Below are 115,343 nucleotides of genomic sequence, written 5' to 3'. Positions count from 1 at the left end.
AGCGCCCGCTTCGACACCTGGAGGCGCCGGGTCATCGCATCCAGATCCCCCTGGCACTCGTGATGGCAGCGGGTGATCTCCTCGGCGCTCAGGTCCCCGGCGGTCCGCAGGTTCGGGCTCTTGTCGATCAGATCGTAGATGGAGGACCGGTGGATGCGGACCTCAGCGGAGGCACGCGGATGGCGTAGCCAGCCAGCCGATGCAGCAGCGGCGCCTTGAAGCGCCCCTCGTGGATCTGCTGCTCCAGGTGCGCATCCGTCGCGGCGACGAGCCGCACATCGACGGCGACGGGAGAGCGCTCGCCCACGGGGTAGAGCTGCCCTGTCTCCAGCACCCGCAGCAGCATCACCTGCACCTCGGGCGGTGCCTCACCCACCTCATCCAGGAACAGCGTCCCCCCATGGGCGGCCTGGAAGAAGCCCGACTGATCTCTCACCGCGCCGGTGAAGGCCCCCTTGCGCGCGCCGAACAGCTCCGTGGCCGCCAGCTCCCGGGGAATGGCGCCCAGGTTCACGCTGACGAACGGCTTGTCCCCGCGCGTGCTGTGCCGATGGATGGCCTGGGCGATCAGCTCCTTGCCCGAGCCCGTCTCCCCGCGAATGAGCACCGGCACGTCCAGATCCGCCACCTGCGTGACGTGTTGGCGCACGCGCTGGAGCCCCACGCTGATGCCCACCATGCCCAGTGCATCCACGGCCTCCCTGGCCGAGGCATCCGCCAGGTGCAACAACAGCAGCACGCGTCCGGCCAGCTCCAGCGGCACGCCCGCGGCCACCTCCTCGGCCGAGAACACCCACGGCTCGCGCAGCACTTCTCCACCGACAGCCACCCGGCTTCCCTCGCCCGGCTCCAGCCGGATGCGCCCCTCCACGCCCGGCGCGAAGACGAGCGGCTTGCGGCTCAGGAAGGCGTCCGCCAGGTGCATGCCTGGTGAGCTCCCAGGCCGTGTGAAGTCCGGCTCATTGCGGGACAGGAGGACCTGGCGGCCCTCGGCCAGCGCCTCCAGCAGCAGCCGCTCCCCGACGCGATGCGCCTGGGGGTGCGAAGCAATGGTCAGCGCGGGGACGAGGCGGGAGCCCGGCGGAGTGCGATGGTCTCTCGAGACATCGGCCGTGGAGATATCCGCGGCCTCCTGCCTGGACCTGACTTCTCGTGGGTTGCGCGCTGGAGGCTGGGGCACTGAGCTCACGTCCCGGAGCAAAGCAAACTTCCAGAGCGGCACTTCCACGCGTCGAGCCCCCGGGTTCCACGCGTGGAAACGGCCCACCACGCCGCCGTTGCCTCTCGAGAACGAGCCGTGTGGACGACCTCCCTCTCTGAAACCGGGTGCTCCGGTGTGCTGGTACGTCGCTTGCTGAGGCCCGGAACCCGAGACCTTCGAGCGGTCTCGACATGAACTCCAACCGCCTCAACCCCACAGTCATGAACCCATCCTTCGCGATTGCATTCCGCCGCTGGCTGTCTCCCCTCTCCAAGCTGGGGATGCTGACGGCCTTGATGACCACGACGGCCAGCCATGCCACGTCGCCCGTGGTGGACCAGGCGAACGAGCCCTACTCGCTCTACTCCGTCCAGCTCTACACGGGAGCGGTGCCCGGCGGACAGACCTTCACGGTGGGCACCGCCGGGAAGCTCTCGCGGGTCTCGGTGTATGTGCAGAAGCAGTGTCTGCCGGACTGCCCGGACATGCTGGTGCAACTCCGCTCGACCTCGGGCCAGGTGCTCGCCAGCAGCACGGTGAGCCATACCTTGATTCCTACCGGCAGCTACAACTGGATCGACGCCGGGTTCTCGCAGTCGCTCGGCGTCTTTCCGGGCGAGCAGTACGCCATCGTGATCCAGAACGCCCAGCCGTACGTCTCGGGGGGTTATGACTGGAGGTACGAGGCCAACTCCTCCGTCGACTCCTATCCTGGCGGGATGCTGTTCCAGGTCGGGTACAACTCCCACCCCGCGTATGATCTGTACTTCCGGACCTACGTGACCCCCAACGAGGTGCACGACTGCGCCGAGGTTCGCGCGCAGAACCCCGCGGCCCCGGACGGCACCTACCCGCTCACGCTCGGTGGCAAGCAGGTGGATGTATACTGTCACGACATGGCCGGCACGCCCCGTGAGTACCTCACGGTGAAGACGGCGGCCACCACCAATTACTCGTACTACGGCCAGGGGCAGAACACGTCCGCCGGCGGGCAGGCGACGTGGTACTTCAAGGTGCGCCTCGACCCTGTGGCGCTCACGCTCGCGCTCGACGACACCACCTTCTCCTGGAGCCAGGGCTGGATGCGCTTCGGCAGCACCTTCCTCTACACCAACCCGCTGGGAAGCGCGGGCGACTGCGTGGCCGACCGTTCCCAGACGGGCCGGAGCAACATCGATCTGACGGGCACGCCCTTCGGCATCGTGCCCGGCCAGTTCCTGGTCAGTGGGTATCACCCGGCGGGCTCGATCACCTACAGTGGCAGCCAGATCGTCAACCTCACGGGAGGTGGATACTGCGGCTTCACCTCCGACCCCGACAACCGCCTGCAACTCACCTTGCAGTAGCCGGGTCGAGAAGGCGACCAGCCCCAATTTGAAGCCCACGCAGAGCTGCCGCTGGATGCGGCCAGCATCGCGGAGGCGGCGAATGTGCTGGAAGGAGTGGCGGAGGGCGCACGCTCTTTCTGGGGGCATGCGACGCCGCACAGCGTGGCAGTAGAGATCGCGGGGCAGACGAGAGCTCCGGCGCGTAAGCCGGGGATTCCCCCACGGGGGCTACCAGCGCTCAAGTTCCCAGACAAGCTCCGCTCGCCTGCGATTCCGCATCGCCTGGGATGGCTGAACGACTGGTCAGCAGCCGCCGCAGAAGCCATCGGGTTCCCGGACCCTGCTCGAGATGCAGACTTGCTCTCTCGAGCGCGGCGCACTGCGATGGGCGGGTGGGTCGTTCGGCTCACAGAGACGCCGCTCGATCTCGACATCCCCGCGCACCTTGAGGCGCTCGAACGCGCGTACGAGCGCTTCTCGGAGATTGGCGGGCGCGTGACTCCGGGCGGCCGAGCAGTACGAGGTGTTTGACACCTTCTCGGGCGCAGCCACCTGGATCCCCACTTCCTCTTCAACACCCTCAACGCCATCGCCGAGTGGTGCCGGACGGATGGCGCCGTGGCCGAGGCCGCCGTGCTGCGGCTGTCCGCCATGCTGCGCAGCGTGCTCGCCGGGGTGCGCGCCGCCACCTGGCCCCTGGCGCAGGAGCTGGAGCTGGTGCGCACGCTCTTCGAGCTGCACCTGTTGCGCGACCCGGACCTCTTCCAGCTCACCCAGGAGGTGGAGCCCGGCCTGGAGTCCTTTCCCGTGCCGCCGCTCGTCCTGCTGCCGCTCGCGGAGAACGCGGTGAAGCACGGGCCCGCCGCCGGACACCGCGGCCCCATCCACCTCACCGTGCGCGCACACGGGGACACGCTCGTCTTCACCCTGGAGAACCCCGGCGCCTCGCGTGGCCCCCGCGAGGGCAGCAGTGGCCTGCCCACGGTGGAGCGCCGGCTCGCCCTGGCCTACGCGGGCGGCGCCCACCTCACCCTGAGCAGCGAGAACGCACGCACCCGCGTCACCGTCACCCTGCCCCGCGCGAGTCCCCCCACGGGGCTCACGACCTGAGATTTTGCTCGGATTTGACAGAGCTTTCTTCCCCGCCACGCACAATCTGGCCACCGTCCTTCGCAGCCTGCTTTCCGGGCATGCCCTTCCAGAGACGGTAGGGAGGCCGTTTGAAATCGTACCTCTGTGTATCGGTGCTGGGCTCAGCCGTTGTCCTGGGATGTGGGGCACAGTTCGCGGAGCCAGAGGCGGCCCCGGTTTCCGAGCAAACGCTCAGCCAGGACGAGCAGCAAATCATCAATGGCAACGAGTCCTTCGTGAACGACGTGCCCTTCCAGGCACGCATCACGGTCAATGGCAGCCATCAATGCGGTGGTTCCCTCATCCACCGCCAATGGGTGCTCACCGCGGCGCACTGCGTGGATGGGGTTTCCGTATCGGCCCTTCGCGTCATCACGGGAGACCACCGGATCTCCGTGACGGATTCCACCGAGCAGGTCCGGACCGTTACCCGCTACATCAAGCATCCCAGCTTCCGCTATGTGAGCAACGCCCCCGTGGATGACGTGGCGCTCATCGAGCTGTCGTCGCCCGTGAGCATCAACCGGGGCACGCAGATCATCTATTTGAATGACGGTAATCCAGACTACGCGGACTACTCCTACTACCCGCAGCCCATCGTCTCTGGCTGGGGCTGGACGTCCGCATACGGGAGCCAGTCCGACGTGCTCCGTCAGGCCAACATCCCCGTACAGCCCAACGCCACCTGCAACGCGGCCCCCCTGGCTCGCGATCTCTATTCGACGGAGCTGTGCGCGGGCTCCTACACCGGGGCATGCCATGGTGATAGCGGCGGCCCGCTTTACCGGGAGAACCCCGAACTGAGACTGCTTGGCATCGTGAGCTGGGGCCGGGGCGGGACGTGCGATTCGTACAGCGTCTTCACCCGCGTGTCCTCCTACGTGGGCTGGATCACCAGCTACACCGGCTCCCTGGCGCCCCGCCTGGTGAGCATGAACTGGACGGGGGCGGGCGCGGACGGAACCATCCAACTCGTGTGCAACAGCACGGGCGAAGTGGTCAGCGGGTTGACGACGTCCAATGGCATCATCATCTCCCTGGATTGTCCCAACAGCATGGTCACGGCCACATGCAACATCACGCCGTCCATCTACCGCGTCATTGACGGCTTTGATCGTACCGTCAACGGGAACACCCAGTACCTGCCCTACACCTCAACCACTGCCACGGACTCGGTGTTCGTCAACGCGGGGGACACCGTTCGCTACCACTGCGTGGCGTCGGACTGAGCCTCGCGAGGGTCGCGAAGTCGTTCCGGGCCGGAGGCGCCACGCTCACGGTGCTTCCCGCCGACCCAGGCCCCTGAACGCCGAGGAGAGAGGGAAGGACAGGCCCGCATCGGCAGCTCGGCGGCGCGTCGTAGCTCCTCGCGCGTCGCCCCGCCGCTGGCATGCACGGTCATCCCGTGGGAGATCGCCATGACGCTGAGATCGACATTTGGAAGTACGATCGGCGCTCCGAGGAGCGTTTCCCCCCATGCATCCGGATTTCGAGGTCGAGCTGCGGGTAGCCCTGGCCGAGGGCCTTGTCTCCGAGCAGGAAGCGGACAGTCTGCGCGAGGAGGCTCGGCGCCTGGAGCGCAGTCCCCTGGCGCTGCTCCGTGAGCGAGGCCGTTTGTCCGAGGGGACGCTCCTCTCGATGATGGCCCAGGTCCGGGGTGCCACGCCCCGGGTGGCCGACGCTCGAGACGAGAAGGCTCCCGAGACCCCGGCCTTCCCCGTCAGCGGTTGGGAGCGCTACCAGTGCATGCGCTTCCTCGGCGAGGGGGGAATGGGGCGGGTCTTCCTCGCGCATGATCCACGGCTGAACCGGAACGTGGCCTTGAAGTTCGTCCGGGGTGACGATCCCGAGCTCACCCGGCGCTTCCTCTCCGAAGCCAAGGCCCAGGCACGGGTGAACCACGAGCGGGTGTGCAAGGTCTACGAGGTGGGCGAGGTTCAAGGGCGCGTCTACATCGCGATGCAGTTCATCGAGGGGCGGACGCTGAGCGCGCTCGCCCGCGAGCTCTCCGTCGAACAGAAGGCGCTGGTGCTCCGAGAGGCCGCCGAGGGCGTGCACGAGGCGCACCGCGTGGGTCTCATCCACCGGGATCTCAAGCCCTCCAACATCATGGTGGAGCGCGCGGAGGATGGGACGCTGCGCCCCTACGTGATGGACTTCGGGCTGGCGCGAGACTGGAACGATGGGGCCACCGTCACCGGCGCGGTCATGGGCACGCCCCAATACATGTCGCCCGAGCAGGCTCGCGGCGAGGTCTCCCACCTGGATCGCCGCTCGGACGTCTACAGTCTGGGCGCCACCCTCTACAGTGTGTTGACGGGCCAGCCGCCCATTCCCGGCGGCAACGGCCTGGAGGTGCTCAACAACATCTTCAAGGTGGAGCCACGCCCACCGCGCGCGGTGGATCCGAACATCCCCGCGGACCTCGAGGCCATCGCGCTCAAGTGCCTCGAGAAGGAGCGCTCGGCCCGGTATGACTCCGCGCGCGCCCTGGCCGAGGAACTCGGCCACTTCCTGTCGGGCGAGCCGGTACGGGCCCGCTCCAACGGAGTCTGGTACCGCCTGCGCAAGAAGCTCCGCAAGCACCGGCTCGTGGCATCCGTGGCCTCGGTGGCGGCAGTGCTCGTGCTCCTGGCGCTGGGCCAGACGGTGCTGGCCCGCCGCGAAACCGCCGTGCGCGAGCGCCTGGCCCGGCGCTTCGCCGAGTCCGTGGAACGCATCGAAGCACTGGCGCGCTACTCGGACCTCTCCCACCTGCACGACACGCGCGCGGATCAGCGCGCCATCCGCGCGAGGATGGCGGCGCTCGAGGCGGAGATCCAGGCCGCGGGCGAGCAGGCCGTGGGGCCCGGTCACTACGCGCTGGGGCGCGGCTACCTCGCACTCGGAGACGAGGTCAGGGCTCGCGAGTCCCTCGAGTCCGCCTGGAAGCACGGCTTCCGCGAGCCCCGGGTGGCTTACGCACTGGCCCTGGTGACGGGGCACCAATACCAGGAGCAGTTGCTGGAAGCCGAGCGCCTCCGCGACGCCGAGCGGCGAGAGGCTCGCAAGCGCGAGGTCGAGCGTCGCTACCGGGAGCCGGCGCTGGCCTGGCTCCGTCAGAGTGAAGGTGCCGAGGTTCCCTCCACCGCGTACGTGGCGGCGCTGCTCGCCTTCTACGAGAACCGGTGGGACGAAGCCCTCTCCCTGTTGGACACGCTCGGCACCGAGCTGTCCTGGTTCCATGAGGCTCCCACGCTGCGCGGAGACATCCTCCAGGCCCGCGCCATGCGGAACTGGAACCTGGGCGAGCACGAGCGCGCGCTGGCGGATTTCGAGGCGGGCCGGAAGGCCTATGCCCAGGCGGCGGCGAGCGGCGAGAGCGTGGCCTCGATCTACACGGCCCAGGGAGGGCTGGAGTACGGCGCGCTGATCCTGGAGCTCTACGGGAAGGGCGATGTCGCTCCCCACTACACCCGGGCCCTCGAGGCCGTCTCCCGCGCGCTCGTGGCCATGCCGGAGCATTACGACGCCCGGGTGCTGGAGTCCCGCCTCTACCGGCGGCTCGCCGAGCATCGACGCAATCTGGGCGATTATTCGGAGACCTTGCCGGAGAAGGCGGTGAGCGCCGCGCGGAGCGCGCTGGAGCTCGAGCCCTCGCGTTCGAAGGCCCGGCTGGAGTTGGGGCAGGGTTATTGGATCTGGGGCTATACCCGCCAGAGCCACTCCCTGGATCCGCGCGAGCAACTGCGCAAGGCGGTCGAGAGCTTCGAGAGCATCGCCCCGGAGGAAAGGGATTACGACTTCCACCTCAACCTGGGCATGGTCCACAAGACGTGGGCCGACTACGACGAGCAGGTGGGCGCGGATCCGCTGCCCGGTTACGGCAAGTCGATCGAGTCCTATCTCTCCGCCCTCCAACTGGACGGCCAGGTGCCGGAGGGATGGATCAACCTGGGCATCGCGTACTACACCCGGGCCACCCACCCGCGGGCCCCGGCTCCGGACGGAGATCTCACCCAGGCACTGGCGGCGCTGGACAAGGCCCGGGCCCTCAACCCCGGGCACGTGGTGCCCTACTTCTACGCGGGACTGGCGCATGCGCTCGTGGCCCAGCGGCTGCGCGTGTCGGGAGGTGAGCCCGGTCCCTCGCTGGAGCGCTCCGCGGAGATGTACCGGAAGGGGCTCGAGCTCAGCCCCGGCATTCCCCAGCTCCACAATGGCTTGTGTCTGACACGGGTCCAGCAGGCCCAGGCGGCCTGGGACCGCGGCGGGGATCCATTCCCCGCGCTGGAGCAGGCCCGGACGGCCTGCGAGCAGTCCGTGACCCTCGCACCCGAAAGCGGCTACGGGCACATCAACCTCAGTGAGGTGCTCGCCCATCGAGCCCTGTACCTGCGTGCCCGGGGAGAGGATCCCGGCCCGAGCGTGCGCGCGGCCGACGAGGCCCTGCGGCTGGCACTCCAGTGGCTTCCGGAGAACGCGGGAGCCCTGGCCAACCGCGGCATGGTCCATGCCATCCTGGCCACTTTCGAGCTGGAGCACGGGCGCGATCCCCGCCCCAGCAGCACGCGGGCCGAGGCGGCGTTGCGGCGGGCCCTCGCTCACAATCCGACCCACGCCGAGGCCTGGTACTCCCTGGGTGAGGCGTTGGGGGCCAAGGCGCTCTCTCCAGGAGGACGCCCCCAGGACTCCGAGGAGGCGCTCCAGGCCTTCCAGAAGGGTCTCGAGCTGGCTCCGGAGCGGCAGGAGTTCCGCATCGGCTTCGGGCATTTCCTCCGTCGCTGGTCCACCCGACTGATGCAGGGCAAGCAGGACCCGGGCCCCTCGCTTCAACGAGGGCTGGAGCTGGCCCAGCAGCTCCTCGCGGTTCGTCCCGGATGGCCAGACGCCCGGCTCTTGCGAGGCAGTCTTCTCGCGATCCAGGCGTCGCTCCCCTCCGCTCCCCCCGGACAGAAGCAGGAGTGGCGAAGACAGGCCCGGGAGGATCTCTCCAGCGCGCTCTCCGCCAACCCGGGCTTCCAGCGGGAGTGGGGCGACACCCTCCAGCGCCTCCAGTCCAGCGGGCCCTGAGCCCCTGGGGCCGCGACGTTTCGCGATTGTCGGCGACATGTCGCCGACAGCCGCGCCCCTCCTCCCAGACCCTTCCCCGCGAGGGTTCTCCTCTGAAGAGCCCCCAGAAGAGTTCCAGGGAAATGCTGGCACGCGGCGTGCTCAAGGACACCCCGAGTTCATTCAAGACTCACTGAACCCGGAGTTCCCGCCATGATGTACGCCCCCCGTTGGAAGAAGCTGATGTTCGCCGCCAGCCTCGCCGTCCTCCCCGCCTGCGGGATGGAGGAGCCAAACAGCCCCGAGGCCCAGCCACAGGCCCCCACGGAGCCAGGCCAGACGCGGGCCGCGCTCACGACCGGCCCGGCGAGCTGCCAGGACATCAAGAACGCCAACCCCTCCGCGGCGGATGGCCCCTACGTGCTGTTCCTCGGCGGCGACAGGGCCAGGCCCTGGACGGCCTGGTGCCGCGACATGGCGGGCACTCCCGCCGAGTACCTGTCGCTGCCGTCGACGGGCCCCTCGCTCAACTTCTCCCAGTACACCGCGGGCTACAACAACGGCTGGGGGGCCACCAACGTGCGGACCCTCTTCTCCAAGGTTCGCATCGACCCCGCCACCCTGCGCGTGAGCACCGGTGACCAGACCTTCTCCACCTCCTCCGGGCTGCTGTGGCACGGGGATGCCGTCACCTCCATGGCCTATGCCGCGGCGATGAACTGTGACTTCGGCAACCCCGGCCTGGGCAACGTCGACCTGCGCGGCACGCCCTTCGCGGCGACACCCGGCGAGTTCGTGGCGGTCGGCTACTACGGCTCCGGTGGGGCCACCTACAGCTCGGACAACCAGGTGGTGGACCTGTGGAACCGGGGGGAGTGCGGCTGGATGTCGGTGCAGGGTGCCGACCATCCCTTCAACGGCCGCGGCGCTCAGTTGCAACTCCAGTACAGGCGGAGCACGCCGGCGAGCTGCCAGGACATCAAGACCGCCCATCCCTCCGCGGCGGATGGTGAGTACGTGCTGTACGTCAACGGTGATGCCTCCAAGCCCTGGACGGCCTGGTGCCGCGACATGGCGGGCACTCCCGCCGAGTACCTGTCGCTGCCGTCGACGGGCCCCTCACTCAACTTCTCCCAGTACACCGCGGGCTACAACAACGGCTGGGGGGCCACCAACGTGCGGACCCTCTTCTCCAAGGTTCGCATCGACCCCACCACCCTGCGCGTGAGCACCGGTGACCAGACCTTCTCCACCTCCTCCGGGCTGCTGTGGCACGGGGATGCCGTCACCTCCATGGCCTATGCCGCGGCGATGAACTGCGACTTCGGCAACCCCGGCCTGGGCAACGTCGACCTGCGCGGCACGCCCTTCGCGGCGGCGCCCGGCGAGTTCGTGGCGGTCGGCTACTACGGCTCCGGTGGGGCCACCTACAGCTCGGACAACCAGGTGGTGGACCTGTGGAACCGGGGGGAGTGCGGCTGGATGTCGGTGCAGGGTGCCGACCATCCCTTCAACGGTCGCGGCGCTCAGTTGCAGCTCCAGTACGCGCCGCCTCCCGCGTAGCCCACCACCGGCTCCCAACAGGGGAAAATCTTCGACGGCCAGGTTGCCCTGAACCGCCCTCAGGGCTTGGAAGCCGTCAGGGTGCCGGGCTGTCCCTGCCCGACGATGGGCTCTGGATACTGTCTCAGCTCACTGACGCGCAGGTCATAGCGCGACTCTCCCGAGTCACGGGAGAGCGCGTGGTTCACCTGGAAGACCCTGCTCCCGCGCTCGAGGTCCACGCGTGCCCAGGTGCGATCACTCAGGACTGCATTCTCAGGCAGGAGCAAGGGGAGCTCCCGCTTGAAGAGCCACAAGCTGCCCCCCTGGTGCCGCTCGGCAGAGAGCACGATCTCGAGCTCATCCCCTGGAGCCACCACCAGATACTGTTCGGGCTGATCGCCTGGCTCCCAGGTTCCCTTCCAGTTGATCACCAGCGTGAGGAGTTCCTCGAGCCGCCCTGCTTCGGAACGAACCGGGAAGGACGCGTAGATGTTCTCGGGGATGATCAGTTGATGCTTCGCCACGGTGCTATTCCTTTCGAACCTGCGCCAACGCTTCGCCGCCGACCTACCGCGATTCAGGAGTTCCTGGCGCTCAGGCCAGTCCCAGTTCCTTGAGGCGCCGGTTGAGCGCCTTCTTGGACACCTCCAGGCGCTGGACCATGGCGTCCAGGTCGCCTCCGCACTCCTGATGGCAGGCGGAGATCTCCTCCGCGCTCAGGGTTCCCGCCCTGCGGATGTTCGGGTGCTTGTCGATGAGATCGTAGATGGAGGAGCGCGGAATTCCGAGCGCATCCGCCGCCGACTTGAGATCCCAGGCGTGCCGCCGGAGCGCCGAGAGGAGTTCGTCTCCGGTGACCTCGGTGGACTTGCGGCGAGCCACCGCCGAGGGAGGAGCGGCGGGTGCCGCTGGCTTCGGGATGGGCCCCGCGGCGGCGTCCAGCTCTCCGGCGAGCCGCGAGTCCAGTTGCAGCACGGGCTGCCCCCGGCTGCCAATCACCAACTGCCGGGTGAGGTTGCGCAACTGCCGGATGTTGCCGGGCCACGAGTAGCGCAGCAGGCGCACCGCGAGCGACGCCGGCAACCATGGCTCGGCATAGGGATCCCGGGGCGTCAGGCGGTGGGCCTCGCCAATGGCCTGCAACTCCTCCCGGGCGAAGTGCAGGAACAGCATCCCGATGTCCTCGCGGCGCTCGCGAAGGGGTGGCAGCCGGATCTCATAACCGGCCAGACGATGCAGCAACGGCGCCTTGAAGCGCCCCTCCCGGATGTGCTCCTCCAGGTTGGCATCGGTCGCGGAGATCAGCCGGACATCCGTCTTGATGGGCGTATGCCCACCCACCGGGTACAGCTCGCCGGTCTCCAGCACCCGGAGCAGCATCACCTGCACCTCCGGAGGCGCCTCGCCCACCTCGTCGAGGAACAGGGTGCCCCCCTGGGCCGCCCGGAAGAAGCCCTCGCGCTCCCGGGTCGCTCCGGTGAAGGCACCCCGGTGCGCGCCGAACAGCTCGGCGGCCGCCAGCTCCTTGGGGATGGCGCCCAGGTTCACGCTGAGGAAGGGGTGCCCCTTGCGCGGGCCGTGCTGGTGGATGGCCTGGGCCACCAGTTCCTTGCCCGTCCCGGTCTCCCCCCGGATCAACACCGGGACATGGAGGTCGGCGATGCGCTGGACGTGCTCGCGTACGCGCCGGATGCCAGGGCTCTCGCCCACCATGCCCAGCGTGTCACCGGGTGCTCGCGCCCTGCCCGAGTCCTGGTGCAGCAACAACACCACCCGGCCCGAGAGCTCCAACAGCACGCCCGCCGCCAGCTCCTCCGGCGTGAATTCACGGCTCGTCACGAGCTGCTCGTCCACCACCACCCGGGTTCCGCCCTCGCCCACGCGCAGCCGGAGCCGCCCCCCTTCACCCGGTGAGAACACGAGGGGGTTGCGGCTCACGAAAGGGTCGGACAGGGGCTGCCCGAAGGTCTCTCCAGGCCGGGTGAAGTTCGGGCCGTTGCGGGACAGAGCCACCTCCCGGCCGGAGGCGATCCCCTCCAGCAGGAGCCGCTCTCCAGCCCGAGTGGCCGTGGGATGGGAGAAGAGGGTCAGCACCGGCACCACCTGGTCGGCGGATGCCGCGGCGCGCCGCTCGTGGCCAATGGCCGTGGAGACCTCGGCGACCAGCGGGGGGGACTGGGAATCGCGGGGCTCGGAGCGGGACATCGCCCACGACTGTAGCACTTCCTTCCCGCGGCCCGTTCCACGGATCGCCGGACGTGCCCTCAAGGGGCATGCTGGCACGACGCGTGCTCGAGGGCACCCGAACCCCGAGTCTCTTCCCAACCGCAGAAGGACCCACCATGAAGAACAGCCGTCTCCGAGGACCCGCCACTTCCGTTCCCCTGAACTCGAGCAGCCGTCACTGGCGCGCATTCCTCATGAGCGCCGCGCTCACCACGAGCGTGGGATGCGGCATGGAGGCGCCATTCGCCCTCGACGATGTGGCCTCGAGCATGGTGGTGGAGTCTCCCTCCACGCAGCAGGGCAACGTCCTGTATGGCTATTGGAACGGCTCGGGCGGGATGAACCCTTCCAGCCCGGCCAACCGGCAGTTCATCGTGGACTACACCGGACCCGCCAGCACGGTGACGTTCCATCTCACCGCGTCACTCGACACCTACCTCTATCTGCTGGATGCGAATGGCAACGTCCTCGCCCAGGACAATGACAGCGGGGGAAGCCTCACCTCGCGCTTGTCCTATTCCCTGTCACCGGGCACCTACAAGCTCGTCGCGGCGACCGCTTCCGGTGGGCAGAGCGGGGAGTTCACGCTGCGCTCGGACAAGGTGGTCATGCGCTACCCCCAGCGGCTCTACGTCCAGGGAGCGACCGCGTTCAACTGGGTCTACGACGACCACGGGACGGGGGCCGACAACGACGTGGCCATCTGGCGCGCCAACCTCGGCCAGACCCCCGGTTACTACTCGCTGGGCGACGTGGCCCAGCCCTTCCATGGCTCGGCGCCCCGGACGAGCTTCGTGGCCTACGGCGAGGGGGATGTGCTGGCGCGGCCCGTCGACTACGCCTGGGTGTGGAGCGACTGGGGCTCGGGCGGCACCCATGACGTCTCCATCTGGGAGCCGCTGCCCGCCGCGGGCTACACCTGCCTGGGCACCGTCACGGTACTCGGTTACGACAAGCCCTCGACCGATCTCATCCGCTGCGTACGCGGCGAGTACGTGCTCCCGGCGAACCCCTCCTGGCTCTGGAATGACGAGGGTTCGGGCGCGGACCACGACGTGGGTATCTGGCAGGTGCAGCCCCGGGACCATCGAGGCCTGGCGCTCTCCACCTTCATCGCCCGGCCCAGCCACTCGGACACCGGCGGCAACCGCTACTGGGTCCTCAACAAGAGCGCCCTCGCCAACCCGGAGATGAAGGGCGTGCCCGTGGATGCCGTGACGGCCTCCCAGTACGCGCCGCTCGTGTGGCTGCATCCGGAGGAGCACTACTTCCCGTCCTCGGTCGAGTTCTTCCTCCCCAACGTGCACGAGTCCGGTGGGCACATGGTCACCAACCAGTCGCTGGGGTGTGACTCCTGCACGGATCCCCAGTTCCTCGATGGTCAGCGGCCGGGCCAGGTGCCCATCTACGCGGAGATCATCAACCGCACCCAGAACGGCCAGCCGACCAACACCACGGACATCGTCTACTGGACCTTCTACCCGTACAACAACGGCAAGCGCGTGTGCATCGGCTTGTACGATTCGCGCCTTGGCTGTCTGGGCGGCTACTCCACGTTCGGCAACCACGTGGGGGATTGGGAGCACTTCACGGTGCGCTTCGTGGATGGCCGGCCGTCGCGGATGTTCCTGAGCCAGCACGCGGGAGGGCAGACGTTCGACTTCGGGGACAAGAACGTGGCCGTGGCGGGCTTCCACCCGGAGGTGTACGCGGCCCTGGGCTCGCACGGCATCTACCCGGACGCCGCCCGGCACATCTACAAGAACCTCCCCAACGGGGACTTCCTCGCCGATGACACGGGCCGTGGCATCCCCTGGTACACCTGGAACAGCACCGTGCCCTTCTCCTGGCGGTCACCGGGCACGTATGACGGGAGCCTGTCGTGGCTCAACCTCACCAGCCGTTGGGGCAATCCGAAGTCGGGCTGCGGTATCGTCGAGCAGGTGAGTGGTGAATGCGTGCTCAACGACGGACCCACCGGCATCATGGACAAGTCCGCCTCCAATCCCGCGAACCCGGGGCTGGACTGAGATGAAGGCACGGCAAAACGCCATGAGCTGCCCTGGGAGTATCTCTCGGGGCAGTTCCAGTGGCCTACCCTCCACTCGCATGGAATGCTTCGAGGATTTGTGCTGCGGACATCGTCGGAGTCACCTTCACCTCGCCATTCATGCTCTCGTCGCAGAAGAGGAGGGACACATGAGAAGGCACGAGGGAGCGACACCACCGGACGAACTCTGAAATCTCCCGAAGAGAGACACCTTCGAATGTCATGGAGCTCCTCGTCTTGTGAAGCAAACCCTCCAGTCGCGAATCAGCCATGGGGACATGGAACTCCAAGGTATAGCTTCTCTCGGGATTGGAGATTGGCATCACCGTGGCGCCGGGCCAGCTCGCGCACACATGGAACGCCAGGTCAGATGCGGATGGCAGGCCGCCGTCTTCCGCGATGATGAAGAACTTCATTTGATTCTCCTGTCTCAGGGACGGACAACAACCCCACCTGGAATGCCAAATTTCTTCAGGAGTGCCTCGAAAAGGAATGAGCATGTCCAGAACCATGGCTCAGGCAGTCTCGCCACAGCTCGAGCCAGAAATGAACGGACTTCTCTCAGCGTTACCCACGTGATTGACCTCAAGCAGCCTCGCCTTTCCATGCGGGCACCGTCCACCCAGACTTCCTCTCCACCTCTGGAAACCTGAACTTCCTCCGGCCCCTCCTCGTTGCGCTGATACTTGTAGGCACCTGTGGGTCATCTCGGACGGACCACCTGCTCGGCGCCATCGCCACCGCGCGGCCCCGTTGGCTCTGCAGCGCATCCACGGTACGGGGAGGCCATCCTCTCCCTCGTCGGCCGCATGTCCTCCTGAAGCGCCCTCCGCCAGGGGGATTGGGTTTTCCGCTGACGAAGCAATTTTCCAGACGGGAGCGCCTCCACCTGGCCTGGTGGGCTTCGCGCTGACGTGTGCGCGGGCTCCCCCCTTGCATCCAGGCTGGACGTATTTCCGCTCCTCTGCTCGTGCAGGCAACGGTTCGTTTGCCCGAACGGGTTGCCAATTGCCAATAATGAGCGCCTCGGGAATCCAGTCGGGCCGATGATGGCGGGCCAGTGGGAACGGAAAGAGGCCACATGAAGAACGCGGTGGAAAAGCGGCTGGGATGGCTGCACAACCAGTGGGTGGAGTTCGCTCAGGCGCCTGATGCGCGGCTGCTGCGCTGGTTGGTGGAGCCGAGCGAGGCACGCATGGTGGAGGCCTGGCTGAAGAAGGAGGGCGATGAGCGCACCGGGGAATGTCCGGACCTCTTCCTGCGCCTCGACACCCCATTCTTGCAGCCGGAGACGTATGGGCTCGAATTGCGCGCGGCCCTGGTGGCGATGGTGGAAGAGAGCCAGGAGGGGGTAAGCCTCGGGCGGATGACTCCCGGACAGTCAGGGGTGGAGGCATTCTTCGGTGCCTGCGAGGCGCTGCACCGCCATTACGAGTCCGTGTGCGAGGTGCTAGAACACCGACCGATTTAAAAACCACATCATCCCACCTGCTGCTGGGACAACTCTAGATGGCGTTGCCATGTCTCCAAATTCTGGATGCTGGCCGCACGTCGTAGATCAAAGACGTTCTTACGCACGCCCCGATAGCGCGCACGACGCCCCTGTCGTCGCGCTATATGGGCTTGTCGATGTTCCACCCCTACTCGCTTCCTGAGTCGCTCTCGCCCAGCAGGTGTCTTCATTAATTTGCGCAACTTGTGCTGGAGCGCTTCATCTTCACTGATTGCCACAGTCCGTCCTTGTCCTATCTGGGCTTGTGTACATTTCTCGCGCAATGGACAAGTCTCACAGTCCTTTGTCGCGAATTCGACTGTCTTTCCCAGTTCGAAGCGCATTGTCTTCCCCTCCGGACACGTGATGGTCCGGCTTCGCATATCTATTTTGAAGTCTGACTTCGCGAACAACTCCCCATTGCGTGCCTTCCACGGCTTGCTCAGCACTTCCCCTCCCTCCTCGAGCACGCTGTCCACGATACTGCTGTTGATATACCCCCGGTCTATGTGTAACTCGTCAATCTTCACTCCTTGCTTCTCCATGTCCTTCTCAAGCGCCGGTGTTGCCTCCGCTTCAGGTCGGTTGGCGGGCGTCACAGCACATGCCAGGATGAGTTCTTCGTCCAGCGCCGTGGCCACATGCTGCTTGAATCCGTTGAAGCGCTTGCTTTTGCTCTTGCGTCCATGACGCATCTCCCCATCTTCTACCGACACTCGTCTCTCTTCCGCCACTTGCTGGCGAACGCGGACACCTCCTCCTTCTGGGTCCGGCTCCAGGTCCTGCTTGCGAATCTGCTCGAGAGTCTGAACGTGTTCCCTCAAAGGCTCCTCTTCCATCTCCTCTGCCAGATTCTTTCTTAGCCAGGACATCATGCTTTCCACTTGCTCGAGCAGGGCTTGCAGCGCTTTCTTTTTCTGCCCCGCTTCGCTCCAGTCCACATCCAATCCCTTCTTGATACTTTTTTCCAACAACAAGGGAATACCCGCCTCTCGGCAGGCCTGCTGCTTGGAACATCCCAGCAGCTTCGCCACGCACATCATCACCTTGCGCGCTGCGTGTCCTACCAGGTTGATGGTGTCCTCTACCCGGCCAGCTCCCTCCAGTGGCTTTGAGTCAATCGCCACTCGCAACAGCGTCTTGAGCTTTCGCTCACCGAACTCTTTCTGTTCCCGCGCCACCTCGACTGTCTTCTCCAGGAGGCGCCGGTCCATTTGGTTTCTCATCAGCCGCTGACGAAACTCATACAACGACCCCTGGGAGAACGCCGGCTCGCTGTGACCCAACCAGCCCAACACCATCTGCACTCTCAAGTCGAAGACCGTCAGTTCCACCAGGGTGGCATCCGACACTCCCATGTATCCCTGTAAGAGTATTGCCATTGCCATCAGCCCGGGTGCTATAGCCACTTTCCCTGCTCCTGTCTGGCGGTACATGGAGGCCAGTTCCGCCTGAAAAGCCTCATCCATCAGCTTGTGCCGATTCAGACGCAGAAAAGCGAACAGCTTGCCGTTACGGCTCATCCGTTCGACAATCTGTTGCTCTTGCTCGTTCAACTCCCGCGGAGGAGTCCATCGAGCTATCTCTCCGGTCACCTTCGGCGGACTGACGGCTAAGGTCATGTGCCGACCTGATCAAATTCAGCCACTGTTGTCCACCCCCTCACGTAAATCCCTGATTTTACTAAAAAATCAAATCGGTCGGTGTTCTAGCGGTGGTGCTGGTGCCGGGCGAGGTGGCGGATGCGAAAGCGTGGTGGCAGTGGCTGCACGAGGCATTGGCGTACCTGCGCTCGCCGAATGTGCGGGTGGTGGTGCTGGATGATGTGCGGGTGAGGGTGTTGGAGCCGCTGGCGCGGGCGGAGCCGAAGCGGGTCAGGACGAGCGTGGCGGACCTGGACATGCCAGGGGCGATGGAGGAGGTGGCTCGTGGGGCAGCGGGCCTGGATCCGGCGGGAGGGCGCTACCGGGAGTTGCTGGTGCGATTGGGCAATGCGGCGGGCCGCGGCGAACTCAATCTGGTGACGCGGCTGGGGGAGGAAGCGGCGTCATTGGCGGCCGGAGAGGGCTGGCCGGCGCTGGTGGTGGCGGCGCGCTGGGCCATGGGTGCGGCGCTCCTGGTGGCCAGCAAGCCCACGGAGGCGCTGGAGCACTACCGCAAGGCGGAGGGGGCCGCGGTGGATGCCGAGGCCAGGGGCGAGGTCCAGGGGGCCGAGTTGAGGCTGAAGTCTCGCATGGCGATGGGGGCGGTGCTGGTGACGATGCAGGAGTGGGCACAGGCAGCCGTGCTCTACGAGGAGACGGCGCCCATGGCGCGAAAATTGGTGGATGCGCGCCTGGAGCTGGAGTGCTGGCGCATGGCGAGTTTCTGCCGGGAGTCCGTCCATGAACTGGACAAGGCCTGGGAAGCCACTGAGCAGGCCTGGAGCGTAGGGCTGGCGCTCGAGCCAGAGGCACGCTCCACCTCGACACTGCCCTATGTGGCGGAGGCCCGGGTGCGGCTGGGCCAAGCTCGCCAGGGGGAGGCCGCCGCGCGGCGTCTGGAAGTCGAGGCCGAGTCGCTCCTGGGTAACGATTGGCGGCCCGATACCCAGGCCGCGGGAGGTCAAGCGGCATGATGCCTGCGGTCAAGCACCTGGACCCGGTGTTGGGAATCGACATCCATTTCATCATTACCCCTCCCGGGGCGGTGGTGCCCATTCCCCACCCGCATATCGGCATTGTCTTCGACCCGTTCGACTACATCCCCATCATCGGTTCCACGGTGTTGGTCAACGGCTTGCCGCGAGCGCAAGCGGGTACGGGCGGAGTGACACTGCCTCCCCACTTCCCCATTGGAGGCGTCTTCGCCAAGCCGCCTGGCAACGAGAACGAGACCTTCATGGGCAGTTCCACCGTCATGGTGGACGACGAGCCCTTCACCTACATGACGCTGCCGGTGCTGAGTTGCCAGGACATCGGCATGCCCTCGCCGCCGCGCAAGAAGGGGCCGGGCGCCAAGACGCTGCTGCTTCCCACCTCGATTGCCCTGTCCATTCCGGCGGGTCCCCCGGTGATAGTGGGCGGGCCTCCGACGATTTCCCTGTCAGGGCTGATGATGAAGCTGGCCCTGGGCGCACTGCTCAAGGGATTGAAGAAGCTGCGCAATCTGCAGAAGGCCAGCCGGAAGATGAGTGACGTGTCCGACCGCATCCACAAGGCGGCGAACAAGGTCATGGACAAGGTGGGACTGGGCGAGCGGGCGCGCGATCGGATTCACAAGGCCATCTGCACGCTGACGGGACACCCCGTGGACGTGGTGACGGGGCGGGCGGTGACCAAAGCGGTGGATTGGGAATTGCCGGGCCCCATTCCGCTCAAGTTCGAGCGCAACTACTCCTCGAGCCTCTGCGAGCGCGATTCGGCGGTGGGCCACGGCTGGAGCCACTCGCTGGACCTGGCGGTGTGGGAGGAACAGGGGAAGGTGGTGTACCGAGCGGAGGATGGGAGGGAGATCGCGTTCGATATGAGCCAGTTCCCCAGGCAACGGGCGCCCTTGGGCCAGGCGGTGTACGAGCCGATGGACCGGCTGACCCTGCGGCGCATGGGGGAACTGCAGTGGAGCGTGGAACTGGCGAATGGGCTGGTGCACGAGCTGCGCTTTGTCGGGGGCGAGGACCCTGGACTGTGCCGGGTGACTCGCACGCGCAACCGGGCCGGGCATGCCATTCATTACGAGTATGACAGCCGTGGGCGGCTGGAGTGGGTGGTGGACAGCGCCAGGAGGCGGCTACGGTTCGAACACGACGCCAAGGGGCGGCTGGTGAGGACATGGCTGCCTCACCCCACGCAGCCGGGCCTCGTGCCCTACAACCGCTATGTGTACTCGGAGGCAGGAGATCTGGTGGAGGCACATGACGCGCTCGCGCATGCGGCCCGCTACCAATATAGCGGCCACCTGCTGGTGCGCGAGACCGACCGCACGGGCCTGAGCTTCCACTTCGAGTACGACGGCCAGGGAGCCGAGGCCTGGTGCGTACACACCTGGGGCGACGGCGGCATCCATGATCACCGGCTCTTCTATGACAAGGAGAGGGGCGTCACCGAGGTCACCAACTCCCTGGGCCACACCACCACCTACTACTCCGATGGGCGCGGCGTGGTGGTGAAGGAGGTGGACCCGCTGAGCAATGTCTGGCAACGCGAATATGATGACGCCCTGCGCCTGGTAAAGGAAGTGGACCCGCTTGGGCGCGTCCAACGCTATACGTATGATGCTCGGGGTAACTGCGTTGGCTTCGAGGGCGCTGATGGCGCCAAGGTATCCATCCAGTATGATGAGCAAGGGAATCCCAGTGTGATTGTGGATCCCCGCGGCAATACCTGGCGTTGGAATCATGACTCCTATGGCCAGATGCTGTGGTCCGAAGATCCACTGGGGGAGCGGACGCGCTTTGTCTACGAAAGGGGTCTGCTCCGGCAGATTGTCTACCCAAATAGTGCCCGACTGGCGTTGGACTACGACAATTCCTACAGTATCTCGCGTCTTCAACTCGCTAATGGCGCCGAGGCACACTACACCCATGATCGATTGGGGAGAGTCATCAAGGTCGCGGAGCCAGAAGGTGGTGCCCATCACCTGCGCTACGACGCAGAGGGTCGAGTGGTCGAGTCAAGAGAACCAGACGGTAACGTGAGTCGGTTCCAGTACGATGCCGAGGGGAACCTGGTTGCGCTACAAGATAATGACTCGGAGGCTCGCTTTGGCTATCAGGGCTTCCATCGGCTGGCATGGCGGCAGGATGCCGGGAGCACGATACGCCTGAAATATGATACCGAGGGTCACCTGCTCGAGGTAAGGGATCAGGCCGGTCATGCGACCCGCTTCGTACTCGATCCTCGAGGGTTTCCTGTAGAAGAGTATGTCGCCAATGAGCACCCATTCTGCTATGGGTACGATGGCGCAGGCCAGTTGGTTCGCATCCAACGGCCCAGCGGTTCCACCACGGAGTGCACTTATGATGAGGCGGGCCGCCTTGTCCACAGACTCTATTCGGGTGGTGGAGAGGAGCGTCTGGCCTACCAACTGGATGGCTCACTCGTAGAGGCAGTGGGCGAGGGAGGGACTGTCCGGTTCGAGTATGATGCTGCTGGCCGGCTCCTGCGCGAGAGTCAGGGCGACCACTGGGTAGCCGTGCAATACGACGCATCGGGCGAGCGGAGCCGGCTGGCATCCTCCTTGGGGCTGCAGGCTACGTTTGTCAGAGATGCCATGGGTGATCTCCGTTCGTTGGGCGTCGAGGCGGAGGCCAACACGAGCAGGCTCGACTTCTTGCGCAATCCCTTGGGGCGTGAACTGGAGCGCCGTCTGCCTGGAGGTGTGGCCATCTCCTGGCGTTATGATTCTGCTGGCCGCCCCGAGATGCGCCAGGTGCACAATGGACCGGGACGAATTCATGCAACACTTTTCCATTGGCGGAGCAGGGATCGCCTACTGTCCTTGACGGACGATTTGCGTGGCACGACCCGCTTTCAGCATGACCCTCTCGGTCAACTGACCGCAGCGCACCTGCCTGACGGTACGTGGCAGTTCAGACATGTGGACGTCAGTGGCAATCTGTTCCGCCAAATGGACCGCTCGGACCGGCGCTACGGCCCGGGCAACATCCTCGAGGAGGCGGATGGCACCCGTTATCTTCATGACGTGGATGGCAACCTGGTGGCCAAGGTGCGTCCTGATGGCTCACGCTGGAGCTACCGGTACAATGGCTCGGGTCTGCTCAAAGAGGTGGTGACTCCCACAGGTGAACTCGTCTCGTTCACATACGATGCTCTGGGGCGCCGTGTCCGCAAGCGTGTCGGAGCCAGGGAAACTCGATGGTTGTGGGATGGCCAGGTCGTGCTTCACGAACTGGAAGACGAGCAAGAGCCAGTGACATGGGTGTTTGACACGGAGAGCTTTGCTCCGCTTGTCAAGGTACAAGGCGGGCAACATTATTGCGTGAGCTCTGATCACCTCGGTACACCCATCGGACTCTATGATGTCGCAGGCCAACTCGCTTGGTCCATGCAACTCGATGTTTTTGGAGTGGGTATGCCCGATACCTCACGGACGGACTGTCCATGGAGGTGGCCTGGGCAATACGCCGATTCGGAGACGGGGCTTTATTACAATCGCTTCCGCTACTATGACCCCGAACTGGGCCGCTACACGACTCCGGATCCTCTGGGACTGGTTGGAGGGTTGAACGCCTACGCTTATACAATCGATCCGCTCGCTTTCCTGGACCCCCTGGGCGAGATGCCATGGAGTTGGAATCCCAATGGCATGGGTCACCACCTCGTTCCTCGTGGCAAGGCCAACAGCCTGGGCCTCCAGCATCTAGGTACCAAGTTCAACACCCCAACATTCTTCCCAACGCCTTATCATTCTGGTATGCACGAGGAACTTCACCGCGCAGTGAAGCCCCAGTTGGGCAAGATCCAGGGACCCTGGAAGGGCACTGACAAGCAACTTTTTTCCGCGCTCCGTAAGGGGCTCAAGGGGATGACCATGCGCGGTGATCTGCGCATCCCTGCCACGGGGGAGGTTCTCGCCCGCAACGTAACACCTTTGCAGGCGTTCAACCGACTCATGAAGTGGAATCGTGAGCAGGTGGGGAAGAAGGCTCCAAAATGCACCTAGGAAGAGTCGACACCGATTTCAACGGGCTCGTGTTGTTCGATCCCTCCGCGCTGCGCCAGCACTATGGGGGCAGGATTCGCGAGGGGACGGACCTCTTCACACGCTATGTATCCACTGAGGAGGGGGATGAGGTGCTCTCCAAGGGTCTCATCGTCCCTGTGTTGGCGATCGACGACGCCGGCTACGACGTCGCTGTCCATCTGTCTTCGGAGCCCTATGCACCGCCGGGAGAGGTGCTGGTGGAGAATGGCAAGTACGCCCTCCGAGTGGTGGAGCAGTTGGTCGTCGCGGACTTGCTCGTGCTTAAGGAGTGGAGCAATAAGTTTGAATCCTGGAAGGATACGGGAATACACCCTGGCATCTACGCCGTGACGGTGCGCGGTTTCAGGGTCATGGCAACGAAAGGGCGCAAGAGACAGATCGTCCACGCTGGTTATGAATTCGTGCTGGAGCCCAAGCGGAAGCTTCCGAAGGTCTCCGCCGATACCGGCAAGGACATGAAGGTGCTTAGGCTCGACTGATCATGGCGAATGAGATGCCTTGGAAGCGGGTGGTCAGCGAGTGGAGTCCCCTGGAGCAGCGCGGGGACGTGAGAGCGGAGGACTGGGTGCGGCTGGTTCCGGTGGTGGGACCGGAACTGGCCGAACTCGGGCCCGCACAACCCGTCCCCCTGGACACGGATGGAATCCCCCTGCGCCCACGCGAGCGCCTCATCGATCGCAAGTTGGCGCCATTGCATGACCTGATGGAGCCCGGCGGTGGTCCGGACCTGGTGTGCTCGGAGCGGTTCGTGCGGGCGTTGGAGGCCGCGGGAGCCACGGGGTGGACGGCCACGCTCGTGCCTCACGTGACCCCCCACCGTGTGGCGGGCCACCGACTCTACCGGCTGGACACCGAGGGCCATACGGGGCCTCTGCTGGACACACAACTCCGCCTCAATCGGCTCAACCCGCAGACCTTCCACCCCCAGGGCACGGACGAGCGGCTCAATGGTGTTCCCCTTACCCCCGTTCGCTTCGATGCACGAGGGTGGTCCGGGCATTCCGTTTGCTGGTCTCCATGGTTCAATGGACCGCGTAGCTGGTGGCGGGCCCTCCTCATCCGGGGAGATGTCTTCCTGGCCCTCCAGCAGCATCTCGAAGCTCCGGTTCTGCGCATCGACCGGGTGACCTGGGAGGGGGAATCGCACGCCCGACCAGTGCAGCCCGGCCACCGGCTGGGGCCGCAAGAGCCACCGCCTGAGGCGCCCGGCCTGGATGAGGTGCTCGCGCGAGTGGAAGGCGAGGCGGAGCGTTACCAGCACACGCTCTCCGCTGAAGCCAGCGATGCGGAACTCGCACACGCCTTCAACCGGTTGGGGTTGACTCCCCCTGAGCCCTTGCGCCGATTGCTCGCCCGCCATAACGGGGCCCGGCTCTTCCAGGGCGCGCTCGTGCTTCATGGTGTGGGCGCACAGGGCTCCCTGGTGAGCCGCAATGAGGAATTGGTGCAATTTCCCTGGTATCGCCGTGAGCTGGGTTGGGTGGTGTTCGGCGAGGCGGCTGGAGGGCAGGTTCTCTGGGCCGTGGATGCCCAGGGCCGTGTGCGTGGCCTGGGGCGTGATGAGATTGTCTATGGCCCAGATGAGCCCTTGCACCAATGGTTCTCGGACCAAGTAGCGGACCTGCGCTACGCCTGGGACCACGACGGGCAGCTGCCCTGGACCGAGCGTGTCATGCGCGGTTGATGCCTCGCACGCGCTGGCCGCCTGTCGTCCCGAGTGGGATTGATCCGGTTACGTGGCTCTCCCGCACATCATGTGGTTCAGCATGGGGTTGACGCACCGAAACAGTGGCGGGCTGCGGAGGAAATCCCCATCTTCGGGTCCCCTCATTCCATGGAGACCCCATGCGTTCGTTCCTCCTGGCCATCACCGCGCTCGCGATGGCTTCCTGCGCCCACCAGGCCCCTGGCTCCTCCCAGGGATCCACGTCCTCCCCCGCCCTGGAGCTGGTGGCCAGCTCGCCCCGTCAGTGGACGGGGATCGCCGTGTCCAAGAAGGGTCGCATCTTCGTCAACTTCCCCCGCTGGTCCGAGGACGTCCCCGTCTCCGTCGGCGAGCTGAAGAACGGCGAGATCGTCCCCTATCCCAACGCCACCTGGAACACCTGGACGCCCGAGACGCAGGATCCCCAGCGCTTCACTGCGGTGCAGAGCGTGGTCATCGACGACCAGGATCGGCTCTGGGTGCTCGACACCGGCAACCCCCAGTTCAAGGGCGTCATCACCCCGCCCCGGCTCCACCAGTTCGACCTCACCCGCGACGAGCTGGTGCGCAGCTACACCTTCGCGCCCGAGGTCTCCTCCGGCGACAGCTATCTCAATGACGTGACCTTCGACACGAAGCGCAACGTCGCCTACCTCACCGACTCGGCGGCCGGAGGCCTCGTGGTGCTCAACCTCGAGAGCGGCAACGCCCGCCGGGTGCTCGCGAAGCACCCCTCCACCCATGCCGAGGACAAGCCCCTCACGGTGATGGGCCGGACGATGAAGAAGCTCATCCAGTCCGACGGCATCGCGCTCTCCCCGGACCGCGAGACGCTCTACTGGGCGGCGCTCACCGGCCACGTGCTGTGGCGCATCCCCACCGCGGCCCTGCTCGACGCCCAGCAGAACGACGAGGCGCTCGCCCAGCGCATCGAGCGCGTGCACACCATCGTCGCCCCGGACGGCATCATGTTTGACCGCAACGGGACACTCTGGCTCGGCGGCCTGGAGGACAGCTCCATCCGTCGCTACGTTCCCGGCGGTGCCTACACGCAGTTCATCCAGGACAACCGCCTGCGCTGGCCCGACAGCTTCGCCCAGGGCCCCGATGGGAAGATCTACGTCACCACCTCGCAGATCCACCTGCCCCCCGCGGAGCGCGGCCCGTACGAGATCTACCGCTTCACGCCCTGAGCCTTCCGCGCACCGCCCGGAGGAGTCCCCGTGCCCGACCAGCGCTCCGACACCGCGTTGTTGATCATCGATGTCATCAACGATCTGGAATTCCCGGGCGGGGAGCGGGTGCTCCCCTGGGCGGAGCGGATGGTCGAGCGGCTCGCCCCCTTCGCGCAGCGCATGCGCGAGGAGGGCGTGCCCGTCATCTACGTCAATGACAACTTCGACCACTGGCGCAGCAGCTTCAGCGATGTCTACAAGTACTGCACGCGCCCGGGCGCTCGCGGCCGCAAGGTGGCGCGGGCCCTCAAGCCGGACCCGGACGACTACTTCATCCTCAAACCCAAACACTCGGCCTTCTTCGCCACGTCGCTCGTGCCGCTCCTGCAGCACCTGGGCACCAAGAAGCTCATCCTCTCGGGCATCGCCACCAATCTGTGCGTCTTCTTCAGCGCCCACGACGCGCACATGTATGAGTACAAGCTCACCGTGCTCAGCGACTGCTGCTGCGCCGAGAGCGACACCGACCATGACCTGGCGCTGCGGCAGCTCCAGCAGTTCCTGCGCGTGCGCGTCTGCCGCGGTGATGAAGTCAAACAGGTGAAGACCGGGAACCGGCGACCGGCGAAGAAGAGCCCTCCGTCGAGCAAGTGATCACTTCGCCCCGGGCTCCACGGGCTCGCAGCGCACGGACACCTCGAGCTTCTCGCCGCCTCCGCCCAGGAAGATGGTGCCCGCGGTGGGCGTGCAGTCCGAGTACTGCCGGCCCACCGCGACGCGCACGTGGTCCGTCTGGGTGAGGATGCCGTTGGTGGGATCGAAGCCCTTCCAGCCCACCTCGGGCAGATACACCTGCACCCAGGCGTGCGTGGCCTCGGACTGGGCGTGGTTGGCGTGCTTGGGCCCGGTGTAGATGTAGCCGCACGTGTAGCGCGCGGGTACGCCGAGCAACCGCGCCAGGCAGATGAAGACGTTGGCGAAGTCCTGACACACGCCCTGGCGCGCCGAGTACACGTCAAAGGGCGTGGTGCTCAGCGTGGTGGAGCCCTGGACGTAGCGGTACTCCTTGAAGATGCTGAAGTTGATGTCCAGCAGCGTGTCCAGCAGATCGAAGTCGTTGCGGCGCGCGAAGCTCATCGCGTACTCGACGAGCTCCTCCAACTGCGTCTCCGGCAGCTCCGGCGGCAGCAGGTAGGGTTGGAGCATGTTGCGCTGCCAGGGCATCCACACGAGCGGCAGCGTCGAGCGCTCGCGCAGCGGGCGGTAGCCCAGCGGATCCGTGTCGCGCAGCTCCACGCGCGAGCGCCCCTCGATGACGAGCTCCGTGTAGGGCGTCTCCACGAGCACCTTGCGCACCCGGTTGCCGAAGACGTCCTCGTACTCGGAGCGCGTCACCCCCGAGGAGAGCGTCACCTCGTGCGAGAGCAGGGACTGGAGCCGGTCATGGTAGGGGGTGAGCCGCAGCTTGTGCGCGCTGCGCTCCACGGGCTGCGCGTAGCGGTAGACGGTGCGGTGGTGCACGTCCATCACCCGCACCGAGGCCTCGGGCGGGCGGCGCAGACGGCGGCGGGCCTCGAACTCGGCGGCGGCGGCGGAGGGGACTGCGCCCGCCTCCTGCGCCCAGGGCGGCAGCACCTCGGCGCGCACGGCGCCCTGGCGGAACACCATCAACGCGCCCGGGGGCAGTTGCGTCCAGTTCGCGGGCGTGTCGGTGCGCGAGTCCAGGGGATCCGTGCTGACGATGAAGCCCTTGCGGCTCTTGGCCCCGCGCCGCGTGAGATCCAACTCCAGCTCCTCGTCGCCCAGGATGAGCCGCTCGTAGGGCGGAGACACCTGCCACACCCAACACCGGGTGGCCGAGGTGCGGTCCGCGTAGACACACAGGTCCAGCCCATCCGAGAGCACCAGCGTCAGGGGACCCAGGCCATTCATCTCCTCCAACCAGCCGCGAAGCTGGGCCGCGTCCACCTCACCCAGCGAGCGCCAGCCCCGCTCCTGCATCCACTCCAGCAGGCGGCAGAAGAGCGCCTCCGAGTCCGTGGAGCCCACCGGCTGGAAGCGCGCCTCCGGGGGAATGGGCAGCCGCTGCTCGAGGCTGCCGCTGTGAGCCAGGATCCAATCGCGGCCCCAGGCACTGCGGCAGAAGGGCTGGGTGTTGGCCTCGGTGATGGGCCCCCACGTCGCCGTGCGCAGGTGCAGCAGGAAGATGGAGGACTCCAGCGGATCCCACGTCCGCACCATCTCACTGCGGATGCTGCCCGCGTGCGGAGCGGCCTCCTTCAGGAGGGTGGCCGCGAGCTCGCCCCCCGGGTAGTAACCCACGCCCCAGCCATCCGGCGGCTTGCGGCCTGGAGCCAGGCAGCGCAGGTCGAGGCTGGGGGCGAGCTCTCCTTCGAAGGACAGCGCGAGCAGGTTGAGCATGGCGCGCGAATCTAACCAGTCATCACCTGCGCGCCCAGCGTTTGGTCGGGGATGACCGGCTTGCGGCCGAAGTACTCCTGGGAGATGAGCGAGCAGAGCTCCGCCGTCCCCTCCACCATGCGGGTGAGCAGCGCGTGCACGGTGGCGTCGGGCCGGGCCAGGGCCTGGGGCCGCAGCTCGGCGAGCAGGGGGAGCATGAAGGCGAGCGATTCCCTGCCGGGCTGTCCCTCGACGTCGGGGGGACACAGGCGCACGAGGTAGCGGTACGCGGAGTCCAGGCAGTAGTGGACCGAGCGTGGAAAGCGCGAGTCGAACAGGAGGAAGGCCGCCACGGCGTCCCCCGTCACCCGGCCGGAGTGCGTCTTCATGAAGGGCTCGAAGCCGGAGGAGGCCCGGAGCAGGGACAGCCACAGCGCCGTCTCCACCACGAGGTGGCTGGGCTTCATCCCCGAGAAGACGTGATGGTGCACGTCCAGCAGCCGCGCCGTCTGCCCCACGCGCTCGAGCATCACCCCCAGCCAGATGAAGTCCAGGGGGGTGTCGTGCAGCATGGTGCTGCGAAACAGCCCCAGGCACAGCTGCACCATGCGGCGGATGTGCTGGTAGAAGCCGAAGCGCGACACGGCGTACTCCTCCTGTCCCGCCCCGCCCACCAGCCACAGGTACAGCTCGTTCGTCACCTCCCAGCACTCGCGGCTCACCACCTCGCGGATGGTGCGCGCGCCCTCGCGCGCCTGGGACAGGATGCTCACGAGGCTCGAGAGGTTGCTCTCCTCCCAGGTCATGAAGCCCTGCACGGCCTCGCCATCCGCCTCCGCCTCGACGCCATGGCGGGCGGCGAAGGCCTGGCGCTCGCCGAAGACGGCCAGCACCGGCGTCCAGCAGTGCTCCGAGGCCAGCTCCGCGTCCAGCGAGAGCTGCTCGGTCATCTGCAACACCCGGGCGGTGCTCTCCGCGCGCTCCAGGTAGCGGCCCAACCAGAAACAGTGCTCGGCGATGCGGGCGATCATACGGCCTCCTTCTGCACCCAGGTGTCCTTGGAACCACCCCCCTGACTGGAGTTGACGACGTAGGAGCCGGCACGCAGGGCCACGCGGCTCAAGCCTCCCGGCAGCACCCACGGCCCCTGGGGACCGGTGAGGATGTAGGGCCGCAAGTCCACCCGGCGCGGCACCACCTGGCGCGAGGCCGTGTCCCAGGTGGGGCACGTGGACAGCTCCACCCGGGGTTGGGCGATGTAGCGCCGGGGCTGGGCGAGGATGCGCTGGCGGAACTCGTCGCGCTCGGCCTGGGTCGACTGCGGCCCCATCAACATGCCGTAGCCACCCGCCTCGTCCACCGTCTTCACCACCAGCTCGCCCAGGTGCTCGAGCACGTACTGGCAATCCTTCTCGCGGGCGCACACGTAGGTGGGCACCTGCTCGAGGATGGGCTCCTCGCCCAGGTAGTAGCGGATGAAGTCCGGCACGAAGGCATACGTCGCCTTGTCGTCCGCCACGCCGTTGCCCGGCGCGTTGGCCAGGGTGACGTTGCCCGCGGCCCAGGCGCGCAGGAGCCCTCGCACCCCCAGCATGCTGTCCGGCCGGAACGCCTCCGGATCCAGGAAGGCATCGTCGATGCGCCGGTAGATGACGTGCACCCGGCGCGGGCCCCGCGTGGTACGCAGGAAGACCCGGTCATCCTCCACGAACAGGTCCTCACCGTGCACCAGCGGCACGCCCATGGTGCGCGCGAGGAAGCTGTGCTCGAAGTAGGCGGAGTTGTAGGGACCGGGGGTGAGCACCACGACGGTGGAGCTGTCGGGGGACTCGGGAGAGACGGCGCGCAGCGTCTCCGCCAGCCGGGCCGGGTAGTGGTCCACGCGGCGCGCCCGCGCCAGCTCCAGCACCTCGGGCACCACGCGCTTGGAGAGGATGCGGTTCTCCATGACGTAGGACACGCCCGAGGGCGTGCGCAGGTTGTCCTCCAGCACCCGGAACGTGCCCTGGCCGTCGCGAATCAGATCGATTCCCGCGATGTGGATGCGCACGCCCCCCGCGGGCCGCACGCCCCGGAGCCTGGGCAGGTAGAGGGGGGTGTTGAGGATGATGTCCCGCAGCTCGGGCCGCTCGGAGAACAGGCGCTGCCCGTCATAGACATCGTCGAGGAACAGGCCCAGCGCGCGGATGCGCTGCTCCAGCCCGCGCTCCAGGTGCGTCCAATCCGGCGCCGAGATGATCCGGGGAATGAGACAGAAGGGGAAGATGCGCTCGGTGCCGCGCCGGTCCGAGTACACCGAGAACGTCACTCCCTGGTTGAGCAGGGCCCGCTCGGCCAGCGTCTGCATGTGGGAGAAGTCCTCGGGTGAGCGAGCTCCCAACACATTCAGCAGCTTCTGGAAGTCCGGGCGGGCGATTCCATCGGCGCCCATCAGTTCATCGATACTTCCCGGAGTGGGGGTGTAGCCGGCGAAGAGTCCCGGTTCGGGCGGTGGTTGTCTCATCGAGAGGGGGGCTCCGCTGCCCGGACGACAGCGCCCGGGAACGCACGACGCCGTGCGTCAACCCGAGTGTACAGACCTCCCCCGCGGGCGTACAGGGAGGGGCCCCCCCGCTTCCGTGAATGTCGACGGGCGCGCACCGCCCCGGGTGGCCAGAGCCCCTTCCCGACGGCTGCAACCCGGGCGAGCCGGGCTGGAGCCGAGGGGGAACGCTTGCTCGACGCATGCGACGGAATGAGGGTACAAGGCCGCCCGAATATGGAGTCCGCGACCTTGAGCAAGCCCCCCCTCATCACGGAAATCTCGAAGGAGTTCACCTTCGAGGCCGCGCACCGCCTCCCCCACGTCCCCCCCGGCCACAAGTGCGCGCGGGTGCATGGCCACAGCTACCGCATCGAGATCACCCTGCGCGGTCCCGTGCACCCCACGTACGGCTGGGTGGTGGACTTCGCCGAGCTGACCGCGGCCTGGCAGCCTTTGCAAGCCCAGCTCGACCACCGCCTGCTCAACGAGGTGCCCGGGCTGGAGAACCCCACGAGCGAGCTGCTCGCGGCCTGGGTCTTCGAGCGCATGAACATCCCCGGCACGCGCGTGACGAAGGTGCGCGTCGCCGAGACCTGCACGTCCTCGTGCACCGTGTTCGCCGCCGAGGGCTGACGTCCCTCAGGTCTCGATCTGCCCGAGGTTGGCGTGGAGCACCGCGCCGTTGAAGACGGGCATCTCGGCGCACCGCAGGAGCACGTCGGCGATCTCCTCCGGAGCAATGAGCCGGCCGTAGGTCATCCTCGCCGCCGTGTTGGCGCGGGCCGCCTCGCTGTCGCCCACGTTCTCGCGCATCATCTCGGTGTCCGTGAAACCCGGGCAGACGCAGACGGTGTGCACGCGGGTGCCCACGAGATCCTGGCAGGTGGAGCGCATGAGGCCCGCGAGCGCGTGCTTGGACGTCACATACGAGGCCGCGCCTCGCACCGCCTTCTCCGACAGCGTGGACCCCACATAGAGGATGGAAGAGCCGTCGGTGAGGTAACCGCGCACGAGGCGGTTGAGCGTCGCGGGAGCGACGACGTTGACCTCCAGCACCCGCCGCAGGTGCTCCGCGTCGAGCGACAGGGCATCGTCATGGCCATAGAGGGCCGCGTTGTGCACCAGGCAGACCCGGCCCGGGGAGGAGCCCAGTGCCGTGGACAGGGCCGGGGTAAAGGTGGCCTCCCACCCCGGCGTGGAGAGATCCGCGAGCACGTTCACCACGCCCGGCTCCGGACAGGGTCGGCGCGAGACATTCATCACCCGCCAGCCCGCCTGGAGGAAGCGCACGGCGGCCGCGCGGCCAATGCCCCGGCTGGCGCCGGTGATGATCGCCCAATCAGCCATGGCTGTTCCACTCCCAGGAGCAGTTCTGGCCGGGCTCGGAGGAGCACTTCACCACCACGCGCGAGATGCGGCTGGTCCGCATCAGCTCGCCATCGCCCACCAGCTTCTCGCCGAAGAGACGCGACAGCTCCTCGAGCGACACGTTCTCCACGGGCAGGATCGTCACGTCCCGCGAGAGGAAGCGCAGCTCCTCGCCATTGAAGCGCGCGATCACGTCTCCGCGCGCATCCCGCTCCACCTGGAGGTGGCGCGAGTGGGCCGGCAGCATGAAGGTCTCGTTCCAGGCGCGGCACTGCTCGAGCGCCATCCGCTTGAAGATGTCGTAGTCGGCGAGCATCCCATTGTCGAGCACCTCGCCCGTCAGCGAGACGAAGACGGCGAAGTTGTGGCCGTGCATGTTCTCGCGGTGCGTCGCGGAGAAGATGGTGAAGTGCCCCGCGGCGAACTTCATGTCTTCTTTGTGCAGCTCAATCGTCGTCGTGCGTGCCATGGCGCAAACCGTTGGCCTTACCATGAAGATCCCACCATCTCAACGCACCGGGCGTGACCGGCCGCGATGGTAGGTTGCGTGCCATGGCGGTCACGGTCATGGCGGGGGTTGGAGGACCTCGACAAGGGCCGCTCCCCTCGGGCACCCCGCCGTGACACGGCCCAGCACGAAGCCCACGACCAGCATCACCGGAATCCACGCGGCACCGGCATCCGCTTGTACACTGACGCTCCACCCTCCGGAGGATGGATGTCCCAGAAAGCTCCCCAGCCCAGCCCGCGCAAGAAGACCGTCCGTGAGACCCATGCCACCGGGCCGCGCACCCTGGCCATCGACATTGGCGGCTCGGGACTCAAGGCGCTCGTCCTCGGACCCGAGGGAACGGCGCTCGACGAGCGGCGGCGGGTCAAGACGCCCAAGCCCGCCACCCCCAAGGCGGTGCTGCGCGCGCTCGAGAAGCTCATCAAACCCCTGGGAGCCTTCGAGCGCGTGTCCGTGGGCTTTCCGGGCGTGGTGGAGGAAGGCGTGACGAAGAGCGCGCACAACCTCCATCCCGATTGGACGGGCTTCAACCTCGCCGAGGCCCTGCACCAACTCACGAAGCGCCCCGTGCGCGTGCTCAACGACGCCGGGGTGCAAGGCTTCGGGGTCATCGAGGGCAAGGGCCTGGAGATGGTCCTCACCCTGGGCACGGGCATGGGCTGTGCCCTGTACATCGACGGCAAGTACGTGCCCAACCTGGAGCTGGCCCACCACCCCTTCCACGGAGGCAAGACGTACGAGGACTACGTGGGCCAGGCCGCGCTGGAGCGCGTGGGCAAGAAGAAGTGGAACAAGCACGTGGAGCGGGTGCTCCAGCAGATCCAACCCATCTGGAACCCACGGCAGATCTACGTCGGCGGAGGCAATGCGCGCCTGCTCGACATCAAGCTGCCCCCCAACGTGAAGATCACCGAGAACATCGCCGGACTGCTGGGGGGCTTCGCGCTCTGGAAGGACGAGCCCCGGCAGCGCTGAGCATCCGCTCGGCACCTCGCCCGCCCTCCCAGCGGCCCATGCGGGAAGGCGCGGTGCGGCACCCTCTCCATCCGATGCACACCTTGGGAGAACACGCGCCTCCCCTCCCGGGAGCGCGAGCGGGTTCTCACCAAGGGAGCGACGTCATGGACGAGAAGGAATACCTCAACCGCAGGATGGGCATCCCCTTGGACCCGGCCAAACAGAAGGATCCCGAGGAGCACGGCGACCGTGTTCCCGCCGAGGGCCGGGCCGAGCATCTCAACGACATCACGGAACAGAATGGCGGCCAGCGTTCCGAGGTGGGCCCGCCGTGGCACGACACCAGTCTGGAGCGCGGCTTGTCGGATGAGTTCGACAAGCACGGCGGACGCGGCAAGCCGAAGAAGAAGAGGTAACGGGAGCCCTCCAGGCAGGCGGGGGGCAAGGCCATCGCGAAGACGTCCCTTCCAACGCCGCGTCCGTGCGCGGCCGTTATCTCCAGGAGCTGGATGCTCATGGCCCGTTCCGCGACCCGACAGCCGCTCGTCACGGTGACCCCCGAGGGGCTCTACTGCCCCCAGGGGGATTTCCATATCGATGCCTGGCGGCCCGTGAGCCGCACCCTCATCACCCACGCGCACGGCGACCACGCCCGCTGGGGCAGTCAGCAGTACCTGGGCACCCGCCCCTCGCGGGGCCTGCTCCGCAAGCGCCTGGGCGCGGACGCGGACATCACCACGCTCGACTACGGGGAGTGCCTCACCCTCGGCGGCGTGACGGTGAGCTTCCACCCGGCGGGACACGTGCTGGGCAGCGCGCAGATCCGTCTGGAATACAAGGACGAGGTCTGGGTCGTCTCCGGCGACTACAAGCGCGACGCGGACCCCACGTGCCAGCCCTTCGAGGTGGTGCCCTGCGACACCTTCATCACCGAGGCCACCTTCGGGCTGCCCATCTACCGCTGGGACGACACGCGGCGCGTGGCCGAGGAGGTGCTGCACTGGTGGGACGCCAACCGCGAGGCGGGCCGGGCCTCGGTCCTCTTCTGCTACGCGCTGGGCAAGGCGCAGCGGCTGCTCGCGGAGCTGGCCCGCGTCACGGATCGCGAGGTGTTCGTGCACGGGGCCACGCACGCGCTCGTGGAACTCTACCGCGAGGCCAGTGTCCCCATGCTGCCCACGCGCCCCGTGTCCGAGGCGGAGAAGGGCACGTCCTACGCGGGAGCGCTCGTGCTGGCACCGCCCAGCTCCGCGGGCTCCACGTGGATGCGCCGCTTCGGCGAGCACGAGACGGGCTTCGCCTCGGGGTGGATGCGGGTGCGCGGCAACCGGCGCCGCCGCGGCTATGACCGGGGCTTCGTCCTCTCCGACCACGCGGACTGGCCGGGGCTGCTGCGCACGGCGAAGGAGACGGGCGCCTCGCGCGTGCTCGCCACCCACGGCTCCAGCGACACCCTCTCGCGCTACCTGCGCGAGAACCTCGGCATCGACGCCGCCCCCCTGGCCACGCCCTTCGAGGGCGAAGCGGAGGATTGAATCCCATGCGCCGGCTCGTGGATCTCTACGAGGCACTCGACTCCACCACCTCCACCAACGCCAAGGTCGACGCGCTCGTGGACTACTTCCGGCGGACGCCCCCCGAGGACGCCGCCTGGGGGCTGTTCTTCCTCACCGGCCGCCGCATCAAGCGGCTCGTGCCCTCCAAGGCCCTCAAGCAGTGGGCACGCGAGCTGAGCGACACCCCCGAGTGGCTCTTCGACGAGGCCTACGCCTCGGTGGGAGATCTCGCGGAGATCATCGCGCTCCTGCTCGACTCGGCCGAACAGCCCCAGGTGACCGAGGAGCTGCCCCTGTCGCGCTGGATGGAGGAGCGCATCCTGCCACTCGGCGGACTGGCCCTGCCGGAGCAGCGCGAGCGCATCACCGGCTGGTGGCACACGCTGCCGCGCCGCGAGCTGTTCGTCTTCAACAAGATGCTCACCGGCGAGCTGCGCGTGGGTGTCTCGGACACGCTCGTGGTGCGCGCGCTGGCGCAGTACGCCGGGCTGCCCCCGGCCGCCGTGTCCCACCGGCTCATGGGCACCTGGGCCCCGAGCCGCGCCTTCTTCGAGCAGCTCATCGCCCCGGACGTGTCCGACGGGGACCGCTCGCGCCCCTACCCCTTCTATCTGGCCAGCCCCCTGGAGCAGCCGGTGGAGGGCCTCGGAGACCGCTCGGAGTGGATGGTCGAGTGGAAGTGGGATGGCATCCGGGGCCAGCTCATCCACCGCCAGGGCGGCATCTACCTGTGGAGCCGCGGCGAGGAGCTGGTCACCGAGCGCTATCCGGAGATCGCCAAGGCGGCGGCGAGCCTGCCTCCGGGCACGGTGCTCGACGGGGAGATCCTCGCCTACGAGGATGGCAAACCCCTGCCCTTCGCCCGCCTGCAGCGGCGCATCGGCCGGCAGAAGCTCACCGCCAAGGTGCTCGCCGAGGCACCCGCGGTCTTCATGGCGTACGACCTGCTCGAGGAGAAGGGAGAGGACCTGCGCCCGCTGCCCCTGCGCGAGCGCCGGGCACGGCTCGAGGCGCTGCTGCGCGACAAGCCCCGGTTCCCCATCTCCCCACGCGTCCCCGCGGACACGTGGGAGGAGTTGGCCCAGGCCCGCCGCGAGTCGCGCGAGCGCAACGTGGAGGGCTTCATGATCAAGCGGCTGGAGTCTCCCTACCAGCATGGGCGCAAGCGCGGAGACTGGTGGAAGTGGAAGATCGATCCGTTCACCGTGGACGCGGTGCTGCTCTACGCGCACCCCGGCCATGGCAAGCGCGCCGCCCTGTACACCGACTACACGTTCGCGGTGTGGAAGGGCGAGGAGCTGCTGCCCGTGGCCAAGGCGTACTCGGGCCTGACGGACGAGGAGATCTCCCGGCTCGACCGGTGGATCCGCGCCCATACGAAGGAGAAGTTCGGCCCGGTGCGCTCGGTGGAACCCGCCCAGGTGTTCGAGCTGCACTTCGAGGGCATCGCCGCCTCGCCCCGGCACAAGTCCGGCGTGGCCCTGCGCTTTCCACGCATCGCCCGGTGGCGCTCGGACAAGGCCCCCAAGGACGCGGACTCGCTCGACCAGCTCAAGGAGCTGATCCATGCCCCCACCTAGGCGCGCGCGCACCAGCTCTCCGCGCACGGCCACGCCCCGGAAGCGCGCGGTGCGCAAGGTTGCGCCACCTCCCTCTCCCGAGGCGCACGCGCTGGGAGTGGACGCCTGGTTCGAGTCGCGCGGGTGGACGCCCTTCCCCTTCCAGCGCGAGGCCTGGGCGGCGTATGCGCGAGGAGAGAGCGGCCTCATCCACGTGCCCACGGGCGCGGGGAAGACCTATGCCGCCTATATCGGCCCGCTCACCGAGGTGGCCGAACGCCGTGAGAAGGGCTTGCAGATCCTCTACATCACGCCACTGCGCGCGGTGTCGCGGGACATCGAGCTCGCGCTCCTGGCGCCCCTGTCCGCCTTCGACGCCGACATCACGGTGGAGAGCCGTACGGGAGATACCTCCAGCGGCATCCGTCGCAAGCAGAAGGACCGGCTGCCCGAGGTGCTCATCACCACGCCCGAGTCCCTCTCGCTCCTGCTGTGCCACGAGCGCGCGCACGAACTCTTCGCGCCCCTGCGCTGCGTCATCGTGGACGAGTGGCACGAGTTGCTGGGCACCAAGCGGGGCACGCAGGTGGAGCTCGCGCTCGCGCGACTGCGCCGCTTCGCGCCGGGGATGCGTACCTGGGCGCTGTCGGCCACGCTGGCCAACCTCGACGAGGCCGCGCGCGCCGCCGTAGGCCCGAACGCCACGCCGAGCTTCGTGAGCGCGGGGCTCGAGCGGCCCGTGCACATGGAGACGCTCCTGCCGGACAGCGTGGATGCCTTTCCGTGGGCGGGCCACCTCGGCATGACCATGCTGCGCAAGGTGTCGGACTGGCTGGACCCGGCACACCCCACGCTGCTCTTCACCAACACGCGCTCCCAGGCGGAGCGCTGGTACGAGGGGCTGCGCTTCCTCCGCCCCGAGTGGGAGGGAGTGCTCGCCCTGCACCACGGCTCCATCGACCGGGACTCGCGCGAGGCCGTGGAGCGGGGGCTCAAGGACGGGAGCGTACGGCTCGTGGTCTGCACGTCGTCGCTCGACCTGGGGGTGGACTTCGGCCCGGTGGAGCGCGTGGTGCAGATTGGCAGCCCCAAGGGCATCTCCCGCACGCTCCAACGCGCGGGCCGCAGCGCCCACCGCCCTGGAGCCACCGCGCACCTGCTCTTCATCCCCACGCACGCGCTGGAGTTGGTGGAGATGGCGGCCGCCCGCGACGCGCTGGCGCACCGGGAGGTGGAACCCCGCGCGCCCCTGCGCCAGCCGCTCGACGTGCTCGCCCAGCACCTCGTCACCTGCGCGCTCGGCGGTGGCTTCGTCCGCGAGGCCCTGCTCTCCGAGGTGCGCGACACGCTCGCCTACTGCGATTTGAGCGAGGAGGACTTCGACCGCGCCCTGCTGCTCGTGACGGAGGGAGGCCCCACGCTTCGCGCCTATCCGCAGTTCCACCGGGTGCGGCGCGTGGAGGATCGCTACGTGGTGGCGGACGCGCGCGTGGCGAGGCTGCACCGGCTCAACGTGGGCACCATCGCCTCGGACGCCACGGTGGAGCTGCGCTACTGGACGGGCGGGCGGATCGGCACGGTGGAGGAGTCCTTCGTGAGCCGGCTGCGACCGGGAGACACCTTCCTCTTCGCGGGCAAGCGGCTGGAGTTCAGCCGGATGAAGGATCTCACCGCCTACGTGAAGGCCGCGAAGCAGCGCGCCTCGGCCACGCCCCGATGGAGCGGGGGCCGCCTGCCCTTGTCGGGCTCGCTCGCCGCCGCCGTGCGCCGCACCTTCCACGCCGTGCGCGAGGGCCACCTGGACGCCGCGGAGCTGCGAGCGGCTCGGCCCGTGTTGGACGCCCAGGCCCGGCTGTCTCGGGTGCCCGCGCAGGACGCCTGCCTCGTGGAGCTGTGCCGCACGCGCGAGGGCCACCACCTGTTCCTCTATCCCTTCGAGGGGCGGCTGGTGCACGAGGGGCTCGCGGCGCTGCTCGCCCTGCGCCTCACGCGGCTCCAGAAGGCCACCTTCAGCCTCGCGGTGAATGACTATGGATTGGAGCTGCTGAGCCCCTCGCCCTTTCCCTTCGAGGAGGCGCTGCGTCCCGCGCTCTTCACGCGCGAGCGGCTGGTGGAGGACATCCTGGAGAGCGTCAACCTGGGCGAGCTGGCACGGCGGCAGTTCCGCGACGTGGCGCGGGTGGCGGGGCTGGTGATGCCGGGCCTGCCCGGGGCGCGCAAGTCCACCCGGCAGATACAGGCGAGCACGGGCCTGCTCTATGACGTCTTCGCGCGCTACGAGCCGGACCACATGCTGCTCGCCCAGGCGAGGCGGGAGGTGTTGGAGCAGCACTTCGAGCAGGTGCGGCTGGTGAGCACCCTGGAGCGGCTGGAGCGCACGCCGCTGGAATGTGTCCACGTGCCACGGCCCACGCCGTTGGCCTTTCCGCTCGTCGTCGAGCGCATGGGCGCCACGCTGTCCAACGAGACGCTGTTGGACCGGGTACAGCGCATGAAGGAAAAATGGCTGCGAGAGGACTCCCTGTCCGCCTAGGCGGCACCGAGGTGGAGCTGCGCCCCGAGCGCGCCCTGTACTGGCCCGAGGCGGGCGTGCTCGCGGTGGCGGATCTGCACTGGGGCAAGCCGGAGAGCTTCCACCAGCACGGCATTCCCCTGCCCACGGGAGTGCTGGAGGACGACCTGGCGAGGCTGTCCGCCGCGCTGCATACCACGGGGGCGCGGCGGGTGCTGCTCGTGGGGGATCTCATCCACTCGCGCCGGGGACTCACGGCGGACGTGGTGGAGCGCGTGGCGGCCTGGCGCGAGGGCCACGACGTGGAGTTGGTGTTGGTACGCGGCAACCATGACCGGCACCTGGAGGCGCTGCCACCCTCGTGGCGCATGCGGCTGGTGGAGTCGCACCTGGACGAGGGGCCCTTCCGCTTCGCCCACCATCCAGAGCCCGTGCCGGGGCGCTATGTCTGCGCGGGCCACCTGCACCCCACGGTGCGGCTGAGCACGGGGGCGGACCGGCTGCGCCTGCCGTGCTTCCACCTGGGTCCCCAGGTCGGGGTGCTGCCCGCCTTCAGCGCCTTCACGGGTGGCCTGGACATGCGAGCCGGGGCGGGAGAGCGGCTCTTCGTCATCGCGGAGGACGCCGTGGTGGAGTTACCTCCCGCACACTCCGCGCGCCGGTCGTGGAGCTGACCCGCTCTCGCGGCCCGTCAGCGCTTGCCCTTCAGCATGCCGCCTTGCAGAGTGGCGGGGCAGGTCGTTGCGCCCAGGTATGCACACGAGGGGGGTTCATCCATGGTCGCGGATCCACGAAAGCATTCCGCGATGTACGGAACTCCCGCGGTGCCGGACGAGTTTCCGCGCGGCGTGTCCAATCGCCCACCGTCACCGGGGCTGACGCCTCGGACACACCGGGTCCGCGCGGGGGATACTCTTTCCAGGCTGGCACTCGACTACCACACCACGGTGGAGTCGCTCGTCGCCGCCAACCGCATCCAAGACGCCCGTCTGCTATGGATTGGACAGGTGTTGGCCATTCCGCAGGAGGCTCCTCCCACCCGCCCCCAAACCGCGCTCCCGTCATATCCGGCGATCTCTCCCCCTCCACGCGATCCCTCGGCACCGAACTCCATCCCGCTCTTCAGGCGAAATCAGGAGAGGCCTCGTCCCCGAGCGAAGCCCTCACGAGTCTCCTCCCTCGTATCGACCTGGGTCGCGGTGAAAGGGGAAACACTCCAGAGCACCATCGCTCTGGAGGAAATGCACTCGCTGATCACATCCACGACATCGGACGAGTTGCTGTCATGGTTGCGGTTGATCTTCGGCGAGGACATTCCTCGGACCGCCATCCAGCGATTGCGCGCCGCCGTGCTCGACGGATCCCTGCCCCAGCCGCAGCTCATCATCGTTCGCGACGAACTCGACGGACACCCGGCCGCCTACCATGGCCAAAGCCGATCCATTCTCGTCTCGCGTGAATTGGTGCTCCGAGCACGGAGCGACAACAACGAGGCCTGGAAGCTGCTCGTGTGTCTCATCGAGGAATTCGGCCACCACCTGGATCAATTGCTGCGCACGCACTACTCCTCCGTTGGAGGGGATGCGCTCCTGGACGAAGGAGCCCGGATGGCCTATGCCCTCATCGACTTCGGCTACAACCGGGGACAGCGGCGCCGCGAATTCGCCCAATACACCATGGCCGAGGGAACGGCGAACCTGGGCGTGGAGTTCGCGGAGATGACGGAGGCAGTCCAGCGCTTCGTGAGTGCTCCGGAGCAGTGGGAGGACTCCCGCTCGGACAACCTGGAGTACTTCGGCGCGGGACGCGGTTCCGGACGTGCAGGCTCCTACGGACACGAGTCCATCGAGGATGCGTTGGAAGACGCGGGGTTCCGCCTCAAGGAGCGCAGGGCCGTCTACTTTGGCAACTGGCTGCGCGATCACTCGCAGCTCGTCGATCCCAAGTTGGTCCGCAAAAAAGGAGCCCCGGTCACCACGGGACTCTCCCGAGAAACCATCACGCGCATCGTGGACGTCATTGCTCGAGAGAAGTTCGGCAACGAGAAGTACTTGAATGAGCCCGTGTTCCGGGTGGACACCCAACGGCTGGGCGTCTACCGCAATGAGGAGCACATCGACAATCCGAATGGCATCACGGACGCCCGCGCCATTGATCCCGCCTTCCGTGGCGCATGCCGCGCCGAGGAACTGGCCATCAACTCCCTACGGATGAAGAACTTCATCCGCACCGGGAGCATCTCCGGAGGCCGAGCGTCGCGCACCCACCGCGTGAAGGACGGGGATACGCTGGACAGCATCGCCCGCTCCCATGGACTCACGTGGCAGGAACTGGCGCGCTTCAACTTCGGCACCGACGTCAAGGACGAGGTATCCCGGCAGCTGTACACGAAGGTGGGCTGCCGGAAGAAGACCCACGATGGCCGCAGCTACATCTTCACCAGTCAAGACTCGCCCGGCCTCATCCAGATTCCCGGCGTCAAGGCAGGCCAAGTTCAGGAAGCGCCCTATAGCGCCTTCCACTACATGAGCACCCAGCTGCGCACGGCCGTGAAGCTGGGCCGATCGAACGCGGGCTACCGGCACTTCGGCCACGCGTTACACACCCTGGAAGACTTCTTCAGCCACACGAACTTCGTGGAGCTGATGCTCATCCATCTCGGAGCGTGGGTGGAACCCTGGGTGCCCGCTCAGGGCGCCAAGGCGGGTGATGCCTCCTCCCTTCCCCTGACCAGCGGACAATTCGGCGGACTGGACACCCTGGCGAGCCTCACCCTGGGCATCGCCGAGTCGATGCAGAAGGTGAGCGAGTGCATCGCGGGCGAGATGACCTCGGGAACGAAGATCGCCCTGATCCTCCTGGAGGATCAGGGCTATACTGAGGTCCGAGACATGATGGGCGGCCTGCTGGAGCGACTACACAAGCTGGAAAAGGCCCACCCCACCATCGCTACCCTGAGTTGCGAGACGATAGGCATGGTGCTGCGCTCCGCCAAGGCCACCATGGGAGGCAGCATCCACTTCGTGGCCAGCCTCATCGACGATGCGCAAACGGCCTTCCTGAGCGATCCATCGAGCACCAACCCGACGCACACGCAACTGGCCAAGGACCATGATGACCATCCGCTGCACGCCCTCGCGGCCAACCTGGCGGCGGGAGCCGTGCTGGACGTGGGTAAGGTCATCCAGAAGGCTTGGAACGGTGAGGCCACCGCGGACGACGTGGTCCTCACCGCCTCCCGCTATTTCCTGCACCCCGCCCTCATCGATCCCCATGGCAACGCCGGATGGATGCGCGGCCACGTGCAGGTATGGATTCCCGGCCATCGGGCAGCCATCGCGAGCATGGGCTCGAAAAGCTGGGCGGCGGAGTGGACGAAGGAGTCCTCCCAGCACCTGCGGACGATGATGGATCGGGCCCGAATCCTCATGGGAAGGGGTCGCCCATGAGAACCTTCTCGTGGACCCGAGCGGGCGTCCTGTTCCTGCTGCTGGGAGGTTGTCGAGAGCCCGCATCTGCCCCTTCCCCCCCGCCTGGAACCTCCACACAACCGCTCCTCACGGTGGAGGGAAGCACCGTGCGCTACAACGGCCAGATCCTCTCTTGGGAGCAAACCCAACACTGGAGGCAGGTGCTCGGTCCACCCAGCCGGGAACAGCAAGGCATCCTCACCTGGGACGAACTGGGAGTCTTCCTCTACGACCAGGATGCCCAGATTCCCGGGCCCGAGTCATTCATGGTCCTGCTGGGCCGCGCGCGGCACTCCACCCTCACCCAGGGAGAGCCCGAATTCTGGCCACGCAAGACCTTCTCGGGCCGACTCCTCGTGGATGGTGCCGCCATCACCACTAGGTCCACGCTCAATGAGATCAACCGGGACAAGAAGGGAGTCTCCTTCGACCGCGACTACATGAGCGGGGTGTACAGCTACCACGTAGGAGACTTCTACGTGCGGCTCGACTACGGCCACGACCACTCGCTCACGTCCTTCGGCCTGGACAAATAAACCTGTCCCGCTCCAAGGCGCGAGTGCCGCCAGTCCCCCAACCAACATCCACGCTCCCCGTCTCCTGACCGCGCTTATCGGGCAGGCGGCCCGTCAGTCCATGCCTGGAGCCGTGGCACGGGTCTCGTGGTCCTACGAGGGAGCAAGTCCGCGAATTCCATGGACGGAAGCGCCCATGGACTCCCAGTGAGACCGTGGGTTGTTGTGTCGGCCAATGAGACCCTCCACCTTCGACATCTCCCGGCCAGACCTCGAGAACGGTCTGGCGATTGTCATTGGCATCAATACCTACACTCACGGCGTCCCACCCCTCTCCAATGCCGTCCGAGACGCCAGCTCCGTCGCGGACACGCTGGAGCGCCAGGGCTTCGAGGTCGTCCGCCTCCTCGACGACCAAGCGTCCCTCTCTGCCCTCACCACCCTCCTTACCCAGCATCTCTCCTCCCTCCAACCGCCCCCGGACAGGCTCCTGATCTACTTCGCCGGACATGGGCTGGCGCACACCGACGAGCACCACCGCCTCTCGGGTTTCCTGCTGCCGGCCGATGCCCGCCGGGACGACCCCTCTTCCTACTGGCCCATGGACGCGCTCCGCGAGGCACTGCGCGACCTGCCCTGCCGCCATCTGCTGCTCATCCTCGACTGCTGCTTCGCCGGGGCCTTCCCCCACTCCTCCTCGCGAGACCTTCGCGCGCCCTCCTTGCCCGCGCCCCTCTTCCTCGAGCGCTTCCGGCACTTCTCTTCCCGCCGCTCCTTCCAGCTCCTCGCCTCCACTGCCCACGACGAACTCGCATCCGACAGGCTCCTGGCCAAACCCTCCCAGGAATCGCTCGGAGATGGGCACCACTCACCCTTCGCCCTGGCACTGCTCCAGGCCCTCCAGTACCCCTCCCCCGCGGACGCCAACCAGGACGGTCTGATCACCGCCTCCGAGCTCTACACCTTCCTGCGTGACAGGCTGATCGACCTGCTGCCCGCCCACTACCAACAGACCCCCGCCCTCTGGCCCCTGGATTGGCATGACAGTGGCGAGTTCCTCTTCCTCCTCTCGGACACCTTCCCCACGCTGCCCCTGGCGGCACCACTCTCCCGGCACTCCAATCCCTACCTGGGATTGAGACCCTTCGCCTCGGCCCACCGCCACCTGTTCTTCGGCCGCGAGCGCCTCGTGGATTCACTGCTCGGGCACCTGCGCGTCCAACCCCTGTTGCTGCTGTGCGGCCCTTCCGGCGTGGGCAAGTCCAGCGCCGTCCACGCGGGTCTCCTGCCCCGGCTGTGCGACGACCCCACCTGGCGTGTTCCCCGCTCCCTGCGACCTTCCGCCCAGCCGCTCCACGCGTTGTCCACCTGGCTCACATCGCTGGAGCCCGGCCCCTCCGTGCCCTCGGCCACGCGCCTCGCCGCCAATCCCCACGCCGCCGCCGCGTGCGTCCTCTCCTTTCTCAACCGCCATGAGGATCTGTCGATCCTGCTCGTCGTCGATCCCCTCGAGGAGCTCGTCACCACCTGCCCCGACGACGCCACGCGCCGGGCCTTCCTCCAGGCACTGGGTGCGCTGCTCCAGCTCTCCCACCCTCGGCTGCGGATGTTGTGGTTGCTGCGCTCGGACTTCGAGCCCCACTTTCACTCCCTGCTCTCGCCCTCTGGAGTGACTTCCGCGCGCTGGCACGAAGGCCGCATTCCACTGCCCCCCATGAACCGGGACGAGCTGCGGCAGTGCATCGAGAAGCCCGCGGAGAGCTGTGTCCTCTTCTTCGAGCCGGGGCTCGTCGAGCGCCTGCTGGATGACGTCGATCAAATGCCCGGGGCCCTGCCCCTGCTCTCGGTGGCCCTCAGCGAGTTGTTCGACGCCTGCCTCGCCAGTGGCCGGGAGGATCGCACGCTCTCCTTCGAGGACTACCGGAGCATTGGCGGTGGCATCGCGGGCGCGCTCCAGCGCCGGGCCGAACTCGTCTTCGCCGGCACGCCGCCACCCGCGTCCGATGGACAAACCCTCCCACCACTCCCACGCCCGGGGGAACTGCCCGCCTTCCAGCACACGCTGCGCAACGTGCTGCTGCGCATGGTGTCTCCCGAGGAAGGGGGATTGGCGCGCCGCAGGGTGCCCCGCGCCGAGCTGGAATACACCCACCCGGAGGAGAATGCCCGCGTCCAGCGGGCCCTGCGCACGCTAGAGGCTTGCCGCCTCGTGGTGGCCAGTGATGACGGCGGCCCCTGCGTCGAGCCCGCGCACGATGCGCTGCTCACCGCCTGGCCCCGGCTCCATGACTGGGCGCTCCAGGCGAGGCGCGAGTTGTTGTCGCTGCGTCGCGTCTCCCATGCCGCGTCCGAGTGGCACCGGCACGGACAGGACAGCGACTTCCTCTGGGCGGATGGACGGCTGGAGCAACTGGGCCTCGCGCCCATGGCCCTGCGCCGCGCGGCCCTGCCGCTGGCCCTGGGCAACGTGTCACCCGGGAGCCAGCCCACCGAGCCGCTGGTCTTCAACGCCACCGAGAGTGGCTTCCTCCGGGCCAGCGCGGCGCGCCGACGCGTTCTGCGCGCCCGCCGCTCTTCGGTCGCGCTCACGGTGAGCATCGCCCTCGTGCTGCTCACCGTGGTGGCGCTCATCCAGGCCAACAGGGCCCAGCTCAAGGCCGAAGAAGCCGAGGCCAGTGCCCGGGAGGCCCAGCGACGCAAGGAAGACGCCGAGTCCAGCGCGAGGGAGGCGCACGAGCAGAAGGAGAACGCCGAGCGCCTCGCCGAGGAGGCGCGGCGGCAGGAGGCCGCCGCCGTGAGCAACTTCGCGGAGGCGCAACGACAACGGGAGTCCTCCGAGCGCCATGCCCGCGAGGCACTCGAGCAGCAATACCGCGCCGAGGCCAATGCCCGCGAGGCCCTGACCCAGAAGCGCCTCGCCGAAGCCAATGCCCACGAGGCCCTGGCCCAGAAGCGCCTCGCCGAAGCCAATGCCCGCGAGGCCCAGCGGCAGCGGGAACTCGCCGAGGAAAATGCACAGAGAGCGCGCGAGCAGCAGTACCTCGCCGAACTCAACGCCCGGGAAGCCCTCTCCCAGAGGAACTCCTCCGAGTCCAATGCCCGGGAAGCGCGCAGACAACAGGAGGCGGCCGAGGCCAATGCGCGGGAGGCTCAGCGGCAGCAGGAGAACGCCGAAGCGAATGCGCGAGAGGCCCAGCGGCAGCAGCGGACCGCCGAAGTCAATGCCCAGAAAGCACTCGAACAGCAGCAACTCGCTGAGACCAATGCCCAGAAAGCACTCGAACAGCAGCGGACCGCCGAGGCCAATGCCCGTGAGGTCCTGATCCAGAAGGATCTCTCCGAGGCCAATGCCTTGAGAGCACGCGCTCAGCAGGAAATCGCCGAGAAGAATGCCCTTGAAGCACGCAAGCAGCAGGAGTTGGTACAGGTCAACGCCCGGCTGTCACGTGTAAGGGCCCTCATCGACAAGAACCCGACCCAGGCGCTGTTGGTTCTGCGCGAGGTGTATAGCCAGGACGAGGCGTCGAACAACGAATGGTTGCAATCCGCCTTGCAGGTCAGCCACCACATCATCAGTCAGTCCGTATTCATCGGACACACGGACGATGTCGGAACGGCCCAGCTCAGTCCCGATGGCTCTCACGTCATCACTGCCTCGTCGGATGGCACGGCTCGTCTCTGGCGTACCGACGGAACAGGTGAGCCACGCATCCTCAAAGGACATCGTGAATCGGTGAACTCCGCCGTCTTCAGCCCCGACGGCTCCCTCGTCCTCACTGTCTCGGACGATAAGACCGCTCGCCTCTGGAGCGTCACGGACACAACCCAGAGCATCCACACCTTCAAGGGTCATGGGAAGTCGTCAATGTATTCCGCCATCTTCAGCCCCGACGGAAACCGCATCCTCACCACTTCAGATGACGGAACCGCTCACCTCTGGGATGTGAAAGGAAATGAGCTCGCCAAGCTCAAGGGCCATGAGGACGCTGTGACCTCCGCCAGTTTCAGTCCCGACGGGAACCGCATCCTCACCATCTCGAATGACAAAACCGCTCGCCTCTGGAACATGAAAGGAAAGGAGCTCGTCAAGTTCGAGGGCCATGAGAACGAGGTGACCTCCGCCAGTTTCAGTCCCGACGGTGCCTACATTCTCACGTCTTCAGCCGACCACACCGCCCGGCTCTGGCGCATTGACGGGACGATGGCGCGCGTCTTCAGTGGCCATTCAGCATATGTAAATACGGCCACGTTCAGCCCCGATGGCGCTCTCATCCTCACCGCCTCCGCGGACGGCACCGCTCGCCTCTGGGATGTCAACGGTCAGCAAGAGCCACGCATCCTCTCGGGCCATGCGGATTGGGTGAGTTCGGCCACGTTCAGCCCCGATGGCGCTCTCATCCTCACCGCCTCCGCGGACGGCACCGCCCGCCTATGGCGCACCGATGGCATGGAAAAACCCATCACACTCTCGGGCCACACGGAGTGGGTGAACTCGGCCACGTTCAGCCCCGATGGCTCCCTCATCCTCACCAACTCGGAGGACAGAACCGCTCGCCTCTGGCGCATCCAGGGCCAAGGCACACCGTTCTTCTTCACCCAGACGGACTCGAACATGCCCGCGGCCCTCAGCCCCGACGGAAACCGCATCCTCACCTCCGCCTTGGATGGCACCGTTCACCTCTTCAGCACCGACGGCACGGGTCAGCGGCTGGGTATCCTCCAAGGTCACAAGGACACCGTGAATTCGGCCACGTTCAGCCCCAACGGCTCCCTCATCCTCACCGCATCGGACGACGGCTTCATACGCCTGTGGAACGCGCGGGAAATGTGGCAGCCATCTCGCGTCATCCAGGTCAACAAGAATAATGAGGTGACCTCCGCCATCTTCAGTCCCGACGGCTCTCGCATCCTCACCACATCAGACGGCCCAGTCGTTCGCCTCTGGCACACCTACAGCGCGAAGGATGATCCCTTCCCTCTCAAGGGCCACAAGGGCGTGGTGACAGCCGCCACCTTCAACCCCAACGGTACCCTCATCGTCACCGGTGCGAACGATCACACGGTGCGCATCTGGCGCGTCAACGGGGAAGAGCCACCTCAACTCCTCAATGGGCATGAGGGGACCGCGACTTCCGCCACCTTCAGCCCCGATGGGGCCTACATCCTCGTTGCCTCCACCGATGGAAAGGCCCGCCTCTGGCTCACCAACGACACGACAAAACAACCGCGCGACTTCAGTGGATCCACCAGTGGATTGGCCTCCGCCACCTTCAGCCCGGATGGATCCCTCATCCTCACCGCCTCCACCGATGGAAGGGCCCGGCTATGGAAGACGGACGGCACCGGCGAGCCAATCATCCTCGAAGGACACACGGGCCCATTGATCTCCGCAGACTTCACTCCCGATGGCACGCATGTCCTCACCGTCTCCGACGATGCCACTGCCCGCCTCTGGCCTCTGAATGGACAGAGAGCGCCCCTCGTCCTGCGGCATGAAGAGCGTCTGGATATATCCACCAGCCTCCACGCACTGACCACACAGGATGGGACGCGTGTCATCACGGCGTGCGGAGATGGACTGGTTCGCATCTGGCCCCTGCGGCCCGAGCCCCTGCGCGAGTACTTCAAGACGGCCACCACGGCCTGCCTCACCGCCCTGGAGCGGGAGGAATACCTGCTCGAGGATGCCACCACGGCACGCGCCGCTTATGAGCGCTGCGAGCGGGAGCACGGCCGAGCGCCCTGAGTCCCGTCCTCACGAATCTCCAGGCGTCCCGTCCCTTCCCGGGAGGCGCCGTGCCCGGTACCACGGCGAGCATGCACCCGGGAAGCACCCACGAGTGAGAGCACTTCCACTCGCCGAGCCCATCCTGGAGCGGCATACGCTCAGGAGTGCTGGTGCCATCCTCCCCCGAGGAGCGGAGCTGGCCCACGAGGACACTTCTCCATGTTGGACATCCCGGGTTACAGAGTCCTTGGCACCCTCCGGGCCACGGGCTCGAACGTGCTGTTCCACGCGGTGCGCGAGGCCGATGGAGTCCGCGTCATCCTCAAGACGCCGATGGCCCCCTCCCCCGGCGCCAGCGAGAACGAGCGCTACCGGCGGGAGTTCGCCATCCTGCAGCGACTGCGGGACGTGCGCGGGGTGCCCAGGCCCTACGCCCATGAGCGCATCCACGAGCGGCCCGTCCTGCTCCTGGAGCGAGTACAGGGCGAGACCCTGTCCGAGACCACGGGTCAGCCGATGGAGGTCTCCCGGTTCTTGAGTCTGGCCCTCTCGCTGGTCTCCACCCTGGCCGAGGTCCATGGCCACGACATCATCCACAAGGACATCAAGCCCTCCAACATCCTCCTGGAGCCGTCCGGAGAAGCTCGGCTCCTCGACTTCGGCCTGGCGACGCTCCAACGGGTGGAGCACCTGGACGCGGCGCCGGCGCATCTCATCGAGGGCACGCTGGCCTACATGTCCCCCGAGCAGACCGGGCGAATGAACCGCGCGGTGGACCACCGCACGGACTTCTACTCGCTGGGCGTCACCTTCTACGAGTTGCTCACGGGGCGCAGGCCCTTCCAGGCCCGGGACGCGCTCGAATGGTTTCACGCCCACCTGGCCCAGAAACCCAAGCCACCCCACGAGCTGAATCCCCAGGTGCCGCCGCCCCTGTCCGCGCTCGTCATGAAGCTGCTGGCCAAGGTGGCCGAGGAGCGCTACCAGAGCGCCGAGGGCTTGAATGTCGACCTGGAGCGCTGCCGCGAGGCACTCGGCCAGGGCGAGCACGAGGTGTTCCCGCTGGGAACCCAGGACACGCCCCAGCGCTTCCAACTGCCGCAACGGCTCTATGGGCGAGAGGAGCAGGTGGCCTCCCTGCTCGAGGGCTTCGAGCGCGTGACGCGCACGGGCCGGCCGGAGTTGCTGCTGCTCCGTGGCTACTCGGGCATCGGCAAGTCCTCGCTGGTGCACGAGTTGTACAAACCGGTGGTGCGGCGGCGCGCGTTGTTCCTGCACGGCAAGTTCGACCAATTCCAGCGCGATATTCCCTACGTCACCCTGGCCCAGACCCTGCGCGAGTTGCTGCGGCAACTGCTCGCCGGGAGCGAGGAGGAACTCGCCCGGTGGCGCGAGCAGGTGAATCGAGCCTGGGACGGCCAGGGCCAGGTGCTCGTGGACCTGGTGCCCCAGTTGGAAGTGCTCGTGGGCCGGCAACCCGCGCTCCAGGAGTTGTCCTCCAGCGAAGCGCAGCAGCGCTTCTTCCGGGTGGTCCGCCAGTTCGTGTCGGTGTTCTCCACGAAGGAGCACCCGTCGGTGGTGTTCCTGGATGACCTGCAGTGGGCGGACCCCGCCAGTCTGCGGCTGCTCGAGCAGATGTTGTCCCATCCGGAGGGTCCCCCGGTGTTGTGGCTCGGCGCCTACCGGGACAACGAGGTGAGCCCCACGCACCCGCTGATGGCGGTAGTGGAGAAGGTGCGCGAGGCGGGGGCGCGCCTCACGGACATCCGGCTGGAGCCGCTGCACGTGGAGCACGTGGAGCAGTTGGTGGACGAGACGCTGCCGGGAGCGCGCCAGGAGGTGATCGCCCCCCTGGCGGGGCTGGTGCACGAGAAGACGGGAGGCAACCCCTTCTTCCTGCGGCAACTGCTGGTGACACTCCATCAGGAGGGTCTGCTCGTGCGTCTGCCGAAAGAAGGCTGGCGGTGGGATGCCCAAGGGGTGCGCGCTCGGGGCTACTCGGACAATGTCGTCGACTTCATGGTGGGCAAGCTGCGCCAGCTCCCCCCAGGCACCCAGCACCTGCTGCGGCTGGCGGCGTGCTCGGGCACCGTCTTCTCGCTCCAGCTGCTGGGCACCCTCTCGGGGCTGTCCGCGGTGGAGGTGGTGGAGCAGGGCCTCGAGCCCGCGCTGCGCGAAGGTCTGTTGGGGCGCGTCGGTACAGAGACGTACCGCTTCCTGCACGACCGCATCCAGCAGGCGGCCCATTCGCTCAGCTCCGAGGCGGAGCGCCAGGAGACGCACCTGCGCATCGGCCGGTTGATGCTCCAGAACCTGTCCCCGGAACAGGTGCGCGAGTCACTCTTCGAGGTGGTGAGCCAGCTCAACGCCGGGATGGCGCTCATGGAGGACCCCACCGAGCGCCACCAGCTCGCGCGCCTCAACGCCGAGGCGGGCGGGAAGGCCCAGGCCGCGCTCGCGCTGCGCCCCGCCCTCACCTGCTTCTCGACGGCCTTCGCGCTCATTCCCGGAGACCCCTGGGAGACGGACCACGCCCTGGCCTTCCAGGTGCGGCTGGCCCAGGCACGCACGGAGCTCATGAGCGGCTCCCCCTCCGGAGCCCAGCGCCAACTCGAGGAGCTGCGCCCCCGGACACGCACCCGCGCGGACACCGTGGCCCTCTACCTGCTGACCCAGGACATCCACTTCGCCACGGGTGCGTTCCTGGAGGGCATGAGCTGCCTCCGGGAGTGCCTGGAGCTGCTGGGCATGCCCGTCCCGCGGCACCCCACCTGGGAGGAAGCGGTGGCCGCCCATGAGGAGGCGTGGGCCCTGTTGGGGCAGCGGCCCATCGACAGCCTCCTCGAGTTGCCCCTCATGACCGACCCGGACATGAAGATGGCCGTCGTCTCCCTCTTCAAGCTCTTCCCCGGCGCCTACTCCTCCGACCCCCACCTGCTCATCATCATCCTGAGCCGGATTGTCTCCCTCACCCTGCGCCACGGCGTCGTGGACGCCGCCGTGCCCGGGTACACCTGGTTCGGCGTCATCACCGGCTCGTTCTTCAAGCGCTACCGGGAAGGCTTTGCCTTCGCACGGCTCGCCCTCGGCTTCGTCGAGCGCTACCACCTGTCCGCCCGCCGGGGAGATGTGCTGCTCGGCATGCAGTTCAGCAGCTACTGGGTCCAGCCCCTCGCCCGAGCGCAGGAACTGCTCCTCAACAGCCTGCGGCATGCGCTTCAAGTGGGCGACATCGCGCCCGCCACCTATTGCAGCGTCTATCTCGTCAACAACCGCCTGGCCATGGGGCACTCCCTGGACGAGGTCCACCAGGAGTCGCTCGTGCGCGACGAGTTCCTGCGCCAGACGGGCTTCGTGGATCCCCAGGAGGCGCTCCTCGTGAGTCAGCGCTACGTGCAACAGCTGCGTGGCCACTCCCTGTCGTTCTCCACCCTGAGCGGGGAGGGCTTCGACGAACGGGCCTACGAGGCGCGGATGACGCCCGAGCGACTCGGCGGCACGCGCTGCCATTACTGGCTCCACAAGATGCAGTCGCGCTTCATGTGCGGCGCCTATGAGGAAGCCCGAGAAGCGGCGGACAAGACGGCCGGGTTGTTGTGGTCCTGCTTCGGCACCCTCAATGCCCGCGAAGGCCACTTCTACCGCGCCCTGACCCTCGCCGCGTGCTTCGAGGGCGCCACGCCCGAGCGGCAGCGGGAGTGGCTCGAGGCCATCGGTCAGCACCACCAGCAGCTCGCCGAATGGGCGGAGAATTGCCCCGAGAACTTCCGCGCGCTCGAGCGGCTCGTCTTCGCCGAGCGGGCCCGCCTCCTGGGGCGCTCGGAGGACGCGACACGGGCCTACGAGCAGGCCATCCGCTCGGCCCGGGAGAACGGCGCCATCCAGTACGTGGGGCTGGCCAGTGAGCTCGCGGCGAAGTTCTGGCGCACGCGCGAGGCGCCCATCGTCGCCCACGCCTTCGCGCGCGAGGCCCGGGCGGCCTACCAGCGGTGGGGAGCCCGGGCCAAGGTCCACCACCTGGAGTCCCAGTGGCCGGAGCTCACGTCCACCCCGTCCCCCCAGGACTCGCTGAGCACCAGCAGCACGGACTCCACCCACATCGACGCGCTCACGGTGGTCAAGGCGCAGCAGGCCATCTCCGGTGAGATGGAGCAGGAGCGCCTGGTGACGGCACTGATGCGGGCGGCGATGGAGAACGCGGGCGCGCAGCGAGGCGCCCTGCTGCTGCCCGACGGGGACGCGCTCTCGGTGGCGGCCCTCTTCCAGCTCTCACCGGAGGGCACCCTGGTGGCCTCGGACGAGGCAGGCCACCACGAGCTGCCGTGGACACTCCTCGCCTATGTCCGGCGCACGAGCGAACACGTGCTCATCGCGGATGCCGCCCAGCCCCATGCGTTCTCCTCCGATGCGTACCTGGCGCGCGGCGAGGCGCGCTCGGTGTTGTGCCTGCCCCTGATGAGGCGGGAGCAATTCTCCGGAGCCCTGTACCTGGAGAACGACCTGGCCACCAACGCCTTCAGCCCGGCACGCCTGGCGCTGCTGGGACACCTCGCCTCGCAGGCGGCCATCTCCATCGAGAACGCGCGCCTGTACGCGGACGTGCAGCGCGCCCGGACGGAGCTGCGCCAGGCCAATGACGAGCTGGAGCGGCGGGTGGAGGAGCGCACGCGCGAGCTCAAGCAGACCCAGGCGCGCCTGGTGGACACCGCGCGCGAGGTGGGCATGGCGGAGGTGGCCTCCAACGTGCTGCACAACGTGGGCAACGTGCTCACCAGTGCCGTCGTCAACCTGGAGATGATGAGCAGGACCGCGGGCGCCCTGCGCGTGGGCCGGGTGAGGCAGACCGGAACCCTCCTGCTGGAGCACCGGGAGGCATTGGCCGACTTCCTGACGAAGGATCCGCGGGGCGGCCAGTTGCCGGACTACCTGGTGGCGCTCGGCGACGAGATGATGCGCGAGCAGACGCGCCTGATGGAGGACATGGCGACGATGAACCGGCACGTCGAGCACATCCGCGCCATCGTCCAGGTGCAGCAGACGTATGCGCGCCACTCGCTGATGACGGAGGAGTGCGAGCTGTCCCAGCTCGTCGACGACGCGCTGCGCATCCAGCTGGAGTCCCTGCGGCGTCACGGCGTCACCGTCCATCGGGAGCTGTCGCGGGTGCCCCGGGTGAAGGTGGACAAGCACAAGGTGCTGCAAATCCTCATCAACCTGCTGAGCAACGCGAAACACGCGCTGGACGGAGTGCCCGAGGGCCAGCGCAACCTCTGGGTGAGGTTGGCGGCCGAGGGCAACGTGGCGCGCATCCAGGTGGCGGATGATGGGGTGGGCATCGCGCCGGAGCTGATGGACAGCCTGTTCGCCCACGGCTTCACCACGCGCAAGGACGGCCATGGCTTCGGGCTGCACTCGAGCGCCCTGGCGGCACAGCTGCTCAAGGGCCGCCTCACCCTGGAGAGCGCGGGCCTCGGCCAGGGCGCCGTGGCCACGCTGGAGCTTCCGCTCACCTCCGAAGGGAGTCCCCGCGCGTCGTCGTGAGCAGCGTGGCCTTCCAATCCAAGGGCCCGCCCAGCAGTCCCGCCAGTCCACCCGCGCGGCATACGCGCATGCGGTCCCGTCATTCCAAGCCGTGCCCGGTACCACGACGGGCATGCACCCGGGAAGCACCGACGGTGGGAGCACTTCTCCTCGCCGCGTCCCGCGGGGAACGGCATACGCTCAGGAGTGCTGGCCCACGAGGACACTTCTTCATGTTGGACATCCCGGGTTACAGAGTCCTTGGCACCCTCCGGGCCACGGGCTCGAACGTGCTGTTCCACGCGGTGCGCGAGGCCGATGGCGTCTCCGTCATCCTCAAGACGCCGATGTCCCCCTCGCCCGGCGCCAGCGAGAACGAGCGCTACCGACGGGAGTTCGCCATCCTGCGGCGACTCCAGGACGTGCGCGGAGTGGCCAGTGCCTATTCCTGTGAGCGCATCCACGAGCGGCCCGTCCTGCTCCTGGAGCGGGGGCGGGGCGAGCCCCTGTCCGAGTCCTCGGGCCAGCCCATGGAGGTCTCCCGGTTCTTGAGCCTGGCCCTCTCGCTGGTCTCCACCCTCGCCGAGGTCCACCGCCGCGACATCATCCACAAGGACATCAAGCCCTCCAACATCCTCCTGGAGCCGTCCGGAGAAGCTCGGCTCCTCGACTTCGGCCTGGCGACGCTCCAACGGGTGGAGCACCTGGACGCGGCGCCGGCGCATCTCATCGAGGGCACGCTGGCGTACATGTCTCCCGAGCAGACCGGGCGGATGAACCGCGCGCTGGACTACCGCACGGACTTCTACTCGCTGGGCGTCACCTTCTACGAGCTGCTCACGGGGCGCAGGCCCTTCCAGGCCCGGGACGCGCTCGAATGGTTTCACGCCCACCTGGCACAGAAACCCAAGCCGCCCCACGAGCTGAATCCCCAGATACCGCCCGCCTTGTCCGCGCTCGTGCTGAAGCTGCTGGCCAAGGTGGCCGAGGAGCGCTACCAGAGCGCCGAGGGCTTGAATGTCGACCTGGAGCGCTGCCGCGAGGCACTCGGCCAGGGCGAGCACGAGGTGTTCCCGCTGGGAACCCAGGACACGCCCCAGCGCTTCCAACTGCCGCAACGGCTCTATGGGCGAGAGGAGCAGGTGGCCTCCCTGCTCGAGGGCTTCGAGCGCGTGACGCGCACGGGCCAGCCGGAGTTGCTGCTGCTCAGTGGCTACTCGGGCATCGGCAAGTCCTCGCTGGTGCACGAGTTGTACAAGCCGGTGGTGCGGCGGCGCGGGTTGTTCCTGAGCGGCAAGTTCGACCAGTTCCAGCGGGACATTCCCCACATCACCCTGGCCCAGACCCTGCGCGAGCTGGTGCAACAACTGCTTGCCGGGAGCGAGGAGGAACTCGCCCGGTGGCGCGAGCAGGTGAATCGAGCCTGGGACGGCCAGGGCCAGGTACTCGTGGACCTGGTGCCCCAACTGGAAGTCCTCGTGGGCCGGCAACCCGCGCTCCAGGAGTTGTCCTCCAGCGAGGCGCAGCAGCGCTTCTTCCGGGTGGTCCGCCAGTTCGTGTCGGTGTTCTCCACGAAGGAGCACCCGGCGGTGGTGTTCCTGGATGACCTGCAGTGGGCGGATCCCTCCAGTCTGCAGCTACTCGAGCAGATGCAGACCCATCCGGAGAGACCCCCGGTGTTGTGGCTCGGCGCCTATCGGGACAACGAGGTGAGCCCCACCCACCCACTGATGACGATGCTGGAGAAGGCGCGCGAGGCGGGCACGCGCGTCACGAACATCCGGCTGGAGCCGCTGAGCGTGGAGCAGGTGAAGGAGTTGGTGGGCGACACGCTGCCGGGAGCGCGCCAGGAGGTGATCGCCCCCCTGGCGGGGCTGGTGCACGAGAAGACGGGAGGCAATCCCTTCTTCCTGCTGCGATTGCTGGTGACGCTCCATCAAGAGGGCCTGCTCGTGCGCCTGCCCGAGGGCGGCTGGCAGTGGGATGCCGAGGGCGTCCGCGCCCGGGACTACTCGGACAATGTCGTCGACTTCATGGTGGGCAAGCTGCGCCAGTTCCCTCCGGACACCCAGCACCTGCTGCGGCTGGCCGCGTGCGCGGGCACCGTCTTCTCGCTCCAGCTGCTGGGCACCCTCTCGGGGCTGTCCTCGGTGGAGGAGGTGGAGCAGGGCCTCGAGCCCGCGCTGCGCGAAGGTCTGTTGGGGCGCGTCGGTACGGAGACGTACCGCTTCCTGCACGACCGCATCCAGCAGGCGGCCCATTCGCTCAGCTCCGAGGCGGAGCTCCAGGAGACGCACCTGCGCATCGGCCGGTTGATGCTCCAGAACCTGTCCCCGGAACAGGTGCGCGAGTCACTCTTCGAGGTGGTGAGCCAGCTCAACGCCGGGATGGCGCTCATGGAGGACCCCACCGAGCGCCACCAGCTCGCGCGCCTCAACGCCGAGGCGGGCGGGAAGGCCCAGGCCGCGCTCGCGCTGCGCCCCGCCCTCACCTGCTTCTCGACGGCCTTCGCGCTCATTCCCGGGGACCCCTGGGAGACGGACCACGCCCTCACCTTCCAGGTGAGACTGTCCCAGGCGCGCACGGAGCTCATGACCGGCTCCCCCTCCGCGGCACAACATCTCGCCGAGCAACTCCGCCCCCAGGCACGCACCCGCGCGGCCACCGTGGCCGTCTACGTCCTGAAACAGGACATCCACTTCGCCACGGGTCGTTTCCTGGAGGGAATGAATTGCATGCTGGAGTGCCTGGGGCTGCTGGGCATGCCGGTGTCGCCGCACCCCACCCGGGAAGAGGCGGTGGCCGCCCATGCGGAGGTGTGGACCCTGTTGGGGCAGCGTCCCATCGACAGCCTCTCCGAGCTGCCCCTCATGACCGACCCGGACATGAAGATGGCCGTCACCGCCCTCTTCAAGCTCTTCCCCGGCGCCTACTCCACCGACCCCCACCTGCTCATCATCATCCTGAGCCGGATTGTCTCCCTCACCCTGCGCCACGGCTTCGTGGACAACGCCGTGTCCGGGTATGCCTGGTTTGGCGTCATCACCGGCTCGTTCTTCAAGCGCTACCGGGAAGGCTTTGCCTTCGCACGGCTCGCCCTCGGCTTCGTCGAGCGGTACAACCTGTCCACCTACCGGGGTGACGTGCTGCTCAGCATGCAGTTCAGCAGCTGCTGGGTCCAACCCCTCCCCCGAGCGCAGGAAATCCTCCTCAACGGCCTGCGGCATGCGCTCCAAGTGGGAGGCATCGCGCCCGCCTGCTATTGCAGCCTCTATCTCGTCGCCAACCGCCTGGCCATGGGGCACTCCCTGGACGAGGTCTACCAGGAGTCGCTCGTGCGCGGCGAGTACCTGCGCCAGACGGGCTTCGTGGATCCCCAGGAGTTGCTCCTCGTGACGCAGCGGTACGTGCAGCAACTGCGCGGCCACTCCCTGTCGTTCTGCACGATGAGCGGAGAGGGCTTCGATGAACGGGCCCACGAAGCGCGGCTCCTCAAGCCCTCGCGAACGGGCACGCAGTACAACTACTGGGTCCTCAAGATGCAGTCGCGCTTCATGTGCGGCGCCTACGAGGAGGCCCGTGATGCGGCGGACAAGGTGGCCGGGTTGTTGTGGGCCACCCCTGGCAACCTCAATGCCCGCGAGGGCCACTTCTACCGCGCCCTGACCCTCGCCGCGTGCTTCGAGCAGGCCTCGCCCGAGCAGCGGCGGGAGTGGCTCGAGGCCATCGAGCAGCACCACCAGCAGCTCGCGGAATGGGCGGAGAATTGCCCCGAGAACTTCCGCGCGCTCGAGCAACTCGTCTTCGCGGAGCGGGCCCGGCTCCTGGGACGCACGGAGGAGGCGACGCGGGCCTACGAGCAGGCCATCCGCGTGGCGCGGGAGAACGGGGCCACCCAGTACGTGGGGCAGGCCAGTGAGCTCGCGGCGAAGTTCTGGCGCACGCGCGAGGCGCCCATCGTCGCCCTGGCCTTCGCGCGAGAAGCCCGGGCGGCCTACCAGCGGTGGGGAGCGGAGGCGAAGGTCCAGCACCTGGAGTCCCAATGGCCAGACCTCGCGTCCACCCCATCCTCCCAGGACACGTCCACCACCAGCAGCACGGACTCCACCCGCATCGACGCGCTCACGGTGGTCAAGGCGCAGCAGGCCATCTCCGGTGAGATCGAGCAGGAGCGCCTGGTGACGGCGCTGATGCGGGCGGCGATGGAGAACGCCGGCGCCCAGAAGGGAGCCCTGCTGCTGCCTGGGGAGAACACGCTCGCGGTGGCGGCCCTCTTCCAGACCGCGCCGGAGGGCGCCCTGGTGGCCCTGGGCGAGGGACAGCACCACGAGCTGCCGTGGACGCTCCTGAACTATGTCCAGCGCACGCGTGAACACGTACTCATCGCGGATGCCGCCCAGCCCCATGCGTTCTCCGCCGATGCGTACCTGGCGCGCGGCGGAGCCCGCTCGGTGTTGTGCCTGCCCCTGATGAGGCAGGAGCGCTTCTCCGGAGCCCTGTACCTGGAGAACGATCTGGCCACCAACGCCTTCAGCCCGGCACGCCTGGCGCTGCTGGGACACCTCGCCTCGCAGGCGGCCATCTCCATCGAGAACGCGCGCCTGTACGCGGACGTGCAGCGCGCCCGGACGGAGCTGCGCCAGGCCAACGACGAGCTGGAACGGCGGGTGGAGGAGCGCACCCACGAACTCACGCGAGCCCAGGCGCGTCTGGTGGACACCGCGCGCGAGGTGGGCATGGCGGAGGTGGCCGCCAACGTGCTGCACAACGTGGGCAACGTGCTCACCAGTGCCGTCGTCAACCTGGAGATGATGAGCAAGACCGCGGGCACCCTGCGCGTGAGCCGGGTGAAGCAGACCGGAGCCCTGCTGCTGGAGCACCGGGAGGCCCTGGCGGACTTCCTGACGAAGGATCCACGGGGCGGCCAGTTGCCGGACTACCTGGTGGCGCTCGGCGACGAGATGATGCGCGAGCAGACGCGCCTGATGGAGGACATGGCGACGATGAACCGGCACATCGAGCACATCCGCGCCATCGTCCAGGTGCAGCAGGCGTATGCGCGCCACTCGCTGATGACGGAGGAGTGCGAGCTGTCCCAGCTCATCGACGACGCGCTGCGCATCCAGCTGGAGTCCCTGCGGCGTCACGGCGTCACCGTCCATCGGGAGCTGTCGCGGGTGCCCCCGGTGAACGTGGACAAGCACAAGGTGCTGCAGATCCTCATCAACCTGCTGAGCAACGCGAAGCAGGCGCTGGACGGAGTGCCCGAGGGCCGGCGCAACCTCTGGGTGAAGCTGAAGACGCGGGAGAACGTGGCGCTCATCCAGGTGGCGGATGATGGGGTGGGCATCGCGCCGGAGCTGACGGGCAGCCTGTTCACCCACGGCTTCACCACGCGCAAGGACGGCCATGGCTTCGGGTTGCACTCGAGCGCCCTGGCGGCGCAGCTGCTCAAGGGCCGCCTCACCCTGGAGAGCGCGGGCCTCGGCCGGGGCGCCGTGGCCACGCTGGAGCTTCCGCTCACCCCCGAAGCGAGTCTCCGCGCGTCGTCGTGAGCAGCGCGGCCTTCCAATAGGCGCCTCCCGCCCGGCGCTGCTCCCAGAGCCGCTCGAACTCCGCCCGGGTGATTTCCACGGGCGCCGACTCCGTCTCGGCGGCGATCTCCTCCAGGCCCGGCATCGGCACCAGGGCCAGCTCCGCGTCCCGCTCCTCGTGCGCGTCCGCGAAGCCCACCCGGCCATCCCGGTAGACATCGATCTTCCGCTGCTCCCACCCCCCACCGTCGTACTCGCCAAGACGCAGGACCGGATACTCCGGATCCGAATGAACCCACCGCACCGCGAGGTACTTCATCGGGGCCTCCCTGGTTGGAGAATGTCCGTGCACCTAGCAAAACACGAATTTCCGTGGAGGCAAGCCCGATAACGACGTGAAGCGTCCCCCGCCCGACGGGAGCACACTCCACCCCTCCCGGCGGGGCATGGCAGTCTCGCGCCCACTCATGCGTCTCCTCCGACTCCCGCTGTTCCTCGTCGCCCTGCTCGCCACCGCTTGCGCCACCCCCTCCGCGCAAGCCCCCGCCACCGCCGCCGTGGCCCAGCCCCCCGCCTTCCTCTGGGAGGTGACGCGGCCGGGCGCTCCGGACAAACCCCTCTACCTCACCGGCTCCATCCACCTGGGCCTTCCGGGCCAGTTCACCTTCCCGCCCTCCCTGGAGGCCGCGCTCGCGCGCTCCCAGGCGCTGGTGGTGGAGTTGGACCCCGACAAGGCCGCCGCCAACGCGCAGGAGACCCAGAAGCTGGTGCTGCGCCTGGGCCTCTATGCCCCTCCGGATGGACTCGATGCGCACCTGAGCGAGGAGACCCGCAAGCGCCTGCCCGAGCGCCTCGAGCAGGTGGGGCTCCCTCCCGCGGCCGTCCAGCGCATGCGGCCCTGGTTGCTCTACCTCACCCTCTCCGTGCTGGAGCTGCAACGGGCGGGCTACTCGGAAGCGGGGGGAATCGATCGGCTGCTGCTGACCAAGGCCCGTGACACCAAGCGCATCGTGGAGCTGGAGACGATGGAAGGGCAGATGAGCACGCTCGCGAGCCTCCCGGACCCGGTGCAGGAACTCATGCTGCGCGAGCTGCTCGAGCAGTCGCCCCTGACGTCGGTCAACATGGCGCGGATGACCACCGCCTGGCAGGGGGGCAATCCCGACGCCCTCGCGGACCTGCTCTTCACGCAGGCGAAGGATCCCGCCTACCAGCCCTTCTACGAGGCCCTCTTCTACGTCCGCAACCGGAGGATGGCCGACAAGCTGGCCGGGATGCTCGACGCGCCGGAGACGCACTTCGTGGTGGTGGGCGCCGGGCACCTGGTGGGGCCGGAGGGGCTGCTCGCCCTGCTCGAGCGCGCGGGCTTCCAGGTACGCCAGCTTCCCCGCGAGCCCTGAGCGTGGCCTACACTGCGCGTCCGTGAGCCCTCCCCTGCGTATCCTCATCGCGGATGACGAGCTGGTCGCGCGCAAGCGCCTCGCGCGCCTGCTGGCGGCCCTGCCCGGCACCACCGTGTGCGGCGAGGTCTCCGACGCGCAGGCCGTGCTCGACACGGTGCGCGCCGGGGGCGTGGACGTGGTGCTGCTCGACATCCACATGCCCGGACTCAGTGGCCTGGACGCGCTCGCCCTGCTTCCCGAGGGCGGCCCCCAGGTCATCCTCATCACCGCCCACCCCGACCACGCCGTGGAGGCCTTCGAGCACGGCGCCGTGGACTACGTGCTCAAGCCCGTGGAGGCCTCGCGGCTGCAGAAGGCCCTGGACCGGGCGCGCGCCCGCTTCTCACCGCCCCCCCAGGAGCCCGTCCGTCTGGACCGGCTGCCCATCCCCACCCGCCAGGGCATCGTCCTGGTGGCGCCGGAGACCATCTCCCACGCCACGCTCGAGGACGAGCTCGTCACCGTCTTCACCGCCCAGGGCGAATACCTCACCGACTTCAGCCTGCAGGAGCTGGTGGACCGGCTGCCCACCGAGGGCTTCTACCGGGTGCACCGCCGCGCCCTGCTCAACCTCGCCCAGGTCACGCGCCTGGAGCCCCTGGAGACGGGGGGCTACCTGGCGCGCACGGCCCGCGGTCATACGGTGGAGGTGAGCCGCCAGTCCGCCCGCGAGCTGCGCCGGCGGCTCGGCTTGCGGCGCGGCGGCGAGGAGGAGCCCGGGGCGTGAGCCCTTGAGTGGAGGACCGCCGCGCTGCGAACATGATGGGGCCCATGTCCGAGCCCGAGATCTCCGCACCCCAACGCTCCGGCGCCTTCTGTGCCCAACATGCCGATCAGCGCGCCGCCACCTTGTGCAACCGGTGCGGCAACTACGCCTGTGAGCAGTGCTTCCGGGTCGCGTATGACCGACAGGACTACTGCACGGAGTGCCTGCCGCGCATCCAGCCTCCCCTCGCCGGACGCCGTGCCCGCTTCGCCGCGGTCGTCGTGGACCAGATTGCCCTGATCGCGCCGATCTTCGTGTGCATGCTCCTCGGCATCCTGCTGTCGAACGGCTCCGGCACCGGCATGATCTCGCTCGGGTTGGGCGCGCTGGGCTCCCTGGGCGTCGTGGGCTACCAGTTCTATCTGCTCGCCAGCGTGGGACAGAGCCTGGGCAAGCGCACGATGGGCATCAAGGTGGTGCGCACCGACGGCACCCCCGTGGACCTCGCCCGGCTCATCTTCCTGCGCAACGTGGTGCCAGTGATCATCGGCATGTTCACCTGGAACCTCTTCAACCTCATCGACACGCTCTGCATCTTCACCGAGCAGCGCCGCTGCCTTCACGACCACATCGCGGACACCCAGGTCATCGTCGTGAACAACACCGACGCCTGAGCGGAGCCGACCGGGCCCGCCCTCCCCGGGCGACCACCGCGCTCCCCCCGGCCGTGTCGACGACCGGGCGGAGCGGCCCTCAGCCCTGGTTGGCGATGACCACCCGGTTGGGGCCCACCAGCTTGGAGGCGCGCAGGGCCTTCTCCGCGAAGGAGATGAGATCCTGCTCGGAGCGGGCCGGATCCGGGAAGACGGAGATGGCGGCACTCACCGTCACCTCGCCCTGCCCGCTCCCCGTGCCCTCCGGGAAGTCGAACTCCTCCACCGCCTTGCGCAGCTTCTCCGCATAGGTGCGTGCCCGCTCCACGTCCGCGTTGCACAGCACCACGCCGAACACGTCCCAGTCGTAGCGGGCGGCGATCTCCGAGGAGTTGTCGCTGCGCGCGTGGGTGACGGGATCCTCCATCAGCTCCGTCACCAACTGGGCCACGCGGCGCAGCAGCTTGTCGCCCTCGGCGTAGCCGCGCGAGAGGTTGAAGCGCCGGAAGCCGTCGATGTCGACGAGCACCAGCATCAACTTCTGCTCGCGGCGCCGCGCGCTCAACAGGCCCGCGCTCAGCGCCTCCTGGAAGTAGCGGTGGTTGTAGAGCCCCGTGAGGCCATCGCGGAAGGCGAGCCGCTCGCTCTCCGGGATGAGCGGCTGGTTGCCGCCGCCCTTGGCATCCGGCGCGCGCGGCTCCACCGTCTTGATGCGGGTGCTCGAGGGGGGCGAACGCCCCGCCGCCGGCTTGGCCGGACGCAGCCCGAGCTGCTCCTTGAGCTCCTGCACCATCTTGTCGCGGATGGCCACCAGCGCGGCGTTGTGCACCGCCTGGCCCACGGTGTTCTTCAGTTCCTGCTCGGTGAAGGGCTTGGTGAGGAAGTGATTCACCCGCGCTTCGTTGATGGCCTTCTGGGCGTCCTCCAGCTTCTGGGATGCCGTCACCAGGATGCGCGCGGCATGGGGTTGGAGCTCGGAGACCCGCTTGAGGAGATCCACTCCCATCAAGCCGTCCCCAAGGTTTTGATCCGATACGACCGCGTGCAGTTGCTCCCGCTGAAGCACTTCGAGTGCTTCTTCAGCGGACCTGGCGAGGAAGACCGTGAAGTCCTTGCTCAGGTAGTACTGCATCAGGGCCAGCATGGTTCGATTGTCCTCGACGACGAGGACCTTCGCGGCAACAGGCTCACTCACCAGGGCAGACCAACGAAACGAGGGGCATGCAAGAGGGTTGGAGCGTCGCAAAGGTCAGGCCCTCGTCGCAAGCGCGGAAGCGCCTCCCCCCGCTTTTCACGCTCCCGGCCACTCGTGGACCGGCCTGCCGGACGCCGCGTGGGTCAAATAACGCTCCAACAGGGCCCCCAAGGCGTCGGGTCGGGGCATGTGTGCTTCCAGGCAGGCCAACATCTTCCGTTGCCAACGTGCGCCCGTACACCCGGCGCTCACCCGGGCCTGGATGATGCCCAGGAGGGCGTCCACCTCGTCGGGGTCCACGCCCGCGCCCACCAGTCCCTCGCGCGCCACGGGCAGCAGCCGTCGCACCAGCTCCGGTGCGGGATGGGCCCGGGGGGCGCGGCCGGGACGCTCGGGCCACAGGAGCACCGCGTCCAGGCCGTGGCGCGCGGCGCGCAGGAAGTTGTCCTGGGCGTAGGCGAAGGGCATGGAGGGCAGGAGCCGCTCCACCTCGCCGCCCAGCCCCAGCGTGAGGCCCAGCAGCAGCGCCCCGTTGGCCAGCATGTCCTCCACCGTGGGGCCCGCGGGCAGCGCGCGCATCTCGATGCGCAGGTGGCCCCCGTCGGCGGGATCGTAGATGGCGCGGTTCCAGTTCCACACCGTGCCCTGGTGCAGGCGCAACTCCTCGAGCCGAGGCAGGCCATCCCCGGTCAGGTGCTCCCGGGGAGACGCTGGCGCCAACACCGGGAGCAGCGGCGGATGCAGCGCCACCGACTCGGCGAACAGCTCCCACGCGCCCTCGCGCACCCAGCCGTGGCCGAAGCTGACGCGCCCGGGCCGGGGGGCCTCCTCGTGAGCGCCCTCGCCCCGGTCATCCACCGCCTGGCGGAAGAGCGCCACGCGCGTCTCGTCCCACAGCCGCCGGCCCAGGAGGAAGGGCGAGTTGCCGCTCACCGCCAGCACCGGCGCCGTGGCGAGCTGGCACGCGTTGTACAGGCGAGCGAAGTCCGCCGGGAGCACCCTCAAGTGGTACTGCAACGAGGTGTTGGCCCCCTCGAGCGTCACGTCGTCCCACTCCAGGGAGAGCGGATCCTCCCCCTGGATGACCACGCGGAAGGGCGCCTCGCCCCGGCTGCGGCGGATGGAGCTGGACATGGCGCGGTAGCGCGGCATCGCCGTGAGCGAGCCCGGCCGCAGGTCCGCCTCGCGCAGCGTGGGGAGGATGCCCATCACCGCCACGCGCGCGCCCTGCGTGGCCGCCGCGCGCGCCACCTCCGCCAGCGCGCTCTCGAACTCCGCGCGCATCGCCGAGAAGGGACGTCCCGCCAGGGGCCCCGGCCGCAGGTTGCACTCGATGTTGAAGCGGTTGAGCTCCACCGTCACCCGTGGGTCCGCCGTCTGGCCCAGCACCTGCCGGTTCACCGGAAGCGGCCGGCCGTGGACGTCCACGAGGAACATCTCCAGCTCGGCGCCGAGCGACGGCGGGCCCTCGCCGAAGCCGGGCCGTGCCAGCAGGGCGCGCAGCACCTCGAGGCTCTCGGTGAGCCGCTCGCCAAAGGACTCGTATTCCTGGGTCTCGAACTTCTCGCAGTCGATTTGCAGGCCCATGGGGAAGAAGCGGTCTCCTCACGACAAGGGATGGACATCACGGGAAGCGAACGCATCCGGGCGCGCGGCGAGCTCGCGCCACAGCCGCCGGGCCAGCGCGGCGGCCTGGTCGCGAATCTCCGGCACCGCCATGCTCTCCCACAGCTCGCCCCGGCGCAGGGGCCCGAGGGTGAAGAGCAGCGCGGAGGCCCGGCCCTGGCCGTCGAGCAGCGCGCCCCCCTCGTCCGTGGAGAGCCCGAGCCCCAGGGCATCGCGCCGGGCGAGTCCGGACTCCAGCAGCGAGCGCAGCAGGGGCTGGCCCCGGAAGGAGCAGTCGGGGCCGGTGCAGTTGATGACGTGCTGGACGCGGAAGGTGGCCTCGAACACCACCCCGCGAGGCCGCGCGCGGGCCTCCACCCAGCCCCCGTCCAACATCTGGAAGCCGCGCAAGCGCCCCGCGTGGACGTGCAGCACGCCGGCGCGCCGCAGTTGCGCGAGGGTGTCCGCCACCGAGGAGGCCATGCGGTGACGGTGCACGTCCCACAGGGTCCTCAGGTGACGCAGGAAGCGGCGCTGGGCCGGCACGGGCAGGCCTCGCCAGAGCGAGGACGTCACCGGCCGCAGCCCATCCACCACGCACCGCCAGTCGCTCCCCTCGGGCAGACCCTCGATTTCGCGGCGCAGGGCGTGGAAGAGCGCGCGCACGCTGCGCGGCTCGGAGAAGCGCGGCGGCGGGCGCGGCTGGACATTGGGACGGTGGACCTGGGGCAGCAGGCCATGCCGGGACAGGGCGTGGATGCGGCCCTCGTGGTTGCGCTCGGCCAGCGAGAGCACCGTGTCCACCATCGTCAGGCCCGTGCCCACGAGCAACACCGAATGGTGGGGCTCGATGTGCTCCAGGGCCCTCGGGGCCCAGGGCGAGCGCACGTAGTGGGCGCTCTCGAAGAGGCCGCCCCCGTCCACGGGCAGGTCGGCGGGCGGGGCATTGCCCAGGGCCAGTACCACCGCGCGCGCCTCGAGCGACGGGCCCTGGGCGAGCGCCACCCGGACGACGCCATCCTCCTCGGAGAGCGCCGAGACCTCGCCCCGGATCAGCTCCAGCACGACACCCGGCGCCGCGGCGCGCCGGCTCTCCCGGAGGAGGGCCTCGAGGTATTGGCCATAGCGCTGGCGGGCAACGAAGTCGCCCGGGGCCGTGCCGGGTTCGACCCGGCGCATCCAGCGCAGGAAGTGCTCGGGGTCATCCGGAAAGGCGCTCATCCGCCCCACCGGGACATTGAGCAGATGACTCGAATGAGGGGTGGAATAGGCCAGCCCCGGTCCCGTCCGGGCCTCCCGTTCCACCAGCGCCACCCTCAACGGGCCGGGTGCGTTTCGTAGGAGCTGGGTCACCAGCAACGTCCCACTCGCACCGCCCCCCACCACCAGGACGTCCCACCGCCGCTCGATTATCACCGTGGAAATTTAAGTCCCCACGGCAGGTCCCACATCCCCCCGGGGCATCCGCGCCAGGGCAGGCTTCCGCTCCCCAACAAAAGGCGCTCCGGTGCCCGGTTCCATCCCCGGCGGACACAGGGCCCGGACCGAAGGAACGGCGCCCGCTCGCTCGTCTGTTTCCGCACCCCCTTCGTCCGGGGCCGGGGTGTGTTATCCGTCCGACGATGGATGCCTCCCCCGCCGCCCTCCCCCTGGTCAATCTGTACGACCTGCCCCGCGCCGCCCTGGGCGAGCTGCTGGGCCACTGGGGCTACAGCGCCCACTACCGGGACCTGCTCTGGACGGCGCTCTACCGGCAACAGGTGGAGTCCTTCGACGCCCTCACCGGGCTGAAGCCGGAGCTGGTGGCGACGCTGCGCGAGCGCACGCTCCTGGAGCGGCCCACCACCCACCACGAGGTGTTCAGCTCGGACGGCTACACCCGGAAGCTGCTCCTGCGGCTGCGCGATGGGCAGACGGTGGAGACGGTGCTCATGCGCTTCAAGGGCCGGGCCACGGTGTGCCTGAGTACGCAGGCGGGCTGCGCCATGGGGTGCGTGTTCTGCGCCACCGGGCAGATGGGCTTCGTGCGCCACCTGTCGCCCGGGGAGATCATCGGCCAGGTGCTGCACGTCACGCGGCTGCTGCGCGAGACGAACGAGACCCTGCGCAACGTGGTGCTCATGGGCATGGGCGAGCCCCTGCACAACTACGAGGGCACTCTCGCCGCGGTGGACATCCTGGTGGACGCGCTGGGGCTGGCGCTCGGACCGCGCTTCATCACCCTGAGCACCGTGGGCGTGGTGCCCGGCATCCGCCGGCTCGCGGACGAGGACCGGCCGGTGCAGCTCGCCGTGAGCCTGCATGGCGCCACGGACGCGGAGCGGGGCGCGCTGGTGCCCGCGGCGCGCAAGTGGTCGCTCGCCGAGCTGATGGACGCCTGCCGCTACTACACGCACAAGCGCAAGCGCCGCATCTTCTATGAGTGGGCCCTCATCTCCGGGCGCAACGACACGCCCGAGCAGGCCCATGCGCTGGGCACGCTGCTCGAGGGCATGGACGCGCACGTCAACCTCATCCCCCTCAACCCCACGGTGGGCTACGCCGAGCAGCCCAGCGGTCCGGACTCCGTGCGCGCCTTCCAGGACATCCTCGCGGGCTACGGCCTGCCGAGCACCGTGCGCCAGCGCCGCGGCATCGACATCGACGCGGGCTGTGGCCAGCTCAAGGCCGCCGTGGAGCGCCCACGCCCCGCGCGCCAGCCCCACGCCTCATGAGACGGGCCCCACGCGAGGGCCGGGAGTGCCTCGGGATGCCCGGATCACCCCGGATGGCTACATCACGGACAGCGGCGACCTGAAGGGCCTTCGCGATGGTCGAACGTCGGGGTGTCATCCTAGCGTTCCCCCAGGGAAGGTGAGTGATGAACCACCATGACGGGTAGGTGTCTGATCGCCGACGCGGACCTGGAACTCCGCTCGACCCTCCGCCGGTTCATCGAGCCGCGGGGGTGGGAGGCACTGGAGGCGCGCAACGCCCACGAGGCACGTGAGCTGCTGCGCCGCGCCCGGCCGGACGTGGTGTTGCTCGAGGAGCACCTGCCGGGGGGGCACCTGTCCGAGTTGCTCCCCGAGTGGCGCGCCAGCCATCCCTCCGTCCCCCTGCTGGTGCTCGCCACCACCCCTTCCATCGACGGCGCCGTCCAGGCCATCAAGCTCGGGGCGGAGCAGTTCGTGCCCAAGCCGGTGGAACCGCCCGCCCTGCTGCGCCTGTTGGAGCACGCGCTGGAGGCGCAACGCACCCGTGCCCCTCTTCTCCCGGACACGGCCGACGGGCCGGATCCATTCCTGGGCGTCAGCCCACTCATCCGCCAGTTGGAAGCCACCGTCCGCCGGGTGCTCGACAGCGACCGCGCCCTGCTGCTGCTGGGAGAAACCGGGACGGGCAAGGGCATGCTCGCCTCGTGGATCCACCTGCACGGGCCCCGGGCCAGCGCGCCCCTGGTGCAGCTCAACTGCGCGGGCCTGGCGCCGCAGCTCCTGGAGACGGAGCTCTTCGGCCACGAGCGCGGCGCCTTCACCAGCGCCATCCAGCGCAAGCTGGGCCTGCTCGAGGTCGCCCACAAGGGCTCCCTGTTCCTCGACGAGGTGGGCGACATGGATCCGCTCGTCCAACCCAAGCTGCTCAAGGTGCTCGAGGAGCGGCGCTTCCGGCGCCTGGGCGAGGTGGAGGAGCGCACGGTGGACATCCGGCTCATCGCCGCCACCCACCAGAACCTCGTCGAGCGCGTGCGGGCCGGGCGCTTCCGGGGCGATCTCTACTTCCGCATCAGCACCCTGCCCCTGCGCCTTCCCGCGCTGCGCGAGCGCCCCGAGGACATCCCCATCATCGCCCGGGACATGCTCGAGCGGCTCTCGCTGGAATTGGGGCGTCCCGGGCTCGGGCTGACGGGTGAGGCCGAGGCCTCCCTGCGCGGCTACACCTGGCCCGGCAACCTGCGCGAGCTGCGCAACGTGCTCGAGCGCGCCGCCCTCCTCGCTCCCCACTCCATGCTGCGAACGGAGGACATGGACTTCAACACCGCCCTCGCGGCGATGCTCCCCGGCGCGCCCACCACGCCCGTGCCCGAGTCGGAACTCTCGCTCACCCTGCGGGAAGTCGAGCGCCGCCACATCTCCCGGGTCCTCGCCGCCGAGGGAGGCCATGTCGGCCGCGCCGCCCAGCGGCTCGGCATCCCCCGTAGCTCCCTGTATCAGAAGCTCAAGAGCCTGGGCCTCTCGGCCAGAGTCTAGAATCCAGACTCAAAATCTTGGAAGTCGAGCCTGGGTCCGCCACCGGGAACGAGTAAATTCGAACGATTGTGAACAGAGTCATCCTGGCGCGCGGATTGCTGTTGCCTTTGGCCTCCATGACTCCCGAGCTGGAGAAGATCCACGCCCTCTTCCTCGCCGAGGCCGAAGAGCAACTCGCCACGCTGGAACAGGGCCTGTTAGCGCTCGAACGCACGTCCGGCCCCCAACCGCTCGCCTCCCTGCTGTGCACGCTGCACACCTTCAAGGGCGGAGCGGGCTCGGTGGGCCTCACCGCGGCGGTGGAGCTGGCCCACCTGCTGGAGGATCTGCTCACGCTGTTGGAGGCCCGGGCCGTCGTCCTGCACGCCGGGCTGGGCTCGCTGATGTTGCAGGCCGTGGACGTGCTGCGCGAACAGGTGGGCCTCGAGCCCGCGAGCGAGTCCGCCCAGCGGCTGCCGGCCCAGGAGGTGCGGCGGCTCTTGGAGAGCACGCTCAAGGCCTCCCAGCCCGCCCAGACGCGCGCGGCGGCACCAGAGCGGCCCGCGTCTCCGGCCGAGCCCTCCGCGCACCGGGAGCACACCCTGCGCGTGGGGCTGGGACGACTGGACCGGATGTTGGATCTCACCGGGGAGATCGCCATCGCGCGCGGGCGGCTCGCGGAGATGCTCGGGCAGGCACACCGCTACACGCCCCAACAACTGCTGGAGGCCCACCGCGACGGGGACCGGCTCTACCTGGACCTGCAGGAGCTGGTGATGAAGGTGCGGATGGTGCCCATCGGGCGCACCTTCCAGCCCTTCGTCCGCACGGTGCGTGACCTGGGCCTCGCCATGGGCAAGCAGGTGCGCTGCGAGCTGAGCGGCGAGGACGTGGAGGTGGACACGACGATCGCCGAGCTCATCCGGGATCCGCTCACCCACCTGGTGCGCAACGCCATGGACCACGGGATGGAGACCCCCGAGGTGCGCCAGGCGCGCGGCAAGGAGCCCACCGGCACCCTGAGCCTGAGGGCCGTCCACGACGCGGGCACGCTCCTCATCCAGGTGGTGGACGACGGCGCGGGCCTGGACCGCGAGCGCATCGCCGCGCGTGCCCGGGCCCTGGGCATGCTGGGGGCGGAGGAAACGCCGGACGACGGCGCGCTGCTGCGGCTCATCCTCGCCCCCGGCTTCTCCACCGCCGAGCGCATCACCGAGCTGTCCGGCCGCGGCGTGGGCATGGACGTGGTGAAGCGCAACGTGGAGGCCCTCCGGGGCACCGTGTCCGTGGACAGCACCCCGGGCCAGGGCACCACCTTCAGCCTCCGCCTGCCGCTCACCCTCTCCATCATCGAGGGCTTCAACGTCGCGGTGGGGGCCGAGACGTACGTCATTCCCCTGCAGAACGTGCTGGAGTGCGTGGAGTTGCCCTCCGCGGAGAGCCGCCCGGGCCGCACCGGCGTCTTCAGCCTGCGCGGCTCGGCGCTGCCCTACCTGCGCCTGCGCGAGCACTTCGGCCTGGGAGGCAGCACGCCCGCCCGGGAGAACCTCGTCGTCATCGGCCACGAGCGCGGCCTCGCGGGCCTCGCCGTGGACACCCTGCTCGGCCAGGGCCAGACGGTCATCAAACCCCTGGGCAGGTTCTGCCAGGGACTGCCCGGACTCTCGGGCTCCACCCTGCTCGGGGACGGCAGGGTCGCCCTCATCCTCGACGTCCCCGCCCTCCTTCACCAGGTGCTCCAGGCGGCTCCTCCCGCCGCCGTCGCCTGAGTCTTCACTACCCGAAGCACCCTCCCCCCATGACCTGGTTCTACAACCTGAAGATCTCCACCAAGCTGCTCCTTTCCTTCCTCGGCCTGAGCGCGCTCAACGTCGTGCTGGGTGTCTTCGCCATCCACCAGTTGGGCAAGATGAATGACGCGACGGACCTGGTGACCGACGTCTGGATGCCCAGCCTCAACTTCGTATCGGCCGTGAACACCGACACCTCGGACTTCGTCATCCTCGAGATGAAGCACGTGCTGACGATCGATGCCGCGAAGAAGGCCGAACACGAGCGGGGCATGCAGCGCGAGCTGGAGTCCATCGAGAACAACCTCAAGGGCTACGAGGCGCTCATCTCCACCGAGGACGAGCGGCGCATGTACCAGGAGTTCACCCGGCTCTGGGCGAACTTCCTCGAGGAACACGAGCGCGTCATCGCACAGTCTCGCACCAGCCCGACCCTGGAGCAGCTCCAGGGCATCGAACAGAGCCGCGCGCAACAGCTCTACGAGGACGCCAACGACAAGCTGGGGGAGCTGGTGACGGCCATCCAGAAGTCCTCGCGCAAGGCTTCGGATGACTCGGACGTCATCTACGCCGTCGCCCGGTGGTGGGTCCTCTGCGTCGTGGGGTTCAGCCTGCTCGTCGGCGTACTGCTCAGCATCCTCATCGCGCGGATCATCGCCCAACCGCTCACCGAGGCCCTGCGGGTGGCGGATCGCATCGCCGATGGCGACCTGGGCGTGCGGGTCACCGCGGAGACCCAGGACGAGACGGGCCGGCTGCTCGCGGCCATGCAGCGCATGGTGCTCAAGCTCTCCCAGGTCATCAGCGAGGTGCGCGAGGGCGCCAGCACGCTCGCCTCCGCGTCGGCCCAGGTGTCCTCCTCCTCGCAGAGCCTGTCGCATGGCACCAACGAGCAGGCCACCAGCGTGGAGGAGACGACCGCGAGCCTGGAGCAGATGACGTCCACCATCACCCAGAACCGGGACCACAGCCGGCAGATGGAGCAGATGGCCCTCCAGGGCGCCCGGGACGCGGAGGAGAGCGGCAAGGCGGTGAAGGAGACCGTGGAGGCGATGGGCTCCATCGCGGAGAAGATCACCATCATCGAGGAGATCGCCTACCAGACCAACCTGCTGGCGCTCAACGCGGCCATCGAGGCGGCGCGCGCGGGAGCCCACGGCAAGGGCTTCGCGGTGGTGGCCACCGAGGTGCGCAAGCTGGCCGAGCGCAGCCAGACGGCGGCACGGGAGATCGGCGGGCTCGCATCCAGCAGCGTGAAGGTGGCGTCGCGCTCGGGGCAGTTGCTCTCGGAGCTGGTGCCCTCCATCCGCAAGACGTCGGACCTGGTGCAGGAGGTGGTGGCCGCCTCGGCCGAACAGGCCACCGGTGTCACCCAGATGAACAAGGCCATGCTGCACGTGGACCAGGTGACGCAGCGCAACGCCTCGGCCTCCGAGGAGCTCGCCTCCACCGCCGAGGAGCTGTCCGCCCAGGCGGAGGCGCTGCAACAGCTCGTGTCCTTCTTCCACCTCGCCGAGGGCTCCGAGCGCGGCACGCGTCCCCCGGCCGCCCTCCGCCCGCAGGTGCACTCTCCCTCCGCCGGGTTGAAGGCCGCCTCGAGCGGGCTCGGCGCCGGAGCGTCCAAGCCAGCCCCCCGAGCCCCCGCCCATGCTTCCCATCCCGACGAGGATCGGGACTTCAAGCGCTTCCAGGTGTGATGATGAGTGACATGAGCGAGGAGACTTCCGCCGCCACGCAGTACCTCAGCTTCATCCTCGCCGGAGAGGAGTACGCGCTCGGCATCCTGCGGGTGAAGGAGATCATCGAGTACGACACCGTCACCCGCGTCCCGGGAGCGCCGGTGTGGGTGCGCGGCGTGTTCAACCTGCGCGGCAGCGTGGTGCCGGTGGTGGACCTGACGGTGAAGCTGGGCCTGCCGTCCATCCAGCTCACGCGCCGCAGTTGCATCGTGGTGGTGGAGGTGCGGCAGGGCAACGAGGACATCGTCCTGGGCCTGCTCGCCGACGCCATCGGCCAGGTCATCGAGCTGGGGCCCGAGGACGTGGCGCCCCCGCCCGCCTTCGGCACGCCGGTGCACGTGGACTACCTGCTGGGCATGGGCCGCGTCGGCACGGCGCGCAAGTTCATCCTGCTGTTGGACATCGACAAGGTGCTCAGCGGCCAGGAAGTGCTGTCGGCCACGGCGCTGCGGGCCCCGCCCGGGGAGGACACCGAGCGCACCACCGGGAAGGTCGCATGAGACCGATGCTCGGGGTGGAGTCCGGGGCGGGAGTGGCCCCCGAGCCCCCGCCGCTGTCCGAGCGGGAGTTCACCGGCATCCAGCAGTTCATCTACCGCGAGGCGGGCATCTGGCTGTCGCCCGCGAAGAAGGCGCTGGTGGTGGGGCGGCTGTCGCGCCGGTTGCGCGAGCTGGGCAACCCCTCCTTCGCGACCTACCTGCGGCGGGCGGAGGAGGACAGCGCCGAGCGCGTGCGGCTGTTGGACGCGCTGTGCACGCACGAGACCCACTTCTTCCGCGAGCCCCGGCACTTCGACTTCCTGGCGCGCGACGTGCTGCCGCGCTGGCGCGCTCAGGGGGACACCGGCAGCGGCGAGGGGCGGCGGGTGCGGGTGTGGAGCGCGGGATGCTCGACGGGCGAGGAGCCCTTCTCCCTCGCCATGGTGCTGCGCCACCACCTGCCGGCCGAGGAGGGCTGGGAGATCGACATCCTCGCCACGGATCTCTCCACGCGCATCCTCGAGCAGGCCCGGCAGGCGCGCTGGCCGGTGGAGAAGGCGGTGCAGATTCCCAAGCCCTACCTGCGCGCCTACATGCTGCGCGGCGTGGGCAGCCAGGAGGCGTGGATGAAGGCGGACGCCAACCTGCGCGCGCTGGTGCGCTTCCAGCGGGTGAACCTGAATGACGACAACGCGGTGGTGGGGCGCTTCGACCTGCTCTTCTGCCGCAACGTCCTCATCTACTTCGACCCGACCTCGAGGGCCCGGGCCGTGGAGCGGCTGCTCAACCATCTGTACCCCCAGGGGATGCTCTTCCTCGGCCACTCCGAGAGCCTGCTGGGCCTGGGCACGCGCGTACGCGCGGTGATGCCCACCGTCTACGCGCCGCGCGCCTCCCCGGCCGCAGTGTCCGCCGCGCGAGGGTGAGACGGGATCCGTCCCTCGCGAACGGAGCCGGCGTAGTAGTAAGAGGGCGCGCCATGCCCCGCCGTACCTCCGCCCCCCATGTCGTCATCGTCGGAGCAGGACCCGCGGGCTCATCGGCCGCCACCTTCCTCGCGCAGCAGGGCGCCCGGGTGACGCTGTTGGAGCGCGGCCATTTTCCCCGCGACAAGACGTGTGGGGATGGCTGCACGCCGCGGACGCTGTGGATGCTGGAGCGCCTGGGGCTCGGCGCGCTGGCGAGCACCGACGGGACGCCCGTGGACTCGGTGCACGCCGTGTCCCCGGGCGGCGTGGTGTGGGACGCCGCCATTCCGGCCCACCTCTTCGGCGGCAAGGCCAGCATCATCCCCCGGGAGGTGCTCGATGAGCGGCTCGCGCACAGGGCCGTCCAGGCCGGCGCCACCCTGCGCGAGGGCGTGCGCGTGGTGGGTCTGGAGCGCGAGGGCGACGTGCTGCGGCTGCGCAGCCTCGAGGGCGAATCGCTGCTCGCCGACGTGGTGCTCGGGTGTGACGGCTCGCCCTCGGTGATCCGCGGCGCGCTCGGGGCCCCGGACTTCCCCGCGCACGAGTGCGCCTTCGCCATCCGCGCCTATTACGAGAACGTGCGCCTGTCACACCCCCGGGGCCTGGGCTTCTTCTGGGACGAGGCGCTGCTGCCCGCCTATGGGTGGATCTTCCCGCTGTCCGGAGGCCGGGCCAACGTGGGCCTGGGCATGCGCGCGGACCATCTCGCCGCGTCCGGCGCGCGGCTGCCCGAGCTGCTCGAGCGCTTCTGCGCGAGCCCTCGCGTGGCGGCGGAGCTCGCCGGGGGCCGGCGCCTGGGGCGGCCGAAGGGACACCACCTGCCCTTCGGCTCCTCGGCCCGGCACACCACCTTCGATCAGGCGCTGCTGCTGGGGGACGCGGCCGGCTTCGTCAACCCGCTCACCGGCGAGGGCATCGAGTTCGCCCTGGAGTCCGGCGCCTTCGCCGCCGAGGCGGTGGCCGAGGCCGTGAACGCGGGAGACCTGTCGGCCCGGGGGCTCGGCGGCTACGCGCGGCGCTGGCGCACGCGCTTCCGCACCGCGTTCCGGCTCAACCGCCGGCTCATGTGGGCCTTCGAGCGGCCACGGCTGTTGGATCGCGTCTTCCGCACGGCGTGCCGCGACGAGCGCACCCGCGACGAGCTCATCGACGTGATCAGCGGCGAGGCCACCCGGCTCTCGTGGCGCTTCCTCGCGTCGGTGGCGCTCGGACGTTGAGGGACAGAACACACTGTGAGTCATTCCCCCGAGCGCCGCCACACCGCGCACCGCGTTACTGACGAGTGGTTGACGTGTGGAGGACGCACGGGAGAACTCGCCGCCAGAAGCGCTCCCCGCCCCCTTGCACCCCCTGGGAGCTGGGCACATCCTCGATCGCGAACGGCCACGACAGGAGGTGGGGGAATGCTTTCCATCCATGAGCATGCGAGTCTGGAAGAGGCGAGCGTCGAGCTGTTGGAGTTCGCCCTGGATCCATCCAACTGGACGGCGGCCCTGACGAATGGAGTGACGGTGGTGCCCGCGCAGGACGTGCACAACCAACGGCGCGTCGGGCCGCTGCGCATCTACGCCGTCGTCGAGGTGACACCCTCGCTGGAGGTCTTCCTGCGCATCGCCTTCCGCGCGCCGGGCCTCACGCCGGTGAAGGCCGCGGACCACCTGGAGTCCTTCCTCGAGCAGCGCCTGCCGCTCACGCCCAACACCGAGTGGCAGGTGGAGGTGGATGAGCGCCGGTGGATCCACTTCGTGCGGCGCTACGCCTCACCTCGTCTTCAGGCATGAGCCTCGGCGGCGGCGGGCGTGTGCGGCCCTCCGGGGACGTGCTGGTGCCCGCCCACCACCTGGCCTTCGTTCACCTCGATGATCCAGTAGCCCTCGCGTCCGGCCTGGGTGGACGAGCCCGCGCAGAAGACATGTGGCCGCTCGGCCGTGGCCGGCAGGTGGTAGCGGTGATGGATGTGGCCGTGCAGCACCGCGAAGCGTGGGCCCCGTAACAGACGGATGAGCGCCTTCGCGTCCCGCAGCCGATGCAGGGGACGATCCGCGCCGCCCCTGGGCGTGAAGGGGGCGTGGTGCACCACCACCAACAGCGCCCGGCCCTCCAGCCGCGGATCCGCCACCACCGCCGCGAGCCCCTCCAACTGCTGCGCGCCGATGAGACCGGAGGCGACCCCGGGGACCACCGGAACCCGCGCGGACAAGAGCCCCACCACCGCGGCGTCCCGGCCCACCAGCCGCACGAAGGGGAAGGCCCCCTCGCGTTGGTGCTCGGGCAGATCGCTGTGCAGGAGCTGGCCGAAGTGCCGCGCGAAGCGGCCCGAGCGGAGGCTGCCCGGCGTGAAGACATCATGGTTGCCGGGGACGATGGTGCACCGGCCCGGGTCCTCGGCCAGCTCGCCCAGGGCCTGGCGCGCGAGCACGAACTCGGGCTCCAGCGCGTACTGGGTGACGTCACCGGAGAGGATGAAGTGATCCACGCCCCAGCGCCGCGCGTCGTCCGCGATGGTGGCGAGCGTCCCGGGCGCCCGCGCGTAGGCCTTGCGGCGCCCGCCCAGGGTCTGCTCGAACATGGCGAGCCACCTCCTCCAGCCCAGGGGGCGCATGGGCAGCGACGGGTAGTCGGCCGTCATGTGGACATCGGAGCAGTGAAGAAAGCGCATCGGGTTCCATCCAGGGCACACCGGGTGGCACGGGCACGCATGCTCGCCCGCCGAGAAGACGCATGCTCCCCCATCCGAGGGGCACGGCGGGTGAAAACTGCGCACGCCTCCCGGGGAGGCCAAGCTAGTCTGGCCGCCACGTCATGAGCCTTCGCGGACGCTTCGCGCCCAGCCCCACCGGGCGCATCCACCTTGGCAATGCCCGCAGCGCGCTGCTCGGCTGGCTCCAGGCCCGCGCGGCGGGAGGCCGCTTCCTCTTGCGCATCGAGGACCTGGACCGGGCGCGCTGCCGGCCCGCATTCCTGGACGACCTGTATCGAGACCTCACGTGGCTAGGCCTGGACTGGGACGAGCCGCCCCTGGTGCAGAGCGAGCGCGGGGAGGTGTACCAGGCGGCCCTGGAGACGCTGGAGCGGGCGGGCCGGGTCTACCCGTGCTTCTGCACGCGCGCGGAGATCGCCCGTGCGGCGAGCGCCCCCCATGGCCTGGGAGAGGAGGGCCCCCGCTACCCGGGCACGTGCGCGACCCTGACACCCGAGGCCCGCGCGGCCCGGGCCGCCACGCGCCCTCCGGCCTGGCGCTTCCAGGCCATTCCCGAGGAGTGGTGCTTCGAGGACGGGCTGCACGGCCGCTACTGCCAGGACGTGGCCGCGGCGGTGGGGGACTTCGTGGTGCGCCGCAATGATGGCGTGGCGAGCTACCAGCTCGCCGTGGTGGTGGACGACGCGGCGAGCGGCATCACCGACGTGCTGCGCGGCGATGATCTGCTGTCCTCCACGCCCCGGCAGCTCCAGCTCTACGAGGCCCTGGGCGTGACACCTCCCCGCTTCTGGCACGTGCCCCTGGTGCTGGGCGAGGACGGCAAACGACTGGCCAAGCGCGAGGGCGCCTTCGCGGTGGCCGAGCTGCGCGAGCGCGGCATCGCCGTCGAGCGGGTGCTGGGGCTGCTCGCGGCCTGGAGCGGGCTGGGAGATGGCTCGCCCATGACGCGCGAGGAGCTCATCCACCGCTTCCGCCCCGAGTTGCTGCCCCGGACTCCGGTGGTGGCGCACGAAACGCTCTTGAAGGAGGCCCTGGGGTTGGGCTGAAAATTTCCACCTGCTACACTCCGCGCGGGATCCCGTGAAGCGGGATGCTCTTGAAAACCCTGGCGGGGCGGTATGGTGTACTTCCTCGCACGCCACATGTCCGTGACCGTTCAACAGCTAGCTGCCCGGGACGCCGAAGCGCTGCGGGCGCTGCTCGCCCGGGATCCGGCCCACAACCTCTACCTGCTGGGGCTGCTGGAGGAGTTCGGCCTCACCTCGGCCGAGGGCCAGGGCGGCTTCTCCTATTGGGGGCGCTTCGATGGGCAGACGCTCACCGCGGCCGTGTTCGTGGGTGGCGCGGGAGGGCTGCTGGTGCCCTCGGCGAGCGACGGCACGGCCACGGGGATGATCGCGGACGCGCTGGCGGATCGCGTGCGGCTCCGGGGCGCGGTGGGAGAGAAGCCCGCGGTGGACGCGCTGGTGCGCAGCCTGTGCGTGGGCCGGCCGAAGCTGTCACGCACATACCGGCTCTTCTCCGTCTCGGCGGATGACCTGGGCCCCTTCACCAACCCGCTGCTGCGGCTGGCGCGCGAGGAGGATCTGCCGCGCCTGTTGCCGCTGGCGGCGGGGGCCATCCAGGAGCTGCACGATCGGGACGCGCTCGCGGAGGATCCCCACTTCGAGGCGCGGGTGGCGCAGCGCGTGCGGGCGCGGCGCACCTACGTGCTGGAGGAGAACGGCGAGCTGGTGTTCAAGGTGGACATCGGCAGCCGCTCGCAATACGGCGCGGAGCTGGAGAACCTCTACACGCTGCCGTCGCAGCGCAAGAAGGGCCACGCCACGCTGTGCCTGGGGCAGATCTCACGCTTCCTCCTCTCGTCGCTGCCGCGCTTGACCTTGCGCGTGGAGGAGAAGGACGAGTCCCTGGCACGCATCGCCCGCCGGGTGGGCTACCTCGCCGGCCGCACCCAGCGCGTGGTGCTGGTGGATTAGCGCGGGGCGGCTGGAAGGTCCACGTCCCCTAAAGGCAGGCAGTGGGACTTGCCTTCCAGTGGAATGACGCACATGGCCCGGTATTTCGAACTGATGGACGACAGGCGCTCCGAAGCACGGTGGCATCTGGGAAGCCCCGTGGATGAGCAAGGGCAGGAAATAGACCCCTGGCAATTCAAGGAGGGGAAGGCGCTCGAGCTGGGCTGCGTTCCCCGGTTTCCACTCGATGTTCCCGGACACGCTCTGGACTATTGCTGGGCCGCGTTTTCCATTCCCGTCGTCCATGCACGTGTCGTCCAGCTCTTCGAGCGGTTGAATGTCCAAGAGGTGCAGTTCCTTCCCGTGCGCGTCGAGGGCCATGCTGAGCCCTACTTCATCCTCAATGCGCTTCGCCTCATCCGGTGTATCGACGATGCCCGGTGCAGACGGGTGGCGTACTGGACGCCCGAGGACGAACAGCCAGGAAAGGTGGGCGAGTACCGGGTTGTTTCGGGCCTGCGCATCGACCCCGGAAAAGCAGGAGGGGCCCACATCTTCCGGCCCTGGGGCTGGCCGGTCGCCCTCATCGTCTCCGAGGTCCTCAAACAGGCCATGGAGGCGGAGGGCATCACCGGCACACGGTTCGTCGAGGTGTGACGCCTGTCCGCCTCGGGCGCACACCAGGGCGAACAGGGCTCATCCACCTGCTCGCCCCACCTCAACAGAACGCGGGGAGATGACCCAGAGCGCGCCTGGAGGTCGGCCCGCACAGGAACCAGGGTGCGCATCCCGTCGCGCCGCCCCCGCTGTACTCCAGACCGACGCATGGTCAAGGTCGATGGGGAGAACCCTTTCAACCTGTGAGGGAGGCGCATATGGCGGACGTCAATCAGAACGGGATGGACAGCAACCCAGAGTCGCAGCGCACGGAGGAGTCAGATGCCACGCGACGCGCCTCGGGGGTCGACCTACAAGCCCGGCGCGAGCAGCGCCGGGAAACCAGGCGCAACCAGAGCTACAAGGCCTTCCTGCGCAACCTCATGGCCATCGGCTCGATGAACGAGGAAGACGCGGAGCGTGCCGCGATCTCGGTGCTCTGCGTCCTGGAACAGCGGCTCTTCGGCGGGGAGCCGGCCCACCTGGAAGCCCAGCTCCCCGGCAAGCTTCAGGATCTGCTGGTCCGCTGCGAGCGGCACGCGGGCAAGCCCGCCAGCAAGTTCGGCAGGGACGGCTTCATCCAGATGGTGTCGCAGGACCTGGAGGTGGAGCCCCTCGTGGCGGAGCGGAGGATCCGCGCCGTCTTCACCGCCTTGAGGGATCAGGTCTCCGAGGGGGAGATCGACGACGTCATCGGCCAGCTCCCCTCCGATCTGCGCGAGCTGTGGCACCTCACCATCTGAGGTGCGTCGAGCACGCGGTCAATCATGCCCTCCCGAGGCGCGACCTCGTGGGGGAGCATCGGGCCGGAAGAGGGAGCGGCCCGGGGTCGCCATCCACGCCAGCGAGAAGTGCTTGCCCTGGGGGTGGAGCGCCAGCACGGCCCCCTTGCGCAGCTTGCCGGGCAGCTCCTCCTGCTCCAGGGCGCGCGCACCCGCGACGGCGAGCGAGGGATTGTGCCCCACGAGCATCCAGCCCGGGCCCAGCTCGCGTGCCATGTGGAGGATGCGCTTGGGCGCCTGGGGACGGGGCCGCAGCTCGGGGAGGACCTCCACGTGCGCGAGCCCGAAGGCCTCGGCGAGGATCTCCGCGGTCTGGATGGCGCGCACCAGGGGGCTCGTGGCGATGCCCACCATGGGCGTGAGGCGTGCGAGCTTGCGCGCGTGCGCACGGAAGGTGGCCCTGCCCTCGAGCGTCAGGGGACGGCTCTCGTCACCCAGGCGGTGGTCACCCTCGGCCTCGGCGTGGCGGACGAACATCAGGGGCATCTGGTGGGAAGACATGGCGGGAGTGTCCCTAAAGCCCCGGAGGCCAGGGGACAAGCAACGTTCCCGCGTCAGGACTCCCAGCGGCGCGACACGATCGTGACGGTGGAACCCCGCCTCCGGCGAACGGTAGAGTCCGCGCCCATGTCCCGTCCCACGCCTGACCGTCGTCCCCTCTCGGGTGAGGGCCCCGTCATCCTCCGGGCGCCCAGTGATCCGCGCTGGCTGCCTCTCGCGCTCGAGCGCTTCGACGAGGTGCTGGTGGACCATGCCCACTGCGAGAAGAAGGCCGCGGCCAACGCGCTCTCGATGATCCAGGTGTACCCGGATCTGCCGGGCCTGCCCGCGCAGATGGCGCGGCTGGCGCGCGAGGAGAGCGCGCACCTGGCCCGGGTGCTGGAGCTGATGGCCGCTCGCGGCCTGACCTTGAACCGGGACGCGGGAGACCCCTACGCCCAGGGCCTGCAGAAGGCCGTGCGCACCTCGCACGAGGGCCGCAAGGTGGACCGGCTGCTCGTGGCCGCCGTCATCGAGGCCCGCTCCTGCGAGCGCCTGTCGCTGCTCGCCGAGGGACTCGAGGAGGAGTCGCTGCGCCGCTTCTACGCGGAGCTCGCCCAGTCCGAGGATGGCCACCAGTCGCTCTTCTACCGCCTGGCCGTCACGGCGGCGGGTGGTGACGAGGCGCCGGTGCGCGCCCGCCTGGAGGAGCTGCTCGTCCTCGAGGCCGAAGTGCTCCAGCGCATCGGGGTGCGCGCCGCCATCCACTGAGCGGACAAACACCCCTCCGGGGTGAGCCCGCCCCTCCTCGCGGGGCGAGATCAATGCCTTGCATCCACCAGGGCGGGCGCGGTCCGCTCAATCCCAGGCATCCCAGCCTCCCCTCGCGACGAGATGAGTTTCCGGGTCCGTGGAGTTCCGTTCGGATCCAGGTTGCTGTGCAATCCGCGCGTGTTCAGGTTCGCCCCCGCAGTCAGGCGCAGGGGTGGGTCCGCGAGCGGCGGGGAGGGGCGAACGCATGCAAGGGCGTCGGCAACGCAACGGGACCGGAGCGGGAAGGGCGAGGGGAAGTGGAAGCATCTGGCTCGTGGGCCTGCTCGTCGGAATGGCCTCGTCGGCGCTGGCCCAGAATCCAGCCACGACGGTGGACATCGACGTGAGCGCCGGGCGGCATCCCATCAACCCCTTCATCTATGGCGTCGCCTATGCCTCCCGGGCGCAGTTGGATGATCTCAACGCCCCCCTCAACCGCTGGGGAGGCAACGCCACCAGCCGTTACAACTGGCGATTGAACGCCGCCAACCGCGCCAACGACTACTTCTTCGAGAGCCTGCCCTATCCGAGCGAGCAACCGGGTGGCCAGGTGGATGCCTTCATCCAGAACACCCGGGAGGCGGACGCCGAGCCCCTCGTCACCATTCCCATCCTCGGCTGGGTGGCGAACCTGGGACCGGATCGCTCCAGGACGTGCAGCTATTCCATCGCCAGGTATGGCGCGCAGCAGGACAGGGATCCGTACTACCCGGACGCCGGCGATGGGGTGCACGTCTCGGGGAAGGACGTGGCCAACGATCCCCGGGACGCCAACGTGCCGGTGGACGCGCGCTTCCAGAAGGGCTGGGTGGAGCACCTGCGCCGGACCTGGGGCACGGCCGCGCGCGGGGGCGTGCGCCACTACATCATGGATAACGAGCCGAGCCTCTGGCACCAGACGCACCGGGACGTGCGGCCCACGGGTGCCACCATGCGGGAGCTGCGCGACAAGTTCCTCGCGCACGCCGCCGCGGTGAAGGACGCGGAGCCGGACGCGCTCATCCTCGGCCCCGAGGAGTGGGGCTGGAGCGGCTACTTCTACAGCGGCTATGACCATCAATACGCGCCCCAGACGGACTACACCCGCTACCCGGACCGGGAGGCCAACGGAGGCTGGGACTACCTGCCCTGGCTGCTCAACCAGCTACGCACCCACGAGCGCACCACGGGCCGGCGGCTGCTGGACGTCTTCACCGTCCACTACTACCCCCAGGGCGGTGAGTTCAGCGGCAACACCTCCCAGGCGATGCAGCTGCGGCGCAACCGCTCCACGCGCTCGTTGTGGGATCCGGACTACGTCGACGAGACGTGGATCAACGACACGGTCATGCTGGTGCCCCGCCTGAAGGACTGGGTGCGCACCTGGTACCCGGGCACCCAGGTGGGCCTCACCGAGTACAACTGGGGCGCGGAGGCGCACATCAATGGCGCCACCACCCAGGCAGACATCCTCGGCATCTTCGGCCGCGAGGGGCTGGACTACGCCACCCGCTGGGAGACGCCGGCCGCGACCACGCCCACCTACAAGGCGATGAAGCTCTACCGCAACTACGACGGGCGCAAGTCCACCTTCGGGGACGTGAGCGTGGCCAGCTCCGTGCCCGAGCCGGACCACCTGTCCGCGTTCGCCGCCCAGCGCACGAGCGATGGCGCCCTCACCGTCATGGTCGTCAACAAGGTGTTGACGGGCTCCACCCCCCTCACCTTGAACGTGTCCGGCTTCCGCCCGGGAAGGATGGCGCAGGTCTGGCAACTCACGGCCGCCAATACCATCACCCGCCTGGGGGATGTGTCCGTGGAGGCGGGCGCCGTGCACACCCGCGTTCCCAGCCAGAGCGTCACCCTGTTCGTCATCCCCTGGGGCTCACGCCCCAGCAACCAGCCTCCGGTGGCGAAACTCACGGCGACGCCCACCTCGGGCAACCCACCCCTCACGATGGTCTTCAGCGCCATGGGTTCCACGGACTCCGATGGCACCCTCGTCACGTATGCCTGGGACTTCGGGGACGGACAGCATGCCACCGGCATCACGGTGAGTCATACCTATACGCAACGGGGCACCTACACCGCCACGCTCACCGTGAAGGACAACAACGGCGCCACCGCCACCGCCTCCCTGCCCATCCAGGTGACCGCCACCGCCCTGGAGGCTCCGACCAACTGCTACACCCAACGCGCGGGCTCGGACGTGACGGTGCGCTGGACGGACAACTCCCGGACGGAGGAGGGCTTCATCGTCGAGCGCGGCCTCCAGACCTCGCCCATCACCTTCCAGCAGATCGCCCGGGTGGGCGCCAACACCAGGACGTTCGTGGACTCGCGGGTGGCCCCGGGCAAGTACTACTACCGGGTCACCGCCTTCGCTGGCGCGCTCCGGTCCGCTCCGTCGAACATCGATGGTGAGAGGATTCCCTGACCCGACGCGACGCCAGAGTGTCACCCTGTTCATCATTATTCCCCCGGGTCCCGCGCCCCACCGGTGAACGGGTCTGGGACGGCGATTCCAGGGCGCGTATACATCGCGCCGCCCATGAGTGCCCCGACCACGTCCTATCCGCCCGCTCCTCCCCGCCCGCTCCTCCTCGCGCTCGCGTACCTGGCCTTCGTGAGCCTCGGGCTGCCCGACGCCGTGCTCGGCGTCTCCTGGCCCTCCATCCGCCACACCTTCGAGCTGCCCCAGGCGGGCATGGGCATCATCCTCGCCACGGGGGCGGCCTCCTACTTCGTCTCGGGCCTGCTCGTGGGCCGGCTCATGCGCGCGCTCGGGGTCGGCCTGCTGCTGGTGGCCAGCACCGTGCTCGTCACGCTCGGCATCACCGGCTACGCCACCCTTCCCTACTTCCCCCTGTTCCTGATGGCCTCTGGTGTCATCGGCTTCGGCTCGGGCGCCATCGACGCCGGGCTCAACACCTACGCCGCCCAGCACTTCGGCGCGCGCCACATGAACTGGCTGCACGCGGCCTACAGCACCGGCGCGGCCCTGGGTCCCGTGCTCACCACGGCGCTGCTCGCGCGCGACGCGGGGTGGCGCGCGGGCTATGCCGTCATCGCCGCGCTGCTGGGCACCCTCGCGCTGTCCTTCGTGCTGATGCGCCGGCAATGGGACGGAGCCCCCGGGGGCTCCGCCTCCACCTCCAACGAGTCGGGCGGGGCGGGTGACGTGACGCCCACGGTGGGAGCCCTCGAGGCCCTGCGCCGCCCCGCGGTGTGGTTGCAAATCCTCATCTTCTTCGTCTACACGGGCATCGAGGTCAGCGCGGGCCAGTGGAGCTACACGATCCTCACCGAGGAGCGCGGCCTGGGCACGGCGGAGGCGGGCACCTGGGTCAGCATCTTCTGGGGATGCCTGCTCGCCGGACGCATCTCGCTCGGCTTCGTCATCGAGCGCATCGGCCCCGTGCGGCTGCTGCGGCTGAGCACCGCGCTGGCCGTCGTGGGCGCGCTCCTCTTCGCCCTTCCCTCACTGCCTCCCGCGCTCGGGTTGGGCCTGCTGGGATTCTCGATCTCCTCCATTTTTCCAGCCCTCATGTCCGAGACCCCCCGAAGGGTGGGCCAGGACGCGGCTGCTCACGCGGTGGGCTTCCAGGTAAGCGCCGCGACGCTGGGGATCGCCGTCCTGCCGAGTCTCGCGGGCCTGCTCGGGGCGCGCTTCGGCCTCTGGGTCATCGGGTGGCAGATCCTCGGATGCGTGGTGCTGCTGACGGTGCTCCACGAGATCCTTTCCGGCTTGACGGACCGCGCATCCACGGCCACTTCACGCCATGTCATGACGCGCTCCGCGGTCCAAGAGAAGTAGGGGCGCGCGCGCGTTCTTCGCGTTAGCGTGCGGGCCGTTGTCTTCCGAAATGGAGCAGCAATGACGGACCCGAAGAACACCTCTCCGGACGCTTCCACACGTCCGGAGACCCCCACCTCCGAGAGCACGGAGGGCGCCACCCGCCGGGAGTTCATCGCCACCGCTACCGTGACCGTCGGCGGAGCCCTGTTGTTGGACGGTTGCAGCCATACCCCGTCCACCCCCGACACCCCCACCCCTCCCGGTACTCCTTCCTCGCCCCCGGCCACCGGTGACGTGGACGTGTCGTTCACCCTCAACGGCCAGCCCCGGACGGTGAAGGTGGACACGCGCACCAGCCTGCTGGACGCGCTGCGTGAGCGCCTGGACATGACCGGCACCAAGAAGGGCTGTGACCACGGCCAGTGCGGCGCGTGCACGGTGCTGGTGAACGGCCGGCGCGAGCTGAGCTGTCTGTCGCTCGCCGTCATGAACCAGGGCGCCGAGGTGCGCACCGTGGAGGGCCTGGCCGAGGGCGACAAGCTGCACCCGATGCAGGAGGCCTTCCTCACCTGTGACGCGCTGCAGTGCGGCTACTGCACGCCGGGACAGATCATGAGCGCCGTGGGCCTCATGTCCGAGCCCTGCGGGCCCGCGGACGACGACGTGCGCGAGGCGATGAGCGGAAACATCTGCCGGTGCAGCGCCTACCCCAACATCATCGCCGCCATCCAGCAGGTGCGGCAGAACGCCAAACAGTAGCCTCCAGGTCTCGCGCATGAATCCCTTTCAATATGAGCAGGCGCAGGAGCTGAGCTCCGGCGCGGAGCGGGTGCGTCGCACCCCCGAGGCCACCTTCCTCGCGGGCGGAACGACCCTGCTGGACTTGATGAAGTTGGGCGTGGAGAAGCCCGCCGTCCTCGTGGACGTGCGCAAGCTGCCGCTCGCCCAGGTGGAGGAGCTGCCCGATGGAGGCCTGCGGCTGGGCGCGCTCGCGCGCAACAGCGACGTGGCCTTCCATCCGCTCGTCAAGGAGCGCTACCCGCTGCTGTCCCAGGCCCTGCTCGCGGGCGCCTCGGCGCAGTTGCGCAACATGGCCACGGTGGGCGGCAACGTCATGCAGCGCACCCGCTGTTCGTACTTCCGCGACACCTCCACCCGCTGCAACAAGCGCGAGCCCGGCACGGGCTGCTCGGCGCTCGAGGGCATCAACCGCGGCCATGCGGTGCTGGGTGTCAGCGAGGCGTGCATCGCCACCCACCCCTCGGACATGGCCGTGGCGCTCGCGGCCCTGGGCGCCACCGTGCGCGTGAAGGGCGACAAGGGCGAGCGCTCCATCCCCTTCACCGACTTCCACCTCCTGCCCGGCACCACGCCCCAGCGCGAGACGGTGCTCGAGCACGGGGAGCTGATTCTCTCGGTGGACGTGCCCGCGCTGCCCGCCGCGAAGCAGTCGCTCTACATCAAGGTGCGTGACCGCGCTTCGTACGCCTTCGCCCTGGCCTCGGTGGCCGCGGCGCTGGAGGTGAAGAACGGCCGCATCGAGCAGGCCCGGCTCGCGCTCGGAGGCGTGGGCACCAAGCCCTGGCGCGTGCCCGCCGCCGAGGCGAAGCTCGTCGGTCAGGCCCCCTCGCCCGAGGTGTTCCAGGCGGCGGCCGCGGCGGCGCTCGAGGGCGCCCAGCCGCGCGAGCACAACGGTTTCAAGGTCGAACTGGCGCGGCGGCTCGTCGTGCGTGCCCTGACAGTGTTGGGAGGTCGCTCATGAACGGCAAGCTGATTGGCAACCCCGTGGACCGGGTGGACGGCAGGCTCAAGGTCACCGGCAAGGCCACCTACGCCGCAGAGAACCACCCGGAAGGCATGGTCTACGCCGCCATCGTGCAGAGCACGGTGCCGCGCGGCAGCGTGCTGCGCATGCAGACGGCCGAGGCGGAGAAGGCCCCGGGCGTGCTCAAGGTGCTCACCCCCCGCAACATGCCCAAGCCCGGGGGGCTGGCGCAGTACAGCGCCATCCCCATGCTGCCCAAGCTCGCCGTCATGCAGGACAGCGAGGTGCTCTACAACGGCCAGCCCATCGCGCTGGTCGTGGCCGACACGTTCGAGCGCGCCACGTACGCCGCCTCGCTCGTGCAGACCACCTACGTGGAGAAGCCCGCCATCCTCGACCTGGAGAAGGCGCGGGCCAACGCGCAGCCCGCCCCGGGCATCTTCGGCGGCCCCCCGCCCGGGCACACGCGCGGCGACGTGGAGGCCGGGCTCAAGGCCGGCCCGGTGCACGTGGAAGCCACCTACGTCACCCCCGCCGAGACGCACCACCCGATGGAGCCCCACGCCACCGTCGCGGTGTGGGACGACGCCCAGCACCTCACCCTGTACGACGCCAACCAGGGCGTGCACTTCATGCGGCAGTTCCTCTCCATGCTGCTGGCCATGCCGCAGGAGAACATCCGCGTGCGCTCGCCCTTCGTGGGCGGAGGCTTCGGGTGCAAGGCACTGCCCTGGTCCCACGTCGTGCTGAGCATCCTCGCGGCGAAGGAAGTGGGCCGTCCGGTGAAGGTCGTGCTCACGCGTCAGCAGGTGGGCTCCCTGGTGGGCTACCGGCCCACGACGGTGCAGAAGGTGGAGCTGGCGGCCAGCCCCAAGGGCCAGCTCACCGCCCTGCGGCACACGGGCTTCTCGGAGCTGTCCGAGCAGGACTCCTTCGCCGAGACGTTCACCGCCGTGAGCGGCATGCTCTACGCGTGCCCCAACGTGACCACCTCCCAGCAGGTGGTGCGGCTGAGCACGTCCACACCCACCTTCATGCGCGCCCCGGGCGAGGCCCCCGGTACCTTCGCGCTGGAGAGCGCCCTGGACGAGTTGGCGCACCAGCTCAAGATGGATCCGCTGGAGCTGCGCCGCATCAACCACGCGGACAAGGACCCGGAGCACGGCCGCCCCTGGTCCAGCAAGTCCCTGCTGGAGTGCTACCGCGTGGGTGCCGAGCGCTTCGGCTGGAAGAAGCGGCCGCTCGCGCCGCGCTCCCTGCGCGAGGGCGACAAGCTCATCGGCTGGGGCATGGCCACCGCCACCTTCCCCGCCATGCGCGGCCAGGCCGCCGCCCTGGCGCGCGTGCTCCCGGACGGCACCGCGGTGGTGCAGTGCGGCGGCTCGGACCTGGGCACCGGCGCCTACACCGTGCTCACCCAGGTGGCCGCCGACGCGCTCGGCATGTCCCACCAGAAGGTCCGCATGGAGATGGGCGACAGCATCCTGCCGCTCGGCCCCCTCGCGGGCGGCTCCATGAGCACCGCCACCGCCTCGCCCGCCGTCCAGGGCGCGGCCGCCTCGGTGCGTGAGCAGCTGGTGAAGCTCGCCGTGGCGGACAAGGCCTCGCCCCTGCACGGCCTGGCGGAGAAGGACGTCCTCACCGAGGACGGTCGGCTCTTCTCGCGCAAGGACAAGTCCAAGGGCGAGACGTACGCGCAGCTCCTCACGCGCCAGCAGTTGCCCCACGTGGAGGGCAAGGGCGAGGCGGCTCCCAAGGAGGAGGAGAAGAAGTACAGCAGCCACGCCTTCGGTGCCCACTTCATCGAGGTGCGCGTGGACGAGGCGCTGGGCACCGCCCGCGTCAGCCGCATCGTCTCCACCATGGCCGCCGGCCGCATCCTCAACGCCAAGACGGCGCGCAGCCAGATCAGCGGCGGCGTCATCTTCGGCCTGGGCATGGCGCTCACCGAGGAGACCCTGCGCGACCCCCGCAACGGGCGGGTGATGACGGCGGACCTGGCCGACTACCACGTCCCCGTGCACGCCGACGTGCCCAACATCGACGTGCAGTTCATCGAGGAGGAGGACAAGTTCGTCAATCCCCTGGGCATCAAGGGCATTGGTGAGATCGCCACCACGGGCGTCGCCGCCGCCGTGGCCAACGCCGTCTTCCACGCCACCGGCAAGCGCATCCGCGAGCTGCCCATCACCCTGGACAAGCTGCTCTAAGGAGGTCGGGCGGAACGCCTCCCGCGTTCCGCCCCCCTCCCCCAGCCTTCCAGTACTGGCGGAAATAACCGCCCTTCCTTGATTTGCTGAAAAAAAGGGCATGAGATGCGGCTCTCCCATCGAGATTGGAGAAGCCCATCATGTCCAGACACCCGCTGACCCTGTTGTCGTCACTGCTGTTATTGCAGGCCTGCAACCCGGTGATGGAATCACCGGAAGAGGCGTCCGAGCCCGTGGCCGCCCCGGCCCAGCAGCCCCTGGCGGCGCCCGGCTTCGCCGAGCTGCACCACCACATGTTCGCCGAGGAGGCCTTCGGCGGCGGCTGGTTCCACGGCAGCTACACCGGCACGCTCACGAGCTGTGATGGCGGAGCGCCCGAGAGCGACCATGCCCGGGTGCGCATGGATTTGAGCAACATGCTCAACCTGTGCCCCAACTCGGGCAGCGTGGACCTGAGCGGCGTGCCCCTCTTGTCGTCGCTGTTCGGCGTGGGCGGAGCGGCGGCGTCCGAGTTCATCGGGAAGATCGAGGGCACGGAAGGGGACACCGGCCTGCACCTCGGGCGCAAGAACGTGAACACGCAGTGGCCGCGCTGGGACACCATCGCCCACCAGCAGGCGTGGGAAGGATGGCTGAAGCAGGCGCACACGGGCGGCCTGTCGCTGGTGACGGTGTCGCTGGTGAGCAATGGCTTCCTGTGCAGCGCCCTGCCCTACGCCAACCTCAACCGCCCCTGCGACGAGATGGCGGACGTCGAGGTGCAGATTCAAATGGCCAAGGACTTCGACGCGCGCACGGACTGGGCGGAGATCGCCCTGTCGCCCGCGCACGCCCGGCAGATCATCGCCTCGGGCAAGCTGGCCCTGGTGCTCTCCATCGAGGTGAGCAAGCTGTTCGGCGACAAGGACTGGCGCTCGGAGCTCAACCGCTTCTACGGCCTGGGCGTGCGCTCGCTGCAGCCCGTGCACCAACTGGACAACCGCTTTGGCGGCCCGGCGCTGCACAACGCCATCTTCCAGGTGGCGCAGTTCCTGGAGAACTGCCACATCGACACCGACTGTGGTGCCACCGCCAACGGCTTCACGCTGGGCTTCGACGTGGATGCCAACTGCCGCAACACCAAGGGCCTGACGGAGGACGGCAAGGCGCTGGTGCGCGAGATGATGGCCAAGGGGATGCTCATCGACATCGCCCACATGTCCGAGCGCAGCGTGCAGGACACGCTCGCCCTCACCCAGGCCAACACGTACTACCCCATCTACGTCTCCCACGGGCACTTCCGCGAGGTGATGAACCCGGAGCTGGCCGCCACGGAGAAGACGACGCCCGCCAACATCGTGCGCGCCCTGCGCCAGAGCGGCGGCATGTTCGGCCTGCGCACCGCGCATGACGAGACGCGCACGTACACGCGCACCTCCATCGCCAACAACTGCCAGGGCTCCAGCCGCTCCTTCGCCCAGGCATACGAGTTCGGCCGGCAGGGGCTGAAGGTGCCCATGGCGTTCGGCGCGGACTTCAACGGCTTCATCCAGCAGACCCGGCCGCGCTTCGGCTCCTATGGCGCGTGCTCGGCCGGCTTCAAGGCCGAGGCGGATGCGCAGGCCGCCCAGCAGCGCCTGTCCGGGCCCGCGCGCCTGGGCACCGACTTCGACCAGTACGGCCTGGCCCACGTGGGCCTCTTGCCGGACCTGCTGCGCGACCTCAAGCAACTGGGCGCCAACACCACGGGCCTCGAGGGCTCCACGGAGAGCTTCCTGCGCATGTGGGAGCGCGCCCAGTCCACCCGCGCGGGCATGGCGGACGCCGCGGCGGACATCGACACCAGCGGCGTGGCGCCCTACGTGGACAAGGCCACCCGCGAGGCGCAGTACCCCCAGGTGTGCGGCAAGGCCTACTCGCCCGCCTCCAAGGTGCTCGGCGAGACGTGCCGCTTCAACGAGGAGTGCGTGAGCGCCAAGTGCACCTCCATGGAGTGCGGCGCCATCACCGGCACCTGCATCTGCGACGGCGACAACGACTGCGGCGCGCAGCAGTACTGCGGCTGGGGCCTCAACACCGGCGTGTGCCAGAACAAGAAGGCCAAGGGCGCCCTGTGCGCGGAAGGCCGGGAGTGCCTGTCGGGCACCTGCCGCTGGCTCACCTGCGGTTGAGCCCGGGACTCCCCTCCGCGGGGGCGGCTCCCGGCGCCTCGGGCTCCACCCCGCGTGGGCCCGTCGCGCGCACGGCGGCCGCCGGGGTGCCCTTGCCCTGGAAGGGCCAGCGCATGGGCACCAGCACCACGAGCAGGGCGAGCAGCACGGCCGTCAGCGGCGTGCCGAGCCGGAAGAAGTCCGTGAAGCGGTAGTGGCCGGGGCCGTACACGAGCACGCAGCTCGGCTCGAGCGGGGTGATGAAGGAGCAGCTCGCCGCGAGCGTCACCCCCATGGCGAAGGGCCGGGGATCCACCCCCAGCTTCGCCGCGGCGCTCACGGCCACCGGCAGCACCACCAGGGCCGCGGCCTGGTTGCTCATGGGGGCCGACAGCACGATGGTGAGCACCATCATCACGAGCATCACCAGGCGCGGGCCCCCATAGGCCCCGAGCCGCGCCGCGTGCTCGCCGAGGAAGCGCCCCGCCCCGCTCGTCTCCATGGCCACGCCCAGCGCCATCATGCAGCCGATGAGCAGCACCACCCGCCAGTCCACCCGGAAGGCCCGGCCCGCGTCCACGCACCCGGTGGCGATCATCGCCAACATCCCGGCGAGGCCCGCCACCGCCAGCGGCACCACCTCGAGCGAGCCCAGCACCAGCGCCCCGAGGAACAGCGACACGGCCAGGAGGGCCTTGGCATGGCGGGGCGGCTGGTACTCCACGTCCCCCAGCACGAGCAGCTGGGCGCCGTCCGTCAGCTCCTTCACCCGCTCGCGCGCCCCCCACAGCATCAGCACGTCCCCCGCCGACAGCTCCAGGGTGGACAACGAGTGCCCGCCCACGCGCCGGCCCAGCAACTGCAACTTGGTGAGCCGCTGGATGACGGGCCGGCGGTGCAGCGCCAGCGCCACCAGGCCATAGCGCTCGAGGAAGTGCGTCTCCTTGAGGCTGTGGCCCACGAGCGGGCTGTCCGGGGACACCGTCGCCTCCACCAGGATGCTGTCCTGGGGGCGCAGCTCCGTGTCCGACAGCCTCACGTCCGGCCGCAGCTCGATGCCCTTCAGGTCCTTCACCCGGAGGATGTCCTCGCGCTTGCCCTCGATGATGAGCCGCTCGTCGCCCACGAGCTGGTAGGCCGGGAGCGCCGGCAGCGACTGTCCCGCGCGGCTGAGCCCGATGACGCGCAGCCCGAGCCCCGTGGTGATGTCCGCCAGGCTCTGGCCCAGGTAGGGGGAGTCCGAGGGCAGCATCGCCTCGGTGAGGTAGTCGCGCAGGTTCCAGTCCGCCGAGGAGCCCTCGCCCTCGCGCGCCGGCAGGAGCAGCGGCCCCAGCAGCACCACGAGCAGGATGCCGACCACCGCCAGCGGCAGGCCCACGGGCGCCAGCTCCGTCACCCCGAGCGGCGCGAGCCCCAGGCGGGGCAGGGCCGCGGAGACCACCAGGTTGGTGGAGGTGCCGTAGAGCAACACCATGCCCCCCAGCATGGAGGCATAGGCCATGGGCAGCAGCACCTTGCTCTTGGGCACCCTGGCGCGATGCGCCGCCCCGATGGCCACCGGCAGGAAGGCCGCCGTCGTCACCGTGTTGGACACGAAGGAGGAGAACACCGCCACCGCCCCCATCATCGCCAGCACGAACGTCTGGTGGCCAAAGCGCGCGAAGAAGGACAGCCGCTGCCCCACCAGCAGCACCACCCCCGTGCTCGCCAGCCCCTGCGTCATCGCCAGCAGGGTGAAGATGAAGACCACGGTGTCGTTGCTGAAGCCCGCGAAGGCCTGCTCGGGCGTCAGGACTCCCGTGAGCGCCAGCAGACACACGATGGACAGCGACGTCACCTCGATGGGAATCGCCTCCAGGGAGAACAACACGAGGGCCACCAGCACGGCACCCAGGACGATGGCGATGGTCATGAGAGGGCGTGCAGCCTGGAGTCCACCGGGCGCTGAAGGAAATCTTCCGGTACTGAACGTCGTCTTCTGAATAGACACGATTCAATTAGTAAAATTGAATGAAGTAGCCAGTCTCCGAGGGAGAAGAGGAAGCGGGCGTCATTGCTTTTACAAACGGGAGCCAGAAATGTAGCCGGACCTTTTACAAGGAGATGTCCACATGGCCTCGCTCCAAACCCCAGGGATCCAGGGCAGTGCTCCCACGAAGAACCCGGAGCTCCTGGCCTGGGTGGCGAAGATGGCGCAGATGACCCAGCCGGATCAGATCGTCTGGTGTGATGGGTCGGAGGAAGAGAAGAAGCAGCTGACGGACCTGGCGGTGAAGCAGGGCATCCTCATCCCGCTCAATCCGCAGAAGCGCCCCGGGTGCTACCTGCACCGCTCCAACCCCAACGACGTGGCGCGCGTGGAGCACCTCACCTTCATCTGCACCACGAACAAGGAAGACGCCGGGCCCACCAACAACTGGATGGAGCCCGAGTCGGCGTACACCAAGCTGTCCCACCTGTTCACCGGGAGCATGAAGGGCCGCACGATGTACGTGGTGCCCTACGTGATGGGCCCGCTGGGCAGCCCCTTCGCCAAGGTGGGCGTGGAGCTGACCGACAGCGTCTACGTGGCGCTCAACATGCGCATCATGACGCGCATGGGTCGCCCGGCGCTGGAGACGCTGGGCGACTCGGGCGAGTTCAACCGCGGCCTGCACAGCACCGGGGACCTGAACCCGGATCGCCGCTACATCTGCCACTTCCCCCAGGACAACACCATCTGGAGCTTTGGCAGCGGCTATGGCGGCAACGCGCTCTTGGGCAAGAAGTGCATGGCGCTGCGCATCGGCAGCTACCTGGGCCAGCACGAGGGCTGGCTCGCCGAGCACATGCTCATCCTCGGCGTCACCAGCCCCCAGGGAGAGACGACGTACGTGGCGGCCGCCTTCCCGTCCGCGTGCGGCAAGACGAACTTCGCCATGATGATTCCGCCCAAGGAGTACGCGGGCTGGAAGATCGAGACCGTGGGCGACGACATCGCGTGGATGCGCGTGGGACCGGATGGGCGCCTGTGGGCCATCAACCCCGAGGCCGGCTACTTCGGCGTGGCCCCTGGCACCAACACGAAGAGCAACCCCAACGCCATGGCCAGCGTGGCGCGCGACACCCTCTTCACCAACGTGGCCCTGACGGCCGATGGGGACGTGTGGTGGGAGGGCATGGACGGCGAGGTGCCCGAGGAGCTCACCGACTGGCAGGGCCGGCCCTGGAAGAAGGGCAGCACGGAGAAGGCGGCGCACCCCAACAGCCGCTTCACCGCGCCCATGACGAACAACCCCGTGCTCAGCCCCAAGGCGAACGACCCCATGGGCGTGCCCATCTCCGCCATCATCTTCGGCGGCCGCCGCTCCAACACCGTCCCGCTCGTGCTCCAGGCCTTCAACTGGACCCATGGCGTCTTCCTGGGCGCCACCATGGGCAGCGAGACCACCGCCGCCGCCACCGGCAAGGTGGGCGTGGTGCGCCGCGACCCCATGGCCATGCTGCCCTTCTGCGGCTACCACATGGGCGACTACCTCCAGCACTGGCTCAACATGCAGAAGGCCATCGCCCACCCGCCGAAGATCTTCCAGGTCAACTGGTTCCGCCAGGACAAGAACGGCAAGTTCATCTGGCCGGGCTTCGGCGAGAACATGCGCGTGCTCGAGTGGATCGTGAACCGCGTCCACGGCCGCGTGCCCACCGAGGAGACCCTGCTCGGCTGGGTGCCGCGCTCCGATCAGGGCCTCAACACCCGGGGATTGGATCTGCCCAGGGAGTCCCTCGCCGAGGTCACCTCCATCAAGCCGGACGAGTGGAAGGCGGAGCTCAAGAACCAGGAGTCCTTCTTCGAGTCCCTGGGACTCAAGGCCCCCGAGGCGTTGACGCTTCAGCGCAAGCTGCTCATCTCTCGTCTCGAGAGTTGACAGACCTGGCACATGGCCGGTGAGCCCCGCTCGGCGGGGCGTGGGGCCGCCCTTCCGCATCCAGGAGGGAGCGGCCCGGATGTTTTGGAGTAGACTCGGCCGCCATGAGATTGGTCCTGCTTCTGTGGGCGGCCCTGCTGCTCACCCCCTTCGCGGCACACGCCAAGGCCCCCTCCGCCAAGGAGCTCGTGAAACAGGCGGAGCGGCTGTATGACCAGAAGAAGTACGTGGAGGCCGCCGAGGCGCTCGAGAAGGCCAACGAGCAGGCCCCGGACTCGCGGCTCGTCTACAACATCGCCCGCGCGTATGACCAGGCGGGCCGGGCACGCGAGGCCATCAGCTACTACGAGCAGTACATGACGGACGGCGAGGACGCGCAGCTGCGCAAGCGCGCGCGCTCGGCGGTGGATCGCTTGCGGCTGCAGCAGCAGAAGGAGGAGGAGGCCGCGGCGGCGGCGGAAGCCGAGCGCAAGCGCCTGCAGGAGGAGGCCGAGGCGGCCCAGCGGCGCGTGGAGGCGGAGCGCGAGGCGGCCCGACAGGCGGAAGCGACCAACCAACTGCGGCTCGAGGAGGCGCACCAGGACGCGCTCGCGGCGCGCAAGCGCACGCAGATCACCTCCTTCGCCCTGGGAGGACTGGCGGTGGCGGGTGTCGGCGTGGGCATCGCCTTCGGAGTGCAGGCGGCGAACGCCCGCGCGGACTTCAACAATGCCCAGGACCTGGACACCAAGCTCGCCGCGCGCACGGCCACCCGGAGCAACGCGCTGCTGGCGGACATCGGCTATGGGGTGGGCATCGTCAGCGCCGTGGCGGCCGTGCTGCTCTATCCCCGGCAGCCCGTGCCCGTGGCGGGGCAGGCCCGGTTGATCTCCGCGCCCCGGGGCTCGGGCGCGGGTGTGGAGGTGAGCTTCTGATGCGCGCACTATGGATGACGGGAGTGTTGTCGGTGCTGGCCAGCGGGTGCAGCTTCATCTCGGCGGCGGGGCTCGACGAGTGCGAGACGAGCGCGGACTGTGGCAGCGACCGGGTCTGCACCCCCGAGAAGCTGTGCCTGCCGCTGCCCCTGGGCTGCGGCACCGTGTATGGCTCCCAGAGCCCGGACGCCATCCCCATCGGGGGCCTGTTCCCCGTGCATTCCGGCACGGGCGTGGGCGCGCCCATCGACGAGTCGGATGAGCAGGCGCTCAACGCCGCGGTGCTGGCGGTGGAGCAGATCAACCAGCGAAGCTCTGGCGGCAAGCAGTTCGCCCTGTACTACTGCGACACGGGCAACGACGTGGCGCGTGCCCAGCGGCAGGCCGAGTGGCTGGTGAAGGAGAAGAAGGTGCCGGCGATGATCACCGCGGGCAGCAGCCAGACGCTCCAGGTGGCCCAGGCGGTGAGCATCGCCGCGAACGTGGTCACCATGAGCTACAGCGCCACCTCGCCCGAGGTGACCGACCTGCCGGACAAGAACGGCGGGCCGGTGGGGTTCGTGTGGCGCACCTCGTCCTCGGACGCCATCCAGGGCAGCGTCATCGCGAACCTGGTGCGCAACGACGCCCGCTTCGGCGCCCCCAAGAAGGTGGGCATCCTCTACGTGAACGATCCCTATGGGCAGGGGCTCTTCAACATCGTCTCCGAGCGCCTCGACGTGGCCCCGAAGGTGGAAAACGAAGGGGACTCGTATACGCGCCAGGGAGACGTCAAGGCCGCGCTGGACACGCTCAACCAGTTCGATCCGGATCTCACCGTGCTGGTGGGTTTCGCCAGCGACGTCACCAACATCCTCACCGAGGCCGCCACCCGGCCCAACCTCCAGCGCAGCGTGCACAAGTGGCTGTTCTCCGACAGCGTGAAGGACGTGGCCGTGCTGGCCAATGGCACGGCGTCCGCCCAGGCGCAGGGCTTCTATGGCACGGCGCCCGCCCAGGGCACGGGGCAGGCCTTCCGCGCCTTCCAGAGCAGCTTCAAGGACCGCTTCAACAAGGACCCGAGCGCCTACGCCTATACCTCCAATGCGTATGACGCCATGTACCTGCTGGCCCTGGGCGCCGCCTACTCCCAGGGCACCAGCGGCGCCGTGACGGGCCCGAAGCTGGCCGAGGGCCTGACGAAGGTCTCGTCCGCGACGAACAACCCCGTCCAGCTCACCAGCAGCAGCTTCACGAGTCTCGCCGCGGAGCTCGCCGCGGGCCGGAGCGTCAACGTGGATGGAGCCAGCGGCGCCCTGGACTTCAACAACGACACGGGCGAGGCCCCCTCCCCCGTGGAGCTGTGGCAGGTGAGCGGCAACAACTTCCTGACCATCGAGACCATCCCGGCGCCCAAGACCACGCCGTGACGCTCCCTCCCCCGCGCGAGCGCCTCCCCAAGGGGCGCGGCGCGGGGGAGCGGCACGCTACGCCCAGGACGCCGCCTCGTCCGCGCCCGCGTGGAACCAGGCCGGCACCGGTTCCTCGCCCTCGAAGTAGAGCAGGCTCCGGACCCCGTCCCGGTCCTCGATGCGGATGCACTGGAGGTTGCCCTCGTCGTCCATGAGCAGGTGCACGTGCTCCGGGTCACTGACGTGGTGGGTGAACTCCCGCCGCAACGTGCCCACCGTCACCTCCAGGGTCCCCTGCTCCCGCGACTCCACGTCGATGCCCACCAGCGGCAGCGCCTGCTCCATCCGCCACGACGCCCCCTGCCTGTCCTCCACCTCCAGCCGGAGGGGATGGCTCGATGCCCGCTCGCTCAACAGCTCGAAGTAGGCGAACCAGCTCCGCCTGGGAATCTCCGCCGTATAGCCCATGGCCTGCCTCCTCCCCGGAAGGTAGGTCCGCACGCGCCCCGGCCATCCACCCCTTCATGAATGGAGATTCCCGACGACTCTCCAGGCCGGAGGGCGAGCAGGCGGACATCCACCTCGTGGCTCGTCAGGAGCCCGTCCCCGCTTCCGGGTCCGGGTCACACGAACACAGGTCCGCGTCCTTGTCCTCTCCGCCCGCCACCCCATCTCCTCCATAAGAGGTGATGCGCGGCTTGCCCCCTTCATTCACATAGACGTACTCGTTGCCCCAGGGATCCTTGGGCAGCGCTTCCAGGATGTGGTGGTCCACGAGTCCGCGCAGGCCCATGGCCGTGTCTGGGAAACGGCCTTTCTTGGCGTAGTACACCTTGAGAGCGTCGCGCAGGGCGTGGAAGTCCATCCGCGCCCGGCGCTGCCTGGCCTGGTCCAGCTGAGAAAGCACGGACACCCCCACCGCGGCCATGATGAGCCCCAGGATGGTGATGACCACCATGATCTCGATGAGCGTCATGCCGCGTGCCTGGTGACGCCGCGATCCCTTCTTCATCTGTTGCACCTTGTAGCTCCTCGTCTGGCTCCCCGAGGAGCCAGACATCCACCTGTGCAACCCGCACGCCGGGCGCGCCGGCGCTCGTGGCATCGAGGAGCACGCAGCGGACGCGAGGTGGCTGGAGCCAGCGAGCACGTCACGCTGTCCCGGGCAATGGCCCGTTCATGGGACAGCGTGTCGAGACAAGATGGCGGGACACTTCGTCATGCCGAGCGCCACGTCTTCTGGCTGCTCCTCGAGCGGCCATCCGTCATACCCGCGCGCACGCGAGTGGAAGCGGCCCACACCCTCAGCACTCCGCATGGGCTCCCATGGCCGTGGTACAATTCAATCCCCGTTGAAGTTCTCGCCTGAAGCCCCCCTGGGTTCGACCCGGTCTAAAGAAAGAGCCTGAATGGATGCCATCGCCGTGGTGGGATTGGGTTGCGTCCTGCCGAACGCGCACCGCGTTTCCGATTTCTGGACCAGCATCTCCACCGGAAGGATTTCACTCGCGAAGGTGCCCGCCCGCGCGTGGGATCACTCTCTCTACTTCAGCCCGGATCGCACGATGCCGGACCGGGCCCACGCGGACGTGGGCGGCTTCATCAACGACTTCGTCTTCGATTGGCGCAAGTACAAGGTGCCGCCGGCGGACGCCCAGAACGTCCACCCCATGCAGTGGATGGTGCTCGAGGCCGGCACCCAGGCCCTCTCCGAGGTGCGGGTGCTGCCCCGGGAGACCACCGGCATCCTGCTCGGGGCCACCAGCCTGGGATGGCAGCGCGACAGCGGCATGCACATCCGGCTCGAGGACATGCTCGACGCAGTGCGCACCACGGACGAGTTCCGCGCGCTGCCCCTCACCCGGCAGCAGGAGGTGCTGGAGATCACCGCCCAGCGCCTGCGCGGTCGCCTCAAGGAGTGCAGCGACGACAACGTGGTGGGCTCCTCGGCGAGCGTGGCCGTGGGGCGCATCAACATGCAGTTCGACCTCAAGGGGCTGCACTACTCGGTGGACGCGGGCTACTCCTCGGCGCTCGCGGCGCTGGACCTGGCGGTGCGCGGGTTGCGCGACGGCGAGTTCGATCTCGCGGTGGCCGGCGGCGTCAGCGAGCTGCTCACGCCGCTGGAGTTCATCGCCTTCTCCAAGCTGGGAGGGCTGTCCTACAAGGGCCACGTCCGGCCCTTCTCGGATGACTCGGACGGCACGCTCCTGGGCGAGGGCGTGTCGCTCTTCGCCCTCAAGCGGCTGGAGGACGCGGAGCGGGATGGGGAGACCATCTACGCGGTGCTGCGGGGAATCGGCGGCTCCTCGGACGGGCGGGGCAAGTCGCTGGTGGCGCCCCGGCGCGAGGGTCAGGCACTCGCCATGCGCCGCGCGATCGAGGACTCGGGGGTGGACCCCACGAGCGTGCAGTACGTGGAGTGCCACGCCACGGGCACCCAGGTGGGGGATGCCAGCGAGGTCCAGGCGCTCGCGAGCATCTACAGCGGCGCCCCGGGCTCCATCGCGCTCGGCTCGGTGAAGGCCAACATCGGCCACCTGCGCGCGGGCGCGGGCGCCGCCGGTCTGCTCAAGGCGGTGCTGTCGCTGCACCACGGCCAGATTCCGCCGCAGCCGGGCGTGGAGCGCGTCAACCCGAAGCTGGAGCTGGAGCGCACGCCCTTCTTCGTGCCGCGCAAGGCGCAGCCGTTCCGTCCGGGCACCACGCCGCTGGCGGCCGTCAGCTCCTTCAGCTTCGGCGGCAACAACTACCACGCGGTGCTGGAGGCCTACCGGCCGGGCCACGGCCGCGCGCCCCTGCCCCGCCGCCACCAGGCCGAGCCGCTGGCCATCATCGGCATGGGCGGCATGTTCCCGGGCGCCCCCAGCGTCGAGGCCCTGTGGAAGCGGCTGCTCGAGGGCCACGACGCCACGCGCGAGGTGCCCCCCGAGCGCTGGAAGGCCGAGCGCTACTCGCACCCGGATCGCAAGGATCGCACGTACACGAAGCTGGGCTGCTGGTTGGAGAACCTGCCCTCTCCCACGCTGGAGATGCGCATTCCCCCCGCGGCCTGGGCCTCGTTGGATCCCTCGCACGTGGTGACGCTGCTGAGCGCCGAGCAGGCCCTCAAGGACGCGGGGTACGTCGCGGACAAGTGGAACCGGGAGCGGGTGGCGCTCGCGCTCGGCTTCCTGCCCTACCAGGGCATCAAGTTCCTCGCGGACACGCGCGTGCGCTGGGCGGAGTTCGCCCGCGAGCTGCGCGAGACGCTGGAGAAGTCCGGCATGCCCGAGTGGATGCGCAACGTCATCCTCAAGGGCGCCGAGGAGCGCTACAAGGCGGGCCTGCCCCCCATCAGCGAGGACAGCCTCACCGGCTACCTGGGCAGCCTCAACGCCGGGCGCATCTCCTCGCTGTATGACTTCCACGGCCCGCACATGGTGATGGACTCGGCGTGCGCCAGCTCGCTCGCCGCGCTCCACGCCGCCGCGAAGCTGCTCAACCACCGGCAGGCGGACGTGGTGCTCACCGGCGGCGTGTGGGCGGACATGTCCCCCGAGTTCTTCGTCGCCGGCTGTCGCTTCAACGCCCTGTCCTCGCGGGGCAGTTCGCCCTTCTCCGCCAACGCGGACGGCTTCGTGCCCGGCGAGGGCGCGGGAGTGCTCGTGCTCAAGCGGCTGTCGGACGCCGAGCGCGATGGCGATCGCATCCACTCCGTCATCCGCGCCATCGCCGGCTCCAGCGACGGCAAGGGCCGCTCCGTGCTGCCCCCGAGCGAGATGGGCGAGACGCTCGCCATGCGCCGCGCGCTCACCGCCGCGAACGTGCCGCCCACCAGCGTGGACTACGTGGAGTGCCACGGCACCGGCACCGCGCTGGGCGACGTGGTGGAGACCAAGTCCACCCACAACGCCTACGGAGAGGGCCGCACCCGGCCGCTGCTCATCGGCTCGGTGAAGAGCAACATCGGCCACCTCAACGCCGCGGCGGGCGTGGCGGGGATGATCAAGGTCACGCGCGCCATGCAGGAGCACCTGCTGCCCCGCTCGCTCAAGAGCGAGCCGCGCAACCCGAAGATTCCCCAGGGCCTGGAAGTGGTGACCGAGCAGCGCGAGTGGCCCGTGCCCATGGGCGGTGGCCCCCGCCGCGCCGGGGTGAGCTCCTTCGGCGTGGGCGGTTCCAACTTCCACGCCATCCTCGAGGAGTATAAGGCCCCTGCACCGCGGCCATCCGTCAAGGAGCCGGAGCCGGGGAAGAAGGAGTCGGTCAAGAAGGAGGCCGGGCCGGTGAGGGAAGCCGCGCCCATGAAGAAGGAGGAAGCGGCGGTGAAGAAGGAAGGCGAGCCGGTGAAGAAGGAGTCGGAGCCGGCCGACGCGGAGCCCCGGCTCATCGCCGTGGCGGGAGCGGACGCGCGCGCGTGCCTGGAGCAGTTGGACCGGGTGTGCGAGGCGACGGGTGCCCTGGAGGACACGCGCCGCGTGCCCGCGGGGCCCTACCGCGTGGCCGTCACGGCGCGCACCCGCGAGGAGCTGCGCAAGAAGCGCGACTTCCTGCGCAAGGCGGTGGAGACGGGCGGGGACATGGAGTTCCTCGGCCAGTCCGGCATCTTCGCGGCCGGGCCGGATGCACCCCTGCGCGGCGCGCCGGTGGCCATCACCTTCCCGGGCCAGGGCGGCCAGTACGCCAACATGCTGCGCCCGCTCGCGCGCGCCTACCCGGTGGTGCAGGCCACCCTGGACGAGGCGGACCGCGTCTACCTGCACCTCACCGGACGCACGCTCACCTCCAGCTTCTACACCGAGGACGCCAAGAGCTACCGGCAGAACGACGAGGACATCCACGCGGCCGTCTTCCTCGTCAACGTGGCGCTCTACCGGCTGCTGAGGGCCCATGGCATCCGCGCGGACGTGCTCGTCGGCCAGAGCGCGGGCGAGCTCGCGGCGCTGGTGGCCGCGGGCACCCTCACCCTGGAAGAGGGCCTGCGCGCCATCCACTCGCGCACCATGGCCGTGCTGGAAATGCCCACGGTGGACCCGGGCCAGATGGCGGCGCTCACGTGCGCCTCCGAGCAGGTGCCCGAGCTCATCGCGGGCCTGCCCGGCTACGCCACCCTCGCGGCGGACAACGGGCCGCGCGCCTGCATCGTGTCCGCGGATCGCGAGGCCCTGCCCGCCCTGGTGGAACGCTGCGCCGCGCGTGGCATCGAATGCACCGTGCTCGCGGTCTCCCACGGCTACCACTCGGCGCTCATCGCGGGCGCGCGTCCCGCCTACCAGCGGGTGCTGGAGGGGTTCGCCTTCCGCGCGCCCACGGTGCGCCTGGTGTCCACCATCGACGCGAAGGAGTATGGCGGCCGGCCCCCGCGCGACTACCCGGCCTTCCTGACGAGCCAGTTCGTCGAACCCGTCCGGTTGCGTCTGGCCCTCGCGGAAGCCCACCGTCTGGGCGCCCGCCTCTTCATCGAAGCCGGACCCAAGTGGTCTCTCACCCAATTCACCCGGGAGATCCTCAAGGGTCAGTCCCATGGTGCCATCGCATCGATTCACCCCAAGGTAGGTGACATGGAACAGTTCAAGCGAGTCATCGGATATTCGTACGTCAATGGCGTCGGGCAGCTCTCGGCGGACGCCGTGGGCGGCGAAGCCGGGGTGGAGCAGGTGCTGCTCGGACTGCCCCTGGACGGGGTGCTCGAGCCCGCCACCGCGCTCAAGGTCGCCATCGCCCTGGGCCGTGAGTTCGGCGTGGACGCCTCGGTGGCCCGGCCCGAGAACCTCGTCACCCTCGAGGCGATCATCTCCCTGGTGGAGCAGTTGCGCACGGGCCAGAGCGCGACCGGCCTCGCGGCCCCCGCCTCCCGGGAGGCTCCCGCCGCGGCCCCGGTGACCGCCCCCGCTCCCGCCGCCCAGCCCGTCACGACGGTGCAGAAGTCCATCGCGCTGGAGGAGGAGGTGCGGCGCGTGCTGCTGGACACCGTGGTGGCCAAGACGGGCTACCCCGAGGACATGCTGGAGATGGACCTCGACCTGGAGGCCGACCTCGGCATCGACACCGTCAAGCAGGTGGACATCTTCGCGCGCACCCGCGAGGCCTTCGGCGTCTCGCGCGATCCCAACCGCGCCCTGCGTGACTTCAACACCCTGCGCAAGGTCATCGAGCACATCGTCGAGCGCGTCCTGGCCACCCAGGGCGGCGCCGCCGCGGCCCCCGCCAAGGCCGCCGCTCCCGCTCCGGCCGCCGCGGCTCCGGCTCCCGTCAAGGCCGCCGCTCCGGCCCCCGCACCCGCCGCTCCGGCCCCCGCCGCGCCCGCCCCCCTCGTGGCCAGCAGCGTCCCGTCGGTGCCCACCGCCCTGGCCGCCTCGCTCAACCTCTTCGAGCAGGTGCGCGAGGTGCTCATCCGCACCGTGGTGGCCAAGACGGGCTACCCCGAGGACATGCTGGAGATGGACCTCGACCTGGAGGCCGACCTCGGCATCGACACCGTCAAGCAGGTGGACATCTTCGCGCGCACCCGCGAGGCCTTCGGCGTCTCGCGCGATCCCAACCGCGCCCTGCGTGACTTCAACACCCTGCGCAAGGTCATCGAGCACATCGTCGAGCGCGCGCAGCACGCGAGCCCGCCGGCCGCGGCGGCTCCCGCTCCGGCCGCGACGGCCTCGGCCTCGGCCGCGCTGGCCAGGGCCGCCGTTCCCGTCACCGGCTCCGAGGAGTCCACGAAGCGCGCGGGTGGTGGGGGCGGTCCGCGCTCGGTGCGCGACGCGCTGCTCGCCATGGACCTGCGGCAGGTGGGCGTGAAGCAGGACGAGCTGCGCCGGCTGGGCGAGGCGATGTCCTCGCGGGTGGGCGTCGCCGCGCCCGACATGGGCCAGGTGCGTACCCTGGGTGAGCTCGTCCAACATCTCGTGAAGGACCGCTAGTCCGTGCAACCCGATACCTCACAATACCCCCTGGTGGAGGACGTGGCCGAGGTCTTCCGCGGGGAGAGCGCGGTCGCCAAGCGCGACGTGCGCCTTCCCGTGGATCTCGACGAGGAGACGCGTCCGTTGTCCGCGTCCCTGGAGCTGGAGTTCCTCGCCGAGGTGGGCGCGCTCGTGTACCCGGACCGGGTGCTGGTGGGCATGCGGGACGTGCGCTGGTTCCTGCGCGCCCCGGTGCCCGCGGCCGCCGCGCGGCTGGTGGGGCGCGCGCGCCGGGAGCAGGATGGTGAGGTCTCGGTCTTCCTGTCCCTGGAGCAGGAGAGCAGCGAGGAGCCCATCCCCGTCTGCCGCGCCATCCTCCAGTTCGGCCAGACCTATGGGCCCGCCCCCTGGCCCCAGCAGCAACGGCAGCCCGCGCCCCGCACGGAGAACCTCCAGAACGGGCGGCAGCTCTACACGAGCGTGGGCGGCCAGGGCGACCGCGTCCCCGAGTCGCTCCAGGTCGTCTCCTGGGCCCGGCTGTGTGAGCTGGGCCGCATCCAGGGCGGGCTCATCCACCCCCGGACGCTCTCCAAGGTCCTCCCCGCCAGCCGCATCCAGGTGGCCCCCGCCGCGCTCGAGGGGGCGCTGCACCTGGTGAAGTGGCTCTGGTACGCCTTCTCCGGCGAGGGCTCGCGCGAGATGGCCATGACCGATGCCAACTGGTACCGCATGCCCCGGAGGGACGAGCGGCTGCTGTGCGACGCACGCCTGTGTGGCGCCGGCAGCGGCCTGGCCTCCTTCAACGCCCAGCTGCTCGGCCAGGACGGCATCCCCGTGCTCGAGTTGCGTGGCATCGGCATGGCCTCGCTGCCCTCCGAGGAGACTTCCCCCACCCTGCCACGCGTCACCTGGCAGTCCTTCGTCAAGCTCCTGACCCCGCGATGACCTCCTCCGCGAACATCCCCCTGGCCATCATCGGACTCGGCTGCCGGCTGCCCGGCGCCGACACGCCCATGCGCTTCATGAACCAGTCGCTCGAGGGGATGCGCGCCCTGACGCAAGCCCCGGAGGACTGGAACGCCGGCCTGCCCGTGCACCATCCCTTCGTGGGCGGCTTCGTCCCCGAGGAGGGCAAGGACTGGAAGCAGTTCCGGCTGCCGCCCGCCCACGTGGAGAAGATGCACCGCATGGAGCGCCTGCTGCACCTCACGCTCCTGCAGGCCACCCAGGACGCCGGCTACGGCCCCGACAAGAGCCCCGGCAGCCGCTGCGCCATCTTCCTGGGCTCCACCGGCCTGGGCGTGGATCTGAAGACGGATCAGGCCCTGCGCCTGCGCGCCCCCGAGCTGAGGGATCACCTCGCCCCGCTGCTGGCCCACAGGCCCGACGGCGCCCGGCTGATGGCGGCCGTCGAGCGGCACGTGGAGCAGCACGCCCCGCCCATCATCACCGAGACGGTGCCCATGACGGCCACCATGGTGGCCAACCGCCTGTCCACCCTGCTCGACACGCGCGGTGGACACCTCGCCGTCGACGCGGGCACGGCCTCGTCGCTGGCGGCGCTGCGGCTCGCCTCGCTCTCGCTCCAGCATGGCCAGTGCGACGTGGCGGTGGTGGGCGCGGTGGCGCCGCTGCTCAGCCCCTCCTCCTTCGGTCTGCTGGCCGCGCGCGGCTGGTTGGCGGAGCGCGAGCTGCTCGCGCTCGATGGGCGCTCCGCGGGCACGCTGCCCGGCGAGGGCGCCGTGGCGCTCGTGTTGTGCCGGCTCGATGACGCGCTGGCGGACAAGCAGCGCATCTACGCCGTGCTCCATGGCGTCACCGCCGAGGTGAACCTCAAGCAGGGCCTGTCGCGCCTGTCGCGCATGGTGGATCGCGCCGCGCGCGCGTGCCTGGACCTGAGTGGAGTGGAGGCCGAGCAGGTGCGGCACGTGGAGCTGCAGGCCTGCGGCGTGCCGGGCCTGGAGGATCAGGAGCTGCTCGGGCTCAAGGCGGCGCTCTCCGCGACCCGCTCCGAGCCCCTGACCTTCTCCACGGCGGCGCCCCAGGTGGGCTTCCAGCAGGCGGCCAGCGGGCTCGTGTCGGTGATGCGCGCGGCGCTGTCGCTCCACGGCAACGTGCGCGCGCCCGTGGCGGGACTCACCTCGCCCCGGCAGGGCGCGGACGGGCTGATGCAGTACCTCACCCGCCCCGAGCCGCTGCCGCCGCGCGCCTACGTGGGGGTGAGCAGCCTGGGCTGGAGCAACATGGCCTATCACGCGCTGCTCGGACCCGCCCCCGCCCGCGAGGCGTGGACGGACATCCGCCCCGTGCGCCCGGCCGTGCAGAAGTTCGCCATCGTCGGCATGGGGGCGCTCGCGCCCGGAGCGCCGGATGCCCAGGCGCTGTGGACGAACACGGTGTCCAAGGCGGACGCCATCGGTGATCTGCCGCCCTCGCGCTTCGACGTCAACCGCACCCTGGGCGCCCTCTTGAGCAAGAACGAGGTGGTGCCCCGGCTGGCCGGCACGGTGGAGATTCCGCTCGCCGAGCCGCGCTGGCTCAAGCTGCCTCCCGCGCAGGCCGCGGCGTTGGATCCTTCCGTGCCCATCTTCGTCAAGGCGGCGGAGGAGGCGCTCGGCCAGGCCGGCCACGAGCCCGGCGCGTGGAATGGCAAGCGCGTGCAGGTGGTGGTGGGCCAACTGCCCGTGCGCTACAAGGAGTTCGAGATCGAGGTGCGCTTCGTCGGCGAGCGCTACCTCAAGCTGGCGGCGCAGGCGCTGCGCGCCGAGGGCCTCACCGATGCCCAGGTGGCCCCCCTCATCGAGGCCGCGCGCGCCAACCTGGTCTCCAAGCTGCCCCCGCTGGACGAGAACACGTCGCAGTACTACTCGGGCATCGCCTGCGCGGCGCGGCTGGCCGCCCTGCATGACTTCAACGGGGGGGTGATGGCGGTGGACGCCGCATGCGCCAGCTCTCCCGCGGCGCTGCACGCGGGCATGCTCGCGCTGAGCAACCGGGACGTCGACGTCGTGGTGGCCGGTGGCGTGGCCTTCAACCTGGTGCCCGAGTACGCCGCCGCCCTGGCCGCGCTCGGCATCCTCTCGCCGCGCGGAACCTTCCCCTTCGACGATCGCGCCGATGGCTTCGTGCCGGCCGAGGGCGCGGGCGCGGTGGTCATCAAGCGCCTGGAGGACGCGGAAGCACAGAGGGACAAGATCATCGCCGTCATCTCCGGCATCGGCTTCTCCAGTGACGGACGGGGCACCAGCGTGTTCGCGCCCAACCCCAAGGGACAGGCGCGCGCGGTGGAGCGCGCCCTGGAGGACGCGAAGATCCACCCGGATCAGATGGGCCTGCTGGAGGCGCACGGCACGGGCACGCGCATCGGGGACAGCGCGGAGGCCACCGCCTATGGCGAGGCCTTCCAGTCGCGAGGGCGCGACAACCCCGTGCCCATGGGCACGCTCAAGTCGCAGATCGGCCACACCTCGTCGGCCAGCGGCATCCTCGCCCTCATCAAGACGGCCTTCGCGGTGAGCGAGGCGTACCTGCCGCCCATGAACGGCGGCGAGTTCCCCAAGGCGGAGATTCCCTTCGACAAGCTGCCCATCGCCCTGTCGCTCGAGGGCCGTCCCTGGCCGGCGCCCCGGGAGGGCAAGCGCTACGCGGGGGTGAGCTCGTTCGGCGCCGGTGGCACCAACTACCACGTCATCCTGGAGGAGCACGGCAACGTCCACCGCAAGCCCCAGACGGTGGATCCCCAGAGCCTCACCTCGGGCCATCCCCTGCCCAGCCGCGGCCTGTCCGCGCAGCGCTGGAGCGTGGACCTGGTGCCGCTGGCGCTCTCGTCGGAGAAGCGCTACCCGCTCGCGGGCCGCAAGCTGCTGCTGCTCGGGGACGAGCCGGGCCTGGTCGCCGCCTTCAGCCGCCTGCTGGTGGGCAAGGGCGTGCGCCTGGCGACGGTGCAGGTGTCGGGCCTCACCGACGCGCTGGAGGTGGAGCGCCGCGTGCGCATGGCCAGCGCGGAGCTGGGGGGCGCGGATGGCGTCATCGACCTGGGCGCCTTCGGTCCGGTGGAGTACTTCCTCACGCTGGGCAGCGCCCGCTTCGCGCGCCGCATGGCGGAGACCACGGCGCGCTGGCACGGCACCGGCCGCGCGCTCTACGAGCGGATGCGCGACGCCAAGGGGCGCAACGCCTGCTACGTGGCCGTCACCACCATGGGCGGTGACTTCGGCTTCGTGGGCGATGGCGGCAACGTGATGGGCGGCGCGCTCGCGGGCTTCCTCAAGGGGCTCAAGCAGGAGCTGCCCTCCACGGTCGTCAAGACGATCGACTTCGAGCCCCGCGTGTCGCACTGGGTGGTGGCCGAGACGGTGGCACGCGAGCTGGAGGAAGGCAGCGATCGCACGGAGATCGGCTACCTGGCGGGCCGCCGCTTCGTGGTGGGGCTGCGCCGCTCGGACTTCTCCCTGGAAGACAACACGGTGCTGCGCCGGGTGGACCCGAGCTGGGTGCTGCTCTTCTCCGGAGGCGGGCGTGGCGCCGTCTTCGAGGTGGCCAAGGCGGTGGCGAGGCTGGGCCCCAAGGTGATCGTCACCGGACGCACCCCCGCGCCCACCGGAGACGAGCCCTACCTCGCGCTGGACGACAAGGACTTCGAGACCTTCCGCAAGGAGGAGATGGTGCGCCGCAAGAAGGCGGACCCCTCCCTCACGGTGGTGCGCTTCAACGAGGTGTTCGAGTCCTACGTCCGGGCCCGCGAGCTGTGGCGCAACCTCCAGGAGGTGTACGCCCAGGGCCTGTCCATCGAGTACGAGACGTGCGACGTGCGCAACGCCGCGGACGTGCGGGCCATGGTGGACCGGGTGCGCGAGTACCACGGCCACATCGACGGCATCGTCCACGGCGCCATGGTGGAGTCCTCCAAGAGCCTGCCCGACAAGACGCCGGGCATCGTGGCCTCCACCATGGAGGTGAAGGTGCTCGGCCTCATCAACCTGCTGGAGGCCACGCGGCGCGATGACCTGAAGCTGATGATGTGCTTCGGCTCGGGCGCGGGCCGCTTCGGCAACAAGGGCCAGACGGACTACAGCGCCGCCAACGACTTGATGAGCAAGTGCGCCATGGCGTACGCGCACCGGGCCCGGCCCCACATGCGCTGCGTCACCATCGACTGGACGGCGTGGGAAGGCGTGGGCGCCGCGGCGCGGCAGATGGACGTGGTGCAGAGCACCGGCGTGTCCTTCATCACCCCGGCGGAGGGCGCCTACTGGTTCATCAACGAGCTGATGCTCGGCCGCTCCGAGCGCGAGGTGGCCATCTTCGACGAGCGGCTCTTCCGCGAGTGGCCCTTCCTGGGTGCCTCCGCGGACGGCCCGGACGCGCGCACCGTGTATGACGACCGCGGCTTCCTGCTCGTGCGCTCGGACTACCCGATGCTCGACTGCGTGGAGCGCCATGACGCCGAGGGCCTCATCGCCACGCGCACGTTCGACCTGAGGACGGACCCGTTCGTGCTCCAGCACCAGTTGGACTCGGTGCCCATCATGCCCGGCACCTTCGGCTTCGAGATGCTGGGCGAGACGGCCTCCCTGTTCCGCCCGGACCTGTCCGTGCTGCGCGCGGAGAACCTGCGCATCGAGACGCCGCTCAAGTTCTTCAAGGCCCCGCTCACCGGCGAGCGCGCCAAGGGCAAGCCCGTCCACGTCACCCTCACCGCCAAGGTGCTCAAGCGCCAGGGCGACGAGCTGACGCTCTACGTGGAGTCCAGCAGTGACCTGGCGCTGGGCGGGCGCTCCGAGCAGACCCAGCGGCGCATCCACCAGCAGGGCATCTTCGTGCTCGGGCCGCCGCCTCCCGCAGAGGCCAGCCAGGGCAAGCTGCCCGAGGCGCTCCCCGGCGCGCGCGCGCGCTCCATCTTCCACCTGGCCAAGGAGCCCTTGTACCTGGGTCCGCTCTTCTGCCGCGCCGAATGGGTCTACGTGGGCGAGCGCGAGGTGGAGGGCATCATCCGCGCGCCCCGGCAGCGGGAGATCTTCACGCACGTGGCGCGGCCGCGCTTCCAGTTGGATCCGCTCCTGCTCGACGCCGCCTTCCAGGTGGCGGCCAACTGGGACGGACACCACAACAACCTCGTGTCGGTGCCCATGGGCGTGGACCACCTGGTGCGCGGGCGCCAGCGGCGGCTCGGCGAGTCGGGCCACGTCAAGGCGCGGATGATGCGGGTGGAGGGCGAGGACGTCATCTACGACTTCGAGGTGCGGGGCGAGGACGGCGCGCTGCTCTTGGGCGGCAGCGGACTGTGGTTCCGGCGGCTGCGCCGGGGTGAGCAGCGGAGTGCGGAGGGCTGAGCGGCTCCAGCTCCCCGGCGGGCGGGAGCTCTTCCTGGGCTGGGCCGAGGTGGGGGCGGAGGACGACGCCGCCCTCTCCGGCCTGGAGCGCGAGGGGCTCGCCCGGTGCCGCACGGCCAAGCGGCGGCGGGAGTTCGTCGCGGGCCGGCTCGCCGCGCACCGCGCCCTCGAGCACCTGGAGCCCGGCGCCCGGGCGGAGGTGACGGCGCGCGCCGAGGGAGCCGACGCGGGCCGCCCGGTGCTCGTGCCCGAGCGGGGACTCGCGCTGTCCATCTCCCACTCCACGGGCCTGGCGGTGGCGGCGCTCGCGCGCGGCGGCGCGCTGGGCGTGGACCTGGAAGAGCGGGTGGAGGTGGGCGAGGCCTTCCTCGAGGAGGCCTTCGCTCCGGGTGAGCGCGCGGGCTACGCCAGCGTGTGCGGGGCGGAGGTGGATGCCACCACCGCCGCCTGGGCGATGAAGGAAGCGGTGCTCAAGGTGTGGGGCGTGGGGCTGCGCGCCCCCCTGCAGAAGGTGGCGGTGCGTCCCGTGCTGCTCCACGCGCACGCGGGGCTCTTGGCCCTGCGGGTGAAGCTCGACACGTGGGATCTGCCCCCGGGGCTCGGCGAGCCCCCGTCCGTCCTGGACGCGCTGCTGCTCACGGACGGCACGGGGCGGGTGCTGGCGGCCGCCGGCTGACGGCCGCCAGGGTGCTCCCCACTACACCCGCTCGGCCGAGGGAGTCTCCTCGGAGTTCAGGGCGGTCTGGAAGTTGTACTCCTCGACGAAGGACGTCACGCGCGAGGCCACGATGCGCATGTGGTCCGCGGCCTCGTCGCTCGTGCGCAGACTCGTCATCGTCTGATCCATGATCTTCGTGAGGTCATTCACCGCCTGGAAGATCTGCCCGATGCCCTGGTTCTGCTGGGTGACGGCCGCGGAGATCTGCCGCACGGAGTTCACGTTGTCGCGCACGATGCCCGACAGCTGCTTGATGTTGTCGCCGAAGGAGCGCAGCTGCTGCACGCTGCCCTGCACCTTGCCCGAGCCGCTCTCCGTCATGTCGGCCGTGGTGCGGATGGACTCGCTCAGGTCCTGCAGGATGTTCTGCACGTTGTAGGTGGCCTTGACGGACTGGTCCGCCAGGCTGCGGATCTCCCGCGCCACCACACTGAAGCCCTTGCCGTGCTCGCCCGAGCGCACCGCCTCGATGGCGGCGTTGAGCGCCAGCATGGTGGAGCGGTCCGCCAGGCTCTTCACCGTGGTGGTGATGTTGGCGATCTGCTGCGCCCGCTCATCCAGCGAGCGGATGCTCTGCGCCATCTGGATCACCTGCTGCTGGATTTCATGCATGCCCGAGAGGCTCTGCTCGAGCGCCGCCTCGCCCGCGCGGCCGATCTGATCCGCGCGCTCGGCCTGCTGCAGCACGTCCTCCGCCTTCTGGGCGGCGACCATCGACGTCTGACGGATCTCCTGGGCGGTGACCTGGGTCTCCTGCAGCGCCGCGGCCTGGATGGAGAGCGCCTCGGTCTGCTCCTTGTGCGAGCTGTTGAGCCGTCCGGCCGAGTCGCCCAGCGTCTGCGCCGAGTCGCTGAGCGACGAGGAGAAGGTGCGCAAGCGCTCGAACGCGGAGGCGGTGGCCATGGACAGATCTCCCACCTCGTCGGTGGAGACCCAGAAGGGCAGCATCGGCTTGCCCGACGCGATGGAGCCGATGGACTTCTGCACGGCGCCCGAGCCCGCGCTCTGGTGGCGCGCGATCTCCCAGGCGCACCACGCCGCGGAGAAGGTCATGAAGCCACCGACGCCCACGATGGGAATGATGAGCGAGTCCAGGATGCCGGCCACCTGCGTCTGCACGAACGAGAGGAGCGTCGGAGCGATATCCGCCAGCTCCGCGAACATCTTGTCGTAACCACTGGCGCTCTGCTTCGAGATGATCATCCCCGTCACCGTCAGCGTGGCGAACACGAAGATGGCGAAGCAGTAGGGCAGGAACCATCTCTGCTTGGGCCACAGGAAGCCGCGCTCGTCGTCGATGCGCAGCTGCGGGTACTTGTGCAGTTCCTCGATGGCATGGGGCCGCAGCACGCGCTCCATGCGCAGCGCCATGCGGATGCCGACGACCATCGCCAGCAGGCCGAAGGCGAGCATCGACTGGGGGATGATCCACGGATTCAGGCTGTACTTCACCACGGGCCAGGTGGCCCACGTGATACAGGAGCCCTGGTAGGCCAGCATCACGCCGATCTCGATCTTTCGCGGGGCCTTGAGGATGCGCCGCAGACGCTCACCCGGCAGATCCTCGGGCCGCGGGGTCACGGCGCTCGTCACGAAGTAACGAATCAAGAAGAACGTGATGACGTTGCCGAAAATGGGCGTGTTGCACGTCGCGTTGATGAGGAAGACCTTCAGGGCCAGTTTGGACTCCAGGCCCATCACCAACGTGAGCAGGTAGGCCACCGGCACCAGCGCGGTCAACATCGCGAACTGCTGCTCCAGGTAGCAACGCCAGACCAGACGCTTCAACTCAGGCTTGTTCATCGCGTTTTCATCCTAGCACCGTTTTTTCCCGCGCCGCTGTTTCGCACCTCGGATCATTCCGGGGAGGGGAGAGCCGGGCCTCCTCGGGCGGAGGGCAGGAGAGGAGCCTGTGAGGTTCCTCGTTCCCGACCCGATTCGACAGGAAGGGTCACACCCGACGGCCAGGCGCCGCGGGCCCCCCGGGTGGCCTACTTCATGAGGTAGCCGCCGTTGACCCCCAGCGTCTGCCCGGTCACCCACCGGGCGTCCTCCGAGGCGAGGAACGCGACCGAGCCGCCGATGTCCTCGGGGCGGCCCACCTTGTCCAGCAGCGTCTGCGACGCGATGGTGCGCCGGACCTTGAGGGGCACGTCGCTCACCATGTCCGTGGCCACCAGGCCGATGATGAGCGCGTTGACCGTGATGCCCCGCGGGGCGAGCTCGATGGCCGCGGTGCGGGTGAGCGACTCGACGGCGGCCTTGGTGGCCGCGTACATGCCATCCCAGGCGATGTTCTTGTGCGCGCTCACGGACGAGAAGTTGATGATGCGCCCCCGGTCCGACATGAGGCGCCCCGCCAGGCGGCAGCCCACGATGAGCCCCCAGATGTTGACCTCCACGAGCCGTTGGAAGAGCGCCCGATCGAGGGTGTCCAGGGACGCGGGGGCCTGCGCCGCCGCGTTGTTGACCAGGATGTCCACGGCCCCGAAGCGCTGGCGGGTGGTGTCGAAGAGCGCCTGCATCTGCGCCTCGTCCGCCACGTCCGCGCGGCAGGAGAGGGCCTCGCCCCCCGCGGCCTGGATGGAGCGCACCACGTCCTCGGCCGCCTGCGCGCTCTGGGCGTAGTTGACCACGACCCTGGCGCCCTCGGCCGCCAGCCTCCGTGCGACCGCGGCACCGATGCCGCGGGAGCTTCCCGTGACGATGGCCACCTTCTGATCGAGCCTGGGCATGCGCTTGATGTTCCTCTTGATGTGAATCTTTCCGTGAAGGCTATCCCGAGCCACGGGCGAGCGCAGCCATTCACACCAGCAGCGAAACATCCTTCACCCGAGTGGAGGGGAAGCGTGCGCGGCACACGAGTACCCTCTCGGATTCTCATATATCGTCCGGTACCGAATGGTCCGGCGAGTCTGACCAATCGACAAGGGGGAAGTAGATGAAGCCCAACACGCATAGGTTCGGACAGGCTGTGATCATCGGAGGAAGCATCGCGGGGCTGTTGAGCGCCCGGGTGCTGGCGGATCACTTCGACAAGGTGCTCGTCCTGGAGCGCGAGCCATTTCCCGAGGGGCCCGAGGCGCGCAAGAGCACGCCCCAGGGGCGCCACATCCACGCGGTGCTGGAGGCCGGGCTCAAGACCATGGAGGGGCTGTTCCCGGGCTTGCGGCGGGAGTTGGAGACGGGGGGGGTCGAGTTCATCGACATGGCCCGGGACGCCGCCTGGCTCCAGTCGGGAAGCTGGAAGGCGCGCTACGAGGGAGACATCGAGACCATCCTCGTGTCGCGGCCCTTCCTCGAGTGGAAGATCCGCGGCCGCGTCGCCGCGCTGCCCAACGTGGAGCTGCGCACGGGGTACTGCGTCGAGGATCTGGTGTTGGACGCCTCGCGCACCCGCGTCG

The 115,343-nt window shown here is 68.8% G+C and carries 75 protein-coding genes and 2 pseudogenes (2 of these 77 only partly in view); 56 read left to right on the top strand and 21 right to left on the bottom strand.

Translation table 11 applies throughout. The annotated features are described in order from the left end of the window. A pseudogene (locus CYFUS_RS52505) lies at nucleotides 1-973 on the bottom strand (sigma-54 factor interaction domain-containing protein) (its annotated part extends 31 nt beyond the left edge of the window); the annotation flags it as partial. 419 nt (nucleotides 974-1,392) lie between these two features. Between CYFUS_RS52505 and CYFUS_RS51665 the strand changes: the two are divergent. From CYFUS_RS51665 to CYFUS_RS09510, 6 genes and pseudogenes are all read left to right on the top strand, one after another. Next, a complete protein-coding gene (locus CYFUS_RS51665; protein WP_198316518.1) occupies nucleotides 1,393-2,547 on the top strand; it encodes a GON domain-containing protein in 1,155 nt (384 codons plus the stop codon). A 12-nt stretch (nucleotides 2,548-2,559) separates the two neighbouring features. Further along, nucleotides 2,560-3,060: pseudogene (locus CYFUS_RS52500) on the top strand (DUF5953 family protein); the annotation flags it as partial. Nucleotides 3,061-3,081: 21 nt separating this feature from the next. Next, nucleotides 3,082-3,639: a sensor histidine kinase gene (locus CYFUS_RS09525; protein WP_269770266.1), complete on the top strand. Its 558-nt coding sequence runs from the start codon at nucleotides 3,082-3,084 to the stop codon at nucleotides 3,637-3,639. A gap of 110 nt (nucleotides 3,640-3,749) precedes the next feature. Beyond that, nucleotides 3,750-4,889 carry a serine protease gene (locus CYFUS_RS09520; protein ID WP_095984935.1) on the top strand — a complete coding sequence of 380 codons (1,140 nt, stop codon included), beginning with the start codon at nucleotides 3,750-3,752 and terminating at the stop codon, nucleotides 4,887-4,889. Nucleotides 4,890-5,136: 247 nt separating this feature from the next. Continuing rightward, nucleotides 5,137-8,712, top strand: a complete 3,576-nt coding sequence (locus CYFUS_RS09515; protein ID WP_095984934.1) for a protein kinase domain-containing protein — start codon at nucleotides 5,137-5,139, stop codon at nucleotides 8,710-8,712. A 192-nt stretch (nucleotides 8,713-8,904) separates the two neighbouring features. Beyond that, entirely contained in the window at nucleotides 8,905-10,254 is a 1,350-nt protein-coding gene (locus CYFUS_RS09510) for a GON domain-containing protein (RefSeq protein WP_095984933.1), read from the top strand. Between the two features lie 59 nt (nucleotides 10,255-10,313). Here the strand turns inward: CYFUS_RS09510 and CYFUS_RS09505 are convergent, their stop codons facing one another. Both CYFUS_RS09505 and CYFUS_RS09500 read right to left on the bottom strand, forming a co-directional pair. Beyond that, complete coding sequence (locus CYFUS_RS09505) at nucleotides 10,314-10,760, bottom strand: hypothetical protein (RefSeq protein WP_095984932.1); 447 nt, start codon at nucleotides 10,758-10,760, stop codon at nucleotides 10,314-10,316. 70 nt (nucleotides 10,761-10,830) lie between these two features. Then, nucleotides 10,831-12,441 (bottom strand): sigma 54-interacting transcriptional regulator, encoded by a 1,611-nt coding sequence (locus CYFUS_RS09500; RefSeq protein WP_232537470.1) that lies wholly within the window; start codon nucleotides 12,439-12,441, stop codon nucleotides 10,831-10,833. Between the two features lie 137 nt (nucleotides 12,442-12,578). Here CYFUS_RS09500 and CYFUS_RS09495 point away from each other — a divergent pair, with 137 nt between their 5' ends. After that, nucleotides 12,579-14,492 carry a Vps62-related protein gene (locus CYFUS_RS09495; RefSeq protein ID WP_232537469.1) on the top strand — a complete coding sequence of 638 codons (1,914 nt, stop codon included), beginning with the start codon at nucleotides 12,579-12,581 and terminating at the stop codon, nucleotides 14,490-14,492. A 64-nt stretch (nucleotides 14,493-14,556) separates the two neighbouring features. Here CYFUS_RS09495 and CYFUS_RS09490 read toward each other — a convergent pair whose 3' ends face one another. Next, nucleotides 14,557-14,928, bottom strand: a complete 372-nt coding sequence (locus CYFUS_RS09490; protein WP_095984930.1) for a hypothetical protein — start codon at nucleotides 14,926-14,928, stop codon at nucleotides 14,557-14,559. 665 nt (nucleotides 14,929-15,593) lie between these two features. Here CYFUS_RS09490 and CYFUS_RS09485 point away from each other — a divergent pair. Continuing rightward, the gene (locus CYFUS_RS09485) at nucleotides 15,594-15,983 is read left to right on the top strand and encodes a hypothetical protein (protein ID WP_095984929.1); all 390 of its coding nucleotides are present in this window, start codon (nucleotides 15,594-15,596) and stop codon (nucleotides 15,981-15,983) included. Nucleotides 15,984-15,991: 8 nt separating this feature from the next. On the opposite strand, the gene CYFUS_RS09480 is transcribed toward CYFUS_RS09485, so the two are convergent. Next, complete coding sequence (locus tag CYFUS_RS09480) at nucleotides 15,992-17,626, bottom strand: IS1182 family transposase (RefSeq protein WP_095984660.1); 1,635 nt, start codon at nucleotides 17,624-17,626, stop codon at nucleotides 15,992-15,994. 92 nt (nucleotides 17,627-17,718) lie between these two features. Here CYFUS_RS09480 and CYFUS_RS09475 point away from each other — a divergent pair, with 92 nt between their 5' ends. From CYFUS_RS09475 to CYFUS_RS09450, 6 genes are all read left to right on the top strand, one after another. Further along, a complete protein-coding gene (locus CYFUS_RS09475) occupies nucleotides 17,719-18,621 on the top strand; it encodes a hypothetical protein (protein ID WP_095984928.1) in 903 nt (300 codons plus the stop codon). Beyond that, nucleotides 18,618-22,667, top strand: a complete 4,050-nt coding sequence (locus CYFUS_RS09470) for a DUF6531 domain-containing protein (RefSeq protein ID WP_095984927.1) — start codon at nucleotides 18,618-18,620, stop codon at nucleotides 22,665-22,667. The genes CYFUS_RS09475 and CYFUS_RS09470 overlap by 4 nt, the downstream gene beginning before the upstream one ends. Continuing rightward, on the top strand, nucleotides 22,658-23,188 hold the full coding sequence (locus tag CYFUS_RS09465) for a hypothetical protein (RefSeq protein WP_095984926.1): 531 nt from the start codon (nucleotides 22,658-22,660) through the stop codon (nucleotides 23,186-23,188). The genes CYFUS_RS09470 and CYFUS_RS09465 overlap by 10 nt, the downstream gene beginning before the upstream one ends. Before the next feature lie 14 nt (nucleotides 23,189-23,202). After that, on the top strand, nucleotides 23,203-24,393 hold the full coding sequence (locus CYFUS_RS09460) for an SMI1/KNR4 family protein (protein WP_157758355.1): 1,191 nt from the start codon (nucleotides 23,203-23,205) through the stop codon (nucleotides 24,391-24,393). 161 nt (nucleotides 24,394-24,554) lie between these two features. Next, complete coding sequence (locus tag CYFUS_RS09455) at nucleotides 24,555-25,607, top strand: SMP-30/gluconolactonase/LRE family protein (protein WP_095984924.1); 1,053 nt, start codon at nucleotides 24,555-24,557, stop codon at nucleotides 25,605-25,607. 30 nt (nucleotides 25,608-25,637) lie between these two features. Next, on the top strand, nucleotides 25,638-26,243 hold the full coding sequence (locus CYFUS_RS09450; RefSeq protein ID WP_095984923.1) for a cysteine hydrolase family protein: 606 nt from the start codon (nucleotides 25,638-25,640) through the stop codon (nucleotides 26,241-26,243). On the opposite strand, the gene CYFUS_RS09445 is transcribed toward CYFUS_RS09450, so the two are convergent. Genes CYFUS_RS09445 through CYFUS_RS09435 form a run of 3 tightly spaced genes read right to left on the bottom strand, consistent with a single transcriptional unit; the run spans nucleotide 26,244 to nucleotide 30,420 of the window. Then, nucleotides 26,244-28,010 (bottom strand): class II glutamine amidotransferase, encoded by a 1,767-nt coding sequence (locus CYFUS_RS09445; protein WP_095984922.1) that lies wholly within the window; start codon nucleotides 28,008-28,010, stop codon nucleotides 26,244-26,246. An 11-nt stretch (nucleotides 28,011-28,021) separates the two neighbouring features. Next, nucleotides 28,022-29,020 carry an alpha-E domain-containing protein gene (locus CYFUS_RS09440; protein WP_095984921.1) on the bottom strand — a complete coding sequence of 333 codons (999 nt, stop codon included), beginning with the start codon at nucleotides 29,018-29,020 and terminating at the stop codon, nucleotides 28,022-28,024. Then, entirely contained in the window at nucleotides 29,017-30,420 is a 1,404-nt protein-coding gene (locus CYFUS_RS09435; RefSeq protein WP_420042703.1) for a circularly permuted type 2 ATP-grasp protein, read from the bottom strand. Before CYFUS_RS09435 ends, CYFUS_RS09440 begins: the two co-directional genes overlap by 4 nt. 327 nt (nucleotides 30,421-30,747) lie before the next feature. Between CYFUS_RS09435 and queD the strand changes: the two genes are divergently transcribed. Then, nucleotides 30,748-31,146 (top strand): 6-carboxytetrahydropterin synthase QueD, encoded by a 399-nt coding sequence (queD, locus tag CYFUS_RS09430; protein ID WP_095984919.1) that lies wholly within the window; start codon nucleotides 30,748-30,750, stop codon nucleotides 31,144-31,146. Between the two features lie 6 nt (nucleotides 31,147-31,152). Here the strand turns inward: queD and CYFUS_RS09425 are convergent, their stop codons facing one another. Next, on the bottom strand, nucleotides 31,153-31,860 hold the full coding sequence (locus CYFUS_RS09425; protein ID WP_095984918.1) for an SDR family oxidoreductase: 708 nt from the start codon (nucleotides 31,858-31,860) through the stop codon (nucleotides 31,153-31,155). Further along, on the bottom strand, nucleotides 31,853-32,350 hold the full coding sequence (locus CYFUS_RS09420; protein WP_095984917.1) for a 6-pyruvoyl trahydropterin synthase family protein: 498 nt from the start codon (nucleotides 32,348-32,350) through the stop codon (nucleotides 31,853-31,855). The genes CYFUS_RS09425 and CYFUS_RS09420 overlap by 8 nt, the downstream gene beginning before the upstream one ends. Nucleotides 32,351-32,599: 249 nt before the next feature. Here CYFUS_RS09420 and CYFUS_RS09415 point away from each other — a divergent pair, with 249 nt between their 5' ends. From CYFUS_RS09415 to CYFUS_RS09365, 11 genes are all read left to right on the top strand, one after another. After that, nucleotides 32,600-33,367 (top strand): ROK family protein, encoded by a 768-nt coding sequence (locus CYFUS_RS09415; protein WP_095984916.1) that lies wholly within the window; start codon nucleotides 32,600-32,602, stop codon nucleotides 33,365-33,367. A gap of 146 nt (nucleotides 33,368-33,513) precedes the next feature. After that, nucleotides 33,514-33,765, top strand: a complete 252-nt coding sequence (locus CYFUS_RS09410; RefSeq protein ID WP_095984915.1) for a hypothetical protein — start codon at nucleotides 33,514-33,516, stop codon at nucleotides 33,763-33,765. A 99-nt stretch (nucleotides 33,766-33,864) separates the two neighbouring features. Then, nucleotides 33,865-34,884 (top strand): ligase-associated DNA damage response exonuclease, encoded by a 1,020-nt coding sequence (locus CYFUS_RS09405; protein WP_095991899.1) that lies wholly within the window; start codon nucleotides 33,865-33,867, stop codon nucleotides 34,882-34,884. A 5-nt stretch (nucleotides 34,885-34,889) separates the two neighbouring features. Beyond that, complete coding sequence (locus tag CYFUS_RS09400) at nucleotides 34,890-36,485, top strand: ATP-dependent DNA ligase (RefSeq protein WP_095984914.1); 1,596 nt, start codon at nucleotides 34,890-34,892, stop codon at nucleotides 36,483-36,485. Next, the gene (locus CYFUS_RS09395) at nucleotides 36,472-38,997 is read left to right on the top strand and encodes a ligase-associated DNA damage response DEXH box helicase (RefSeq protein WP_232537468.1); all 2,526 of its coding nucleotides are present in this window, start codon (nucleotides 36,472-36,474) and stop codon (nucleotides 38,995-38,997) included. Before CYFUS_RS09400 ends, CYFUS_RS09395 begins: the two co-directional genes overlap by 14 nt. Then, nucleotides 38,967-39,650, top strand: a complete 684-nt coding sequence (pdeM, locus tag CYFUS_RS09390; protein ID WP_095984913.1) for a ligase-associated DNA damage response endonuclease PdeM — start codon at nucleotides 38,967-38,969, stop codon at nucleotides 39,648-39,650. The genes CYFUS_RS09395 and pdeM overlap by 31 nt, the downstream gene beginning before the upstream one ends. A gap of 567 nt (nucleotides 39,651-40,217) precedes the next feature. Continuing rightward, complete coding sequence (locus tag CYFUS_RS09385; RefSeq protein ID WP_232537467.1) at nucleotides 40,218-42,425, top strand: HET-C-related protein; 2,208 nt, start codon at nucleotides 40,218-40,220, stop codon at nucleotides 42,423-42,425. Nucleotides 42,426-42,553: 128 nt separating this feature from the next. After that, complete coding sequence (locus CYFUS_RS09380) at nucleotides 42,554-42,982, top strand: hypothetical protein (protein ID WP_157758353.1); 429 nt, start codon at nucleotides 42,554-42,556, stop codon at nucleotides 42,980-42,982. 214 nt (nucleotides 42,983-43,196) lie between these two features. Continuing rightward, complete coding sequence (locus tag CYFUS_RS09375) at nucleotides 43,197-48,707, top strand: caspase family protein (RefSeq protein WP_095984910.1); 5,511 nt, start codon at nucleotides 43,197-43,199, stop codon at nucleotides 48,705-48,707. A 201-nt stretch (nucleotides 48,708-48,908) separates the two neighbouring features. Then, nucleotides 48,909-54,230 (top strand): trifunctional serine/threonine-protein kinase/ATP-binding protein/sensor histidine kinase, encoded by a 5,322-nt coding sequence (locus CYFUS_RS09370; protein WP_095984909.1) that lies wholly within the window; start codon nucleotides 48,909-48,911, stop codon nucleotides 54,228-54,230. Between the two features lie 212 nt (nucleotides 54,231-54,442). Further along, nucleotides 54,443-59,764, top strand: coding sequence for a trifunctional serine/threonine-protein kinase/ATP-binding protein/sensor histidine kinase (locus tag CYFUS_RS09365; RefSeq protein ID WP_095984908.1), 5,322 nt, complete (start codon nucleotides 54,443-54,445; stop codon nucleotides 59,762-59,764). Here the strand turns inward: CYFUS_RS09365 and CYFUS_RS09360 are convergent. Beyond that, nucleotides 59,730-60,062 carry a DUF6881 domain-containing protein gene (locus tag CYFUS_RS09360; protein ID WP_095984907.1) on the bottom strand — a complete coding sequence of 111 codons (333 nt, stop codon included), beginning with the start codon at nucleotides 60,060-60,062 and terminating at the stop codon, nucleotides 59,730-59,732. The genes CYFUS_RS09365 and CYFUS_RS09360 overlap by 35 nt on opposite strands. A gap of 148 nt (nucleotides 60,063-60,210) precedes the next feature. On the opposite strand from CYFUS_RS09360, the gene CYFUS_RS09355 reads away from it, so the two are divergent. From CYFUS_RS09355 to CYFUS_RS09345, 3 genes are read left to right on the top strand one after another with little or no spacing between them, the layout of a single operon-like run. After that, nucleotides 60,211-61,143, top strand: coding sequence for a TraB/GumN family protein (locus tag CYFUS_RS09355; RefSeq protein WP_157758352.1), 933 nt, complete (start codon nucleotides 60,211-60,213; stop codon nucleotides 61,141-61,143). Between the two features lie 22 nt (nucleotides 61,144-61,165). Then, a complete protein-coding gene (locus tag CYFUS_RS09350) occupies nucleotides 61,166-61,912 on the top strand; it encodes a LytR/AlgR family response regulator transcription factor (protein ID WP_095984905.1) in 747 nt (248 codons plus the stop codon). A 44-nt stretch (nucleotides 61,913-61,956) separates the two neighbouring features. Then, on the top strand, nucleotides 61,957-62,565 hold the full coding sequence (locus CYFUS_RS09345; protein ID WP_095991897.1) for an RDD family protein: 609 nt from the start codon (nucleotides 61,957-61,959) through the stop codon (nucleotides 62,563-62,565). A gap of 79 nt (nucleotides 62,566-62,644) precedes the next feature. Here CYFUS_RS09345 and CYFUS_RS09340 read toward each other — a convergent pair whose 3' ends face one another. From CYFUS_RS09340 to CYFUS_RS09330, 3 genes are all read right to left on the bottom strand, one after another. After that, the gene (locus CYFUS_RS09340; protein ID WP_157758351.1) at nucleotides 62,645-63,739 is read right to left on the bottom strand and encodes a diguanylate cyclase domain-containing protein; all 1,095 of its coding nucleotides are present in this window, start codon (nucleotides 63,737-63,739) and stop codon (nucleotides 62,645-62,647) included. Nucleotides 63,740-63,835: 96 nt separating this feature from the next. Beyond that, on the bottom strand, nucleotides 63,836-65,326 hold the full coding sequence (locus tag CYFUS_RS09335; protein ID WP_095984903.1) for a glutamate--cysteine ligase: 1,491 nt from the start codon (nucleotides 65,324-65,326) through the stop codon (nucleotides 63,836-63,838). A gap of 18 nt (nucleotides 65,327-65,344) precedes the next feature. Further along, the gene (locus CYFUS_RS09330; RefSeq protein WP_095984902.1) at nucleotides 65,345-66,760 is read right to left on the bottom strand and encodes an FAD/NAD(P)-binding protein; all 1,416 of its coding nucleotides are present in this window, start codon (nucleotides 66,758-66,760) and stop codon (nucleotides 65,345-65,347) included. Between the two features lie 206 nt (nucleotides 66,761-66,966). Here CYFUS_RS09330 and rlmN point away from each other — a divergent pair, with 206 nt between their 5' ends. From rlmN to CYFUS_RS09290, 8 genes are all read left to right on the top strand, one after another. Further along, nucleotides 66,967-68,058 (top strand): 23S rRNA (adenine(2503)-C(2))-methyltransferase RlmN, encoded by a 1,092-nt coding sequence (rlmN, locus tag CYFUS_RS09325; RefSeq protein ID WP_095984901.1) that lies wholly within the window; start codon nucleotides 66,967-66,969, stop codon nucleotides 68,056-68,058. Between the two features lie 156 nt (nucleotides 68,059-68,214). After that, nucleotides 68,215-69,573 (top strand): sigma-54-dependent transcriptional regulator, encoded by a 1,359-nt coding sequence (locus CYFUS_RS09320; RefSeq protein WP_095984900.1) that lies wholly within the window; start codon nucleotides 68,215-68,217, stop codon nucleotides 69,571-69,573. A gap of 68 nt (nucleotides 69,574-69,641) precedes the next feature. After that, nucleotides 69,642-71,321 carry a chemotaxis protein CheA gene (locus tag CYFUS_RS09315; protein ID WP_332468346.1) on the top strand — a complete coding sequence of 560 codons (1,680 nt, stop codon included), beginning with the start codon at nucleotides 69,642-69,644 and terminating at the stop codon, nucleotides 71,319-71,321. 29 nt (nucleotides 71,322-71,350) lie between these two features. After that, nucleotides 71,351-73,039 (top strand): methyl-accepting chemotaxis protein, encoded by a 1,689-nt coding sequence (locus CYFUS_RS09310; RefSeq protein WP_095984899.1) that lies wholly within the window; start codon nucleotides 71,351-71,353, stop codon nucleotides 73,037-73,039. Between the two features lie 11 nt (nucleotides 73,040-73,050). Further along, nucleotides 73,051-73,581 (top strand): chemotaxis protein CheW, encoded by a 531-nt coding sequence (locus CYFUS_RS09305; protein WP_232537466.1) that lies wholly within the window; start codon nucleotides 73,051-73,053, stop codon nucleotides 73,579-73,581. Further along, nucleotides 73,578-74,486, top strand: coding sequence for a CheR family methyltransferase (locus CYFUS_RS09300; RefSeq protein ID WP_198316516.1), 909 nt, complete (start codon nucleotides 73,578-73,580; stop codon nucleotides 74,484-74,486). Before CYFUS_RS09305 ends, CYFUS_RS09300 begins: the two co-directional genes overlap by 4 nt. A 53-nt stretch (nucleotides 74,487-74,539) precedes the next feature. Next, on the top strand, nucleotides 74,540-75,745 hold the full coding sequence (locus CYFUS_RS09295) for an NAD(P)/FAD-dependent oxidoreductase (protein WP_095984896.1): 1,206 nt from the start codon (nucleotides 74,540-74,542) through the stop codon (nucleotides 75,743-75,745). Nucleotides 75,746-75,931: 186 nt separating this feature from the next. Continuing rightward, entirely contained in the window at nucleotides 75,932-76,309 is a 378-nt protein-coding gene (locus tag CYFUS_RS09290) for a hypothetical protein (protein ID WP_095984895.1), read from the top strand. Here CYFUS_RS09290 and CYFUS_RS09285 read toward each other — a convergent pair. Continuing rightward, on the bottom strand, nucleotides 76,300-77,187 hold the full coding sequence (locus CYFUS_RS09285; RefSeq protein ID WP_095984894.1) for a metallophosphoesterase family protein: 888 nt from the start codon (nucleotides 77,185-77,187) through the stop codon (nucleotides 76,300-76,302). The two genes, CYFUS_RS09290 and CYFUS_RS09285, sit on opposite strands and share 10 nt — an antisense overlap. Before the next feature lie 143 nt (nucleotides 77,188-77,330). Between CYFUS_RS09285 and gluQRS the strand changes: the two genes are divergently transcribed. The 4 genes from gluQRS to CYFUS_RS09265 all read left to right on the top strand — a co-directional run bounded on the left by gluQRS (nucleotide 77,331) and on the right by CYFUS_RS09265 (nucleotide 80,587). Next, complete coding sequence (gene gluQRS, locus CYFUS_RS09280; protein WP_095984893.1) at nucleotides 77,331-78,275, top strand: tRNA glutamyl-Q(34) synthetase GluQRS; 945 nt, start codon at nucleotides 77,331-77,333, stop codon at nucleotides 78,273-78,275. Between the two features lie 96 nt (nucleotides 78,276-78,371). Continuing rightward, complete coding sequence (locus CYFUS_RS09275) at nucleotides 78,372-79,208, top strand: GNAT family N-acetyltransferase (RefSeq protein WP_095991895.1); 837 nt, start codon at nucleotides 78,372-78,374, stop codon at nucleotides 79,206-79,208. A gap of 72 nt (nucleotides 79,209-79,280) precedes the next feature. Beyond that, nucleotides 79,281-79,844: an imm11 family protein gene (locus CYFUS_RS09270; protein ID WP_232537465.1), complete on the top strand. Its 564-nt coding sequence runs from the start codon at nucleotides 79,281-79,283 to the stop codon at nucleotides 79,842-79,844. A gap of 218 nt (nucleotides 79,845-80,062) precedes the next feature. Beyond that, the gene (locus tag CYFUS_RS09265) at nucleotides 80,063-80,587 is read left to right on the top strand and encodes a DUF2267 domain-containing protein (protein ID WP_095984892.1); all 525 of its coding nucleotides are present in this window, start codon (nucleotides 80,063-80,065) and stop codon (nucleotides 80,585-80,587) included. An 18-nt stretch (nucleotides 80,588-80,605) separates the two neighbouring features. Here CYFUS_RS09265 and CYFUS_RS09260 read toward each other — a convergent pair whose 3' ends face one another. Next, nucleotides 80,606-81,127 (bottom strand): SixA phosphatase family protein, encoded by a 522-nt coding sequence (locus tag CYFUS_RS09260; RefSeq protein ID WP_095984891.1) that lies wholly within the window; start codon nucleotides 81,125-81,127, stop codon nucleotides 80,606-80,608. A 126-nt stretch (nucleotides 81,128-81,253) separates the two neighbouring features. On the opposite strand from CYFUS_RS09260, the gene CYFUS_RS09255 reads away from it, so the two are divergent. From CYFUS_RS09255 to CYFUS_RS09225, 7 genes are all read left to right on the top strand, one after another. After that, on the top strand, nucleotides 81,254-81,877 hold the full coding sequence (locus CYFUS_RS09255) for a tRNA-(ms[2]io[6]A)-hydroxylase (RefSeq protein WP_095984890.1): 624 nt from the start codon (nucleotides 81,254-81,256) through the stop codon (nucleotides 81,875-81,877). A 316-nt stretch (nucleotides 81,878-82,193) separates the two neighbouring features. Further along, nucleotides 82,194-84,335, top strand: coding sequence for a glycoside hydrolase family 44 protein (locus CYFUS_RS09250; protein ID WP_232537464.1), 2,142 nt, complete (start codon nucleotides 82,194-82,196; stop codon nucleotides 84,333-84,335). A 114-nt stretch (nucleotides 84,336-84,449) separates the two neighbouring features. After that, nucleotides 84,450-85,715 carry an MFS transporter gene (locus tag CYFUS_RS09245; RefSeq protein WP_232537463.1) on the top strand — a complete coding sequence of 422 codons (1,266 nt, stop codon included), beginning with the start codon at nucleotides 84,450-84,452 and terminating at the stop codon, nucleotides 85,713-85,715. A gap of 60 nt (nucleotides 85,716-85,775) precedes the next feature. Continuing rightward, nucleotides 85,776-86,456, top strand: a complete 681-nt coding sequence (locus CYFUS_RS09240) for a (2Fe-2S)-binding protein (protein WP_095984889.1) — start codon at nucleotides 85,776-85,778, stop codon at nucleotides 86,454-86,456. 16 nt (nucleotides 86,457-86,472) lie between these two features. Further along, complete coding sequence (locus tag CYFUS_RS09235; RefSeq protein ID WP_095984888.1) at nucleotides 86,473-87,459, top strand: FAD binding domain-containing protein; 987 nt, start codon at nucleotides 86,473-86,475, stop codon at nucleotides 87,457-87,459. Continuing rightward, complete coding sequence (locus tag CYFUS_RS09230; RefSeq protein ID WP_095984887.1) at nucleotides 87,456-89,672, top strand: xanthine dehydrogenase family protein molybdopterin-binding subunit; 2,217 nt, start codon at nucleotides 87,456-87,458, stop codon at nucleotides 89,670-89,672. Before CYFUS_RS09235 ends, CYFUS_RS09230 begins: the two co-directional genes overlap by 4 nt. 140 nt (nucleotides 89,673-89,812) lie before the next feature. Further along, nucleotides 89,813-91,822, top strand: coding sequence for a membrane dipeptidase (locus CYFUS_RS09225; protein ID WP_095991891.1), 2,010 nt, complete (start codon nucleotides 89,813-89,815; stop codon nucleotides 91,820-91,822). On the opposite strand, the gene CYFUS_RS09220 is transcribed toward CYFUS_RS09225, so the two are convergent. Beyond that, nucleotides 91,809-93,713, bottom strand: a complete 1,905-nt coding sequence (locus CYFUS_RS09220; RefSeq protein ID WP_095984886.1) for an SLC13 family permease — start codon at nucleotides 93,711-93,713, stop codon at nucleotides 91,809-91,811. The genes CYFUS_RS09225 and CYFUS_RS09220 overlap by 14 nt on opposite strands. 199 nt (nucleotides 93,714-93,912) lie before the next feature. Between CYFUS_RS09220 and CYFUS_RS09215 the strand changes: the two genes are divergently transcribed. The 3 genes from CYFUS_RS09215 (at nucleotide 93,913) to CYFUS_RS09205 (ending at nucleotide 98,029) form a co-directional block, all read left to right on the top strand. Continuing rightward, nucleotides 93,913-95,706 (top strand): phosphoenolpyruvate carboxykinase (GTP), encoded by a 1,794-nt coding sequence (locus tag CYFUS_RS09215; protein WP_095984885.1) that lies wholly within the window; start codon nucleotides 93,913-93,915, stop codon nucleotides 95,704-95,706. Between the two features lie 104 nt (nucleotides 95,707-95,810). Then, complete coding sequence (locus tag CYFUS_RS50480) at nucleotides 95,811-96,620, top strand: tetratricopeptide repeat protein (RefSeq protein ID WP_157758350.1); 810 nt, start codon at nucleotides 95,811-95,813, stop codon at nucleotides 96,618-96,620. Continuing rightward, nucleotides 96,620-98,029, top strand: a complete 1,410-nt coding sequence (locus CYFUS_RS09205) for an ABC transporter substrate-binding protein (RefSeq protein ID WP_095984884.1) — start codon at nucleotides 96,620-96,622, stop codon at nucleotides 98,027-98,029. Before CYFUS_RS50480 ends, CYFUS_RS09205 begins: the two co-directional genes overlap by 1 nt. Before the next feature lie 57 nt (nucleotides 98,030-98,086). On the opposite strand, the gene CYFUS_RS09200 is transcribed toward CYFUS_RS09205, so the two are convergent. Further along, nucleotides 98,087-98,479 (bottom strand): DUF5335 family protein, encoded by a 393-nt coding sequence (locus tag CYFUS_RS09200; RefSeq protein ID WP_095984883.1) that lies wholly within the window; start codon nucleotides 98,477-98,479, stop codon nucleotides 98,087-98,089. Nucleotides 98,480-98,603: 124 nt separating this feature from the next. Further along, nucleotides 98,604-99,023 (bottom strand): type II secretion system major pseudopilin GspG, encoded by a 420-nt coding sequence (gspG, locus tag CYFUS_RS09195; protein ID WP_198316515.1) that lies wholly within the window; start codon nucleotides 99,021-99,023, stop codon nucleotides 98,604-98,606. Nucleotides 99,024-99,420: 397 nt separating this feature from the next. Between gspG and CYFUS_RS09190 the strand changes: the two genes are divergently transcribed. The 4 genes from CYFUS_RS09190 to CYFUS_RS09175 are packed head-to-tail and all read left to right on the top strand — an operon-like array spanning nucleotide 99,421 to nucleotide 111,897. Beyond that, nucleotides 99,421-104,907 (top strand): type I polyketide synthase, encoded by a 5,487-nt coding sequence (locus CYFUS_RS09190; protein WP_095984882.1) that lies wholly within the window; start codon nucleotides 99,421-99,423, stop codon nucleotides 104,905-104,907. Between the two features lie 3 nt (nucleotides 104,908-104,910). Then, on the top strand, nucleotides 104,911-105,834 hold the full coding sequence (locus CYFUS_RS09185; RefSeq protein ID WP_095984881.1) for a hypothetical protein: 924 nt from the start codon (nucleotides 104,911-104,913) through the stop codon (nucleotides 105,832-105,834). Continuing rightward, entirely contained in the window at nucleotides 105,831-111,221 is a 5,391-nt protein-coding gene (locus CYFUS_RS09180) for an SDR family NAD(P)-dependent oxidoreductase (protein ID WP_095984880.1), read from the top strand. The genes CYFUS_RS09185 and CYFUS_RS09180 overlap by 4 nt, the downstream gene beginning before the upstream one ends. Further along, nucleotides 111,208-111,897, top strand: coding sequence for a 4'-phosphopantetheinyl transferase family protein (locus CYFUS_RS09175; protein WP_157758349.1), 690 nt, complete (start codon nucleotides 111,208-111,210; stop codon nucleotides 111,895-111,897). The genes CYFUS_RS09180 and CYFUS_RS09175 overlap by 14 nt, the downstream gene beginning before the upstream one ends. A 21-nt stretch (nucleotides 111,898-111,918) precedes the next feature. Here CYFUS_RS09175 and CYFUS_RS09170 read toward each other — a convergent pair whose 3' ends face one another. Beyond that, a complete protein-coding gene (locus CYFUS_RS09170; RefSeq protein WP_095984878.1) occupies nucleotides 111,919-113,742 on the bottom strand; it encodes a methyl-accepting chemotaxis protein in 1,824 nt (607 codons plus the stop codon). 188 nt (nucleotides 113,743-113,930) lie between these two features. Continuing rightward, nucleotides 113,931-114,674, bottom strand: a complete 744-nt coding sequence (locus CYFUS_RS09165; protein WP_157758348.1) for an SDR family NAD(P)-dependent oxidoreductase — start codon at nucleotides 114,672-114,674, stop codon at nucleotides 113,931-113,933. Nucleotides 114,675-114,880: 206 nt separating this feature from the next. Between CYFUS_RS09165 and CYFUS_RS09160 the strand changes: the two genes are divergently transcribed. Beyond that, nucleotides 114,881-115,343, top strand: partial view of an NAD(P)/FAD-dependent oxidoreductase gene (locus CYFUS_RS09160; RefSeq protein ID WP_232537462.1) — the 5' portion only. It continues 986 nt past the right edge of the window; only the first 463 of its 1,449 coding nucleotides appear in the window; it begins with the start codon at nucleotides 114,881-114,883; its stop codon lies beyond the right edge, outside the window.

The organism is Cystobacter fuscus (genome assembly GCF_002305875.1).
Lineage (GTDB): Bacteria > Myxococcota > Myxococcia > Myxococcales > Myxococcaceae > Cystobacter > Cystobacter fuscus_A.
Note: the sequence above shows the minus strand (reverse complement) of the source record. Positions and strands in the feature narration are given on the sequence as shown.

Coding starts and splice junctions, on each gene's coding strand:
- CYFUS_RS09485 (WP_095984929.1), top strand. CDS start 15,594: ATGAAGAACGCGGTGGAAAAGCGGCTGGGATGGCTGCACAACCAGTGG.
- CYFUS_RS09260 (WP_095984891.1), bottom strand. CDS start 81,127: ATGTCTTCCCACCAGATGCCCCTGATGTTCGTCCGCCACGCCGAGGCC.
- CYFUS_RS09285 (WP_095984894.1), bottom strand. CDS start 77,187: ATGCGCTTTCTTCACTGCTCCGATGTCCACATGACGGCCGACTACCCG.
- CYFUS_RS09395 (WP_232537468.1), top strand. CDS start 36,472: ATGCCCCCACCTAGGCGCGCGCGCACCAGCTCTCCGCGCACGGCCACG.
- CYFUS_RS09510 (WP_095984933.1), top strand. CDS start 8,905: ATGATGTACGCCCCCCGTTGGAAGAAGCTGATGTTCGCCGCCAGCCTC.
- CYFUS_RS09375 (WP_095984910.1), top strand. CDS start 43,197: ATGAGACCCTCCACCTTCGACATCTCCCGGCCAGACCTCGAGAACGGT.
- CYFUS_RS51665 (WP_198316518.1), top strand. CDS start 1,393: ATGAACTCCAACCGCCTCAACCCCACAGTCATGAACCCATCCTTCGCG.
- CYFUS_RS09270 (WP_232537465.1), top strand. CDS start 79,281: ATGGCCCGGTATTTCGAACTGATGGACGACAGGCGCTCCGAAGCACGG.
- CYFUS_RS09225 (WP_095991891.1), top strand. CDS start 89,813: ATGTCCAGACACCCGCTGACCCTGTTGTCGTCACTGCTGTTATTGCAG.
- CYFUS_RS09335 (WP_095984903.1), bottom strand. CDS start 65,326: ATGGGCCTGCAAATCGACTGCGAGAAGTTCGAGACCCAGGAATACGAG.
- CYFUS_RS09515 (WP_095984934.1), top strand. CDS start 5,137: ATGCATCCGGATTTCGAGGTCGAGCTGCGGGTAGCCCTGGCCGAGGGC.
- CYFUS_RS09265 (WP_095984892.1), top strand. CDS start 80,063: ATGGCGGACGTCAATCAGAACGGGATGGACAGCAACCCAGAGTCGCAG.
- queD (WP_095984919.1), top strand. CDS start 30,748: ATGGAGTCCGCGACCTTGAGCAAGCCCCCCCTCATCACGGAAATCTCG.
- CYFUS_RS50480 (WP_157758350.1), top strand. CDS start 95,811: ATGAGATTGGTCCTGCTTCTGTGGGCGGCCCTGCTGCTCACCCCCTTC.
- CYFUS_RS09455 (WP_095984924.1), top strand. CDS start 24,555: ATGCGTTCGTTCCTCCTGGCCATCACCGCGCTCGCGATGGCTTCCTGC.
- CYFUS_RS09255 (WP_095984890.1), top strand. CDS start 81,254: ATGTCCCGTCCCACGCCTGACCGTCGTCCCCTCTCGGGTGAGGGCCCC.
- CYFUS_RS09480 (WP_095984660.1), bottom strand. CDS start 17,626: ATGACCTTAGCCGTCAGTCCGCCGAAGGTGACCGGAGAGATAGCTCGA.
- CYFUS_RS09385 (WP_232537467.1), top strand. CDS start 40,218: ATGCACTCGCTGATCACATCCACGACATCGGACGAGTTGCTGTCATGG.
- CYFUS_RS09235 (WP_095984888.1), top strand. CDS start 86,473: ATGAATCCCTTTCAATATGAGCAGGCGCAGGAGCTGAGCTCCGGCGCG.
- CYFUS_RS09170 (WP_095984878.1), bottom strand. CDS start 113,742: ATGAACAAGCCTGAGTTGAAGCGTCTGGTCTGGCGTTGCTACCTGGAG.
- CYFUS_RS09415 (WP_095984916.1), top strand. CDS start 32,600: ATGTCCCAGAAAGCTCCCCAGCCCAGCCCGCGCAAGAAGACCGTCCGT.
- CYFUS_RS09435 (WP_420042703.1), bottom strand. CDS start 30,420: ATGGGCGCCGATGGAATCGCCCGCCCGGACTTCCAGAAGCTGCTGAAT.
- CYFUS_RS09400 (WP_095984914.1), top strand. CDS start 34,890: ATGCGCCGGCTCGTGGATCTCTACGAGGCACTCGACTCCACCACCTCC.
- CYFUS_RS09370 (WP_095984909.1), top strand. CDS start 48,909: ATGTTGGACATCCCGGGTTACAGAGTCCTTGGCACCCTCCGGGCCACG.
- CYFUS_RS09300 (WP_198316516.1), top strand. CDS start 73,578: ATGAGACCGATGCTCGGGGTGGAGTCCGGGGCGGGAGTGGCCCCCGAG.
- CYFUS_RS09345 (WP_095991897.1), top strand. CDS start 61,957: ATGTCCGAGCCCGAGATCTCCGCACCCCAACGCTCCGGCGCCTTCTGT.
- CYFUS_RS09180 (WP_095984880.1), top strand. CDS start 105,831: ATGACCTCCTCCGCGAACATCCCCCTGGCCATCATCGGACTCGGCTGC.
- CYFUS_RS09490 (WP_095984930.1), bottom strand. CDS start 14,928: ATGAAGTTCTTCATCATCGCGGAAGACGGCGGCCTGCCATCCGCATCT.
- CYFUS_RS09215 (WP_095984885.1), top strand. CDS start 93,913: ATGGCCTCGCTCCAAACCCCAGGGATCCAGGGCAGTGCTCCCACGAAG.
- CYFUS_RS09360 (WP_095984907.1), bottom strand. CDS start 60,062: ATGAAGTACCTCGCGGTGCGGTGGGTTCATTCGGATCCGGAGTATCCG.
- CYFUS_RS09275 (WP_095991895.1), top strand. CDS start 78,372: ATGTCCGTGACCGTTCAACAGCTAGCTGCCCGGGACGCCGAAGCGCTG.
- CYFUS_RS09205 (WP_095984884.1), top strand. CDS start 96,620: ATGCGCGCACTATGGATGACGGGAGTGTTGTCGGTGCTGGCCAGCGGG.
- CYFUS_RS09495 (WP_232537469.1), top strand. CDS start 12,579: ATGAAGAACAGCCGTCTCCGAGGACCCGCCACTTCCGTTCCCCTGAAC.
- gluQRS (WP_095984893.1), top strand. CDS start 77,331: ATGAGCCTTCGCGGACGCTTCGCGCCCAGCCCCACCGGGCGCATCCAC.
- CYFUS_RS09310 (WP_095984899.1), top strand. CDS start 71,351: ATGACCTGGTTCTACAACCTGAAGATCTCCACCAAGCTGCTCCTTTCC.
- CYFUS_RS09295 (WP_095984896.1), top strand. CDS start 74,540: ATGCCCCGCCGTACCTCCGCCCCCCATGTCGTCATCGTCGGAGCAGGA.
- CYFUS_RS09240 (WP_095984889.1), top strand. CDS start 85,776: ATGACGGACCCGAAGAACACCTCTCCGGACGCTTCCACACGTCCGGAG.
- gspG (WP_198316515.1), bottom strand. CDS start 99,023: ATGAAGAAGGGATCGCGGCGTCACCAGGCACGCGGCATGACGCTCATC.
- CYFUS_RS09320 (WP_095984900.1), top strand. CDS start 68,215: ATGACGGGTAGGTGTCTGATCGCCGACGCGGACCTGGAACTCCGCTCG.
- CYFUS_RS09355 (WP_157758352.1), top strand. CDS start 60,211: ATGCGTCTCCTCCGACTCCCGCTGTTCCTCGTCGCCCTGCTCGCCACC.
- CYFUS_RS09420 (WP_095984917.1), bottom strand. CDS start 32,350: ATGGCACGCACGACGACGATTGAGCTGCACAAAGAAGACATGAAGTTC.
- CYFUS_RS09200 (WP_095984883.1), bottom strand. CDS start 98,479: ATGGGCTATACGGCGGAGATTCCCAGGCGGAGCTGGTTCGCCTACTTC.
- CYFUS_RS09460 (WP_157758355.1), top strand. CDS start 23,203: ATGCCTTGGAAGCGGGTGGTCAGCGAGTGGAGTCCCCTGGAGCAGCGC.
- CYFUS_RS09470 (WP_095984927.1), top strand. CDS start 18,618: ATGATGCCTGCGGTCAAGCACCTGGACCCGGTGTTGGGAATCGACATC.
- CYFUS_RS09165 (WP_157758348.1), bottom strand. CDS start 114,674: ATGCCCAGGCTCGATCAGAAGGTGGCCATCGTCACGGGAAGCTCCCGC.
- CYFUS_RS09305 (WP_232537466.1), top strand. CDS start 73,051: ATGAGCGAGGAGACTTCCGCCGCCACGCAGTACCTCAGCTTCATCCTC.
- CYFUS_RS09365 (WP_095984908.1), top strand. CDS start 54,443: ATGTTGGACATCCCGGGTTACAGAGTCCTTGGCACCCTCCGGGCCACG.
- rlmN (WP_095984901.1), top strand. CDS start 66,967: ATGGATGCCTCCCCCGCCGCCCTCCCCCTGGTCAATCTGTACGACCTG.
- CYFUS_RS09465 (WP_095984926.1), top strand. CDS start 22,658: ATGCACCTAGGAAGAGTCGACACCGATTTCAACGGGCTCGTGTTGTTC.
- pdeM (WP_095984913.1), top strand. CDS start 38,967: ATGGCTGCGAGAGGACTCCCTGTCCGCCTAGGCGGCACCGAGGTGGAG.
- CYFUS_RS09230 (WP_095984887.1), top strand. CDS start 87,456: ATGAACGGCAAGCTGATTGGCAACCCCGTGGACCGGGTGGACGGCAGG.
- CYFUS_RS09440 (WP_095984921.1), bottom strand. CDS start 29,020: ATGATCGCCCGCATCGCCGAGCACTGTTTCTGGTTGGGCCGCTACCTG.
- CYFUS_RS09445 (WP_095984922.1), bottom strand. CDS start 28,010: ATGCTCAACCTGCTCGCGCTGTCCTTCGAAGGAGAGCTCGCCCCCAGC.
- CYFUS_RS09220 (WP_095984886.1), bottom strand. CDS start 93,713: ATGACCATCGCCATCGTCCTGGGTGCCGTGCTGGTGGCCCTCGTGTTG.
- CYFUS_RS09410 (WP_095984915.1), top strand. CDS start 33,514: ATGGACGAGAAGGAATACCTCAACCGCAGGATGGGCATCCCCTTGGAC.
- CYFUS_RS09425 (WP_095984918.1), bottom strand. CDS start 31,860: ATGGCTGATTGGGCGATCATCACCGGCGCCAGCCGGGGCATTGGCCGC.
- CYFUS_RS09190 (WP_095984882.1), top strand. CDS start 99,421: ATGGATGCCATCGCCGTGGTGGGATTGGGTTGCGTCCTGCCGAACGCG.
- CYFUS_RS09500 (WP_232537470.1), bottom strand. CDS start 12,441: ATGTCCCGCTCCGAGCCCCGCGATTCCCAGTCCCCCCCGCTGGTCGCC.
- CYFUS_RS09245 (WP_232537463.1), top strand. CDS start 84,450: ATGAGTGCCCCGACCACGTCCTATCCGCCCGCTCCTCCCCGCCCGCTC.
- CYFUS_RS09405 (WP_095991899.1), top strand. CDS start 33,865: ATGGCCCGTTCCGCGACCCGACAGCCGCTCGTCACGGTGACCCCCGAG.
- CYFUS_RS09290 (WP_095984895.1), top strand. CDS start 75,932: ATGCTTTCCATCCATGAGCATGCGAGTCTGGAAGAGGCGAGCGTCGAG.